Consider the following 109,511-nt stretch of genomic DNA (forward strand, 5'->3'; position numbering starts at 1 on the left):
CGTGGATACCGTCGGGTTGTATTGCCCGATGAAGTCCAGCGTCCAGCGGCTTTCGTATTGTTGCTCGCCGTTAATCATCGTGGTTTGATGAGGGTCTGAGCAGTAAAGAGGGGATAGCGTGCTGCCATTCTGCCGGAACCATTCGCAAGCGAAATCTGACCGGATGAGTGTCCCAATCACTGCTGCGTTGTCCGCCGCGCTCTCTCCGTAACAGTCAATCTGGCAAGGCCATTGCGTACTGCGCTGGTTCTGCTGCAACCCGTCCCCATACACGCCGTTATCAACGTACTTCACGCGGTTTGTAGACAGTCCAATCTGTTTGATTGGAGTCATCACGATGAAGTCGCCAAGCGGCATTGGAGTAAGGTTCTGCTGCCCGTCCAGCACGTCGTCAATAGTCAGCCCGGTGATTTCCATCAGGAACGCCTGCAGCGGCACAAGCAGGTCAATCTCTTTGATATCGAGAGTTGCCATTATTATGACCTCTGAAGGTTGATGATGACCCGGCACCAGTCCGGCCATAGCTCTGGCACCTTAACGACCAGCCACTTCTCAGCGCCAATCATCAGAATGTCCCCGCCCTTCTGTTCAGGCCGGTTCACACCATTGAAGTTGCCATTGAGATAGGCGCTGCGCAGAATTCCCTGAATGTTTACCGAGTCCACTTGCCGCAGGTCTGTAGATGACAACTCCTGAAGCTGCACGGTCACATCGACGCTGTTGTACGAAGGCACTCTCTTTCCGCCGGGTAGCGTGGTAAATCCGGTGTTAACCTGGAACACTCCCGCCACGTTCGGGTTGATTGTGCTGGTCGCGCTGTTTGCGATGCCTCTCAGGTTCATACGCCATCCTTAATGTCGTAATCGACGCTGTTAAGCATGTGGGATGTCTCGATAAGTGGCTTGTCGAAGCCTTTTTTGGCGATGGTCACAGGAGAAAGGGCTGGCTCCATCAAGTCACGAATAGAACCCTGCAATTGGCCCTTAATGTGCTCGCCCATCATGCCAAGCATCGTGTCAGCCTCGTATCCTGTAGCTACTGCGATTTTCGCCATGTCTTCGGGCCAGGATGGAGACTTATCGCCAATCATGTTCCTGAAAAATGGACGCGGCGGGCGATTCATTGCAGGGTCGCCAAATTCGTTGGCGGCGGCCACCATAGGTACGGAAGTCCCGTCGGGGTAGGTTGCCCCTTCGAGAAATCCAACCCTCAGTGTTTTTCCATCACCAATCTTTTCAGCAAGCTCTGCCAGTTTCGCCTCAAGCGCGGCACCACCACTGAAAGTAGTCATGGTTATCTCCGCCAGTTAGCGCGTCGGTAATAATGGCCTGGATAGTTTGATGGTGAAGCGCCAGGCACGTAGCGAACCGTTCTGTATGCTGCGGTGGCTTGCCAGTATGCTGCGCCGTAAGGCGTTTGCAGATACCACCACGACGCGCTGCTTGATGGAACATCGCCAAGTGATACAGATACTGAACCTTCCGATGCGCTCGCTACGCGCCCAACCAACCCAGATGGTGCTTGCCCGTTAACGCCTGAATTCAGCGCTGCAAGGTGAGCAACAAGCATGTTGAGATAGACGGCCCTGATTGCAGGGTCCGCCACCGCGCTACAGTCTGTGTTATCAAGGTAAACCGTTGCCTCTACGAAATACGCATTCAGCAACGTGTCACTTACGGTGTCGAACTCCGGGTAACGTTCGCGGAATGCGGCAATATCAAAGACAACGATCGCCATGATTAACCCTTAGCCTTCATGGCTTCTTCGTCTTTCACCACGCCTTCAACAGGCTTATCCTGCGGCAAACCTTCAAGGCCAGTTTTTACACTGGCGTTTTCGGAGGCTTTGGATTGGGCGCTGTTTGTTTTGGCTTGTGCAAATACCATTTCGCCTTTTACGTAGCGCTGATTCGCATGTTGCTTCAGCCACTTCTCGAAATAGTCTTTATCCACGTTTTCTGTCAGACCGTACCCGCCAATGACGTTTGATGAGTTGGCTCCCAGAAGGTGTACCACTTTCCCATCCACATCGATCAGCAGACCATTAGGCAACTTGCAACCTACAGTAACTACTTCAGCCATTTTTTATGCTCCCAGCATGGTGGCAATTGCCAGAGGTTGACGGATGATGGTGCCCCACGTACCACCAGATTTTTTCTGCTTCCAGGATGACTCTTCAGTAACCACTGCATGCGCTCGCATCTTTTCAGTGAATGCGGAGTAAGTGGTGTCCTGCTCACCCAGGCGCTCGGCGATCATCTGAACAATCTCACCGGCATCCGTTGAGTACTCAACCGCCGTTTCAATGGTCATGTTCGGGAAGTTTTTCTTCAGGAGGTCAGAAACGTTCACGTTGTACATGTTTGTTTTGGTGAGATTCACTTCCAACGTTGGCGACATTCCCAACTTGATGCGGTCGGTACGCTCTACCAAGCCTTTGGTCTGCGCAACTAACTGTTTCCACAGGCGACCAGAGATGTCGTCATAAACGGCTTGGCCGTCTTTATCTTCCCACTCCACGCTGCCGCTTGTGCCGGTTGGTGCTGGCGTAACGGATGGCTGAAGACTTGGATCGTTCAATGCGCCGTAGTTCTGCAGGCCAGCGATGCCATAGAAGTAGCTCTTATTCTGGAACTTGTTCAGCACCAGAGCAGAAGCCACATTCAGCTCCGCTGCATAACCGATACGTGCGGCACCGTACATATCCAGTTCGCGCTCACCCCAGCGAGTATGAGTCTGGTAGTGGTAGGACTGGCGAGGAACCCAGTTCACGTTGGCGCTTACAATGCCGTTGTTGTTGTAGTCACCATAGGAGCTAACCTCACCGGTAGATTCAACGATTGGGAATTGCGCGGTTAGCGTGGTCCAGTCGCCTTTTTTTACTTCACCGTAAATCTGTGCTGCTTTCATCGGCGTAACCAGTACGCGGATCAGCTCAGGGTCTACATAGTTAGTAAAAAATGCTGGCACACCTGAACTGCCAGTGGTGACCATCGTTGGTTGAGCATCCATCGCCAGCGCGAAGTTCTCTGCAAACTCTGGCTTCAGGTACTGGGCACGATCTGCGTCTCGCAGAACAATGCCGTATTTGCCGCTCGCAGCGGCGTAGTGTTTCTGAAATTCGTTCATTACTTGCTCCAGGTGCTGATTTTAACGAGCTCGTTAGCGTCGCAAGCGCTACCAGCATAGAAAGGCGTCTCAACAGCGCCGGAAATGGTTGCTCCTGCCGCACCGGTCTTCACGGTGCCGTCTGCCAGCACGGCGAAGATTTTCTGCCCACGAGTTGCTGCTGTTGCAGTACGCGCCCAGAAGTCACCCGCAACCATCAGTGTGGTTTCACGGCCTTTCTGAATTACGTTAGAAGCAGCGCCGAGCCAGTCTGTGATGACCGCCTGACCATCGCGATGGACGAAGCCAGAAGGTGCGCCGGTGCCGGTATTGGTTGCCACCCCATCGACTGCCCATGCAAAGCGACCGATGGTCACACCGCCAGTGCCAGCAACGAGAGCAGCCTCGCCAGCTAGGAATGTTGCGTGCGGGTTGGTGCTGGCAAAGCCACCTTCGACACCGGGGGCCGGATATTGGTTAATTACACTCTGAAAACCTGCCATGTTAGAAACCTCGTTTCAGTTTGCCAGCGGTAGGGAATGCTTTCTCAAATTCGCTGATTGATGCGGAATCCTGAGCCAAAGCGGCAGGACGTGAGCTTTCTTTCTGGCTGATCGCCATCTTCACCAGTGACGGGAACGCGGACGGGTGGACGCCTTTGATGTCGACGCCAGACTGCTCAAGAGCGGTACGGTAGACATCAGCCGCTGAGTCCATCGCCACCACGTCGCCAATCAGAGGGCGAACAGCCAGTTCAGCTTCGCGGATTTCACGGAAGTTCTGAGCGGCCTTTTTGGTTGCGCTGTCAGCTGCTAAGCGGATCGCAGAGTCCATAGCCGTTTTGGAGACTTTGTCGTCTTTCTTGTCATCATCTTCATCGTCTTCGTCATCGGCGGTCTTTTTCTTTTTGCCTTCTTCGTCATCTTCTTCAGAGTCGGACGCCGGTTTCTTTTTCTTCTCCTTTTCGTCTTCGTCCTCATCCTCGTCGTCAGCAGTTTTCTTTTTCTGCTCTTCTTCATCTTCCTTTTCGGCTTCATCGAGAGCCAGAAGCGCCTTGCGCACTACCTCATCAATGTCCGCATCCGCTGCCAGTAGTGGCTTAACGGTTGCACGAATAGCCGCAGCTTTGCGTTTGCTCATGTGCTTTAACTCCGGTGGTAAAGAATCTGCGACCAATACGTCGCTTCCTGCGCGGCCTGTTTCGACCAACGCTACGTGGTTCCCGATAATTTCCCGCATGATGCCGTCATAGACTTCACCATTTGGTGTCGTACCGGGGGTCATGTCAGCGACGTATTGGTACGACGAAGACAATTCTTCCTGCTCTTCCGTCTCGATACCGGCGATGGCTGAGTTGTCCCACACGGACAGGCCGTTAGTGAGATACGTTCCGTCAAAGTCAGCGTTCGAGTGAGTAACCCCTACGCGATATTCGCGAGGTGGGTCACCGGGGAAGTCAGGGGTATGGATTGAAAGGAGTGGGATGTTATTGAATGTCGCTACGGCTTTCTTCAGTTCGTCAGGATGTCGCCAGAGTCGGTAAATCTTCTCGGGGTCCAGCCCTAACTTATCAGCGCCTGGAATCTCTCGCCCGAAGTAGGGGCAGACGTTGGCCTTGCTGATATTGCTGACCTTTACCTGAAGCCTGCCGTTGCCATCAAACGTGCGCACGGATGCGCGGTCGAATGCCAACCGTTCAGTTTGGTTCATAATGATTCCGTTTAACTAAGGCCGGGGATTACTGCACGCCACCCGCATTTGCAGCCAGGTTCTTCTCCGGGGAGGATGTACTTCCCATCAATAAGGCAACCTTTATCAAGGCGGAATCGGCGCTTCTCTTTACCTGCCTTAACGTGCGATGGGCGGGGATGTTTCCCAGCGCCAGAGTGCTCCCACTCCCCCTCGACAATTCCTAATGATTGCTGGCGTGCTGCCTGCATCACAGAGGTGGCTTTATTGTTTTGGTCCATCGCGATGAAAGCTGCGCGTCTTCGGGTGATGCCGTAACGCTTTTGCAATTCATCGGTGAGGTATGACAGGTCACGACCGCGAGCCACAGAGCGCATCACCAGACCTTCTACTTCGGTGAAATACTTCTCCGGTATGGAGCGTATCAGTCCGACGTTTTCGGCAATGGTCGCCTGTAGTGCATTATTCATCGGCGCGGTCATTTTGAACTCAACCGTGAAGCCAGCAGTCTCCAGCGTGTTATGCAGTGACACGTCAGAGTTCTTCATGGCATCGGTAGCGAACCTGTCAGAAAGCTTCTGCGCAATGTTGTCGAATGATTTAGTCCAGCGCTTAGCCAGTTTCTTCATCGCGTCACGCATAAACACAGCCGGAGATGCGTCCATTGCCACCGCTGCGCCGCTCGCTTTGTAGTTTGCGGTTAGCCAGTACACAACGGACTTCTGCATCTCCCGTATCTGCTTATCGAGCTGGCGTCGATACCATGCCTCAACACCTGCGTTAGGTCTGACTGGCGGTATCGTCTTCTGGGTCGATGTCTTCGCCGTCTTCTTCTTCGAGGTCGATGTCATCGCTTAAGTCCAGTGAGTGATATGGTGATTCAGGGTCTTCGGCGATCTTCTCGCGTATCTCGTTGTTCGAAAGCGCACCGATAGCCTGGTAAACGGCGTCAGTGTCAGCATCGATTTTCCGAATCTCCGCTTTCTCCTTCGCGCTCATCTCGTAGAGAGGTTCGAATTCGAAATAGATTTCCGGGTCGATGTCGCCAAACTCGGATAGTTGAATGATGTCCAGAACGCGCTTCAGAGCAGTAGAGAAGATTGACTGCTGCAACGAGTGGATGTAGTCGTAGAAAACGCGAATCTCGCCATCTGATGAAGCATTCAGGCCGGTTGGTGCAATGCCCAGCAACTTAACCAGCGGGATGCTGGAAACCGCCGCCATTTGCTCCTGAGACTGAGCCTGAAGAACATCGAGAGTGCCAAGCGGAGCATTAACAAACTCAACCGTTTCTGGCATCTCGGTGCTGTTGTCTTTCGCAAAGGCTCCACGGTTGTCACGGCACTGGTTGAACAGTTGGAGGCGAGTGATTAATGATTCCGCACCACCACCCTGCAGGATAGTGCTCATGTTCGTACCGATGACCGGAATACTGAACGAGTGAATCATGTCACTGACGCTGTCACGCGTGCGAAGCCAGTTGTTAACGTATGGCTCGGCGATCTGAATCAGCGACAGGCCGCGAAAGTTGTAGCTGGCCTTAAGCAGGTCAGGGACCTGGCGGGACACGAAATCAATCATTCGGCTGGCATGCACTGTCTTACCCATAACAAACCATTGTGTCGGCTTGTAGAAGTCAGGGCTTAACGGGTTTTGCGCGTTGTAGATACCGGGATAGGTCCAGACTGGCTCGATAACCTGAAATCCTTTGAGGCTGCCTTTCGATATCTTCTTGTCGCTCAGGAACAGCTTTGATTGAAGCTCTGTATCATCAGTCCAGGCAGAGACGTTTTTAGGTGACGTGACATCGATATAAATCTGTCCACCGCCGAAATAACCGTCATGCTCTGCCGCTTCACGGAACTTGTCACGAACGTGGAACCTGTCCAGCGCGTCATACAGCTGCTTAACGCGATCTGACTTATCCTCATCACCGACCGTTTTCAGCTTGATCCACTTGCGAGTCATCTCTTCAGCGATGGTGCCGACCATTTTCCGGTATTCAGGCTTTTGGGCCATCATCGACAGATAAGGATATCCGGGGAAGCTGTCGAGATTGCCGTAAGCATATCCTGCGCTGTATGCGTCGTTCAGCGCGCCGTAATCGCATGAGTCCATCGCGAGATAGGCGTTATGGAGATTTTCAGGGATAACCCCTTTTGGCGGCTCGTATCGCTTAAACTCTCTCGGCGGCTTAGCCTGAATCTCAGCGACAGCCATCGGATTAATTTTCATCTTAACCTTTTCAGGTTCTTTCACCGGCTCAGGCGCGGCGATTTCTTTCTTCCACCATTTCCACCGCACTTAAATTCTCCTGAGTTGACTTGGGTCGATCACCATTGGCTGGCGACCGGAAATAAGGTTGTCATCGATGGCGTCCATCCAGGTATCGAGAATGTCGTCATTGTCGTGGCTGTCATCAGCAGAGAACGCTGCGCACTCTGTCATTGCAGTCAACACCCAAGATGTCGTCCCGGCGATTGTTCCGTCCTCGTAATAGGTGTGCATAATCACCGCACCATCTTGCGTGTGCGTTGCGGGGACGTAGACCTTGCCGGACTTAATCTGAGGAATGACGTTGAGGCAGCGAACCAGTTTGTTCTGGCCTGCGCCGCGTGGAATCTCTTTCACCGGGATAGCAATCTGACCGGGTGTAGCACTGCGTTTCTTCAGGGTGGTAATCAACCCTTGTCCGGCCTGTTTCTCTTCGATAGCCATATGGCGCATCGGCATGATTCGCATTGAACCCTGCATACGCCATTTCTCCCAGACCTCTTCTGCTTTCTTCAGAAGGTCTTCCGGGTCCCAGCGGCCACGCACCACATCGATGACGTAGAGATTGCCATCTACGCCCATGCCAACCAGCGTGAACACGGTGTAGTCCAGCCAGTCCTCTACCTTGCCGCTGTTGGTATCAACGTATACGGCGCGATGAGTAAGCTTAGGAAGTGTGGTGTAGGTCTGGAACCAGCCAGTGTCGATAATGCCGCCGGTGAGTGCCATTGGGTTTTGCTGGTACTGAGACAGGAAGGTGTAACGGTCTTTCTCCCAAAGCTGCAGGAGGTCGTTCACGTCTTCCATCTGAGGCCAGTACGACCAATAACGAGTGCCGGACACTTCTACATAATCGGTGTCTTTAACCGTCTCCCAGCACAACGAGCGCCACGGCTCAGCGAGAGACTGGATGTATTTCTCATCAATCATCGCCGGGATGGCTACGTGATGGAATTTAACGCCCATCCCGCCAGATAACATGAAGCCTGTTGCGTCATCAGTGTGAAGGCGCTGCTGAATACTCACAAACGGTGTTGGGTGCTCTTTTGACTTATCACCACGACGAGAGCGAATGGTGTTTACCAGGAGCGTGTTGGCGCTGTTCCTGCGCGACTCACTTAGCATGTCTACGGGCTTGTTGTAGTCATCCAGCATAACCATGCCGGAGAACTGTGGACCGTAGTAACCACCACGACCACCGGTGATTTGCCCGTTGCTTGAACGGGAAACCGTCTGACCGATTGAGCGGCCGCGATCGTCTTTTATTTCCCACTCTTCAGCCTGATTAACGCCGAATGAGCAAGGCCAGAACTCCTGATACTCCTTGCTGGCTATAATGTCTCTGGTGCGCCGTGAATTACGCTTAACCAGGGTGTCAGCAAACGAGATATTCAGGTTACGAAAGCGCTTGAGCTTGCCTTCCTGCACCAGTGCATTGACGTATGCAGGAAAGTGAATTGAGAAGAACTCTGTTTTAGTCCCACCTGGGGGAATATTGATAATCAGGTTGCGCGGCTCTAATCGGCCGGCTATCAGGTCATCAATCTTTGACGCCATTAACCGGTGATGCCAGTTAACCAAAAGCCGATCACCTTGAATCAGTTCGAACCACAGACGAGTGAAGTTGAGAAACGATTTGGTGGACTTTGAACGAAGCACTACACGCTCAGGGAATGACAAATCATCCCATTCGATAATTTCGCTCATATCAGTCCAGGCCTTTTAATTTCCCCTCAAGCTGAGCCTGTGCTGCTTTGTAATCAGCGGGGGTGTAGTTAACAACTTCAATCGGCTTGCCATCCTTCCCGACATGTTCAGCCTTAACGTTAGTCTTGAATGCCTGCACAGTTATGTGCTCACCAACAAGCTTCAGTGCAGCAGCAGCACCCTTTGCGTCAAATCCGTAAATCGTTCTTCCCTGCTCATCTTTGATTTCCTCACCACGCCTGTCAGTAAGAGGCTCAACCTCCTGCATGCAGCGCTCATGAAGTTTTACTGCCTGCCGCAGAACGTAATCAGCATCAACTTGAACGCGCTCCAGCCGTTCCTGATTCAATTCTGCGATGCGATGCAAAATGTCATCATTTGCCATCATCCTCGCGCCCTGGTTGCGGGATGACTTCTCGCTGTAGCCCGCCCTTATGGCTGCCTGAGTGGCATTGAGGTCAACTATGAACTCACGGGCAAACAGCTCTTGTTTGTCGGTGAGCTTTGCCATGTTATTTCTCGTATTCGATTTCTATTTCGACAGTTTCTGCAAACTTCGGATTAATGATGATTGAGTTGGTATCGCCTTTTTTAATCCACACCTGAAATGGCTCACCCACCCCTCCACTTAAAACATTAGTGCTCCCAGAAACAACTCGGCCGGATGGGAATGTAGCCTTAACGTTAATCTGCTTGATGATGTTGCTGGCCATGTTATCTCTCGGTTTTGAACTTGAAGCCGAATCTCGCGATGAAACTGGTCAGCGGCTTAAAGTGTTTCTCTTTGACGACTCTCGCGTAGACCAAAGCTTTTAACGCGGTTAGCAATGGGCTTACCCACCACCGCTTTTGTGCGACCACCTTCATGGTAATCATCACATCAGTCCGGCAGTTCGTGCTTTAGCCAGCAGAGCGTTGAAGTCAGCCAGCAGACCAGCAACATCAGTTGCAGTTGAATCAGTCTGTGCAGCCATTTTCTTAACCCCGCCGACTGCTGAGGTTGTCGCTGCAGGGATGGTTACAGGGTCAGTTGGGGTAGTTACTTCGATTGGATAACCACCAGTAGAGATAGCGCGTTTAGTCATTTTGGAATTTCCTGCTGGATGCTTGGATATCTCACTGGGAATTCTTGACACCAGTGACGCTTCAAATCTGCATAAAACTCTGTCAATGGCTCTGTGAGAAGCCATTTGCAGAACTTTATATATCCTCAATTCTTCTACCACTGCTTGAGAAGGCAGCTATGAACGCCACGGACATCCCGCAATGCTGTGACGCGGTATCATCTTTTTCGAATAACCTGCACGCTATTGCAGAAAGGAGGGACTGCAGCCATGGCTAATGCAGGTAAGCAGCGAAGATGTGGCGCTTTGGTGGGTTACTTCAGGCACTGGGTTTTTATGTATTCCTGCAGGGCTCTCAGGGATGTTTGGTCACTGATGATTCCGGAGCGGATACCGAGAACGTTTCGTCCAGCAACGTCAGAGAGTTCGACGGAGGCATCATTGCCCAAGCCGGTGGTGACGGTGGTTTGGGTTGAGGATGGCACTGGACAGCGGCCTTTGACGAGCACCCTGCCACCATTATCAAGCTTGCGCTGCAGAGCATCATTTTGAGCTTTTGCATCTGCGAGTTCCCGTGTGTATTTGGCGTCGAGAGTGGCAACGTCGCGCTGCCGAATCTGCATGTCAGAGATGGTTTCGTTTGCCAGGGCAAGGTCTTTCTTGGCCTTGTCTCTTTGATCTTTGTAGTCGATGGCGTTGTCACGGTAGTGGTTAACGGCCCATCCCAGCGAGACAATGATGCAGATAACGATCGCTATTATGATTGCGGTTAGCCTGCTCATTTCTGACCCCAGGTGCATACCTGATATTCAACGTCACGTCTGTTAACCAACCCTTTCCACCTCTGACCACCGGCATATACCCAGCGTTTAAGCTCTGAGCATGCGCCTGCATAGTCACGAGCGTTAAGTTTCTTCAGGAGAGTGGAGTTGATGGTGGCTGTTGCGCCTACGTTGTAAGCGAAAGAGTAAATTGCTGCGCGTTGAGTTTCAGTGGTTGGCACTTTGATGTACGGGTCAACCTTTGAAGCTATACGCTGAAGGTCTTTTCTTGTTAGTGCGTCGCACTCTTTATCGGTGTAACGCTTGTTGACGATGATATCTGAGCCGGTGTGTCCATCGCATACCGTCAGTACGCCGACGACATCCCGATAAGCTTCATACTTGCGACCCTCAAGGCCATCTTTCCCAGAAAGCATCGTTGTCGCTATTGCGACCGCCCCACCGCCTAATGATGCGATGACGCTATTTCTGAGCGCCGGTGACATTGCCATTCAATCTGTCCTCGCGCTCTTTGCGCTTGTAGTACCAGTTGATGCCGAATGTGCCGACGGTACAAAGAATACCTATGATGAGAGCCCAGTCATTAAGGGAGAGAACTCCGCCCATTGCAGTAAGTCCTCCAAACCAGTAACTGAACCATTCTCTTATTTTGTCCATACGGTACATGCTCTACCCCCAACCTACTTGCATGGGGATCTGTTCAAATTAGGAATAGGGATGATGGTGCGTTGAACAAATCCAGGATACTTTGATCGGTAACGTGGCTTGTTCGTGGCTAAAGGCATGGGCAAGTCAGGCAGGAGGCTGTTAGCGCAGTCTCTTGCCACCCATCTTCACGAAGCCCAGCCATAGAGCTGGGTTTTTCTTTTTTGGCAGCACTCTAAACCCGTAGCCACAGATCGATACGGTGAGGTGTTTGAGGTCTGGTTGTTGGATATAGAGTGCTTTCAGAAAGGCCGTGCAATAAAAAAGGCCACTCGAAGGCAGCCTGTTTGTGGATTAGACGTTTTTATTCGTCAAAAAGATGCCGCCCAAATAACGGCTTGTATCTTTTGTCGATCAATGAATCCTGCTTTCTTTCCGTAAAAATTGGCCTGAACTGCCCTGGCTTCCACCAAGCCACAGCATTCCCATATCCACAGCGTTCAATTATTTCACACATTGATTTTAATACCGACGCTTCCAAATTTACCGTTGCGCAAGGGCCATCTCTTTCTATGGCCGCATCAGCATTAGAAGCAATCGAGTCAATGGTTTCTTTTTGTAGGTCACTCATAACAACCTCGTCTAGTTGTTCGTCAATGTTCGCTATGGCAGGCAGTGACGATACTGCTTTTCGACTGGCCGGTCTAGCCATAGCTAACCACATAAGCCACAGGATTAATCCGGCAGCCAGAATAAAAAAGCCCACGGCGAGGTGAGCAAGATGAGGGTATGGCGTTGAGCTTTCGCTCTTATGGTCCTGGTAGGGATTTGGCGGGACAGGAAGGATTCGAACCTTCGACCAATCGGTTAACAGCCGATCGCACAACCTCTGTGCTTCTGACCCTGAATGCAAAAAGCCCCGCACGAAGGCGAGGCTCTTAATTCTTTGATACCGCCAGTGCATACAACATTGGCACAATATCAGATTTACACGAAATATAGCCCTTTCAATCCAGTTTTGCAATACTTGGCTGCGAATTTGTCGCCTTTTGTTGTGAACGTGATCTCGTTACCTGCAATAACGCTTCACTGTCTAGTCGCAGAAATATTCGCTTCATCTCCACCCAGCGATCGGTAAAGGTCTCAGACCAGTTCTTTGGCGTGACGCCTACCAGCTCAGCCAGATTCTGGTATTCATACGTTTCCTTTCCTGCCAGCTCTGCTTTGACATCCTGAGCCGCCAACCAAATAAGCGCCTTGATCCGGTCCATCGTCTTGCCAGCTATCTTCTTCGCTCCGAGCTGCGCTTTGAACTCGGCCCACGCCCACTGAGTGATCGCCACCTGATATTCGAATCGGTTGTTCTCGCTGTAGTTCCAGAGTAGCCATGCTTTCTGATGCTCATCCAGAGACAGGACGGCGCGACGCCATGATGCGGTACAGAACTCAACGTGATTCACCAGGGGAATGTGTGAACCTTTGGCGCGAGACTGATGGCCAGGTATCGGAGGGCTGGACGGGTTGACCATGCGTCCTGTTACCGGGTCGGCTACCTTCTTGCGACCACGGCTGCGTGGAGTTGCCTCAAACATCGCATTCTCAGCAAAGGCTACCAGCTGGCCTTTAGTGGCCCCGCTCAGGTCGGCGGTCGCCACGATGAGCTGCTCACGTACAAACTGAAGATATTGAATGTTCATGCTGCGGCTCCTAATGGCTGTTTGGTTTTTGTCTGGCTGTGCTTTGCTATCGGCGGCAGGCTGGCGCGCCTGATGCTTTCATACTGGTAGCGGAGGAAGTCGGAGAAGGTCATGATGGCCTCCGATTCCAGGCGCGGATTGCGTCTCGCTTTGTTCGATAGGTGTCGGTTATCGGCTTAATCAGGCACTGCTTAGCAGCGCATCCGGCGTAAACACCTTCACCATCTGCATCCAGTTCCGCATCACCGCCGCAGAAAGGACACGGGAGAAGTGATGCCCAGTGAGGGAGCTTGAGGTCGTAAATCATGCGGCCTCCTGTTGCTTAAGTGATTTGAGCTTTGCGCGGTAATGCGCCGCCAGTGCGTCGAGTTCTTCACGCGTCCATTTCTTCGATTCGTGCGGTCCCATAAGTCGGTCGAATGCGGCTTGTCCAATCTTGGCGATCAGGCGCGGTCGGTATTCCCCGATATTCCCGGACAGGTACGAATTACAGGCCTCGCACTGGAGATGGCAGTTGGTTTCGTCGTAGCGGGTTTCTGGCGATGCGCCAACAGTACGGAAGTGACCGGCATTCATCTTTGCACCGGAATTGCGACCGCAACTGATGCAAGGCTGACCAGCATCGCGCTGGCGAATGAACGCGTTGAACGCTATCTGGGCGCGTTTGTGATATTGGCTGAGTGGTTGCAAGGCTTTCTTGCGAATCTTCAGCTCACGGCGCTCCTGCTGCGCTTCCTGCTTTCTTTTGCGCTCGGCTTCAATCTTCTTCTTGGCAAGGAGTTGCTGGCTGTATTCGAAGCCATGCTCAGGACAACACCACCAGACGTTATCGAAAGTGGCGGTGAATTTGGTCTTGCAGATTTTGCAGGTGCGGCGCACTGGTTTACGCATGGTCACCACCCCCTGCTATCAGAGCTACGATAAACAACACCCAGACGAACGCCATGCTGAAAAGGAAGATGTTCTTTGCCCATTCAGACCAGTGCTTAGGGATAAAAAACGCTTCATGCACAGTGATTGCCTTGGGGTATTTATGTTTATGGCGATATTTGCGAGGTCCGTGAGGCATTATTTAGTTCTCCGTGCAGCACGGCGCAGCCACATGACATCTGCCAAGTGAGCCGTATAGTGAAAGGTTTTGATATCGGATGGGTTGACGATCGGCTTGCGCTTACGGCGAGCTGGAACGTTGAAGATGCCGCGCTCCATGACTTTAGCGAGAGGTGTCATTGTGCTCACCCCACTGCTTGGCCCACTCAATCTCTATGCGGGACTTCTCGCTGAACTTGACGTTCTGCTGGGTGCCGAACCAGTAGATAGCCTCGATGACTTCCACCATCTGGCGCACTGTCATCTTGCTGGTACGCTGACCGAACATAACAATGCCGCCGTCAATGCCGGGAGCCATGCGCTGCTCTTGCTTTTTGGACTTGGCGACCATTGCGGTGATCAGGTCTTTCCAGTCGTCGGAATCGTATTTATTTCCGAACCAGAGAACCTGGTCGGACAGGTCTTTCAGCAACGGCCACATCTTTTTGTTTTGGATTGCGGTACGAGTCATCTCCTTGATATCGAGAATTAGTGGGCGCTTGGCATCCACCGGCAATTCCCGGATGAAGTTGATGGCGTTTTGTTTGACCGAATCGTTAACGAGATGGAATTGTTGCTTCATGCGCCACCTCCTTGAGGAAACGATGAATGCAGAAAGTCGCAGGTGCCGATAAGCATCTGTGACGGGTGATTTGATGTGTTCTTTGTGTGTAGCATGCGATTTCCCAATCGCATGCAGAGGTCTTACCGCCGGGCGTTCAACTCCGACGGCAAGACTATTTTGCCAGGATGTATAAATTAATCAATCGTTGCTTGACGTTGCGTCGAATGGGTTAGGCATCAACCAACTCTCCGACCCTATCCTGAAAGCAAATGTCGTCGTAGCGCTTTTCCTTTTCCCATGCATCAAAGTCAGACTGAGCAACTTCTTCCACGCGAAATACAACACCGACGATTCCTGTGCATTTGTTAACGTACTCACCTCCATCCTCCAGAGAGCTTTCGATAACCAATCCGGCAGTCTCTTTCAGGCATAAAAGGGCGCACTTGAGGTCCTTAAAATATCGGTGCTCTGTCATGCAAGACGTAACGCGATAAGTAATTACCTTTGGCTCTGCTTCTCTGCGCTTTTGCTCCCTCTCGATTGCATTGCGCATATCAGCTAGCTCGTGCTTAGTCATGGATGAGTAGTCCATCACTCAGCCTCCTGCTGCGGTGCTGCTGCGAGCATCCGCCGATAAACATCGTAAGTTCCGAACTGCTCGTCACCAGCCTCAAGCATTTCGTGGGTAGGCTCTTCTGGCACCATTACCCACCCATCTTTCACTGCGCCAGACTGCATGGCGGCACAGAAAGTGTTATGCATCCACTCAGCCCCGCTGAGCCAGTGAAGCCTTTTCTCTCCGTTCAACCACGATGGAATATCACTTTCTGTCGGCTTGCTGGGCACTACCTGCTGCGCGTTCCGGTATTCCTGAAGCTCGCGCAGCGCTGCGGCGACGTAATGGCTTTTGTGTTCATCAGCCCACAGAATCAAGCGAATGAGCGTCGCATTTGATATGCGCTCACCGTCTGTTAGTTTGTTATTTGTCATTTTGATGACTCCTTATTTCCCATAAAACACGAGCAACACCGCCATTTCCGAGAGGGTCACGCTTATCTTTTAATGCCACACTAGATGCCGCCCACCCAGCACGAGGCGGAATGTCCTTAACCCGCACAAAACCAACTGCGCGTAGCGATGCTCCGGATTCATCAGCCTGCGTGTAAGTGATGCAACGGCGGTATCCCATCGCTTTTGCAGCACGCCATACAGCACCGTAGAGCGCGCTATTTGCATTGCGCTCACCTGTGGTGCAAGTGCGGTTAATCTCCAGAGTGAGGCCGTCATCAAAGTGACGAGCTATCGGGCGACCGGCAGTCGCTACGCCTACGATCTCGCCTGAGCTATTTTTCAAGCCAATGCTGAACTTATGTCCACGCGGAGGCTTATTGTGTCGATGGTGAAGCCGCACAAACTCCTGAGCTATTCGCAATGAAATTGGTGAAATAATCATTTTGTTTAAGCCCCTTGCGGGGCCTCTCCGTTGTATTGTTCAAACCAGAAAATCACTGGCTTTTCGATAACTTCAATCAGGCCGAAACGCTCTGCTGTGCGAAAATTTACGCTGTATGCGCGGGCGCGCTCTGCCTGTGCCGCCACCTGCTCACGAAAGCCATCAACGGGAAATGTCGCTTTAAAGAGGTTGCATGGAGCGCATGCCGGGAAAAGGTTTTCGATAGCGTCGTTTTCAGGCCGCCAAAACTCTCCTGTAGCAACTGCACGGCGTGTACCGTCCGATTGCCGATCGCCAAACTCCCACTTACGCAACGCCGCTTCGACGTGGTCAGCATGCCAGCCCTTTTCCGGCAGTTCGCATCCGCAGTAAGCGCAACGGCCGCCGAATTTCATGCGCAGTTCTGCGCGCTGTTTTTTGGTTAGCGCCATGTCATTCCCCTTTCACTGTGATGCCAGCTGCGCGCTGTTCGTTAAACTGGCGGCGTGAATCCCATCCCCAGCAGAAAAATCCGTAGTATGTGCAATTATCTCCAACGGTCCACGCCTCTGATGCCAGTTCTTTTTTGACTTCATTCCATGCCCAGCCACGACAATAATCAGCGTCAGCATTCTCTTTAAAATTGATTGGATTGGCTGGACGCGACTCCAGCTCAGCAATCCGCTTCTCTGCGGCGTCCAAATCCGCACCCAACTTCTCCGCCATCTGAAACCAGTTAGCGCGCTGTTCTTCTTTGGCTTCCAGTTCATCCAGCAGCGCCAGCACGGTGTCAGGTGAACAATGCTGTATGAATCGAGTGATTGCCCTGGAATAGCCATCAGCATTTAAATCATCCTCGATACCTATCCATACCTCTGGCTCGGCACCATTCGCCGCTTCACGCAGCGCCTGCTTGTTTGTGCTCATTTGGCCTCCTGGCGAAGCTGGGTAGCGAATAACTGGAGATACAGCGATGCTGAGCGATGATGCTCTGCTGCGACTGGCGCTTCTTTCTCGCTGCGTTCCGCAAGCTGGTTTAACTCTGCGATAGCTGAATCCACACCGCTGGCCCGCACTTCAGACAGGATTGCGTCGAAATCAGATTCGTTATTGATGAGCCTTTCTCTTTCTAATTTTGATAATTTCATCAGTCAAATTCCTCTATATCTGCCATGGTTTGGGTGGAATCCGTGCTTAATCTCTGCGCCTTTTCTGAGAGCCACCGCCTCAAGAAGAGAGCTTCGCATGCCAAGCTCAATTGTTTTTTTGCCAACGGTTATTCTGGATCTCCACATGCCTTTATTTTCTACCCACGAAATTCCGGGGCATCCACAGGAGTTGTTGCGCTGAACTGGTCTATTTCTGTGCTGATCTGCTTGAGAAGCTAACCTGAGATTTTCAATGCGGTTATTTGTGGAATCTTGGTCAATATGATCAATGGTCATCCCTACTGGAATTGCACCATTCACCATTTCCCAGTACACCCTGTGAGCTTTGTATTTCTTCCCTTTAAACCCGATGTGAATGGTTCTATGCCCTGTATTATCGACATGCAGTGATCCTGCAACTTTCCCTAGGAACCTTTTGTTCCAGATAGCAAATGCTCTTTTCGAAGCGAATGAGGATGCAGGCCTTTCTTTCCATATTGCTATCCCTTCAAGAGGGAGGTAATTCAGTAATGAATGCCAATTCATATCCCAGCCCCCTTCAGCCCCGCATTCTCCGCAGCCAGCTGCTCCACCTTGCGCAGCAGATTCTCGATTGTGATATCTGCTGCGCGACCGTAGCGCTCGGATTCGGCGTAGTCTTCATGGCGAACGTATCCGCCATCATCTTTTTCAAGCATGGATAAATAACGGTATCCGTCTGAATCTCTATAACCTGCTGAGTAACGTTTAATGCTCATGCTTATCTCCCGCTCCTGATTTCTTTCAGGCGCTGATTAAATAGGTTGGTGAGGGGGTTTACTTCGTCTCGGCAATAACAGGCGTGTCGTTTCTTTGGCTCGTTTACCGGCCTGTCTTCGGGTGGAATGGCGTAATACCGGAACCGGCGCTCCATCCCTTCTCGGCGGAGTGTTTGTGCTTTAGTGAGGTTTGATAGTGCTGCTGAGGCGGAGCGCTTTGGTATTTTGGTGTCTCGGATGACGTCAGAGAGGTAGCAGCCTGGGTGTTTGGTGACATACTGGATGATTGCTGGTATCTGGCCGTTAGACCTCATGATTTGCTCCTGTAACTATCCCAGGTAAACGCCAGTGTGCATCCGCCGCCATCGTTCATTCGGTCAATCACGCGCTCACCAATGAACGCCGACAACTCGTCTTTGCTCTGGTTGCTGATCAGGATGGTTGGCTTCATGCGCTCGTATCGGGTGTTGATGATTTCGAACATGATCAGCTTCTCAGCGTCGCTGCCGAACTGCACACCTACCTCATCGATGATTAGCAGGTCTGGATGCGTGAAATGCTTAATCACGTCGTCCTCTGTGCGGGTTGACGTTTTCGACCAGGTGGATTTGTACTCTCTGGCAATTTTCAGCGCTGTCGTGAATACTGCGGAACTTTGATGCTCGGTGATCGCGTGTCTGGCAATTGCCAGCGCCAGATGGTTCTTTCCGGTGCCTGGCTTACCACACATCACCAGACCGCCGCCCTTCTGGAGTCGCTCGGGCCATTTGCTTGCGTAGGCCTGGCATACTCTTAGCGCGCGCCCTGCGTCCTCAGAGACTGCTTCGTAGTTCTGCAGCGTGCATCCACTGAATCGATCTGGGATATCAAGCCTGCGCAGAAGGTCTTCCACGTGTCGCTTTCGCGCTGACTCGTCGATTTGAATCTTCTCGGCCTGACGCTCAATAAGTTCTTCACGAATACAGCCCGGGCAGCGAGACGGAATGGTTGGAATCTTGATGTGCGATGTTGAAACCCGGCGGCGCTGCTTGAACTCTCCATGCTTATCGCAGTTAGCACTTTCAAAAAGCACTTCGCTGTTTGGGATATCAAGAGGCGGCTGGCCTAGCTCAACGAGTTGTTTCTCAAGCTGGGATATTTTTTCATCCAGTGTCATGTTCACTCCTGCGCCCAGGAAGGCATGTCAGATTGGCCGTAGTCTTTGGTGGCGAAGTTTTCAGGAATGGCTCGCTGTTGTGCTCTGAACTGCGACTGCCCTTTTGGCTGCTTAGGTTCAAAGATTCCTTGCCAGCCACTCGCTATGCTCTGGTTGATAACTTCTTCAGGTGTATATCCCTTTTCCCTGCTCCTGCCGAGTAGGTTGATTGCCATCGTCACGCTCTGCATGGACTTAATCGACTTTGCGATCTCCTTGCGATAGTTAACCCACGCAGTCCATGTTTCTGCAGAAAGCCAATCAGGCAACTCAACTGATAATGGGTCGAACTTTGGAGAAACTTTTTTGGGGGATATAGGGGGTTTATTAATATTGTCTTTAGTTGTCTTTAAAGAATGTCTTTTGTGTGTCTCTAACTTCGAGACTTCACTTGTCTCTAACTTGGAGACATTACGTGTCTCTGGTTTAGAGACAAAATTGCTAACTTGGAGACACTTGCTGAAATGCCATGCAGAAACCTCCTTGTTCACGCCAATTTTGTTACCTTCCAGAAACAGGCAATTCATTGAGAGCAGCTCTTTTTTCGCCTTGTTCACGTTCTGCCTGGACAGCCCGGTTAACTGAGCAATTTGCTCATCAGCGATGCGATCTGACTTCTTGTTGAACCCGTAGGTTTTCCGGATATACGCCAGCATCAACTTAAGCTGGCGAGCGGTTAAATCGGCGCTTGCAATAGCTTCCAGCAGCTCGTTAGCGATGCGAGTATATCCATCGTCGAGATCTGCCACGCGAGACTCCTGATATCCCGGCGCAGGTCCGGGAAAGTTGTATACTCTGGCGATATTTGCCATAATTACCTCGTTACTTGGCGTAACACAGTGTTTAAGGGCCTTTGAAGTTACCGCTTCAGAGGCTTTTTCTTTTCTTAACCTTCCACAGCTTCTTCAAAATGATCTTGCTGATGGTTGTCTGGCTTACTCCGTATTTCTTTCCAAGAGCAACGCCACCAAATTCCTTATGCCGAGGAATGTAAACTGCGAGAATTTCTTCAACTTGCTCGACTGTTAGTTTTGCCGACCCGTTTGTTTCCCCGACTGCCGAGCGACCTCTCTTTACGCGATCTCTGATATTGTCCATCGGCGTTCCGGTCTCTAAATGCGTAGGGTTTATGCATGATGGGTTGTCGCATTTATGTCGAATCACTAAGTCCTTAATCTCCTTTAAAGTAAGTCCGTGGGCCACGCAGAATGCGAACCTGTGCGCAAGGATGATTTCCCCTTTTACTTTCAATCTCCCATACCCTTTCGTGTTCAATGCCCCGGTCCAAATAAGGCAATCACTTCTCGTAGCTTGAGGGATAATTTTCAGCATTAGGCCTCCAGTTTTTCTATGTCGCAGCTGGGCGCTTTTTCATTTGTGAGGATTTCGGCAACCTGCTTAGCAAGCCGGGCCATGTCGTCATCAACGACTCCCCATTCCAGTACCGCTAAGAGCATCGACAGCTTCGGCAGCATGTTCTCTTTCCAGCGTGTGATTCCTGATTTATCCATTCCCAGAGCCTTGGCGACGTTAGTAGAGCCGCGCATAGCAATCTGATTCAGGATCCAGGACTCGATTTTTCGAGCCTGAGCTTTGTTTCGTGAGGTTGTGCTTTCCATTTGTGATAATTCCTTTGTGTTGAAATAGTGAAAAGGCCATGCGCATACACGCAGAGCCATAAAGACTTGTTGTTTTGAATCGCCCTTTTTCAGGGCTGAGATGTGATAAGAGCAGGTGATGCTTGGTACTTTTACGCGGCTGCCCGGTAAGCAGCCTCGTTGTATTTGAGAACGCCAGCTGTAACGACTTCCAGTCGATAGGCGTCTTTCTCAGGGATCACTTCTTTCCACTGTGAAACGGCGGCATCGCTAATGCCTAAAGCCTTCGCGACTGCGCGCTGGGTTCCGAAGTGGTCGATAACTTGTTTTTTGTACATGGACTCGCTCCGAAATAAAGAACACTTAAATTATCTACTAAAGGAATCTTAAGTCAAGAAGAATTAAGATGACTTAACTATGAATATGAAAACGATGGGCGAACGCATTCGTGCGCGACGCAAAGAGATGAAGATCCGACAGGACGCCCTGGGGAAGATGGTTGGCGTCTCTAATGCTGCTATATCGCAGTGGGAGAGGAGCGAGACAGAACCCAAGGGAGATAACCTTTTAGCTCTGGCTAAGGCTCTGAACTGCTCCCCAAACTACCTACATAATGGTGATAGCAGCCAATCAAACGTTGCCTATCACGGTACAAATAAACCAAAGGGAAGCTATCCTCTAATCAGTTGGGTTAGCGCGGGGCAATGGATGGAAGCTGTAGAACCTTATCATCGTCGAGCTATCGACAACTGGTATGACACCACTGTGGACTGCTCAGAGGAGTCTTTCTGGCTGGACGTTCAGGGTGACTCAATGACATCCCCAGTCGGCCTCAGCATTCCAGAGGGAATGGTGATACTTGTCGATCCTGAAGTTGAACCACGCAGCGGGAAGCTGGTTGTCGCTAAGCTGGAAGGCGTGAACGAAGCCACGTTTAAAAAATATGTTGTTGATGCCGGTCGCCGGTATCTGAAACCGCTCAATCCTCAATATCAGATGATTGAGGTTGATGGTAACTGCAAGATCATTGGTGTAGTCGTCGACGCCAAGTTGGTAAACCTACCATAAGGGCCAAACGGCCCTTTTCTATTTCCGCTCCCCCACACCTCCCCACCCAACAAAACCCTCAAACTTCATTTTCACACCACACTTAAAAAATAAATTAAGTTTTCTTCAAATACCCCTTGACCATTAAATTAAGATGTCTTAAATTTATCCCATCAGCAGGACGCACTACTCACCAGGACGGTGAAGCTCTTAAAAATCTGGCCCTGAAGAAGGGCAGCATTCAAAGCAGAAAGCTTTGGGGTGTGGCAGGTGCTTCGGCACAGCCTGGAAGCGGCAGGATGGATATTCGCATAGGCCTGCAAGGCGCGAACTGCCACACCACCAAAGCTAACTGACAGGAGATTCAAGATGGATGCACAAGCACGCCGCCGCGAACGCCGCGCAGAGAAACAGGCTGAATGGAAAGCTGCTAATCCCCTGTTAGTTGGGGTAAGCGCCAAGCCGGACACCCGCAAGATTCTCTCGCTGACTCGCAAGCCGAAATCACGCGTAGAAAGCGCTGTGAACCCGATTGATTTATCAGGGCTGGCTGAGTATCGGCAGGAGATGGAAAGACGCGCAGAAGCTGTTGAGCGCAAGAATCGCCGCACCTGGTACAAAGACAGCAACCCGTTTGGCAACAAGATTCACGCGGTGCAGAAATCACGCGGCAAATCGACCCCGCTGATTTGATATCGCAACCGCAAAGATTCTGTTACGGCACGTTAATTAACTTATGAGGTGAGGCAATGGCAATTAGCGGGAAAGTAAAAATTAAATCCATAAACGGAATCACGCCAGAAGGTGATGGATGGAATCGTAGCCTTGAAGTGGATTTTGATGACATGGAAATCTCTGACTCTTTCAAAGCAGATGAAATCGTCGGTGAATACAACGTCGATGATCTTCTGGAGGCCATTGGTGATGCAGATGTAGCTACCTGGCTGTCTGAGCAGGGTTATGAGGTTTCACTAGGTTAGGTCGCTACGGCGGCCTTTTTATTAGCTCACGAGACAAGAGGGTAAGGCGATGGATGAGAAGGTAGTGTTCCCGGCTGGCTTTAACAAGCTTATGTATGCGCTGACAAAACATGCTGCGCGCAACAGCTTCCGTGAATTTCTTGAAGAGTGGGAAATTGAAGATTACGACGAGATTAAGTCGTTTCTCGCGGAGAACGGAATAAAAACTTACTGCTAATAACTGCTCTACAGACCCGCTCCGGCGGGTTTTTTCTTGCTGATACCAAAGCATCTTCACGAGGGTGCTCCGTTATCAGGGCGGCTATCCACCGCTTAAATGTCTGCATATGCAGAGGTCTTTAGTTCAGCGGCGCGGCTTAAGCGCGGAGATGATTATGAAGTTGCTTACCGAATACGATATTGATTTGGTCTTATCCCATCACTTTCATAATCACGATGCAGCAATCAATACCATGGAAAAGGCCATAGCAATTTACTGGAATTTTCGCGGTAACAAAATTGCCAGATCAAGAATTCTGTCAGCTATAAAAACCATCAGATTTATCAGGACAAAGGATTAGTTATGCAACAAGAAACAGCATTCCCGACTGAAGAGAGCAATTACGAAAAGGTTTGGTCTTCACCTGGTATGACGCTGCGTGACTACTTCGCTGCGAAGTTCATGCAAGGTGTATGTGCAAACCCAGACAAGCTATACAGCGATGACCATCTGGCAGCAGAGGCGTATCAAATGGCCGACGCAATGCTCAAAGCTCGGGAGGCCTCATGACAGTCACTCACAACGGCAGACAGTACACCGTAACCAAAATGGCAGATGGCTATACGTGGCAGCTGGTGTCGGTCGATAAGCCTCGCGAGAAGTTAACCATGAACCGCTGGCAGATGCACGTTGCCGGATTGCTTGAGCAGGTGGAGGGTAAAGAATGATTAACCATTACTTACTGCAGGTTGCTCAAGGTGAGCTGGCGATTGCCGAAGTTATCGGTGACGGCAATCTCTGGGCCCGGGCAATGCAAAAGATGCGCGTGGCAATGGGTACTCCGAGATATAAGCGTGGAGGATCAAATGGAATGGATTAAGTGTAGCGACCGGATGCCAGATGAAGATACATACACGGTAATCGCTGACATAGGTAGTGAGGGTAATATTTATTGCGCTGCTGCTGCATGGTTTATACACGGAAGTTTCTCTCCAATGGATGGAGTCAGCGCTTCAAATTATGACGGAGGTGCTGCGATAGAGATTGATATGCATATCTCTCACTGGATGCCACTGCCTGACCTAAAGTCTGAATAACCCTCCCCCACTTTCATCACTCCCTGTCCGGCTATCGCAGACGGGAAGCGCACAACCAAATTTCAGGAGTTCAGCAATGAACGCATACCACGTGCAGGACAGAATCGAGGCCCAGAACTGGACTCGACACTACCAGCAAATCGCCCGAGAAGAGAAAGTGGCTGACCTGGCCAATGACCTTGAGAAGGGGCTGAAACTGAGGCACTTCGAGGGAATTTGTGTTGATGAGCTTCAGCGCTGCGGAGCGGACAAGAAAGCGATCAGCAAAGCATTTGATGATGACGTCGAATTTCAGGAGCGAATGGCTGCTCACGCCAGATATATGGCGGAGGTCATCGCAAAGCACCAAATTGATTTTGAGGAGAGCGAATAATGTCTCTCGGAATTGTTGAGTTTGTAAAACAGCAGGAGCCGCTATTCTGCGGCGCTCTGACTGACCAGTCGGTGACGTGGTCCAAGGAAAGCCAGTTCGCTATCCAGTTGTTCCAGAAGAATGACTATCTCGCCAAAACAGCGCTGGGCAACCCTACCAGCGCGCAGAACGCAATCATCAACGTAGCCGCCATCGGAATCACGCTTAACCCTGCAAGCAAGCTCGCCTATCTGGTTCCTCGCGACGGGATGGTGTGTCTCGATATCAGCTACATGGGCCTTCTTCACCTGGCACAAGCGACAGGGTCTATTAAGTGGGGCCAATGCAAACTGGTCTACTCGAATGACACGTACGAATCGAACGGACTCGATACCGCGCCAACTCACAAGTACAACGCATTCGGCGATCGGGGTGTTGTGGTCGGTGGTTACTGCACAGTAAAAACTCCTGATGGAGACTATCTCACGGAAGAGATGAGCCTGGCAGAAATCAAGGCAACGGAAGCAACCAGCAAGGCCAAGAACGGACCGTGGAAGAACTTCTGGGAAGAGATGGCACGCAAGACCATCGTAAAACGAGCCAGCAAATACTGGCCCCGCGCCGACCGCCTGGATAACGCGATTCACGTTATCAATGAAGATGAAGGAATTCATCAGGAACCGGTTATGCCTCACAAGTCAGAAGATGAAATTCGCGAGGATGAGCGCCGCCGACAACAGGAGGTAATCGACCAAGTGCAAGAGCTTTGTGACGACATGGCGAAAACTGAAACCATGGATGATCTGAAGCGCATTTTTGCTGACGCGTATAAACGAACTGCAGGCATGAAACTGCAGCAGAACGTCCAGGCTATTTATGCCGAATGCAAATCAAAACTGGAGGTGACAAGTGAGTAAGCTTTACGAAATCGCCAACAGCTACGCAAAGCTGATGGATTCAGACTTTGACCCGGAATCGATAGCCGACACACTGGAAGGAATGGAGGGTGAACTGACCGACAAAATCGAGCAGTTGCTGGCTATCTGCAAGAACGAAACAGGATATGCCGAACGCCTCAAGGAAGAAGCAAAATCACTCAACGAGCGAGCAACTGCAATCAACAACAAAGTTGATAGTCTCTACGCCTACATCGCATCGTCTCTAGAAGTGATGGGAATGAAAAAGATTCGTGCCGGGTTGCATCAGGTCACTCTTCGCGCCCCTTCCGAATCAGTAGAGATTACCGATGAATCTTCACTGCCTCCGCAATTTGTCGAGTACGAAACAATTATCAAAGCGGACAAGTTGGCAATCAAGCATCAATTGAAGGCTGGCATTGCTATCCCTGGCGCGCAAATAAAACTCGGCAAGCCTTCACTTATCATCAAGTAGGCGGAAAACATGAAACACGTACACGACAAAATCCGTGTCGGACGGATAACTCTTGTCTATTCCGTCATCCAAAGAGGCTGGGTATATCCCGGTCTCTCTGTTATCAGAAACCCTCTCAAGGCCCAGCGCATTGCAGAAGAGATGAACGCTAAGGGGTAGCCATGACCGATTACACCGGGAGTAACACGCCAGCTGATCAGCGTGATTTATGGCGGACTCCACCGGCACTATTCACCGTGCTAGATGCGGAGTTTTGTTTCCAACTGGATGCGGCCGCCGCGCCACACAATGCGCTATGCCGAAAGTTCATTACTGCTGAGCAGGACACGCTCACAACTCCGTGGTCCGATCACATAGCCGCACAGGGTTATGCCTGGCTGAATCCGCCATATTCAGATATCACGCCGTTCGTGAAGAAGGCAGCCGCCGAGAACGGAAACCAGATCGGCACTGTGATGCTAGTTCCGGCAGACACATCGGTTGGCTGGTTCAAAGAAGCGATGCAAACGGCTAGTGAGGTGCGTTTCATCACCGCCGGTCGACTGGCATTTATCAACCCGGTCACAGGTAAGCCGGTAAGCGGCAACAACAAAGGGTCGATGCTAATCATCTGGCGACCTTTCCCGCGTACTCACTGTGAATTCACGACTATCGACCGTGACGAGTTGATGTCATTCGGCAACAAATTATTAGCGCGACGGGAGGCTGCATGACCGAAGAGCAAAACAACGCATTACGCGCCACTGCCCGGCGATGCAACGAAGAGCTGAAGGCAGCAATGGCGCAGAGGCCCAAGCCGAAGTTTGACGCCGTGAGTAGACCGTTACTGGCGAAGCACTTCGAGAAGATAAAGGGACTTGGTGTCCCTTTTTTATTGTTCGTCTACACCATTGGCAGGATTAACGGCCAGTTTCGGGAGCACTGAAATGACTGACATCATTGATAACGCGTCGGCACTGGAAGATTTACACCGTGACGCCGCACTGAGTATGCACAGGCTAGACCATAGCGCAGTATCAGCAACGCACTGTATTGAGTGCGATGAAGCTCTCAGCGATGAGCGCAGGAAAGCGTATCCGGGATGCACGATGTGTGTGGCATGCCTTGAGATTGTGGAGTTACGGAATAAGCAGAGGGGGATTCAGTGAAAGAGCGCGGAATGATTTTTAACGGTGAGATGGTGCGCGCAATCCTTGACGGCAGAAAGACACAAACGCGTCGAATTGTCAGTGAGCGGCATCTTAACCTTATCGATTTAGGTTCTCAGATAGGCGAATGCTACCCTTTGGAATGTGGAATAGACCATGAAAACAGCCAGAGCTATTACCGTGAACATTGTCCATTTGGCAATCCGGGCGATCGCATATGGGTGCGCGAAACGTGGGCTGAAGCTGGTGCTGGCGCGCCGGACCTGAAACTTTATCGAGCGAATTACCCTTCGCACGTTCCAACTCATTACGAGAATGTACCTCCGGTTGATGAAATACGCTGGACTCCATCAATTCACATGCCCCGCTGGGCCAGTCGCCTCACACTGGAGATTACCGGCGTGCGGGTAGAGCTCTTAGCCAGCGTAAGCGATGACGATGCGGGAAAAGAAGGTTATCCCGAAAATCCAGCGCCTTACGGCGGAGGCATGGATAAATGGCTCTGGTTCCGCCAGTTATGGGACAGCATTTATCCTGATCAAAGCTTCAAGCATAACCCTTGGGTATGGGTAATCGAATTTAAGGTGGTGCCCAATGTTCAGGATAATCCAGCCTAACTCATTCTACGTAGATACCAACGGCTCCCTCTGCAAAATCCTCCGCACCAAATCCGACACAGTCCACTATCAGCGAAACGGTCATAACTGCATAGCCAGCATGATGCGATTTCAGCATGATTTTGAGTATGTCGATGGTGCGGAGTTAAAGCAGATATGGGACGACATCGAAACGACGGCACACATTAAATCGCTACGTGCAATGCAGCGCGTGGCATGAGGAGAGAGCATGAACTTAACGATAAAGCAGATTTACGAATTGGCATGTTTTGCAGGGCTATCTTGCTCCACTCCAGAGGAGGCGCAAGTTGATGCAGAAACAGAGTTGAGCATCGATAGCGGAGTCATTCAGGGTGATGGTGACGACGAAGATTACAACGGCCTAAGAGCTTGTTATGCCGACTACCCAGAAGAAGGTTATATCCCGCTTGAAGATTGACGCAACTTATAGCCGGCTCCAGTGAGCTGGCTATTGGGTGCGAAAGCGCCGCCTCCATCCCCATTTTGCCCTCCATGTGAGGGCATTCTTTTTGGGAGTAAATCATGCAATCGAATCCCATCATCTGGCTCGTCATTGCTCTCAATGCTCTGGGGGCCTTCATCTCATTTCTACACGAACCGGCAGGTGTGCAATGGCTAAGTATGCTGTGGGCGCGTTAGTCCAGCTTAAGACTGGCGGAATACATGGATACGTTGAGAGCCAGATCGAACCAGATAGCGAGCATCCGAAATACTGGTGCCGATGGGATTCAGGGAGCTACCAGGTGCACAACGAAAACGAACTACGGGCTGCCACTGTAGACGGTCCGCAACTGTATAAGAGAATGGATTAGGAGAAGGTATGAAGCAAGATTTAACAAAAAGAGAGATAAACATGCTTTCGACATTTCTGGCTAGGACTCGCTTTTGGCGTGTTCTTCCTCAAACTGCAAGCGACCTCTGGGATTCGGGATTTATTAAGCCCACTAAATTCGGGATGGGGAATTTCCAGATCACAGATAAGGGCCGCCAGTACCTCAAGGCACTCTCTGAATGATTAATGCCCATTTATGACCGACCCGCCACATGGCGGTTTTTTATTGCCTGGAGATAACCAATGGTTTCAGCAAAGCCAATCACCGCGCAACAGGCGGCGGAACTCCTGATCGTCTCGCCCCGAACTATATACCGGCTTATCGATTCTGGTGAACTGGCCGGCAAAAAGGTGGGCAACAAATATCGGACTACCGATGCAGCCTGTATTGCGTATTTAAATGACCCGCGCGATCCTGTTGTCGCGAGCGCGGGTGAGCATAAAGGAGAGAATTTATGTCAATCACCCTCAGAGGCGGAGTATGGCACTGTCATTTCGTTACGCCGTCAGGGCAAAGAATTAGAAGGTCTCTTGGCACGGGGGACAAGAAACAAGCACAGGAGTTGCACGACCGGCTGAAGTCGGAAGCGTGGCGGGTAGATAAGATTGGAGAGTTGCCGACAAGGACGTTTGAGGAGTGTTGCATCCGGTGGATTCGCGAAAAGGACCATAAGCGATCGCTGGATGACGACAGAACAAAGATTGAGTATTTCCTGCGGCACTTTACCGGTCGTGATGTTTCAACCATCACAGCTGAGCAGGTGCATGACGCTGTTTCGAAAATGGTGAATCGTAAGCATATCCAGATATGGGAGTCGCGCAGGGATGCGGCTATTCGCCGCGGAAAGGAGCCGCCGGCATATGCAGACAAACCGGTAAGTCAGGCAACAAAGAGCCAGCATCTGTCATTCATGCGGTCGTTGTTAAAGGCGGCTGCCGATGACTGGGGCTGGATAAAGTCGGCACCGGCTATCAAAACTAGAAAGCCGGTAAGCAAACGGATCCGGTGGCTAACCAGGGATGAGGCCGAACGGCTAATCGAATGCATGCCAGAGAGCATTAAGCCAGTGGTGATATTTGCACTGGCTACCGGCCTGCGCCGCTCCAACATCATTGATCTGGAGTGGCAGCAGGTCGATATGCAGAGAAAGGTTGCATGGGTAAATCCAGAGAACGCAAAAGCGGGCAAGGCTATCGGCGTGGCTCTGAATGATACCGCATGCAGGGTGTTAAGGGATCAGATAGGGAAGAGTTCACGATGGGTATTTGCTCACACTAAAGCCGCCACGCGTCCAGATGGAACGTTAACTCCAGCCGTGAGGAAAATGCGTGTCGATGACAACAGCGCGTGGAAGATTGGACTGGCGAAGGCCGGGATTCAGGATTTCAGGTTTCACGACCTGAGACACACATGGGCAAGCTGGTTAATTCAGTATGGCGTTCCGCTTTCTGTTCTGCAGGAAATGGGCGGCTGGGAGTCGATTGAAATGGTGCGTCGATATGCTCACCTTGCGCCTAACCATTTAACGGAACACGCGCGGAAAATTGATGCCATTTTTGGCAACCATGACACAGATATGACACAAGGGGAAAATCAGGCGGGATTGAAACTGGCGTAACTCACTGTTTCTTCATGGTACGCCCTGTAGGATTCGAACCTACGACCTACGGCTTAGAAGGCCGTTGCTCTATCCAACTGAGCTAAGGGCGCACTGAGAGAAGTGCACTTGCGGTGTGAAACGCCTGGAATTATACGGTCAATGGCAAGTGAGTCAATGCCTTTTAGCGCGATCGCCTGGCTTCTCACCTAAGCCGCCTCAATCCCCCATTAATACGCCTGTTTTTTCTCCATTCCTCTCATATTTCTGCCACTTGCCCGCGCTGCGAAAAGCCTTAACCCTCTTTAAGTAACGCCTGCTATTTTCAGAAGACAATCACCGTCACACTCGTCAGCGGTATCCCGGCACCAGGAGCCGGAAGATAACAGGACAGTGTTGTGACCGCCTCAGCCCCCCGTTTTCCTTCTGATCCGTCAGAAAGCCGCTTTCCTCCGCTAAAAGGCGTCTCGCCAGAGATTGTCGGCATCAAACTCGAACCCATTGTGGCCCTCTCCTCTTCCCGCGTCGTCGGTATGGAGCTCCTCAGCCAGCTCGCTTCGCCCGAACAAAGCGAAACATTTTTCCAGCATCAGTCGGTGAAACAGTGCATTAGGTTACTGGAAGTGCAGCTCGCGGCCCTCAAAAACACAGGTTACGCTAATCATCTTTTCATCAACCTGCCGATAACCGTATTTATGGAGCCGGATTATTTTGCCCGGATCCTGCCGCTGCTTAACGCCGGACAGAACATTGAAATCGTCGAACCGGGTCTGTTCTTCCAGCTGCCTGCGGAGTTACGCGAACGGGTGACCCGACACTGGGGGATGTTAGCCGATCGAGGCTGCCGGATTTGGCTGGACGACGTGAACACCGCCTCCCTCAGCCCATTTTTGTCACGTCAATTGCCGTTATGCGGCGTCAAGATCGATAAGATGGCGTTCTGGCGTAAAAGATCAACGCCCGCGCTGGCTGAGCTGGTGAATCTTTGCGCGCAGGTGGCGAACAATGTGTTGATTGAAGGCATCGAGTCAAAAAAGGATCGGGAATACGCGCTGCAGGCAGGGGCGGAATTCGGTCAGGGATATTACTGGCCCTCTGTAGGCTGGTCTGAGGAGAAAAAGAGATTAGCCTGAGAGAGAATCAATGCGCATGACCGTACGCCGCTACCGGCGTCGTCGAAAAGGGAGCGATTCGCTGGGTTTTTCCGATGTCCGTTCCCGCGCCCCTTTTTTTGACCGTCTTGTATACCTGAGTCAATCCATCAATCAGACACGCAGACCCGACGCACCCTTTATGCTCCTCGTCACGCACGATCAATTCCTGCAGACGGGAATTCAGTGCGGCCCTGCCCCTATGAAACATTGCTGCGGATACGACACCCTGGAATCAGCCTTCAGCGCGCTGGAGAACTGGCCGTCGGCACGGCTGGTCGTCGACATTGAAAGCCGGACGCTGCCGCTATTAGAGATGCTTGATGCCCTGCGCCGCATCATCTTGTACCCGCCGTTTACCGCCGTCAGTCTGCTGGTTCGCGCCGATGACTACGACGCCCGAATCATGTGTAAAACCAGCGGCCCTTTCGAGGTGCTGGAGCGGCAGCTGCCTGCTCAGGCGCTGCAGCACGCACTGGCAACCACCCTTCCCCCGGTTAACCATCGCAGCGTCTATTTTTCGCGTGAAGAGTGGACCATCCTGCAATTTTTATCTCAGGGCGAGTCGCTACGAAATATCGCCCTCTTCCACCAGCGCCCCTATAGCCGCATTGTTTATCGTCTTGGGCGGATCCTGAGTAAACTGGGATTACATCACCGTCAGGAATTACTGCATCTTCTGCATCGCCTCGCCGTATCCCCGTCTTATTAACCCCTTAATTCCTAAAGAACGTTAGGAAATTACTTACGCAAAGCATTAAAAACATGTTTCATTTTAACATTCTGTTAAAGATTACAACTATTCCTAATCCCGCCTTTCTCTCAATGCAAATCTCTGACTAACGCAGGTAATCCAGGATTTTCATCCAGAAGTTAAGATTTAATTTAATCCGTTAAGAAGATGATAAGGATGTAAAGACGTGAGTATTCAAGGACTCGCTAAAACGGGCGATCCTTGGTGGCAGGAGATCCTGCTGCAGTCGGAGGGAATTTTTGCTGAAAGGTGCACAGCACTTTCAAATGAAGGTCTCGCGCGCAGTGAGGAAAGATTTTTTCCGACTTTGTGGCCCAGGAATTTCCGCTGAAAGCGCTTAAAATAGCAACATTATATTAACATTGAGCGGATTCTATTATTTTTTGCAATTACATAAATAGGATAATCTCTGTTAAGAGCAATAACTGGTTATTTAGCCCAAATTTAAAATCATCGCTTTCCGTCCTCAGAAGATCATATTAAGAAACACTCCGCAGTTAATTTACAGGCTTTTCGGAGAAAACTTACACGGTATAATAAGCATGTTCTCAATGAGAATAAGAAATACCTTTACTCATCAAAGAAATTTAAATTTGGCAGACAGGCCGAATCAATTTTCATCACAACGTAAACAAGGATGCTTTCGCTTTTTCCAGGGAAATACCCCGTATAAGGATCTGCAGAATTATCCTTCCGGCATACCAGGCGCCTTTGTACCGATCTCAATTGCGCTTTCACAACCTGAGGCATAAAAAATGAAACCGGCATCCGTTATCATTATTGACGAGCACCCGATCGTCAGAATGTCAATCGAAGTTCTGCTCCAGAAAAATAAGAACATTGAGATTAAACTCAAATCCGGTGACAGCCATGAAGCGCTGGACTACATCCGCAATCACCCTATCGATCTGGTGATCCTCGACATCGAACTACCGGGCACGGATGGGTTCTCTTTACTGAAGAGAATCAAAAACTTAAACGAGGATATTAAAATCCTGTTCTTGTCCTCTAAATCAGAATCATTTTACGCCGGGCGCGCCATGCGTGCGGGTGCAAATGGATTTGTAAGCAAACGAAAGGATTTGGGAGATATCTATAACGCGGTGGAGATGCTACTGGCGGGGTATTCTTTCTTCCCCTATGAAACCCTGAGTTTTATAAACCATCAGGGCTCACACCGGGGAGCGATAAATGACATGCCATTATCTAACCGGGAAGTCACCGTCTTACGTTTTCTGGCTAATGGATTATCCAACAAGGAAATCGCCCAGCAATTACTGCTTAGCAACAAAACAATTAGCGCACACAAGTCAAACATCTATTCGAAATTAGGTGTGCAGACTATCGTTGAGCTTATTGATTATGCCAAAGCCCACGAGCTGTTATAATCTGAAAGCACTCCCTGCCGCTCAGGCGAGTTTCAGGGAGTGCAGTTAGTCTTAATTATAGTTAATCATAAAGGTCGCATCCGCATCTGCACGACCTGGCTGCGGATTATTGGCTGTGGCAATGTAATTCGCATAAAAGTCCAGAACGGCATTACCCTGCGCGTCTACCACCACGTCCTGACTCGCCTGCTGTAGCGGCAGACGCGTTTTATCCCGGTCGCGGATCTCCACCGCCACATTGCTCGCCTGGCTGGCATCATTGAGCGCCAGCAGCTCCGGGTCCTGCGGATCTGTCTTCCCCGAAAAAGTAATCGACGCCGCCCCCGGCGGGCATCCCGTCAGCTTTAAGGTGAAGGGCATCGCCTGCGTACGGCTGCCGGTGGTACTCAGCTGCTTTGTCGGCCAGGTGCCCAGCGTCACTGATTTGTCGCTGTCGCTCCCTTCCGCCACGCAGGTGAAATCCACAATGTTGCCGTACAGCTCAATGTTGATCTCCCCGAGCGGGGTATCCGCCAGCGCGCCGCCCGATGTCATACCCGCAAGCGCCATTGCGGCGAGTAAAAACCGTCTCTTCATCGCCCTCTCCTTAGTCGTAATCCACGCGCAGATAGCCGCGGGAAGTGAAGCGCCCTTCGCTCGGTTTGTTCCCGGTGATACTCACCGGCCAGGCGCTGATGCCGACCACCGCCGAGGCGTTGTTATCCAGGCGGAATGGGATCTTGCTGGCGAGGTTATTTGGCGTGAGCGGCGTGCCGCTGGTCGTGGCGACGATAAACCCTAAATCCGGGTTATCGGAAACCAGTGCGTTTCCGGACACTTTTTCCGCCTCGACGCGCATCGTGAGATAGGCATTCGCTTCCACGTTGGTGCACTTGATGGCAACGGTCTGGGTTTTCGGGTTGATCCCCTGCGGGCGATTCCCGGCCCCGGCCTGGCTGAACAGCGACGCGCCGATATCACCAAAATCAAACTCCACCACTTTCCCGGCGTTAATCGCGCAGCTCTGCGGCACCTGGATGGTTCCGCTGTAGCTGATGGTGTAAACCGGCGTGGTGAGCGGGTCCGATGAGGTGGTGGTGACGTACACGCGGAACATCACCTGACGCGGGATCACCACCATATTGATAAACCGTCGCGTCACCTTGAGGCGAAACACCAGATTCGAGTCATTCACCGGGAACGGCTGATGTTTAGACACGTTCGGGTGGCTGCCCATCTGAATGAAGTTTTGCGGCGGATAAAACACCCCGGCATAGCTGTCGGTGATCTTCATCGCCCCATCAAGATAATCATTCAGCTTCAGGTACTTGTAGCCGTCAATGGTGCTGGTGATCGGGAAATCGGTGACGTAACTACGTTTGGTGGTATTGCCCGAGGTGCCCGAAGGACACACGGCGTTAACCCCCACCCACTGTGATTTTTCAGCCAGGGTGACGATCTGCCCGACCTGGTTGTTGGAGCTGTTAAAGGTGTTCGTTAAATCGTAAGAGATATCAGTGGGGACACCGTTTTGGTTGGCGCAGACCGTGGCCAGCGCCTGCGTGGCAGGAAACCAGGGCAGCAGCGCCGCCATCAGGTATCTCATCTTAATCACAGCGGATCTCCTTCATCGTGATCGCCTGTTGCAGGCTCTTTTCTGGCAAGTCATAGGACGCGCGGCACTGGGCGTTCGCGCCATTGCCCCACTGCACCAGTAACTCCCCGCGCAGCGGCAACCCGCTGAGATAGGCCTGCCCGTCATCGCCCACCATGCTGGTGACGCCGCTTTCGGTTTCGCGAACCACGGCCCCGAATGGCACCGGCTGATTGCCGCGCATCAGGGTCAGCAGGGCACGCACGCCAATGCGCGTGTCAAAGCTCGCGCGAACCAGCGCCCCGTTAGTCGGCACCACGCTGCTGACGTTGTTTTCGATATCGGTATTGTTGTTCATGGTATTGGTGTCCAGCGCCACGCGGTTGTAGCGATAGACCGTGGCGTAAGGCATCACGGCATAACCGCGCCAGTCGGTTTTCACCCCGGTCTGGTTTTCGATGTTCACCCCGGATGCGCCCGGCGCTTTAATCAGCACGTTGGTATCGCCCAGCGGCTGGCTGAACGTCACGCCGTCCGCGTGGCCCACCACGCCGCCGGACATCTGCCAGTTCAGGTCATGCTGGTCGCGGGAATAGTTATACCCGGCCCCGAAGGTGCCGTAGGTCGCCTGCCAGTTAGCGCTGGCGCTCCCGCTTGCCCCGTTGGTGCTGGTGTGTCCCTGGCTGACGCTGTAGGTCAGGTTTCGGTCTTCCAGCAAGGTGCCGCTGACCCCGGTCTGCCAGCTGGTATCGCCATCGCTGTTGCGACTGGCGGAGGCCGTGGCGTAGGCGCGGTCGATGGCGCTGTCACGGCGGAAACCGTGGCGGGTAAACAGGCTGAACGGCACAGAGACGTTAAATGAGGCCAGCTTATCGGTGCCACCGATGCCCACCGCCTGGTTCCACGACCACGAGACGGAATAGCTCACGCCCTGCCAGCCTCCGGCGTAGCCCAGCTGATACCAGGTGCTGGAATCGCTGGTTCCCCAGTAGGTCTGCTCGCTGCCGGAGACGTAGAGCGAACCGTAATCCCCCAGCGACTGGGAGATGTTCACCTGGAAGCGCCCTTTTTTGTTCCACGTCAGGTTGTGATAGCTCTGCACGTCCGACGTACCGTCGTCGTTCTTGTCGTCGCTATATTGGTAGCCCTCCATGGTTTTCCACGCCACGTCATCGAGGGTGTAAAACCCTTTCGTCGAATAGCGATAGCCCAGGAGCTGGAAGTTGGTACCGAAACCGTTGAGTGATTTAGCGTACAGGAAGCGCAGGGATTGCCCTTCGTGACGGCTGTCATCGGCCAGCTGGCTGCGAGCCTGGGTGAGATCGAGGGAGACCGCCCCCCAGTCACCGAGGTTTTTCCCCGCACCGAGCGCGATAGAGGTATAGCGCGAAGCGAGCTGGGTGCCGCCATACAGCGTGTAGCCGTTGCCCAGGCCCGCAATCATCGTTCCCTGGGTGAAGAACGGCGTATCCTGATCGTCGTTGCCGCTGCGGTAATCCCCGGCAACCAGATCGTATTTCAGACGGCCTTCACGCTGTAACAGCGGCACGGTGGAGTACGGCACGGTGTAGTGCTGCGGATTGCCGTCTTTCTCTTCCACGGTCACATCAAGGTCACCGCTCGAGGAGGTCGGGTTCAGATCGCTGATGGCAAACGCCCCGGCCTGGACATAGCTCTGGTAGATAACGTAGCCGTTCTGGCGAATCACCACTTTTGCTGGCGTGCGGGCGATCCCGCGTACGGTCGGCGCGTAGCCCTGCATGCTGTCCGGATACATACTGTCGGACGAATACATGCGCAGACCGCGAAAACCGAGGCTGTCGAACACATCGTTGCCGGTATTGCTGTCGCCGAGCACCAGCTCGCTTTTCAGCGGGATCACCGTGCGCTGCGCGGAGGTGCTGATATTCTGCCACTCGTTCTGGCTTTGACCGTTGCTTTGCGAGTAACGCCACGCGCCGTTATTGCGCAGACGCCACGGGCCATAGTTCAGGCCGCTTTGCAGGTTCAGATAGTAGCTGTTGTCATCGTCATTGCCCCGGTTGCCGGAAAAGCTGTAGTTGAGCAACAGGGCCGGGATCCCCTCGTCCCACTGGTCCGGCGGAATGTAGCCGCGCGCGCTGTTCTGCATCGCCACCTGCGGCAGGTTGACGTTAAGGCGCAGGGAGGCAAAGTTGAACGCGATTTCGGTGCCGGGGATCGCCGTCGTCAGCGGAATGCAGGTATCTCCGGTGGCCTTCGTCAAGTCCGGAAACGCACTAATATTGACGCCAAAGCGGTCGAGCATCGCGCGCGTGATACACGGCGACAACCCGCCAGCGACGGGCGGGGTCTCTTCTGCAGCCGTCTCAAAGCGGACATCCTGAGCGCCGAGAAATTCATCGTTACGCCAGATATCCACGCGATAGGTGCCAGGTGCCTGCTGATGCCCCTGCTCAAAGCGCGATAAATCCGCCACGCCTGCCGTGTCTTCCGACAAAAACGCGGGGTTGAAATAGCTCTGCGCCCACACCATCGCCGGGCAGAGCACCGTCATCACTGCCAGCGCACACGGGCGGAAGCGCCATCGTGGATTATTCATCACTCTGACTCGGCTCAAAGACTGACGCGACGCGCAGGAGTGATAGCGCCGTAGTCATTCACGCTCTGCCAGGACAGCGCACCGCTGGCCCCCGTCGGCAGGGTCTGCTGCGCGGAGTTCTTCGGCGCAATCATGATATTTTCCAGCTTCTGCCCGCCCAGATACAGGTTCACCAGCGTCACGTAATAGGGCGAGGCGTTGCTGACTTTCAGGTGGTTTCCCGCCCGCTCAAAACGGAGCTGGGACAGAGCCTCTTCGGGCGGCATCGCCAGGTTTTTTGGTCGCACAAAGAGTTTGATGCGCGACAGGATCGCCAGCTGCAGCACGTTTTTCCCTTCCAGATTGTCTTTGTTGACGGAGGGAATGGCTTTGACGTTCATGTAGAAAAGGGATTCGCGATCGGCAGGCAGCTGCGGACCGGCGTAGATAATACGCAGCGTGTTTTCGCTGTCCGGCTCGCTGACAAACAGCGGCGGCGTCACCGCAAAGGTTTTTTCTTTCTGGCCGCGGTCATTTTCGATCCACGCGTTGACTAAATAGCGCTCTTGTTTATTGCTGTTCGTAATGGCGAGCGAAGTCTGTTTAGCCTCCGCCGGATAAATAACCCGCGTGGCCCCCAGGGCAATCCCACCGGACGCCTGAACGGGCAGAGAAATCATCATTAAAATAAACGAAACAATCAGTCCTGGTTTTATTAGAGTGTTCATCACAACTATACCTTTACTATTAAGTTCGCAGGTGTGTACGACGTTATGGATAAATCAACGTAAACCAGACATCCGACTGAATATTGCCCGGCACAAGGTGTTCTGAAATAGCCCGATAGCGAGCGCTGAAATGAAATGTCACCTCAGGAGTGTCTATCGGCAACATCGTGGTTGCGGTGGCATTAGGGATAATCTGGCGCTGCTGCGAATCAAATAACGCCAGCCCAATTCCGCTGCTGACGCGACTATCGCCGGGCCGGGAGGTCGCCAGAAAAACCTGCGGATCTTCTGCGGGCGTGACGCCCTCAAACATCATCCCCACCGTGCGCGACACGTCCACGCTGCAATCCACCAGCCGTAAGGTAAAGGGCACTGCTACCGTTGAAAAACTGCCGACGCTGGTAAAGGAGTTTGTGCGATATTGCCCCATTTCCACGCGCAGGCTTTGGCTCTCAGGCGCCACGGCACAGCCGCCGTTAACCAGCTCGCCTTTCATCTGTACCCGCCCGCCGTCTACCACCACCGTATGCGCCAGCGCTGGGATCGCAGCGAAGATGGACAGCAAAAACAGGAGCCATTTTCTGGTCATCCTTAGCCCTCGATATGCTTCAAACAGGCCTCTTCCCTGAGGCCGGGTCATCCCTGAAGCGCGGTTTATTCGTATTTCATCACGAAGGTAGCGTCCGCGTTGGCCTGACCAGGTTCAGTGGTCGCCGCAGTGGATTTGTAACGCGCGGTAAAGTTCAGGGTGTTAGTGCCTTCAATCAGCGTTTTCGCTGCGGAGAAGGTGGCACCGTCTGGGGTCAGGGTGCTGGAAGAGCTGTCGAGGATTTCGATACCAACACCTTTCGCGGTGTTGTCGTTATCGCCTGCGGTGACTGCCAGCAGGGTTTTATCGGTAGCATCGATCTGGCCGGTGAACGCAACGGAAGCGGTTGCCGCAACAGTCGGGTCACAATCATTCAGTTCAATGGTGAACGGAATATTGGAGGTGGTATCACCTACTTTGGTGAATTTCGCCGTACGATATTGACCCAGGGTCACAATCTGATCCGCAGATTCAGTATTTACCGCACAAGCTGCGTTAACTAATTCACCTTTAAAGTGAACGGTACCGCCATTTACGGATACGGGATCCGCTGCATGTGCGGCACCCGCAACTAATACCAGCGATGCGATGACGGAAGAAGCAATATTGCTAAATTTCATATCTGTTCCTTTGAATGTAATAAGCCCTTCCCGCGTTAATTCGGGAATTAAAAACACAATCAATTGCACAATTGAATGTTTATTTTGGAAGCATCAAAGTAGCCTGGTAACGAATATTAAAACAGGTCAAAACACTGGCATTAATCCAGGCTACATCCTAATTTGCCTTAGGAAAAGACCATTCAAAGCACAGGGTTTAGCGCCTGATTGTGGAAATCTCTCAATGGGTGACTGACAGCGGGCCTCGCTTCTGACAAAATATAGGCAATCCCCCTTTCAAACGTTACAGACGGAATCCTCTCTCTGATGGCAGCAAAGATTATTGACGGTAAAACGATTGCGCAGCAGGTGCGCTCTGAGGTCGCGGAAAAAGTGAAGGCGCGTACAGCGGCCGGAAAACGCGCTCCAGGGTTAGCCGTTGTGCTGGTTGGTAGCAACCCGGCATCGCAAATTTATGTCGGCAGTAAACGCAAAGCATGTGAAGAGGTGGGCTTCGTCTCCCGTTCCTACGATCTGCCTGAAACCACCAGCGAAGCAGAACTGCTTGAGCTGATTGATACCCTGAACGCCGACGAGGTGATCGACGGGATTCTGGTGCAGTTGCCGCTGCCTGCGGGCATCGACAACGTGAAGGTGCTGGAGCGCATCGCGCCGGACAAAGACGTGGACGGTTTCCATCCGTACAACGTCGGTCGTCTGTGCCAGCGCGCGCCGCGTCTGCGTCCGTGTACGCCGCGCGGGATTGTGACCCTGCTCGAGCGCTACAACATCGACACCTACGGCCTGAACGCCGTGGTGATTGGCGCGTCCAACATCGTTGGCCGTCCGATGAGCATGGAGCTGCTGCTGGCCGGTTGCACCACCACCGTCACCCACCGCTTTACCAAAAACCTGCGCCAGCACGTCGAGAATGCCGACCTGCTGATCGTGGCCGTCGGTAAGCCGGGCTTTATTCCGGGTGAGTGGATCAAAGAAGGCGCGATCGTCGTGGACGTGGGCATTAACCGTCTGGAAAACGGCAAAGTGGTGGGAGATGTGGTTTATGAAGATGCCGCTGCGCGCGCGTCTTACATTACCCCCGTACCGGGCGGCGTCGGTCCTATGACCGTGGCGACCCTGATTCAGAATACATTGCAGGCATGCGTTGAGTATCACGACGTAGAGGAAGCGTAAAAGATGGCAACATTTTCATTAGGTAAACACCCGCACGTAGAACTGTGCGATCTGCTCAAACTGGAAGGCTGGAGCGAAAGCGGCGCGCAGGCGAAGATTTTTATCGCTGACGGGCTGGTCACCGTCGACGGCGTGGTAGAAACCCGCAAGCGCTGCAAGATTGTCGCCGGCCAGACGGTAAGTTTCCAGAACCAGAGTATTACGGTTACCGCCTGAGTTCGCCCCATGCCCGGTGGCGCTGCGCTTACCGGGCCTACTTGTTTTTGTAGGCCGGGTAAGGCGCAGCCGCCACCCGGCATGAGCACCGCACCACGCTGATGCCCTCACCCCAACGCTCTCCCACGGGAGAGGGCGAAAACATTAAAAACGGCAACGATGTTGCCGTTTTGCGTTTACCTCCATAACGATTAATTCTCGATCAACTTCAAAGAATCACTATTTCGTTTGCTCAAATGTGAAAATTAAGTTGCGCGAAATTCTGGCTTCTCTCACGATAAGTAGAACGTTCTACTAAAACGTTCTACTTACAATAACAGCGCCTCTCAAAGCGCTTCTCGGGGGAAATCAGCATGGGTCTGATATCAGGGTTTGTTAAATCGTTGTCTAAGTTATCGATGATTGGTCGCGCGTTGATGCTGCCAATCTCACTGCTTCCTGCTGCGGGCCTGCTGTTAGCCTTCGGCGATAAATTCCACATGCCGCTGATGATGAACGCCGGTGGGGTGATATTTGATAACCTGCCGATGCTGTTCGCCATCGGTTCCGCCGTCGGTCTGGCGTCAGAATCTGGGATCGCGGCCCTGTCGGCAGCGGTCTCGGTCTTTGTCACCAACATCACCATCGGCACTGTCCTGAGCATCACGCCGGAAATGGCCTCTCAGGGCGGGAAATACGCCATGGTGGTCGGCATCCCGACGCTGCAGATGGGCGTTTTCGGCGGCCTGATCTGCGGTATTCTCGCGGCCTGGTGCTATAACCGCTTCCACACCATGCAGCTGCCGGAATTCCTCGGCTTCTTCTCTGGCAAGCGTTTCGTCGCTATCGCCACCGCTTTCCTGTCGTTCGTTCTCGGCCTGCTGTTGCCGTACGTCTGGCAGCACATTCAGGCGGGGATCGACGCCCTGTCGGTAATCGTCAACGGAGATAATCAGGCGGCCTCGACCTTTATCTTTGGGCTGGTTGAACGCGCGTTAATCCCGCTCGGCCTGCACCACATCTGGTATCCGTCGTTCTGGTACTCGTTTGGCGATTACACCACCCAGGCGGGCCAGGTGATCCACGGCGACCAAACCATCTGGTTCAAAATGCTGGAAGAAGGGACCAAATCCTTCAGCAGCGACACTTACCAGAACGCCGGTAAATTCATGCAGGGCGAGTTCCCGCTGATGCTGTTCGCACTCCCTGCGGCCTGCCTGGCGATGTACCACGAAGCCCACACCAAGAACAAAAAAATCGCCTTCGGTATTCTGTTCTCGGCGGCACTGACCTGCTTCCTGACGGGCATCACCGAGCCGGTTGAGTTCACCTTTATTTTCGTCGCGCCAATCCTGTACGTGTTTAACGCCATCATGGCGGGCCTGGCCTACATGACGATGTATCTGCTGCACGCCCACATCGCCAAATCCTTCTCTGCGGGCCTGATTGACTACATCTCCTTTGGTATCCTGCCGTCGTTTAACGGCTACCAGACCAACTTCCTCAACGCCGTGATCATCGGTATTCCGATGGCGCTGATTTACTACTTCACCTTCCGCTTCGTGATCCGTCGTTTCGATGTCAAAACGCCGGGCCGTACGGAAGTGACCGCAACGACGGACGACAAAACCGACATCGAAATCGCGACCGAAATCATCGGCCTGCTGGGCGGCGCGAAAAACATCGACTCCGTCGGGTCGTGCATCACCCGTCTGCGTCTGGAAGTGGCGAAGAGTGATGAAGTGGATAAAGACGGTCTCAACGGACTCGGCGCGCGCGGCGTAGTCTTTGTCGGCGACAACGGTATCCAGGTGATTTTCGGTGCCAGAGCACAGTTTATCGCCCAGACCATGTCCACCATGATCGGTAAATAATAAGATGCCGGACCGGCACGTCTCCTGTACTCTGGGTGACGTGTCTTATCCGGCTGATAATCAGGAAATTTCAGGGAGCGAGTTTGAAGAAAGTCGGCATTATTGATGTGGCAAAACAGGCTGGCGTGTCGGTCTCCACCGTCTCGCTGGTGTTGCGCCAGAAAGGGAAAATCTCAGAGGCAACCATTGAGAAAGTCCAGGCTGCCATCAATACGCTCGGCTACATTCATAACGTCGCTGCCGCCAATCTTCGCGCCAACACCTCCAATCTTATCGGCCTGATCCTGCGCGATTTCAGCGACAGCTTCTCCATCAAAGTGATGGCGAGCATCGTGCAGGAGCTGGAAAAACAGGGCTTTATGGTCTTCCTCGGGCAGCCGCTTAACGATCACGAACATCTTGAGCGCTGCCTGCTTTCATTTAAACAGCAGGGCGTGGCGGGGGTGATTTATCTGGCGTCCGATACGCGAACGTCCAGTCTCCCGTCGCAGATCCGCGAATGTCCGCTGCCGCTGGTCGTGGTTTCTCAGTCCTTACTCAATGACCCCTGCAATCTGGTGATGCGCGATAATCGCCAGGCGGCGAATCTCGCCACCCGCTATTTGATTGAACGCGGCCACCGCAATATCGCCTACATCGGCGGGCGGGAAGGCTGCCTGATCCGCGAGCAGCGCCTGTTAGGTTTTCGCAGCGCGATGACCCAGTACGGGCTGGTGAACCGCGAGGAGTCCGCCCCGGTCTGTAGCGATGATACTCAGGCGGCGGGATTTATCACCCGTCAGCTTCTGGAAAAAAATAACACCATTACCGCCCTGCTCTGCCATTCGCCGGATGCGATGATCGGCTCGATTTCTGGCATTCATCAGGTGGGCCGCACGGTCGGGAAAGACGTGTTTCTGACGCAGCAGGTCGCGCTGGTGGGGTTTGAAGATATGCTGCACGTGAATCTCACCTCGCCGTCGTTCACCTATGTGTCGTCGGCCAGCGAAGAGACGGGCCGTCAGGCGGCCGGATTGATGATTCGCAAACTCAAAGAGCCGGAGCTGCAAACGCAGCGCATCACCCTGTCCGGGCAACTGATCGCCCGCGAGTCGGCCTAGAAATGAAAAAGCGCCCGAATCTGTCGGGCGCTTAGGTTTTACAGCATTATTTTGCGGGGCTGATGCTCACGACTTTCACGTCGTACACCATCGTCGCATTCGGTGGAATATTCGGCGGACTCCCCGCTTCACCGTACGCCAGCTCCGGCGGTACAACCATCTGCAGTTTGCCCTGATTATTCATCATGCTGATCGCGGTTTTGAACAGCGGCGGGAATCTGTCCAGCGGCAGCGCCAGCACTTTACCCGTTTTGTTCATGTCCTTGATCACTTTGCCATTCGACAAGCTTTCGGTCACCGCAATCGCCACGATATCGCTGTTTTTAATCGCACCGCGACCTTTCTCGGTGATGCGATAGTAGTAACCCATCTCCGACTTTTTGACGCCCGGCTTTTTGCTGTACTTCGTGATGAAATCACTGTTGGCGGCATCCGTCGGCGCAGGCTGCTGCGATTTCGCGGTCACGCTGGCGTCCATCTCCTGCAGCTCAGCCAGCATCTTCTCTTTTGGAATTTTAAACTTGCCGCTCATCATATCCGTCACGCCGCTGACGACCTGAGGCTGGGAAACCTTGAAGCCATCGGACTCGACCTTTTTCATTGCGTTCAGCACGTCATGACCCCAGAAGGCACCCAGCGCATAGGCCCGAATGTCTTCCTTGCTGACAGGCGCAGGCGTTTCCGGCGTGGTCTTGAGGTTCGCCATCTGTTTGGTCTGCGCATCGAGCTTCGCGGTCGTTTCCTGCCATTTGGTCTGCAGCTCGGTGGATTTCCCGTTGCTGTCCGCCAGGGCTTTCTTCACAGATGCAAGCTCGGTGGCTTTCGCACTCTGATCGGCGGTGAGCGCCGCCAGTTTTGTCATCAGCGCGGCCGTTTCATTCTGGCTGTCCGCCAGGGACTGCTTAAGCTGGGCGGTCTCTTCGCCTTCGTCCAGACGCGTCGCGGTGAGATCGGCGATCTGCTTGTTGGCGCTTTCCAGCTGCTGCGCGGTGGTTTGCAGCTTCGTTTGCAGGTCTGCCAACTGCTTCTCGCTGTCGGCGAGTTTCTGCTGCTGCGCTTTGGTCGTGGAATCCTGCATCGAGGCGTACTGCTTCGCCAGCTCCGCGATTTTCTTTTCCTGCTCGGCTTTCAGCGCCGCAACCTGGGCATTGAGCGCGTCGGTCTGCGCCTGCGAGGTTTGCAGGCGATAGCCCGCGCTCTTGTGCATCGGTGCCGCTTTTGGCTTCGACGGCACGATCTCTTCCGCATCCGGCAGGTTGACCGGCGTTTCCATCAGCAAAGAGGGAATTTCACTGGACTGAGAGGTTATCGAATCCAGCGATTTCACCGCCGCGGCGTTATCACCGGCCTGCGAGGTCTGAGCCAGGATGCAGCTCAGTAAAACCGGAATCGAGATAACCAGAGGTTTCAATCGGAATATATTCAATTGGTATTCTCCACTCGACTAATCAACGCCTGTCGAACCGTTTGTTCTATATCGCTGCATATTTTCTGCGTTTTAAATTTATAAAACGCGTCCATGGTATCTTTTGTTTGCACCGTAATATCTTCGCGCACGGCGGTATAAACGGAAGCACTGGCTAATAACTCATTAAATATCGATTTTTTCTGCGCATACAGACGCGGGCTAATTTTGGACAATGCGACCAGTTCACGCTGACAGGTCGATGCCGAGCCTTCTGCGCTCGCCGCGGCTGGCTGCGGCTCTGGCATGGCGGCTGGAGTGAGCACAGGTGCCGGCACGTAAGACGTTGTCGGGCCTGACATTGTCTTCTTATTCGCTGTTTTATTTTGCTGGCAACCGGCGGTTACCAATAGCGTTGAGATAATCATCAACGAAAAGAGCGGCCTTCCAGCATATTTGCGGAATTTATCAGTAACGATCACGAGCTTATCCTTTAAATATCCACTTTGGTTCACGTCAAGGAATTAACGTCACATGCCAGTTGGAATAATAGACGAGCGATTATAGGGTGAATAAATGCGCAAAACCATTTTATTGGGGCGTTAAGTTATCCAAAATGAGACCGCTTAACGGGTGACATTTATTGAGGAAATATGGCGGGGTGTGGTGCAGAAAAAAGCCGGGTGGCGCTTCGCTTACCCGGCCTACGGTGAGAGGGAGAGGATTGGGGTGAGGGCACCAGACCGCACTCATTTGTAGGCCCGGCAAGCATCGCGCCGCCGGGCAACACAAACTTACTTCCGACGCCAGGTCGTCCCCTGCGGACCATCTTCCAGAATGATCCCCATCTCGGTCAGGCGATTACGCGCCGCATCTGCCGCCGCCCAGTCTTTCGCCTGACGCGCTTCCAGACGCGCTTTAATCAACGCCTCAATCTCCGCCACTTCACCATCGTCCGCCTGCGCGCTGCTCTGCAGGAACACTTCTGGCTCTTGCTCCAGCAGGCCCAGCACCGCAGAGAGTTTACGCAGATGAGAAGCCAGCGCGTTTGCCGCCGCCATATCTTCTGTTTTCAGACGGTTCACTTCACGCGCCATATCAAACAGCACGGAGTAGGCTTCCGGTGTGTTGAAGTCGTCGTTCATCACTTCGATAAAGCGCGCTTCGAACGCCTCGCCACCTGCCGGTGCGACAGACTTATCGGTGCCGCGCAGCGCGGTGTACAGACGCTCCAGCGCCGAGCGAGCCTGTTTCAGGTTCTCTTCGCTGTAGTTCAGCTGGCTGCGGTAGTGGCCCGACATCAGGAAGTAACGCACGGTTTCCGCGTCGTAATATTTCAGCACGTCGCGCACGGTAAAGAAGTTGCCCAGAGATTTGGACATCTTTTCGCGATCGACCATCACCATCCCGGAGTGCATCCAGTAGTTGACGTACTCGCCGCCGTGCGCACAGGTGGACTGCGCGATTTCGTTTTCGTGGTGCGGGAACATCAGGTCCGAACCGCCGCCGTGAATATCGAAGTGTTTGCCGAGCTGTTTGCAGTTCATCGCCGAACACTCAATGTGCCAGCCCGGACGCCCTTCGCCCCACGGAGATGGCCAGCTTGGCTCGCCTTCTTTGGACATTTTCCACAGCACGAAGTCCATCGGGTTACGCTTCACGTCAACCACGTCAACGCGCGCACCGGCCTGCAGCTGGTCCAGATCCTGACGGGAAAGCTGACCGTAGTTTGGATCGGTCGGCACTGAGAACATCACATCGCCGTTGTCCGCCACATAGGCGTGACCGCGGGCGATCAGCTTCTCGGTGATATCGATAATTTCGTGGATGTGATGCGTGGCGCGCGGCTCGCTGTCCGGGCGCAGAATGTTCAGTGCATCAAAATCTTTGTGCATTTCGGCGATCATGCGATCCACCAGCGCCACAAAGCTTTCGCCATTTTCATTGGCGCGTTTGATAATTTTGTCGTCGATATCAGTGATGTTACGCACGTACTTGAGCGTATAGCCCAGGAATCGCAGGTAACGAGAGACCACGTCGAAAGAGACAAACGTACGCCCGTGACCGATATGACAGAGATCGTAAACAGTGATACCACACACGTACATGCCGACTTCCCCGGCATGGATAGGTTTAAATTCCTCTTTTTGGCGCGTCAGAGTATTAAAGATTTTTAACATCGAAGATTCCGTGTAGACGTGTGTGGACAATAAAGTCTGTATAATACCCATAATTCAGACCGGAATCAGCACACAATGCAAGATGATCCCGTCTGAGGGTTATGCTATAACTGCCCTCTATCTGTGACCCAGAGTTGGGTCGACGCTCTACAATACCGGAACAGGATGCAAAAATGGTTACTTTCCACACTAATCATGGCGATATCGTTATCAAAACCTTTGATGATAAAGCGCCTGAAACAGTCAAAAACTTCCTGGACTACTGCCGCGAAGGTTTCTACAACAACACCATTTTCCACCGCGTGATCAATGGTTTTATGATTCAGGGCGGCGGTTTTGAACCTGGCATGAACCAGAAAGAGACCAAAGAAGCGATCAAAAACGAAGCCAACAACGGTCTGAAAAACACCCGTGGTACCCTGGCAATGGCGCGTACTCAGGCTCCACACTCTGCGACTGCCCAGTTCTTCATCAACGTGGCTGACAACGACTTCCTGAACTTCTCCGGCGAAAGCATGCAGGGCTGGGGCTACTGCGTGTTCGCAGAAGTGGTTGAAGGTATGGACGTGGTTGAGAAAATCAAAGGCGTGTCGACTGGCCGCAGCGGTATGCACCAGGACGTTCCAAAAGAAGACGTGATCATTACTAGCGTGACCGTTAGCGAGTAATTGGTGGCGACACTCTTTATTGCAGACCTCCATCTGCAAACAGAAGAACCGGCGATTACCGCCGGTTTTCTGCGTTTTTTACGCGGTGAAGCGCTGTCTGCCGACGCGCTCTACATTCTGGGCGATCTGTTTGAAGCCTGGATTGGCGACAACGATCCCAACCCGCTGCACCGCGAAATGGCCGCCGCTATCAAAGCGCTGGTCGATTCCGGCGTCCCCTGCTTCTTCATCCACGGCAATCGCGATTTTCTGATTGGCAAAGGCTTTGCCCGCGAAAGCGGCATGACATTACTGCCAGAAGAAAAGGTGCTGGATCTCTACGGACGCAAAGTCTTGATCATGCACGGCGACACGCTCTGCACCGACGATACCGGCTACCTGGCGTTTCGCGCCAAAGTCCACACGCCGTGGATCCAGACGCTGTTTCTCGCCCTGCCGCTGTTCATCCGCAACCGCATCGCCGCCAAAATGCGCGCCGGCAGTAAAGCCGCCAACAGCAGCAAATCCATGACCATCATGGACGTCAACCGGCAGGCGGTTGTCGATGTGATGGAAAAACACCACGTGCAGTGGCTGATCCACGGCCATACCCATCGCCCGGACGTTCACTCCCTGACGGCCAACGGCGAACCCGCACACCGCGTGGTGCTGGGTGCCTGGCACACGGAAGGCTCGATGGTGAAAGTCACGCCAGACGGCGTTGAGCTGATTCAGTTTCCGTTTTAATTCCCTCTCCTTTTCACCAAACGCATCGCCACGCAATCGTTTTCCTTGGCACAATTTAATGCTATTCTCTGTGCCCTCAAAGCAGTGTGTTCCGCACCACAGGAGTTTTAAGACGCATGTCTTCCCGCAATAATCCGGCGCGAGTCGCCATCGTGATGGGGTCCAAAAGCGACTGGGCTACCATGCAGTTTGCCGCCGAAATCTTCGAAATCCTGAATGTTCCACACCACGTTGAAGTGGTCTCCGCGCACCGTACCCCCGATAAACTGTTCAGCTTCGCCGAAGGCGCAGAAGAGAACGGCTATCAGGTAATCATTGCCGGTGCGGGTGGTGCAGCACATCTGCCGGGCATGATTGCCGCCAAAACCCTGGTGCCGGTGCTCGGCGTGCCAGTGCAAACCGCGGCTCTGAGCGGCGTTGATAGCCTCTACTCTATCGTCCAGATGCCGCGCGGGATCCCGGTCGGCACGCTGGCGATTGGCAAAGCGGGTGCCGCGAACGCCGCCCTGCTGGCCGCACAGATTCTGGCGACGCACGACAAAGAATTGCATCAGCGTCTGGCCGAGTGGCGTAAAGCCCAGACCGACGAGGTGCTGGAGAATCCCGACCCGCGAGGTGATGCATGAAGCAGGTTTGCGTCCTCGGAAACGGTCAGTTAGGCCGTATGTTGCGCCAGGCGGGTGAACCGCTGGGCATCAGCGTCTGGCCCGTCGGGCTGGACGCCGAGCCGGAAGCCGTGCCGTTTCAGCAGAGCGTGATCACCGCTGAAATCGAGCGCTGGCCCGAAACTGCCCTCACCCGCGAGCTGGCGCGCCACAACGCCTTCGTCAATCGCGATGTGTTCCCGATTATTGCCGATCGACTGACGCAAAAGCAGCTCTTCGACAAGCTGGGTCTTGCCACCGCGCCGTGGCAACTGCTGGCGGATAAGAGCGAGTGGCCTGCGGTGTTTGAAACCCTCGGCGAGCTGGCGATCGTCAAGCGCCGCACCGGCGGGTACGACGGTCGCGGTCAGTGGCGTCTGCGTGCGAACGATACCGCTGAGCTGCCGGACGAGTGTTACGGCGAATGTATCGTCGAGCAGGGCATCAATTTTAGCGGCGAAGTGTCGCTGGTCGGCGCGCGCGCCCATGACGGCAGCACGGTATTTTATCCGCTAACCCATAACCTGCATCAGGACGGTATTCTGCGCACCAGCGTGGTGTTCCCGCAGGCGAACGCTGCCCAGCAGACACAGGCCGAGGATATGCTCTCGGCGATCATGCACGAGCTGGGTTATGTCGGTGTGATGGCGATGGAGTGTTTCATCACGCCAGCCGGTCTGCTGATCAACGAGCTGGCCCCGCGCGTGCATAACAGCGGCCACTGGACGCAAAACGGCGCCTCCATCAGCCAGTTCGAGCTGCACCTGCGCGCCATCACCGACCTGCCGCTGCCGCAGCCGGTGGTGAACAGCCCGTCGGTGATGATCAACCTTATCGGGACCGATCTGAACTACAACTGGCTGAAACTGCCGCTGGTGCATCTGCACTGGTACGACAAAGAGGTGCGCGAAGGACGCAAAGTCGGCCATCTCAATCTGAACGATGACGATACGGGCCGCCTGAGCGCGACCCTTGAAGCGATGATTCCCCTGCTGCCGCCGGAGTACGCAAGCGGTATCGCCTGGGCGCAAAGCAAACTCAAATAAGTGCAAAATGCCGGGGAGTTGATCTTCCCCTTCCCCGGCTTCATCTGACGCGCGTAAAATCCCACACCATTGCTGTTTTGCACTTTTCAGGATTTTACATGAACGATGGAACGGACTATCGCGCCATTCTCACCACTGCTGCACCCTTAATCGACGTTCGCGCGCCGATCGAATTTGCCCAGGGCGCTATGCCTGCGGCACTTAATCTCCCCCTGATGACGGACGACGAGCGCGCCGCCGTGGGCACCTGCTATAAACGCCAGGGGCCAGAAGCGGCGCTGGCGCTGGGCCACCGTCTGGTCAATGGCGAGACGCGCGAGCAGCGGATTAACGCCTGGCGCGAGGCTTGTCTTGCCAACCCGCACGGGTATCTCTGCTGCGCGCGCGGCGGGCAGCGCTCGCACATTACGCAGGCGTGGTTAAAAGAGTCGGGCATCGATTACCCGCTGATTCCAGGCGGTTACAAAGCCCTGCGTCAGACGGCGATTCAGGCCACCGCCGAGCAGGTGCAAAAACCGATGGTGCTGATTGGCGGCTGTACCGGGAGCGGGAAAACGATACTGGTGAGAGAACACCAACAGGGTATCGATCTGGAAGGGCTGGCGCATCATCGCGGCTCTTCGTTTGGCCGCACGTTGCAGGCTCAGCTGTCGCAGGCCAGCTTTGAAAATCACCTGGCCGTCGAGCTGCTGAAAAAGGACGCTCCGCGCTGGGTACTGGAGGACGAGGGTCGGATGATTGGCTCGAACCATCTGCCGGAATGTCTGCGCGAACGGATGGTCGACTCCCCCATCGTGGTGGTGGAGGATCCTTTTGATGTACGTCTGGAACGCCTGCGCGAGGAGTATTTCGCGCACATGTGGCATGAATTTTCTGCCGCCTACGGCGAAGAAGCGGGCTGGCAGGCGTACGCGGAGTATCTGCATCACGGCCTGTTTGCCATTCGCCGTCGTCTGGGACTGCAGCGCTTTGCGGAACTCACCGCGTTACTGGATTCCGCGCTCATCGAGCAGCAGCGCACAGGACGTACCGAGGCGCACTATTCCTGGCTTGCGCCACTGCTCAATGACTATTACGACCCGATGTACCGCTATCAGCTGGAGAAAAAAGCCGACAAGATTGTTTTTCGGGGCACGTTTAACGCGGTGGCCGCCTGGCTGGCGGCCTGATTCTCTAGCGGCGATCGCGCTTGTCGGCGCGTTTCGCCAGCCAGTCGCCCAGTACCTGGACGATCTGCACCAGCACGATCAGCGCGATCACGGTGACGACCATCACCTGGGTTTCATAGCGGTAATAACCGTAGCGGATCGCCAGATCCCCTACTCCGCCGCCGCCGACGATCCCCGCCATCGCCGAGTAACCGATCAGGCTGACCAGGGTGATCGTCAGACCGCGCAGCAATCCAGCACTCGCCTCCGGCAGCAGGACGGTGCAGATAATACGCATCGGGCTCGCGCCAAATGCTTCTGCCGCTTCAATAATGCCTTTGTCCACTTCGCGCAACGCGCTGTCCACCAGACGGGCGTAGAACGCAATCGCCGCCACGGAAAGCGGAACCGACGCCGCAATCGGGCCGATGGTGTTGCCGAGCAAAAGCTGCGTCAGGGGCAGGAGCAGCACCAGCAGGATCACAAAGGGCACCGAGCGAATGATGTTCACCAGCACCGAACTCACCAGATAAACAAAACGGTTCTGCCAGAACAGATGCCGGTCGGTGACAAAAATCAAAAAGCCCAGCGGCAGGCCGCCAATGATCGCCAGCACCGTGGAGATGCTCAGCATCTGGAAAGTTTCGTTAAACGCCAGGCCGAGGTCGGCCACTAAATCATCCACGGATCACCTCCACCTGCGCAGTACGATGACGAATATGTTCAACAGCGGTTTCCACGACGGCAGGATCATCCGCCGTCAGCTGCACCACCAGAATCCCCAGGGCACGCTCGCCGATGTACTCGATTTTGCCGTGCAGAATATTCACCGCCACGCCAAATTTGATCGCCACATCCGAAAGCACCGGCTGCTTGGCAGAATCGCCGATAAACAGAATTTTCAGCAGTTGCCCCGGCAGGTGCTGCTGCAAACGCTCCGGCAGGGTAAGGTTCAGGGTGTGTGACACCAGCTGCTGCGTAAACGGGTGCTGCGGATGGGCAAAGACGTCAAACACCTCGCCCAGTTCCACCACTTCGCCGCCGGACATCACCGCCACGCGATCGCAGATAGATTTGATCACGTTCATCTCATGGGTGATCAGCACGATCGTGATCCCCATCTGCTGGTTGATCTGCTTGAGCAGCGCCAAAATGGTGGCGGAGGTTTCCAGATCCAGCGCAGAGGTCGGTTCATCACAGAGCAGGACGTCAGGATGGTTGGCAATGGCGCGGGCGATACCGACGCGCTGTTTCTGCCCGCCGCTTAGCTGCACCGGATAGCGATTCGCTTTGTCCGTCAGCCCAACGAGGGCGAGGATCTCCGTGACGCGCGGGGCGATTTTATTGCGTTCCCATCCGGCGGCTTTCAGGCTGAACGCCACGTTCTGCGCCACGGTGCGGGTGTGCATCAAATTGAAATGCTGGAAAATCATGCCGATACGCTGGCGGGCTTTGCGTAAATCCACGCCGTCGAGAGCGGAGATCTCCACGCCGTTAACGTTGACGCGGCCCGCGCTTGGGCGCTGAAGGGCGTTCAGGGTGCGCAGCAAAGTGCTTTTCCCCGCGCCGCTGGTGCCGACGATGCCAAAAATCTCACCGGCGGCAATGGTCAGGCTGACGTCGGAGACCGCGCGGGTGGAAGGCCCGCGCCCGGTCTGAAAGTCGACGCATACCTTGTCTAACTCAATCATGTCTACCTCAGAAATGCGAAAAGGGCAGACTCAGCTGCCCTGTCAAACCTGTACGCGATTAGGGTTTTGCCGCTGTCATCCAGTCGGGTTTCTGGAACGCGGTATAGACGTTTTTCGGGTCGTCAATCACCGCGCGATAGGCCGGAGACTCAACCACCGCCACGATATCTTTGGCGAAAGGTTTATCCGCATCTTCGGTACGTACGGCGATGATATTTTTCAGGTTTTCGTCGAGATGCTCCTGCGCCAGTGCGCTGGAGAGATCCATACCGGCGGCAATCGCGAAGTTGCCGTTAACCAGCGAAGCGGTCACGCTATCCAGCGTGCGCGGCAGCTGCGCGGCTTCCAGCGGTTTGAACACCAGCCCTTTCGGGTTGCTGGCGATATCACGCTCGGAGGCTTTGGTGGGATCGATGTTCTCTTTGATGGTGATGAGTTTCAGGGACTGCAGGAAACGCAGGCCGCGCGCGAGGTTGGTCGGATCGTTTGAAAGGGTGATGATATCGCCCTTTTTCAGCTCGTCCAGGCTTTTGATCTTGTGAGAATAAAAGCCCATACCCGCCGTCGGCACGGTGAGTAATTTGGTCAGTTTCAGCCCTTTATCCGCCGTGAACTTGGTGAAATAGAGCGAGTGCTGGAACAGGTTGGCGTCGATGCTGCCGTTGGAGAGCGCCATATTCGGCTGTACGTAATCGCTGAATTCGCGCACCACGACTTTGTAGCCCTTCTCTTTAAGCGAAGGGGCGATGGCCTGTTTGACCATGTCGCCGTACGGGCCAGGCGCGACGCCAAACACGATGGTGTGCGGATCGCTGTTAGCGTGGGCAGCCTGCAAACCGCAGACCAGCAGAAGCGCACCGGCAGCGGCGCGAAGCGTGTGACGAATTCCCATGAGATCTCCATTTCAAAGCGGTGTGGCGTTGTGTTGCACCGTGCGATGCGGCGCAGAATCTGTTTAACATGACACAGATCACAAGCGGCTGTCCTTGAAATTATTTCATGATGTTGCGGAATATGTCGTTGAATGTGCAGGAGATTGGGATATGCGATTTGTGGGAAAGGGTAGTCCGTGCGCGCATGATGCCGGGCGGCACTGCGTTTGCCCGGCCTACAAATTCAAGCACGATTTGGGTTTTGTAGCCCCGGTAAGCGAAGCGCCACCGGGGACAAACCGCACAGTCCGTAGCCCCGGTAAGCGAAGCGCCACCGGGGACAAACCGCACAGTCCGTAGCCCCGGTAAGCGAAGCGCCACCGGGGACAAACCGCACAGTCCGTAGCCCCGGTAAGCGCAGCGCCACCGGGGACAAACGGCTCCGACTTAGAAGTCGTAACGCAGACGCACCAGGTTCATATCACCCAGATCGTCGGTGCTGGAGGTAAACACGTGCTCATAATCCACGCGGAAACCGTAATCCAGCTGGAAGCTCACACCCACGCCGTTGTCGGTGCGCTGATAGTTGCGGCCATTCACATACTCAATACGATCGCCCATCACATACGGCTGAACAGATTTCAGCGCGTACTGACCGACCGGGATTTTATAGCCCGCGAAGTACTCAATACCCCAGGCATCACCGGCGAAGTAGTCGTTCACCGACACTTTTTTGGTGGTCATGAAGTTCTGGTACCAGCCGCCGCCTGCGGAGAAGGTCCAGTTGTCCGGGGTCCAGCTCAGCGCTGTACCGAGGATGTTCTGGTCGTAAGATTTGCTGTCGCCGTTATCCGGGTTACGCATATCCGCACGGGTGTAGTTCCACGCCGTACCCCAGGTCAGATCGGTGGTCAGGTGGTAATCGATACCCAGTGAGCCGCCGCCTTTACGCTTGTAACGCAGGCCGTTACCCGGCAGGTATTCACCGTCTTCGAACAGGTAAGATGCGTAGATGTCAGCATCACCCACGGTTTTCTTATATTTCAGCATCTTGCGTGAACGATAAGAACCGTCGTAGTCGCCATTGATGCCGTTACCCGGAGCCTGACCGATCATGTCGTAGTCCCAGATATCGGTTTTCGCGCCGACCACATCGTAGTACACGCTGTTCTGTTGACCGAAGGTCAGCGTACCCCAGGTCGCGCTTTTCAGGCCGGTGTAGAGCATACGGCGAGAAGTATCGTTTGCACCTTCGGCGTAGTGGTTATCCCAGTCAAACAGCGCCGGAATGTTCACACCCAGCTCGTAGTAGCTGATCCAGCTGATATCATCGAACAGGTAGTAATCTGAGGCGAAACGGAAACGGGTGCCGCCGTCGAAGCCGTTACGTTTGTAAGAACCTTTGTCGCCGTCGCCCGTCATCATGTTGAACTGAGGACGAATACTGCCGCCGACGGTGAAGTTAAGACGGCTGAGCGGATCGCCCGCCTGCGGGTCTTGCTTCAGTAAAGTGATTTCCGCTTGTGCTGCGAAAGACGCCAGTGCCACTGCCGCGCCGATCGTTACCGCCAGCGCTGTTTTTTTTATGGTCATTATTATTCCTTGATAGACATACTGCTAACTATTTAGCGCAGGGATAATATCTGGAATTAAACGGGCCGTGTTGTCGGGTTTTTAATGATTTGTGCTGCTAAATGTGGGGGTATTATCGTTTTGTGCTACTAAAGGATTACGCACCAGTCGATAAACCGGTGCGCAATCATCACAGGAGGGAATTAACTGGCAAACTGACGGAACAGCGCCTTACCTTTTAACAGCCGCGTTCCCAGCCAGCCGCCGCACAGGGAGAGCAGCACTGCGCCCGACACCGGCAGGATCAGCCACAGCCGCCAGTCCGGCTCCCACGGGAAGTCGAACACCCTGGTCTGCAGCACGGCCAGCGCAGTTTCCGCGCCTATCGCCGCCACCAGACCGGAGACCAGCCCAAGCAGCGCAAACTCACACCACAGGGTGGTGCGCAGCAGAGTTTTACTCGCCCCGAGCGTGCGATACACCACCAGCTCCTGATGACGCTGACGCATGCCCACCTGCACCTGCGCCAGCAGCAACAGCACGCCACAGGCGGTCACCAGCACCACCATCACCTCCAGCGCACGGCTGACCTGCTCCAGCACCTGGCCGACCTGTTTCAGGATCGCGCCGATATCCAGCAGGCTCACCGTCGGGAACTCACGGTTCAGCTGCGTCAGCATGCCGTTGCCATTTTCCCAGCGGAAGCTGGTCAGCCAGCTTTGCGGCTGACCGTCGAGCGCCCCGGACGGGAAGATAAAGAAGAAGTTCGGACGCAGGCTTTCCCAGTCCACTTTACGCAGGCTGGTCACCTTGGCGCTAAAGTCCTGGGTGTCGCCGGTGAAGGTCACCGTGTCGCCCAGGCCGACGTTCAGACGCGCCGCCAGCCCCTCCTCCATCGACACTTCCCCCGTTTTTGGCGGCCAGCTACCGGCAGTAATCGGGTTGTGGTCCGGGCGTTTGTCCTGCCAGGTCAGATTCAGCTCGCGGTTCAGGGATTCATCCTGATTCCCTTCCGTCGACTTGCCGTTAATTTGCGTCAGGCGCGCGCGAACGATGGGATAGAACGACTCGGGCACAATCTGATGTTCCGCGAGGAAGCCCTTCAGCGGCGTAACCTGTTCCGGCGCGATGTTGATCAGGAAATAGTTCGGGCTTTCCGGCGGGAGCTGCTGCTGCCAGCGGTCGAGCAGATCGCCGCGCAGCACCAGCAGCATCGCCAACAGCATGAAGGAGAGCGAAAACGCCGACAGCTGGCTCAGGGTGGACCACGGCTGGCGCAGCAGGCGATTCACCGCCAGACGTACGGGCAGGGATTTCAGCGTCAGCCCTTTCAGCAGGTTCAGCAACATCCAGCCGAGCACGCCGCACAGCAGCGCCAGCACCACGGCACCGGCCAGCACGGCCCACAGGAGCATACTCCCGCCCATCAGCCAGGCGAGCAACATCACCACCACCACGACCACTACCGGCAGATAAAACTTCAGCGGCCAGACGCTGGCGACCACGTCACGGCGCAACACCCGCAGCGGCTGCGTCGCCAGCAGCAGACGGTACGGACGCAGGCCGACCAGCAGAGAAATCACCACCATCGCGCCGATGGCCCACAGCCACGGCCACAGGCTGGCGGGCGGCAGTTCGGCGGGCAGCACCGGTTTCAGCAACACCATCAGCACTTTTTCAAACAGCAGGCCGATAATCCCGCCGGTGAAGGCGGACAGGATCAGCACCATCAGCCACTGACCGACGATCAGCTTACGCAGCTGCGCCCTGCCCGCGCCGAGGGTTTTCAGGATCGCCACCAGATCGTAGCGGCTGCGACAATAGTGCCCCATCGCCACCGCCACGGCAGCGACGGCCAGCAGCATGGTCAGCAGCGCGGAGAGGAGTAAAAACTGCTGCGAACGCTCGAGAGATTTTCCCAGCGCGCCGTCGTCCTGCTCCATGCCGATCCAACGATGCTCGGGCTTGAGCTGAGGTTTCAGCCAGTTTTCGTAGGCTTCGAGCTTCGCGGGCGTGCCACCGAATTTGTAGCGCCAGGTGACACGGCTCCCCGGCTGCACGGCCCCGGTTTTTGCCACGTCCGCCGTGTTCATCAGCAGACGCGGTGCCATCTGGAACGGGTTAAAGCCGGAGTCCGGCTCCTGCACCACTTCCCCGGCGATTTTCAGCGTGGCGTCGCCGACGTCAATGCTGTCGCCGGTTTTCAGGTTCAGCAGGGCCATCAGGCGTGGCGCGAGTAACACCGAGCCCGCCGTCGGTTTGAGGCCCGGCGGATTGGTTTGCAGATCGCCGTACATCGGATAGACGTCGTCGACGGCTTTGACGCTCGCCAGCTGCGGCGTGTCGGCGGCAAAGGTCATGGTCTGGAAGCTGAGCTGCTGACCGACTTTCAGCCCCTGTTTACGCGCCTCCTCGATCCACGCCTGCGGCACGTCGCGCGAACTGCTGAGCGTGCGGTCGCCCGCCATAAACTCGCGGCTCTGCTGGCTTAGCCCCTTTTCCATGCGGTCGCTGACGCTGCCGAGCGCCAGCACGCAGGCCACCGCCAGACTCAGCGCCAGCCAGACAATCAGCAGCGACGGCGAGCGCCATTCGCGCCAGAACCAGCGGGCAATCATGCTTCCTCCTGCAACTGCCCGTTGACCAGGCGCAGACGGCGGTCGCAGCGGGCCGCCAGCTCAAGGTCGTGCGTGACCAGAATCAGCGTGGTGCCGTGCTCGCGGTTAAGGGAGAAGAGCAAATCGGCAATTTTATCGCCCGTCTGCCGGTCCAGATTGCCGGTCGGTTCATCGGCAAACAGCACCTCCGGGCGACCGTTGAAGGCTCGGGCCAGCGCCACGCGCTGCTGCTCCCCGCCGGACAGCTGCGCCGGAAGGTGATCCAGACGCTTGCCAAGGCCCAGCTGTTCCAGTAGCGCTTTCGCACCGCTGCGGCTTTGGCTGGCGTTTTCCCCGCGCAGCAGGCCCGGCAGTTCGACGTTTTCCAGCGCGTTGAGCGTCGGAATGAGCATGAAAGACTGAAATACAAAGCCGATATGTTTGGCCCGCAGCGCCGCGCGCGCCTCTTCGTCGAGGTTATGCAGCGGCTGGCCGACAAGGTTCACCTCGCCGCTGCTGCCATCGTCCAGCCCGGCCAGAATCGCCAGCAGCGTGGACTTACCGGAACCGGATTCACCAATCAGCGCGATGGTTTCAGCGCGTTTGACAACGAGTTCAACTCCGGTGAGGATGGACAACTCGTGCTCCCCCTGACCGACGGACTTCTTAAGATGATGAACTGCAACAATGTTTTCCGCTGGCATTTGCCCTTCCTGTTTCTGATTCTGATGACCTTTCGTGCCGCTGCGGCGGACACGTTACTGGTGCTGGGTGACAGCCTGAGTGCGGGCTACCGGATGGCGGCCACTGCCGCCTGGCCTGCGCTGCTCAACGATAAGTGGCAGACCCAAACGCCGGTGCTGAATGCCAGCATCAGCGGGGATACGTCCCAGCAGGGGCTTGCGCGCCTGCCTGCCTTGCTCAAACAACATCAACCGCGCTGGGTGCTGGTCGAGCTGGGCGGTAACGACGGTTTACGCGGCTTCCAGCCGCAGCAAACAGAAGAAACCTTACGCAAAATTATTACGGATATTCAGGCGGCTAACGCCCAGCCGCTATTAATGCAAATTCGTCTGCCTGCGAACTACGGACGCCGTTATAATGAGGCCTTTAGCGCCATCTATCCCAAGCTTGCCAAAGAATTCGATATTCCGCTGCTGCCATTTTTCATGGAGGAGGTCTATCTGAAACCGCAATGGATGCAGGATGACGGTATTCACCCCAATCGCGACGCCCAGCCGTTTATTGCCGACTGGATGGCAACGCGACTGGCTCCTCTAGTTAAACATGACTCGTAATACAGCGGAGATCCTGACAGGTAAAGTTATGCAAAAATCGGTCTTAATAACAGGATGTTCCAGCGGAATTGGCCTTGAGAGCGCGCTCGAACTGAAGCGCCAGGGATTTTGGGTATTAGCCGCATGCCGTAAACAAGAAGACGTTGATCGCATGCACAGCAAAGGTTTTCAGGGCGTGCTGCTGGATCTGGACTCGCCAGAAAGCATAGAACGCGCCGCCGCCGAGGTGATCGCTCTGACCGGTAATCGTCTGTACGGCCTGTTTAATAACGCCGGTTTCGGCGTGTACGGCCCGCTGCAAACCATTTCACGCGAGCAGCTTGAGCAGCAATTTTCCGCCAACTTTTTTGGCATCCACCAGCTCACCATGGCGCTGCTCCCGGCGATGCTCCCGCACGGCGAAGGGCGCATTGTGATGACCTCCTCGGTGATGGGGTTGATCTCCACGCCGGGCCGCGGGGCCTATGCCGCCAGCAAATATGCGCTGGAAGCCTGGTCCGATGCGTTACGCATGGAGCTGCGCCACAGCGGGATTAAGGTCAGCCTGATCGAGCCTGGCCCGATTCGCACCCGTTTCACGGAAAACGTGAATCAAACCCAGTCCGACCATCCGGTTGAAAACCCCGGCATCGCCGCACGATTTACCCTCGGACCGGAGGCGGTGGTCGCCAAAGTGCGCCATGCTTTTGAAAGCGAACGGCCAAAAATCCGTTATCCGGTCACCCTCGTGACGCACGCCGTGGGCTGGCTTAAGCGCCTGCTGCCGGGCCGGATGATGGATAAAATTTTACGCGGATGAGTTGAAGCCTGGCTCCTCATCCCCCATGTAATTGTCAAATTGATAAAAGAGAATGCCGTATGTCCGTACAGAATATTGTCAACATCACTGAAGCGAACCTGCATCAGACACTCGAAGTGTCGATGACCAAACCCGTGCTGTTCTATTTCTGGTCCGAGCGCAGCCAGCACTGTCTGGAGCTGACGCCGGTGCTGGAGAGCCTCGCGGCGCAGTACAACGGTCAGTTCCTGCTGGCAAAACTGGACTGCGACGCCGAGCAGATGGTGGCGTCTCAGTTTGGCCTGCGCGCCATTCCGACGGTGTATCTGTTCCAGAACGGTCAGCCGGTCGATGGTTTCCAGGGCCCGCAGCCGGAAGAGGCGATCCGCGCCCTGCTCGACAAAGTGCTGCCGCGTGAAGAAGAGTTGAAAGCGCAGCAGGCACTTGAACTGATTCAGGAAGGCAAGCACGACGAAGCGCTGCCGCTGCTGAAAGAGGCGTGGCAGATGTCGAATCAGGACAGCCAGATTGGTTTGCTGCTGGCGCAGACGCAGATCGAACTGCACCGTTCAGAAGACGCTGAAGCGGTGCTGAAAACCATTCCATTGCAGGACCAGGATACCCGCTATCAGGGCCTGGTGGCGCAGATTGAGCTGCTGAAACAGGCGGCGGATACCCCGGAAATCCAGCAGCTGCAGCAGCAGGTAGCGGAGAACCCGGACGATGCGGGTCTGGCCAGCCAGCTGGCGTTACAGCTGCATCAGGTTGGGCGTAACGAAGAGGCGCTGGAGCTGCTGTTCAGCCATCTGAAAAAGGATCTGGCTGCCGCGGACGGTCAGGCGCGCAAGATGTTCCAGGAGATCCTCGCGGCGCTGGGCACCGGCGATGCGCTGGCGTCGAAGTATCGTCGTCAGCTTTACGCGTTGTTGTATTAATCCCACGCGATGCCACCCGTAGGCCGGGCAAACGCAGTGCCGCCCGGCAAAAATGCCCGGTGGCGCTGCGCTTACCGGGCCTACGAAACCGCGAAAAACCTTCACCTCACCCCGTTTTCTTCAACTGCGTCACCACCAGCTGATGCCGCGAGTTGTAGAATTTCCGATAGGTTAAATAGCAGGCAATAATGGTCGACAGGCTGGCGGTCGAAAGCAGCATAAAGGTCACCATAATCTGATACTTAATCGCTTTCACCGGGTCGATACCGGCGAAAATCAGCCCGGACATCATCCCCGGCAAACTCACCAGCCCGACCGTTTTCGCTGAATCCACCGTTGGGATCAGCGAGGAACGAATACTCTCGCGGATCAGCCGCGCTGACGCCGTTTTCGGCGTGGCTCCCAGGCTCAGCTTCTCCTGGATCTGCTGCTGCTCGCTGCTAAACCGCTGGCCGAGATTGTTGTAGCACAGCCCCACCGCCACCATCGCGTTCCCCGCAATCATCCCCGAGATGGGAATCACCTGCATTGGCGCAAATTCGATCGAGCCCGAGAGGACCAGCACCGTCAGCGTCAGCGCCGTACCCGTGGTAATCGCGATAAACGAAGAGAGAAAGGCTTTGTCGATGTATTTACTGCGCTTTTGCGCATTCCACGCCGCGTTGAAGCAGATAAACAGCACCATCAGCAGCGTCAGCACCGCGTGGTTGACGTTGAAAATGTACTTCAGCACATAGCCGACGATAATCAACTGGATCACCGCGCGGCAAATGCTCCACACGATATCCTTTTCCAGACCGAGCTTTTCCCGGTGGCTGACCAGGATCGCCACCAGCACCAGCACCATCGAAAGGGCCAGCGATTCGTTAGTAATATTATGCTCGTTCACGGTTTGCCTCCTGCATCTTTCCGCCGTGTGCCTGAAGGGTGATCACCTCGTCGGCATGGGCAATCTCACCCGCGTCGTGCGTCACCCACAGCACCGCAATGTTGTTCTCTTTGGCATAGCGATGAATGATCTCATTCACGTTGCGCTTGTTGCTCTCGTCCAGCGCACTGGTCACTTCATCCAGCAGCAAAATTTTCGGCAGAAATTGCAGATTACGAATCAGCGAGACGCGCTGTTTTTCGCCGCCGGAAAGTTCGTTTACGGACTTAGTCAGGGTTTCCTCTGGCAGATTAAAACGCGCCAGATCGGTGATGAATTTTTCCGGTTCCGGCGCTTTATCGCGGATCTGCCAGGGGAAGATCAGATTGTCGTAAACCGTCTCCCCAAACAGGGAAGGCGTTTGCACGCAGTACGAGACCTGCTGGCGGTAGCTCTCAGGTGAAAGCGTCGCGATATCCTTGTCTTCAAAGAAAATGTCCCCTTCGGTCGGGCTGAGCAACGAGGCAATAATCTTCAACAAGGTGCTCTTTCCACAGCCCGACGGCCCGGTAATGAGCCTGAACTCGCCAGGCTGTACGCGAAAATTAATCCCCTGCAATATCGTGGTTTCGCCCACGCGAAAACCGACGTTCCTGAGTTCCAGAAGCGCGTGATTATCCTTCATATCATTTCCCATTTTTTCATTCTGCTTCGTCTCAATATTGTAAACAGGTTAATGGATTAGAGGCGAACTTCCCTTCAATAGTCGATATACTTAAGTTCAACAAACGAGCAATTTTTGTGACTACACGGAATGCAGAACAGGAGGTTTTTTCATGTTGATCGTTATCCCTATCCTTATTTTTGTGGTGCTGGTGATCGTCGGCGCAGGCGTGAAGATCGTGCCACAGGGCTATCAGTGGACGGTCGAACGCTTCGGTCGTTACACCAACACCCTCCAGCCAGGCCTGAGCCTCATCGTCCCGTTCATGGACCGCATCGGGCGTAAAATCAACATGATGGAACAGGTGCTGGATATCCCTTCCCAGGAGATCATCTCGCGCGATAACGCTAACGTCACCATCGATGCCGTCTGCTTTATTCAGGTGATCGACGCGCCGAAAGCCGCCTATGAGGTGAGCAATCTTGAGCTGGCGATCATCAACCTGACGATGACCAACGTACAAGCATAATGATAATCTCTTTTCCGTCCGGTAGAGGACGCTAACTAAACCCGCTTACCACTGACTTCAAAAGCTGGTAAGCAAACGGAAAAGAGAGACACCATGAACAAGTTTGAACTGCTCAAGACTGCACAGAAACACGTTAACCAGGTTAAGCCAGGATTCTGGACACTGACTGTTGAACACAAGACTGTGAGCAACATCGTTAAGGCTGCACCAGGCGTTTACTTAGTAACTCTGAACAGCACTCAGCACCGTTCATTTATGGCTGCTCTGTCCTCTCTGCTGGATAACTTTGAAACCATGTTGAATAGTTTCGAAGAAGTCAAAGTTGTAGAGTTCTGCGGTGTGTCTGTAGAACTTCACGGATATAACCCGAACAGTAAGACTTTCAAATCTTATCGCCTGTTCACTTCTATCAAACGTGATGAAAATTCATTCCTCTATATTCGCAGAGAAATAGAAGGTTTCACCATGCGAGCTATAGACGCTTTTGAACAGATTCAGGGATTACAGAAAGCTAATCCATTGCACAGATTGCAGCTAACCAAATTTGAAGCACTCTTTGCAAATCTGATTTGAAAATGTCACTGGTCAAACTGTTTATTACTTCAATCTTATTACTCGTGCTATTCATGGTAATAGCGCAATACATACTTTATCCATAGGAATCTTTAAACATGAAATCTTCAATCTCAATCGTCGTATTAATGGCAATACTGGCAATCATCCTTAATTCTGGTGTAGTGGCTTATTCGTCTTTGTGGTTCGGTCTGAATATCGTTTTCACAATTATAGTTGTTCTGATTGCTTACCGTAGCAATAAAGAAGATGGTTCCTGGAAATGGGCTATCATCCACCCTTCAATCTATCTCATCATTAAAGATGTGAAGATGAAGAAATTACCTGTTATGGGTATTCTCTCAGCAGTGATTATTATCGGTTCGATTACTTACAGTGCAACCGCTGGAACCACCAAAGCATTAGAAACCGTGGCATGTAGTACGGTCACGAACATTATCAAGGATAAGGATTCTGTAAATGAAATGGGTGAATGTGTAGCTGTTAAGTTTACTGATAAACCTGCTTCTGGTCTCTATTCAGGTAAGGCGTATTTATCCAGTGGTATGACATTGAATGTCACCAGCCAACATAAAGCCGATGGAATGTTATATACCCGTATTAGTTTGTTTTGAGGAAACTTTGAAATGAAAAACTATCATGTAATTGGAATGGTGTTCTTTGCTGGTTTAATGTTAGGTGCAGCTATCCCTGCTCATGCGTATCTTGAGAGTGTACCGCCATATATTACAGGCGTGGATAAAGAAGAATGTTTGATTCTGCTGAACACTGGCGATGAGTATTCTGTAGATTGTGATGAAATGGAATCTTTCAACGTGGGCGATACTGTAACGATGAGTCACCCACAAGGATTGTCTACAATCTATGATGAGGACACAGAAACAGAATCGGATGCAAACTAGGGTCTGTTTCGCGTTTCTAACTGGTAAGTTTCCTTGCGTCTGGTCAATGAAAAGCGTTTTGCTCAGGCGTATAAACATTAGACAAGTTTGAATTGAGGTTGAATGAGATGAATCGTAGTAAGCTTTCCCTGCTGGCTCTGGTGCTCGTGTCACTGTCTGGTGCTGCCACTGCATCAGATTACCCTTTTAGCGCTGCACATGCCGTAACAGAAGCGATTAAGGAAGAGTTTCACCAGGTCTACACCTACAACACGGATTCTTATCACTTGAAAGAATGCTCTACCGCTCTGGATGGTCTGGAAGTGACAACACAGGTTGATAATCCGGTTAACCGTGAACTGTCCAAAAGCTATTACAAGTCTTTCAATGAAGAGTGTTCACAGGTAATCGACAATAAGACCTTTGCTGGATATGCAGACGCTTTAGAGAAGGTGTTACCAAAATGATTCATCACGGTAATAACTGGATAACTGAAAAAGAAGCTGAACGTTTAGGTGTGCATCCAAAACAGATTACGCAGTATTGCTATCAAGATAAACATGGTAAATGGCATGATGCCCAGGGGAGATATTGCACACCACCACGTGAGACACGAGAGAACAAAGCTCTGTTATGGGGTGTAATCGTTGTATTCATAATCCTGTTCCTTATGGTGATTAGTTGAAATGAAAGAGATACTGAATAAACTGCTGAATCTTCTTTCTAAGGATAGAGTAGATATTGTTGAGGAACGTTTTCATTCTGCCATTAAGGAAGGGGAAGAAGTCTATATAAATGGTGGCTGGGGTAAATGGATTGGGTCACACGATGAACGCACATTAACGCACGTGAAATATCTGGATAGATTCAACACCGTGCGTAAACATACTATTCATTCTGGCATGTTCTTAGTAAGGGTTAAATTGTAAATGGCAAGTGGTGTTATTATTGAGCGTAGAGTAATTATTCATTCGTATAGGGCTGATGGTCATCACGTGGTAACTCATCGTAAGCCAGGAACTACAAGGCCTCATGATGAACTTGAGGACTCACAGAAAGCAGCAGAGAAGGAGAGGAAGCGTTTACAGGCCATTGCAAAGCGTAACAATGCTTTTGCAGCCAAACACAAAGAGTGGTAATCAACCATGCTTCATTTTCGTGATGTTTCCGTGATTGGCTTACTCATCATTTTGTTCTTCGGTTTCCTGCACTATACACATGCAGACACGAAAACTTGTGAGAAACAATCCACAACACAGCAGAGTAAGAAATGATTTACGGGGCGCGGTTAAGCGCCCTTCTTATTATCGCAAAGGTTTAGAAAAATGTTTCGTAAACTAGCTTATGTATTCATCGCATTTATTGCACTGGTGTTCATTGGCGGTAATATCTTACCCCATATCACCACAGGCACTATTTACGATAAAGATTCAGCACAATACAATTCTATTGAGCGTTATCTCTCAGGCTCTGTTAATAAGAATGCTTGCAAGAATCTACAAGCTGACGCTGCACCGCTCTGTGTATTCTATTTCACCACTGCATTGCAAAGTGAGTTTATCCAGTTTCATAAAGGCGATGAGAAGCACATCACAATGAAAGCAGGAGACTTTATTTATGAGCGTATGGATTCACAAGGGAGATTGATTTATAAGCTCACAGAGACTCAGGCGGGGCTATATGGCGATAAACTGTCTGAGGTTGCCATTGATTTACACCGTGATGATAAGTTGATTTTGCTTACACTGATTGATAAAGATGGTGACTCATTCCAGACCTTTAGCGCCGTGGGTGATTACCAGCGTCTGCACATGTATGAAGGTTTAGAAGGTGTGAAGGGTGTTGTAAGTGGCAAGAGTGATTATTACTGTAGTGTGACAATGAAGACTGATAATTTTGAAGCAGCGTTATTCACATTCAATGATAACACTGGATGCAAGCATATCAGTTATTTTAAGGAAGGTGACAAATTGAGTATTGTTCACAAGGAAGGTAAACAATCTGGTTTCTATGTTCGTAATGAAAAGAACAAGTTTGAAATGCTGTTGAGTCTGACTAAATAGATTTTTAAAAGGGGCGCGGTTAAGCGCCCTTCTTATTAGTATCAGTAATGAACTGAGTAATCCACGTTTGCATAATCTGCGTGATGGTTATACATTTCCTCATGAGAAGAAAGCATATCTTTCAGATTAGCGGTTACTGAGTGAGTACCTAGTTCACCTAAGTCAATTTCAAACTTAATAGGCTTGTCAGTCACATCTAATTTTGTTGTAACGTTTACGCCCTGTGCAGATTGCGGTGAAATAAACTGTGCTGGATTCGTTGCACCTGTCCAGTTACCTTGCGCAAGTGGGGTATCACCAAAGAGGCTTTTAGCCCAATCTGCGCCCCTGTCAAGTGCAGAACCTTTCACGAACAAGCCAGATGCAGAGGTTTCTTTCCCCTCATATTGAGGCTGAATGAATCTATCCCAAAAATCCCACGCCATAAGACCACCAACAGCAGCAGGAACAGCAGCAGCACCTAAGCCAGCAGCAGCACCCCCAGCAGCAGCTTCACCCGCTCCAGCAGCACCCGCACCCATACCCAGCAGTTTCTTCACGATACCTAATGAACCGGATAGAGCACCTACACCCGCCGTAATGATTCCAAAGTCTACAGCCAATTGAGCAAGGTTTTTCAACAGTGATTGAGTTTTAGGGTCTAAGGTATCAACCCACGCTTCGAACTTGAGCGCCCACCCGTCAACGTGCATTGCAAAGGTTCCAAGGTCACTGACATAGTTTGAGAGTGTTTCAAAGAAACCACCAATAGCTTCACCTAAACCTTCTGCTAAAGTTTGCGTATTATCCAGGACACCAGATACAGCACCAGCGAAATCACCGAACCCTTCCGTGAATCCACGTGAAATAGCTACCTGTGAATTTTCAATACTACCATTCATTTGACCAAGTTTCACAGAGGTTAATTGAGAGATAGCAGCTAACCCGCCCTCTTTTTCAATTTGTTCCTGCATCAACTTGTTAACTTTCGGTAGAATATCAGCAGACTTAACCAGACCGTTTTTCATATCGGCTAAAAGTTTCTGAACGCCTTTTGTACCTGCATCACCTGTATAAGCTTGAGCAAATAACTGTTCAGAACCTGGTAACGCTTCTGCTAATTGGCCTTTTAATTCTTCACTGGAAATTGTGCCTTTAGCAGCCATTTGTTCAAAGGCTAATTGAGCGTGTTGCAACTTGTCATTATCCAGCCCCATCAAACGGCCAAATGTTGACGACGTTTTATAGAATGATTCAGATTCCTGAACGCCTAATGAAGGTGCAGCAGAGGCAACAAATTTAGTCAGACCTGATAAAGTATCGGACATACTCAAGCCCAATTGACGCGCCATAGTGTCAGCAAATTGTTTAGCACCTAATGCTGCATCATTTCCAGGTGTGGAGTATTTGCCAAAGACAAAGTTAGTTGCAGTGTTTGCAGCCTGGCGATTCATACCCGCTTCAAGAGAAGATTTAAACAGTGTGAGCGCTGCTGTAACGGCTGCAATCCCGCCAACCATACCAAACAACCCTTCATGAGCACTATCAGCAGAGTGACGTTCTGAACGTGCTGCTGCTCGTGTTTCGCGGTCTAGTTCCTGTAATCCCATACGGAAACGGGCAAGCGCTGCATCCATACGATTTAAATCACCAGCAGAACGGGCTAAGGCAGATTCAAACCTTGCTCTTACTTCCTGTGCTCTTAGACTTACATCACCGCCACGTGTCTGTGCTAGACGCTGGTAAAGTGCAGAAGAATTAGCACGGCGTGACATACGTTCTTCAAGGCTCAGTGTAGAACCACCACCAGACGCACCAGGACGACCACCACGACCACGAGAACCAGAACCGCTACCTACGCCGCCCAATGCTCTGTTTGCTGCTCTAGCGGCCTTTTCTGCTTCACTGGCTACGTTTCTGAACATAGCCCGACCATCTACACGAACTTTATTAATCCCGCCTAGATTAGTTTTAATTGATTTTGCAGTATCAGCAGCGTGTTTATTCAGTCTGTCTAAACTGTCACGTGTGCCTTTCGTGAAGTCATGGTTGAATGCAGAGTTGAAACGTTTTTCAATATTAGCGGCAATGTTATTTGCCACCTTTTCAATCTTTGGTAAGTTCTTTGTAATCTTGTCAGAGACATTAAGTTCAATTACGAACTCATCAACCGTAAATTTTGCCATTCATAAGTTACGCCTTATTCTTAAAGTCAGCTTCAATGATATATCCAGGGAGGCCATTTTCCCCAAACCAGTTACCACCACTGAAGCCGTTAAATTTGAAAATCTCTGCTCTACCATCTACAAGATTGAAGAAATTCATGAAATCCTGATGAGTAGTTTTCAACCCGTCACTGTTCAACGTAACTAAGTTTGAATTCTCACGTGAAGGGAAAGACAAGGTTAGATATACGGGCTTCCCCTCCGACATTGTTAAAACATCATCAGCAAAATCAGATGCAGCGTGTGCATCACTTTCACCATTCAGGAAGTAGTTCATATATTTTCGGGAGAGGTTTTTTAATGAAATCTGGAAATCTGGTTTTGAAGCAGTGCAGAATGACGGGCAATTATTTGTCATCATCATTATTACCTTCCTCTTCTTCTGTTGCTTCTACTGGTAAGAGTTTTGCAACAGTCTGAAAATGTGCTCTAACTGGATTGCTTACCAGCTTTTGATTCTCAGGCTCTTTACCGTCATAGAGGCTTTCATAATATTCTTCATCAAATAGCATACACATTAACTTGCTGCCTTTTGTGGGAGTCTTGCAACGGTCTGGAATACTGGACGCTGTACAGGTTCAACAGGTGCAGTTTTCGGTGCTGCTTTCTCAAGCTCTTTAAAACCTGTTGAGGATAGCGCTTGTAAAGCCTTAGAAGCTTCAAGACGTTCTTTAGGTTTTAGTGTGGCTCCATCAATACCAATGGAAGCTAAAAAATCATTGTCACCTGTCACCATTGCCACCCACATTTTTACTACTGGCACAGCAGCAGCATCAGCTAACAATTGTGCTTTCGAAAGTGCAGATTTATTACGTGAACCTTTTGCACGTCCTGGTGATAGTTTGTGTCCTTTCTGGAATCCTACGTTAGTCATTATTATATATCTCTTTCGGATAAGAAAAAACCCCCGCTCAGAGAACCCTAGCAAGGCCAATGAACAAGGGTTTTAGATGTTTGTTTATTTCACTTCACAGCTTTCATTAACTCTTCAAGACTCATAATCTGCGCTTTAGCTTGCAGAACGGTTTTCTTGAATGATGTAAGTTCAGAACGTACTTTTGAAAGTTTCTGCTCAACATAAGCAAGCTGCTTATCACATTCACGTTCTGCATCAGGTTTTACTTCATCGGCTAATTGCTCAATGCTGAAACCTGGTTCAATGAAGTAATAACGGGTCTGGTGAACTTCTGGAACCTGTTTAAGTAGCGTGTAACCCTCAGAGGCTAGCTTCATTAACTGTTCAGTGTTTTCACGAACAGAAACAGGGTGAGTAGTCTTATTATGAGTTACACGTAAAACTTTAGGATGAGAACCACGATTAATACGGTCATTAACATAGTCAGTAATGAACTTACCACGAGAATCTTTCAAACCCTCAATCTCATCACAGAGTTGTTTAATCTTGAACTGATAATCAAGCAGCCCAGGAATTGCTTCACGTTCAATTTGAATAAGTTTTTCAGTAGGTGTAAGGTCAGACAGTTGTTTTAAAACTTCTGAATCTTCGGAATCTAGAATTGCAAACATTATTCAGCCCCTTCTGTAATATGGTTAACTTTATCAAGGGAAGTTGTCAGACCTTTGAACGCCTCTGTGAGTTTCTCAGAGATATTATTAATTTCCTTCTCAACTTCCAGCACGGAAATTGACAGTGCAAATTTTAAGACAATTTCACGGAGGTTATCAAAAGATTCCTGCGCAGCCTGTGCAGCTTGTGCTTCTGTCAATCCTTTCTCAATAAAGTATTCATTCATAGCAAGTAATACGTTACCCATTTCATCAGGCATAAACGCACCCATTGCAACAGACAAAGGGATCTTATCAAAATCAAGTTCGATATTCATTTATAGTAGTTTCTCAGTAGTAATAATGGTTACTTATCACTAAAGAACAGATTCAAGAATCCAGATAGTGATAAGTAACATAAAGACGGTCATCAGTGGATTAATCCCAATGCACGTTTGAATGCTTCACTTTCGTAATCGAATCTGACGGGGCTAGAAGCTTTCTTATCAGTTTTCAGATTACCATGCTCTTTGACAGTAACAGTTTTCTTTGTCACTGGTTTAGTGGTAGCAACAGCATTCTTTGCAGTTGGTTTATTAGCAGCTTCATGTTTAGCTTTAAAAGCGCGTAATTCTGCTAGTTCTTCACGTGGGGTTTTCTTCTTAATGGCGTTACCTGTTCGTGAGTGGAAAACACCATTTGCATCATAACCAATCATTCATATTAAGCCCCACACACAACTACTGACCATGTTGAAACAATTAGTGCTCTTACTGCATCCTGAATAGCTTTCACGGTAGCAGGAGTGGTTACAGAACCATCTACAGCAGCAGAAACTGCATCTTCAAGAATGGTATCTTTAATCTCAATTGGATACATTGCATGAGGTTTTGTTAAGTAACAAAGTTCAGTGTCTTTGTATTGCTTAGTCAAACCCGTATTCACGTCAACGGCCTGTAAAGAAATACCTGCTACAGCATCAGCTTTCACATCAGCTACTGTCTTAAATTTCACTGGTAGACATTTATCATCGACAAGACAACCGATGAATAAATCCTTAACTTTGCTCAGGTCATCAGGCATAGGAACTACTTCACGTGTTTCACCGTTCGGTGTTGATTCTTCATAGGCAATAAAATCTACTGTTTCACGACCACGCGTAGCAATATGGAAAATATTAGGTACAGTCATTTTAATAATCTCGTAATTTGATAGAGGTAATAGATACAGGTTCACTTTTCAGTAATGCTAACAGGGTGCTCTTACAAGCCTTTGCATGGTTGACGCTGCATAATAAGTTACATTGAAAGCATTACTGAAAAGTGAACTGTTCAAGGATACAAAGAGAAATGCACCATTAACCGCTTGCTACAGTTTCAAGTAATGGTGTTTTCCCCTCCCTCTTTCCGAACAAGAGGAAAAAGAAGGAGTTTTAAACGAGCAGAATTACAAGACACTCTCTATGGTGCATGTAGTTCTTTGGAAATGTTTGAGAACCCGTTTAACCCGAACATTTCTCTTTGTATTCTTAACGGTAAAAAAGAGACCTCTATACTCCATGTAAAGAGGTCAACTTGCAATAATGGAAGTTCTGTTTTTACCCAAGGAGGCATTGAGTATGAATTAATAGTAGGAACACCAATTCATAAGGATAATATAAACCTTTTGTAAAGATTTGTAAAGATAAATCTATTGGCAAAAGGTCAAATATATGGAGTTCTTTAAGGGTTTTCCTAATAGATTTGCTTCAGCGCCTTACTCATGAGTTTTGCACCTGCATAGATTGCATTTGCTTCTGCTGGCGTACTGTAACCACCCAGGGAGATTAGTTTCCCGTTGTGCGTTACTCTTGCGTAGTTTCGACCATTACCAGCAGGATGCACACCCTTAAAGCCTGTTTTGTTATTCTGAGATTTCATGACTGACATTCTTAGATTCCTCCATTCCATGCGTTATAGTTCACTGAAAATGCTGCATTCATTGCTACAGCATTCATTTCTTCTCGTGTTTTACGTGGATTGCATTTCAGACGGATATCACCTGTATTATCGCCACTAATGCAGGCTCTAACCTGATGATTTGTGACCTCATACAAACGATTCTGGAAGCGAATTGTGTATAACATGGTAAGAGGTTCACCTAAACGATTTAAAGCCCTTCCAGATAGCTTAGAATCCTTGTATTTGTGTCGTTCAGGATGACTTTCAGTCATGTGAACATAACCCGATGAATCTACGCTGTAGAATTCTGAGAGATATTTTTTCAACGTCATTTGTTTCACATCCCTAATGGTTCGTTCCATCACTGTTAAAGGCAAGCTAGCCCCTTTGACAAATTCCCGATGCAAGGCAAATTTACCAGTTTTAAAATAGTTCAAAATCTTACTTAATTTGATGTTCACAGGCTCACCATCATAGCTAAACCTGACAAATTCAATATTACCTACCATATGCACTAGCACCCTTTCACCCGCTTTATTTCTGTAGTGGTTTTTCTTCCAGTGAAGAGAGGTGTTGTTAGTGCATGGTCTGAAAAGTTCATTAATGATTTCTTTGATTGGCTTATTGTACATTACATAAAAATTCCTCTCTAAGTTTTGTGATTCTTAAATAATCACCTTGCTGAAGGCGAAAGTGTTTTAGTTAGTGCGGAGTTACAATACAAGCAACCTGCTTACCTACGTTAGCCTTAATCAAATTCCCCAGCTCTGTTCCTGCTGCACCACTCACTGTATAAATATTGGCGCTAGCGCTTTTAGTAAACGTGTATGTATGACCGTTATTCCTCACATACATTGACCATGAGCCTTGTTTAAAGTTATTCAGTGTAAGGAAAATCTGATTACCCATAAAGGCAAGGTTAACAAACCCTGTAAAGTTACCACCTACAGTATTTCGTTGAATGGAGCCATAACCACCCGCTCCCGTCACAACACCCCATGAAAGGCTCTGCTTATTGGCTGGTGTAAAAATAAGGTTCCCGTAATTTTTACCTAGAAATTGTGTTGCCTTAATATCAGGTTGCAGGTCTGAACCCACTAGTTTAGCCATACCCAATTTAACCGCACAGGAGCGCATAGAGCTATCACCTAAGCATTCAGCCTTTACCTGTGATAGTTTGAAAGGTGGTTTTAAAGGTAGTGTCATTCTGTCACCTCATCATTACTATTATTATTAAATACATCGACCATATACAGCCCATCGGCCATACATAGCAGGAGAACCCATAAGATATTATCTGGCGCAGCAATATGAGTGAGACATAGAACCATGACGAACAACGAGACAAGACGAACGAGAAGAGACATTAAACCTCACAGGATTTTTTTAAAATGAATGGTATGCAGAAGCTGGTAATCAGGCCATCACTGGTGATAAAATATCTTTCCAGTCACTTAACGGGGTGCAGAGTTTAGCCCCACTCCTGCGTGATGGTTGTTACTTATTTCATACAACTATTTTACCATCTATTTACAATCTGTCTGTACAGATATTAACCAGTTAGTTTAACTGTTCAGAAATTTTTTATAACGGACAGCGCCACTATTCACCCTGCCCTTCGGGAGTTCTGGAAAATATCTGTGTAGCCCTTTCTTTTGAGGATTCTGCAAAGTCTGTCTTTTGAGGATTCTGCTCAGCCTGCCTATACCTGCTTGACACCGGAGAAAATGTTAAGTACCTGTTACGGCAAAATCTTAAAATATCTTCACAGATTTTTAACACATCATTTCACAGAGGATTGCAAGAGATTCTTTTCAACCCCCTATCACTACAGCACTTTATGTGATTTAACATCTCATCAACACGCTCTATTCAGTTTCTATTCATCATGAAGTGTTGATTTTACTGCATACCACACTGAATAGTGCATGATTACCCGCTTTCTATGCACTCCTGAAACATTCTGTTACCAGATTTACCATAATGACCATAAAGCGCACTAGGTGTATGCACTGGTGATAATAGGCTGGTTTATAAGGGTATTTTACAGAGAACTAAAAAAAGGTCTGATTATGCGCACTGAACACAGTTACTATTGAGTTAAATCTTAACATGATTCTAACAATCAACCCTGAATTGGTCTTACTAGTTATTTAATCCTTGCATCTGGTCACATAATCTGATAGCTCAAATCAATGTGACTGCAAAGTTAACCTGTTAACAGAATCTTAACCACCCTCCCGAAAGTAACAATCTCATAACATGTGACAGAAATGTTAAATCAACTTAACAGAAACTCAACATGAAAAGTCTGTGTAAAGTTCTGTAAATATAGTTGCACCAAAATGGTGCAGTGGCTAGCACTAAGGGAAATTTCAACCAAACTAACCACACTCTACAAAGTAACATTTTCCAGTTCAATCATCAACTTACAATCAATCCCTACTCTATCAGACTCTTTATAGATAACTGAAAAGTAAGCTTTTGAGGGTGCTAATTAGTGGGTATTTTACCATCAGATTACTAATAGATTACCGTTAAAATCATCATTAAAGGGAATGGGCTAAACAGCGCACAGGAATGAAGAAAAGAGAATTAGAGACCTGCTTACCCTGGCGGGGCTTCTGCCCTCTCTCGCCCTTCTGGAACGGTTCAAAAACAGGACAAATACCCTAAAGACGCTATGAGGTAAATGTCCACTTTTCAGAGTTCATTTTATGAACGGTTGTTTTTATCAAATACCCTAAAGATACTATAGGGTAAATGATAATTTTTTAGAGTTCGATTTCAGACCAATAAAAGGTATCAAAAAGCCCCTAAGAGTCTATAGGGGCAAAATGATACTTTATGACTTAGGCCATTTACGCTTAACTGTAGCAATGCCTTTTCCTGTATAAATCGACACTTCTTTTTGTGTGGGTGCTTTACCGAACTGAGCGGTTAATTCTTCAATTGCATCAGTGATAAGCTTTGCGGTTTTATCACCCTTAGTGAACACGCGCTCATTCTGTTCTTTGCGCTCAATCCTGACAGGTTCAAAACCACTTACAATCTCTGCTTCTGGAAAGTAATTTTGTTTGATGTAATCAGCCTGGTGTGAATCCAGAACCACAAAGTGACAAGGTTTGATTGTGTCATGAGTATTAAGTACACCCTGCTTTCTGATAACTGTTCGGGCTAAAAACTGATAACAACATTCAAGCGTTTCCCATTCCTCTAACTCAGTTGCTTCTTCTGGTTCATCGCCGTAATCCTTTTTAATATGGTCTGGTAAGTTCACACAACCTAACCAAACTGCAACCTGATATTCATCAAAGGAGTTCAGCCCCTGGCTTTTATATGGAACCTGAACACCCTTAACAGAACTGAACACGCTACTGAACTGTGATTCAAAGTCTGCATTGGAAGCCCAAATAAACGGTTTACCGATACTTGATACCAACTCACCAGCTTTTGCACACACTTCATCAATATGTTTATTCAAGCCCGTCTTAGTGGCTTTCTTGTCAGTCAGAATATAAATTTTAATTCGACTGGTGTTATGGTGCTTATTACGTGATTCAGGAATTACAATTTTACCTGATGGTGTTGCTGCTGATAAAAACCCATTTCGTAAACCAGTTTTAACCCACGGGGATTTATCAATCAAAGAACCAATTACAGTTACTTTATTTTCGTTGTAAATACTGGCTGCAATATATAAATCCGAGCGGGCAGAGCATTTAATTAACTGCTTGTTTTCGCCTGGTAGCTGCTGAACCCTGACCTTATCGCCATTGATAAGCGCCACAATAAGCCCCGCTGATTTGGTATCACCCGCCCTTAATGACTTTCTCAATTCATGCACGTCTGTAGCATACATCAGGCCGTTCATGGTGACGGTGTGAGCTAACCACGGATATTGACCGGATAACGACAAATCAATCACAGTCTGTAGTTGCTTGCGGTTCTCTGGTGCTTCATCAATAAGAATCTGGTAATCGACCATAGCAAGGCGTAAAGCATCATCATAGTGCAACCGCATAGAGAGTAATTCTAGCGCCTTGTGACTGCAAACAATGACGCGGTAACGATAAGACTTGACCGCCTCACAAATGGTACTTGTGACACTGGCTTTATCTCTCAGTTTGCGTAGATTAAGATTCTCTGTAGAAATCAGAACAGAATCCGGTAAACCCCGCTGAATCTGTTCACAAAGAATTTCAGTTTTAGCCGCAACGATAAATTTACTTGCTGGTGTAGCGTTAATGTGATTGGAATATGTGAATGTTTTACCTGCACCACAAACAGCCCTGACAAATTCAACACAGGCGCGTTCTTTTGATGTTGTACATTCTTTGATTGTGACACCTGCATTTACTTCAATTACTTCTGACATTATTTCACCTCATACTTAAAAACCCTTACACGTCATTTTGTCGTTTCTAAAAAAGACTCACCAGCACGTTTAGCAGCTTCTGCATGATAATAGCCCTGTCTGGTAAATCTTTATATTTTAATGCACCTGGAAATCTCATTCGTTTTACCTCAAATTTTATAATCTTTATCACGCATGGATTGACAGCGATAAGCGCCACTCAACCATTCATATTTTCAACCTTGTATAATTCACCGCGCAAGAAACCAACCTCAGAAGACCACCATAAAACAGCCTCTTCAAATTCATGACCTCTCGTCATATATTTAGCAATCAACTTATCTTTGTTTCGCTTGAAGTGGTTCAACTCACTTTCTGCAATTGTGATAAGAGCATTGCGCTTTTCTTCTTCTGACATTCACACCTCATTGTTGTTTTAAAAAAGACTCACCAGCACGTTTAGCAATCTCTTCATTGTCATAGATTCCAACCCGACACATTACGCCCATGTAATCAACGAACAATTCGACTCTCCCGCCTTTCCGATACTTCATTACCATCATTAACACCCCGTGAATTCATATGTTTTTCATTTGATAAGACAATGTTAACATGCTTTAACATTCACACTTTGCGCGAAATCAATTTATATTTACATTTCTTTACAAACTGATTTACAGATAGCAGAAAAGCACCATCTACAGATAATATAGATAGTGCTCGTTTCCGTGGTATTAACGCAAAACTAAGGACGCTTTATTTTTGACCTTAGCTTTCTGCCAGATGTTGAAGTTACTATGGAGTTTAGCAACCTCGTTAATCAACTTTGAGAAATCAGAGTCAAGCAACCATTCAAGCGGGAATTCAAACTCGCATTCACTTTCAATTTCTTCACCATACGACAGGCCAAAAAGAGCACTGCTAAGGTGTAACGTAAATGCGCGGTATTTCTCCAGCCATTTAAAATCCAACTCATAGATATTATGAGAAGCCCAATCTTTTGCAGTTTGGGTTAGTAGCCTGTCAAATTTAATAGCCAGTTTTTCAGCTTTAGTCTTTGCAGCTTCGGTCAATACGGTTTTGGTAACAGGTTTCATCTTTATTACTCCAGGTTGTTTAGGTGACAACTGGCACGGGTAGCGATGTGATGAGCATCCTACGGAGTCAATTTAGACTGTGTGTCGGTTTTCCTCAGTTTGTTTAAAAAATGGGGCTAAGGCTCGTAACCCTAGCCCCGAAAGAACTAACTAATCATTAAATACAACGCCAATATCACATCACGTTTCACATAGAACAACAAACGGTTTCCACTGGTTAGTCTTTCATGTATCTACCAGTTTTATTGATAAGGGCAAACTGTAGAGATCTCTGCTTAGAAAATGAACAAAATCACCCATACACTCAAAAGTGTTTATCTAAGCATTGTTAACCACTCCTGACGATAGATTAACAGATGCGAATGAAAACAATTTGCAGGTATTAGTTATTCTCATATGAAAGTGATTGTGATTTTCAAATGACAACTTAATGCAGATGAAAGCATTTACCATTTGAGAACAGTTCACATCTGGTAGTGACTCTCAAACAAGTATCTTTACCATATGGGAATTGCTACCGGATGAGATGATTTCTTATCTGCCATTGTGATTCATTCCCATGACGGATAAAACGATTGATTGTGACGTTTTTGATAGGGGTTTACTTTGAAACCTGGAATGTTTCACATAGACACAACATATCGAGAAATTAGGCACAATGCACAATTCTACCAGAAACACAATACCCTCTAAAACGCTCTTAAACGCGTTCTGAGAGGTTCTAGCTCTACCCTGTACCTTTGCATTGCTTATGTGTCGTTCGTTGAATCGTACAGCTTTACCTGGGTTATTTAACATCATCATCAGCTTTGTTTACAACTAAGCAACACGACCATCTTCAAAAGCTGGTAAGCAATAGATATAAAAAAGGCGCTCCAGTAAGAACGCCCTTTCATTCAACCCTTCATCTCATCGGGTAGATTCTCGTTCAGATATTGCAGAACGTTTTTGTTCAACTTGTGCTTAGACCATTTCCAGGCTTGCCAGAATTCAGGGTTATCAAGATAGGTTTCAGAGGGCGCTTTCCAGTCCTGTATTACCATGAATTCCGCGAATAACTCAGGGTCTCTTTGTTTTAGAAACTGTAGAAGCTTTATCAAAGTGAATGCTGCTGCTGATGGTTGCTGTGTTGGCGTGGTTCTGGCTTCACCGTCATCAATCCACTTGATAAGAGTGCTTCTGTTCACCCCCATTATCAGTGCTAGCAACGCCCTGTCTATATTTAACTCATTGAATATCTTATTAAAATCATCCACCTGTTTCTCCTTATTTGATTTAGGTCAACTAGAAACCAGATTTTACCACACCTAGCAACCGCATATCAGGCCGATAGCACCTAAAGATAATTTGTAAGACAAAACAACCCCTTACCAAACTTTACAATTGAGATGGTGAAATATCGCTTGCATGATGTTGCCACTAGAAACCATAATCAGCGCCATGACGAACGGTGTGATTACGAATTAACCGAAAACGTGTGATTTCATGTTATACAGTAACGCGAAAAAGCGCTTTACATCACATTTTCACGGGAATACATTTCACGCCATGTCAAACGGTTTACTGCTCCACCAGAAACCAAACTTTGACTTAATTTGATATGAGAATATTTGAAATGAAAACGGTAAATAAATCTATCCTGGCTGTAATCATCACTGCTGTGTGTGCTCCAGCTTTCGCTTCCACTATCACCACTGGCGAACAGGCCGCTGCCCTGCAACAATTTGCACAGGCTGCTGACTTCTACAATAACGCCCCACTGGATAGCACCCCCGCTAATCAGTTCGATGACGCATACAACAATGCAAAAGCTGGTTTAATCCGCTTAGGTGTTCACGCTGGTGATGTTGATTCTGTGCTGGCGAACTCTGGAATGGCGCATGATGTCTCTACCCTGTCACAGTTTGTAGGGTACGAATTAAACACTGTCCAGACTTCTGCACCAATGGCAACCGTCAAGGCTCCTTCTGTCTCTGCTGGTGCTTACCGTGACTCTCTGAACGCTGCACAGGCCGCTACAATCCAGCCAGCAAAAGCAATTACTGTGAAAGCTCCGGTAACTCTGCCACTGAACACACACCCAACTGTTGCACAGCAGGACGCGCTTTATCATTACGGTGTAAAGGGTGCTGAATCAGTTCTTACCCCTCAGGTTTCCGGTGATGCAGTGTCTGCCCCTGCTCAGATGAAAGTTTTAGAAGCAACCCCTGTTGCAGTTCCTTCAAAACAACCTGTAGCTGTTCCTTCTCAGGTTCCACAGGCAACCCCTGTTGCGCATATCCAGCGTGAACCTGTTCGTTCAGAAGTTCCTGTTGCTGTACCGTCAAAAGTTCCAGCGATTCAGCAGCGCATACCAACACCTTTAGCAGTTCCACCTGTGACACAGAAAACTCCAGAAGTGAGCGCCACCGCTTACCGTTCCCAGGTGACTACAGCACAGGCCGCATTGGTCAAAGATTCCCCTGTTAAGCTTAATGACACCATCAGCAAGGTTACAGGTCAGAGTGTTGAACACATTTCAGGCATTGTTAACGGTAAAGTGATTGACCAGACCGTGACCACTCAAACAGTGCAGTTCCCTGAAACACTTTCAAGCGTAACCGTTGATAACGTCATTACCGCCAAATCTGAAACGGGTAACACTGCCAGTGCTCATCCAGTAGCGGAAAAACATAATGCTGTAATTCCAGCAGCATTGATTACCAAACCTGCAACCACTAAAGCCGCTACTGCTCCAGTTGCAAAAAGCACCAGCAACAATATGCACAGCCAGCACACGACGAATGAGCGTCATAACGTGGTAGTTCCTGCAACTATGATTGCTGACACTGCGCAGCCACAACCACAAGTAATCGAGCACTATTCAGTTCAGCCTGTTCAGGTAGCAGACCGCGCAACTCAGCACCAGGTTGCTAGCAACACTCAGCAGATTTCCAAGCTGAATAACAATTTCAGCAACCTGAAATCAGAGGTTGAATCGAACAAACATGAAGCTGCTGCTGGTGCTTCTGCTGCTATGGCCCAGGCCAATATCCCGCAAGTTCTGAACGGTCAAACTTTCGCTGTAGGCGCTGGCGTGGGTGGATATGACGGTGAAAACGCTGTAGCTGTTGGTGTGTCTTTCCGTGCATCTCAGAACGTTACTGTGAAAGCTACCGTGAGTGATGACACTCAACAGAATGTAGGTTACGGTGCTGGCGTTTCCGTTGGTTGGTAATTGAATTGTTCAGGGGTGCTCATGGTGAGCGCCCTTTTTTATGGCTGTAAAAAGAGGTAGTAGAAGTGAAAAAGACTGCTTTAGCGGTATTGGTGGCAAGTTTTGCCCTGGCTGTTCCTTCTGTCTCAAATGCTGCATTGGATAGCGCACAAATTAATGTTCTCTCAACATTCATTCAGCAGAAATACCCTGCGAATGATAACCGTCAGTTTACGGGCTTGCTTTATGGTTCCTCTGATTGGTCTTCTGCTGTCCAGTATCTTGACAACCACCAATTAGACTCAAGCTCACTTAAAGACCCTGACGCAGTTCAGCCACCTACACAGCAATCAAATACTGTTGGCGGTGTATCTGCCTCACAATCACCAGTAACAACGACAAATCAACCCACACAGAAACAGGTTGATGATAACCAGAACACGGCGATTAACGCCCATACACAAGCAATCAAGACCATTGACCAGGATAATAAATACAATGGCTCACAGGTTGCGGGTATTCATCGTGACTTGTCGAACCTGACAGACCAGGAAAAGGCAGACGCCACCAGTTCAGCAGAGGCACACAAGACACTCACTGGCGCTTTAGAGAATCAACAGGCCAAAACTCACACCCTCTCTGAACGTCTTGCTATTGAAGCAGATAAACGTGCTGACGCTGAACACACTGCACAGTTGCAACAAGAGCATAATCAGATTCGTAATGAACAGATTGCAGCAGAAGCACGTGCAGCCGCTGGTAAGGCCACTGAATCCGCCGCCAAACATGCTCATGTTGAATTAGTCCAGGCGGTGAACAGTGTTACTCAAACTATCCGTGATGGTGACTCTTCCACGCTGACCACTGCGAACACTTACACGGATAACAAAACCGCCAACATCACCACTGTAGCACCAGTGAATGCTACTACTGCACAGAACGCTTCACAGGCCGCTGCTGACGCTCAGGCGTTGATTTCAGGTAATACTTCAAATGGCGCTCCTTCAATGGCTCCAGCCCCTAACGCTGGAACTCAGAGTAATGTTGTTAGCCCTTCCCTTTCTCGTGGCTCAGTTGGTGGTGTTGCTGCTTCATCTGCACCTGCAACTACTCAAAAGCCTGTTACCAATAGCTACAAACAGGTGACTAAGAAGGATGCTCTGCGTAATGTTCAGACTACCGCACAGACTCCAGAAACTGAAACCGTGAAAGGCCAGTTTACTGACCACACCAAAGAGACCGCATCGAAACAGATTCATCAATCCAATCCCCTTAAAACGAATCCTAAAGGGGTTGCGGTTCCTGATTCCACTTATGCACATGATAGTTCTGCTAAACGTGCTGGAGTGGAAGCGGTGAAACAGTACCAGCAAGCCAACACCTCACCAGCACCAAAAGCTGCAACTGCTGACGATGTGAACAGTGCTGTTAACAATGAAAACACCTATGTCAATAATCGTTTCGATGACCTGAAACAGGAAGCTGCCGCTGGTCTGCGTGGTGAAGCTGCTGCACGTGTTGCTGATGAGAGTTTTATTCAGCAGGAAAGCAAACGTTACACTGACCAGAAGTTTGCTCAGTTGAAGTCACAAGTCGATGACAATCGCAAACGTGCTGATGCTGGCTCATCCTCTGCCCTTGCTGCTGTAGGTATCCCAGGATTGAACAACGGTCAAACGTGGAACGTAGGCGCGGGGGCTGGCTCGTTCGGTGATGCTCAGGCGGTAGCTGTTGGCGGTAACTATCGCGTATCTGAACACATTGCTTTCAAAGCTGGCGCAACAGCAAGCCCTACAACTCAGGACTACGGCGCATTTGTTGGTGTAGCGTTTGGCGGCTAAGAAATAGTGACGGGCGCAAGGAAGCGCCACCTTTTAAAGCAGCATTGATAACAAAACTTACTGATAAACTTATATTGGGGAATGTTTGTTATCAAACGGTGTTATTCAGTGCTGCTCTAAAAGGTATGGGTGAACAGGAACGAGGTAATGAAGATTGTTAATGCGGATTCGCGGAGGTTCGGGAAGAAAATAATAACAAAGGCGCTCTATTGTTTGCACCGTCACAAGGCAATCAGATTGAAGCACCACAAAAGGGAACATGAAATAACTTTGTATAAAGTCGAGTGTGGATATTCCCACAGACTTATAAGCAGTGATTGCGAAAACTGGCAATTACTAACTCATGAAGAATATAGTTCAAGATTATTCAACAGGTAACGATGATGATTAAGAAGATTTCTCTACTGGCGGTCATTCTACTGGCTGGATGTTCAACAGAGGCTTCACGTATGGCTGACTGTGAGCATAAAGGCATTAGTAAGGATGTTTGCTACCAGGTTGAACAGAACCGCTCTCAGATGTACCAGAAGCAAGCAATGGAAAATGCTATGCAACTTGCACAGAGTGCGCACAAGCAGAAGAAAATCACTTTACCGCATACGTACAAGGGCGGTGATATGCAATTTCGACTTGATAACCCTACGCAAGGTTATTTAGACGGGAAACCAGCCGCCATTATTGAAACAACACCTGATGTAACCACTTTTCAACAGGGGATTTTTGAGATGGTCTACTATAAAGCCACTGGTAAAGTCATGCTGTTGAAAAACTCTGTTCTGGTAGGGATGATGAAGTGATGACTGAAAACAAGAAATCCTCCCTTTCCGACACAGGGACATTAGTTTTTCGCTTTCTGGTGATTGGCCTGTTAATGGCTCTGATTCACGCCATTCATCAGAACACAGAAGCAGCAAACGGATTATTTCAGGCTAGCCGTGTTTTGATTGAAGATATGCAGTCTTTGCTTTCAACTCACGTAACAATGAAGTAATAACGATTACCACCATCGACATAAAATTAAAACAATAGTCACTTCTTACTTTGCCGCCCCTGTTGCTTACCGTTTCAGTGCTGGCGGCCTTTTTTAAGAGGTTTAATGAATAATGCCAAAACTGAACAATGAGCAATTAACTACCGTCACACAGGCGGGTGAACTACTACAGAAACTAAGCGAGAAAGAACTTGAACAAGATTCTGATGAATACCGTTGCTTATGCGGTCTGTCATTTTTCTTTCTCATGCGCTCCCCTGATGAATGGTCTGAAAGTTTCGATGAGATGACATTCAGATATATTCTGAACGCTTTAGCCTGGATGGAACAAATAGTAAGGTTCAGTAAGATACTGAACATATAATCACACAGCCCCGCTTAACCGTGGGGCTTTTATTTTACAGTACACTGTAAAGTGTTACTGTTCAGATTAAATCATGGTCACAATCACGTGTGACCTAAGTTTGAACGGTGAACAGAACTCTCAAGGGAACTTTTAAAAGAACACTTTTAAGAGGTGTTGTCTGTAAGGGCATTATATCAACATAGTGTTAAAACCCGCCATGACCTACGTCAAGTTTTGTTGTGATTGTGTAACATTTCTCTCTTTATACTACCTCGTTTTATATCTACCCTCTCAGGCTTCACAGGAAGCGTTTCAAGCGGTTCTAATCAAAACCTATGCAATCACCTTACCAGCTTGTGAACAGAAGCGTGTGCAGCTTCCTGTAAAGCCATTTGCTCAGATTGCAGGTAAAGAAAAACCGCCCGTAGGCGGTCTAGTCTCTTCTCTGGTGAAGCTATTCGTAATCAGTAGGCGACCATTCGAGTCCGTCAACGTAAAGGTAATCACCTGATTCGTGTTCGGTTCCTTCAATCACGTGTTCCTCTGGTTCTGGTGGCGGGTTATCAATACTTACGCCCTGGTGAACATATCGCCCCTTTCGGGGCTTGTGTAACTCTTCCTGCATCTTTTGATATTGTTCGTACTCGTCACTCATCAGCCGTTGCTCCAGTCTGTATCCGGTGGCAATCTGTCATCACCTCGTTCTTCTTCTTCCCGTACTCCATCGGGCATCTGTAAAGCCCCTGGCTGAATAACCGTTCTCTGGTCTTTCGGTAAACCTCGTTCTAATTGTGCCAGTTCCAACCGTTGCCACTCTGTGACCTGCTTGAACATCTGGTGATAAGGGCGACGAGTTTCAAGCCCCGTAAAGGTGTATTCACGTTCCCCTAAGAGGTGCAGAACTTCAATCCATTTCTCACCGTCCGTAATGTACGACAACGGGAAACGGTTCAGGATGTAACCAGAAGTCATTTCAATGTCACAGGTACGAGTTACACCATTCAAGCGAATTACTTTGATAGTGTCTTTAACAATAACCTGTAATTTCGTGCGGTCTGCTTTATCGCTCAGATTCAAATCTAAAATGGTCTGACTTTTGAAACTCTGATTCATTACCGCACGTTGTGATTCAATCTGAAAATCAAGCTGGTCAATAGTGGCGGTCAACTGGTCATAAAGAACGTCATATTGTGCGTCATCAATTCGACCGCTTAGATTCATATCAACCAAGCGCTTACGTTTTGCAATGGCCTGTTCCTTTTCTGCGATAGACTGATTTAATTCTTCCTTGTCGATATTTGTCCCTGATAATAAGTTTTCAGTATTGTACAGCAGACCGTTAATAATGCAGTCATCCACCATATCACGGCGAATTGCTTTAGCCTGGTCACATCTTCCCTGACGTTTCATAGAGCAAACGTAATAACCCATTTTGGACGGGGTAACGCTGTTCATAATCATAGTAGCGCCACAATGAGCGCAGACCATTACAGATTTAAAAATATTCGTTAGATTCGGATTGTCACTAGATGGTGCTCGACCTTTCGCCCACTCACCAGCCATTTTCTTACAAGTGTTAAAGTCTGCTAAGGATATTGCAGCAACACGTTCACCAGATTTATCAATGAATGTGTAATAGTCCTCTTGAGGCTGTGCAATGGCTTTCACTTCATCCGTGGCTTGTCTACTGATGACCTTGCAACCATACACAGCAGGATTATTTACAAGCTGCTGAATCGTGGTCTGGTTCCATTTATGCAACCCGCCTTTAAAGTTCGGGGTAGAGTCATCATTCAGTGCTTGAGCAATACGGGAAAGGGAAACACCTTCCAGGCGCATTTTAAATATGCGCTTCACCGTGGTTAAGTGTGGCTCAACTGGCAAGAATGCAGTTTTATCTTCATTGGCTGTTAACCATGCAGGACAAGCGCGGGTAATAATTTTCCCTGATTCGCGTTTCTTCTTCCAGTTCTCTAAACCACGTTTTGATTTTTTGGCTGATTCTTCACGTGCCTGTTCTGCTTTCATGGTAATGACCATCGACAGTAACGGGTTAGTGTTCAACTCTTCCCACGTGTAGATTTTGTCACCGTCTGACAGCAGAACGATGTTCACACCAGCCTCTAAGATTTCATAGATAATCTGGTTAGTTTTTACAATACCCTGACGTGATAAACGGTCTACAGCTTCCACAAGCAGAACCGCGCCCTTCTGGTAACGTCCTGATGTGATGTCACGGCGTAACTTGAAAAGCTGCCCCCCTTCATCATCATGTTCACCTTTGAACGCTGATTTAGCTTCATCATAGTATTCGCTGACAAGGTTGAAAGCAGGATTCTTAGAAAGCCAATCCTGAACAAGTCCGTTCTGACGTTGTATAGAGATACCTTTCTTTTGAATCTCAGAACTAAAGCGGGTGTAACTTATTGCTTGCATTGTGGGTTTCTGCTGGAACATATCAAGGTTTCCTATAGTACGAGTATCACACGGACAATCAAAATCTGAAAATCATAATAAAAGAATGTTGACCAACATCCGTACCGTGCTGGGCTCGATGGAGCTGGATGAAATGCTCTCTCAGCGCGACAACATCAACACCCGCCTGCTGCATATCGTCGATGAAGCCACCAATCCGTGGGGGATTAAAGTCACCCGTATTGAAATCCGCGACGTGCGCCCACCGGCAGAGCTGATTTCGTCGATGAACGCCCAGATGAAAGCCGAGCGAACCAAGCGTGCGTACATCCTTGAGGCCGAAGGGGTGCGTCAGGCAGAGATCCTGAAAGCCGAAGGGGAAAAACAATCCCAGATCCTGAAAGCAGAAGGCGAACGTCAGTCGGCCTTCCTGCAGGCAGAAGCCCGTGAACGTTCCGCCGAAGCAGAAGCGCGAGCCACGCAGATGGTGTCGGAAGCTATCGCGGCCGGTGATATCCAGGCGATCAACTACTTTGTGGCGCAGAAATATACCGATGCGCTGCAGAAAATTGGCTCGGCCAATAACAGCAAAGTCGTCATGATGCCGCTGGAAGCCAGCAGCCTGATGGGCTCTATCGCCGGGATCGCGGAGCTTATCAAGGACAGCGGAGATGAGCGCAAAAAATGATTGAGATGATTGCAGCACACCCTCATGTTTTCTGGCTGAGCCTTGGCGGGCTGCTGCTGGCGGCTGAGATGCTGGGCGGCAACGGGTATCTGCTCTGGAGCGGTGTCGCGGCTGTGATCACCGGGCTGTTGGTCTGGGTCACGCCGTTCGGCTGGGAGTGGCAAGGTGCCCTCTTCGCCGTGCTGACGCTGATCGCCGCCTGGCTGTGGTATCAATGGCTGTCACGCCAGGTGCGCAGGCAAAAACCGGCTGATGGCGCACTCAACAGGCGCGGGCAGCAGCTGGTCGGCCAGCGCTATACGCTGGATACCACGCTCATCAACGGGCGCGGACACGTCCGCGTCGGGGACAGCACCTGGCCGGTGGTGGCCGATGAGGATCTCGTCGCGGGGACACGCATCGAAGTCATCGCGGTCGAAGGGATTACGCTGCGGGTAAAAGCCAGCTAAACGCTGGCCTTACGATGACAGCAGCCGGAGAGATTATCGATAATCGGACAGTCGGCGCTGTCATCCCCAGGGCAGGATTTCGCAAGCGACAGCAGCTGGTCGCGCATCGCCTGAAGCTCCACAATATGGCGCTCTATCTCCGCCACCTTTTCCAGGGTGCGTTTTTTCACGTCGGCGCTGTGCCGTTTGGGATCGTTAAACAGATGGACCAGCTCGCCGCACTCTTCGAGGTTAAACCCGACCTGGCGTGCCTGACGCAGTAGCGTGAGTTCATCGAGGTGCAGCTGGGTGTAACTCCGGTAGCCGTTTTCACTGCGCAGCGGCGCCGTCACCAGCCCCTTCTCCTCATAAAAACGAATCGCTTTGCTGGTTAACCCGGTTTTTTTCGCCACATCACTGATATTCACATTTCCCCCTTGACCTTCCCCTTGATGGAAGGTTTAACCTTCATAACAGTCAGCTAAACACATTATGTTGGTCAATCGTTGACCGGATAATCATACAGGAGTTTTGCTATGTCTCACACAATCAACCTGACCCTGGATGGCCTCTCCTGCGGTCATTGCGTCAAACGGGTGAAAGAAAGTCTCGAACAACGTCCCGACGTTGAACGTGCCGATGTAACCGTCGAAAGCGCCGTCGTCACCGGCAGCGCCAGCGCTGAAGCGCTGATCGATACCGTTAAACAAGCCGGTTATGGGGCGGGGCTCAGCCACCCAAAGGCTAAACCGCTGACAGAGTCATCAATCCCGTCGGAAGCACTGACAGCGGCGACCCCTGAGCTTCCGGCAGCCCATGACATTGACGACAGCCAACAGTTGCTGATCAACGGCATGAGCTGCGCCAGCTGCGTCTCTCGCGTACAAAATGCGTTGCAGGCCGTACCGGGCGTCTCACAGGCGCGGGTGAATCTGGCGGAACGCACGGCGCTGATTATGGGCAGTGCGTCCGCCGCAGAATTAGTGCAGGCGGTGGAAAAAGCAGGCTACGGCGCGGAGGCCATCGAAGATGATGTGAAACGCCGTGAACGCCAGCAAGAGACCGCCATCGCCACCATGAAACGCTTCCGCTGGCAGGCGATTGTCGCCCTGCTGGTCGGTATTCCGGTGATGGTGTGGGGCATGCTCGGCGACAACATGATGGTCACCGACGACAACCGCACGCTGTGGCTGGTGATTGGTGTCATCACGCTGGGCGTAATGGTCTTCGCGGGTGGACATTTCTACACCAGCGCCTGGAAGAGCCTGAAAAATCGCACTGCGACCATGGATACCCTGGTCGCCCTCGGCACCGGCGCGGCGTGGCTCTATTCGATGAGCGTGAACGTCTGGCCCCAGTGGTTCCCGATGGAAGCGCGGCATCTCTATTACGAAGCGAGCGCGATGATTATTGGTCTGATCAACTTAGGCCATATGCTCGAAGCCCGCGCCCGCCAGCGTTCATCCAAAGCGCTGGAGCGACTGCTCGATCTCACCCCGCCGTCAGCCCGCGTGGTAACAGATGAAGGCGAAATCAGCCTGCCGCTCGCCGAGGTGCAGCCGGGTATGACGCTGCGCTTAACCACCGGCGATCGCGTCCCGGTCGACGGTGAAATCACGCAAGGTGAAGCCTGGCTGGATGAAGCCATGCTGACGGGCGAACCGGTACCACAGCAAAAATCCGCCGGTGATGCCGTTCACGCCGGGACGGTGGTGCAGGACGGGAGCGTGCTGTTCCGCGCCAGTGCGGTCGGCAGCCACACGACGCTGTCGCGCATCATCCGCATGGTGCGTCAGGCGCAAAGCAGCAAGCCGGAGATCGGCCAGCTTGCTGATAAAATTTCCGCCATTTTTGTGCCGGTCGTGGTGGGTATCGCCCTGTTCAGCGCTGCCATCTGGTACTTCTTCGGCCCGGCGCCGCAGATTGTCTATACGCTGGTGATTGCGACCACGGTGCTGATCATCGCCTGTCCGTGTGCCTTAGGGCTGGCGACGCCGATGTCGATCATTTCTGGCGTGGGCCGCGCGGCTGAGTTTGGTGTGCTGGTTCGCGACGCCGATGCCCTCCAGCGAGCCAGCACGCTGGATACGCTGGTGTTTGATAAAACCGGTACCCTGACCGAAGGGAAGCCGCAGGTGGTAGCGGTGAAAACCGTCGCGCACTCTGAAGAGGATGCATTGCATCTCGCGGCGGCGCTGGAACAAGGCTCCAGCCATCCGCTCGCCAGAGCGATTCTTGAGAAAGCGGATAGCACCAGCTTGCCGCAGGTGAATAACTTCCGCACCCTGCGCGGTCTGGGGGTCAGTGGTGAGGTTGACGGGCAAAGGTTGCTACTCGGTAACAAAGCGCTGCTCACCGAGAACGGAATTGATACCAGCGCGCTGGATGATGAATTAACCGCACAGGCTTCCCAGGGGGCCACGCCGGTGCTGCTGGCCGTCGATGGCAAAGCGGCGGCGCTGTTCGCCATTCGCGATCCGCTGCGCGCCGACAGCGTGGCCGCGCTGAAACGGCTGCATCAGGCGGGCTATCGTCTGGTGATGTTGACCGGCGATAACCCGACCACCGCCAATGCCATTGCGAAGGAAGCGGGCATCGACGAAGTGATCGCGGGCGTGCTGCCCGATGGCAAAGCCGATGCGATTATTAAACTGCAAAGCCAGGGCCGCCAGGTGGCGATGGTCGGTGACGGCATTAACGATGCGCCCGCGCTGGCACAGGCGGATGTCGGGATTGCGATGGGCGGCGGGAGCGATGTGGCGATTGAGACCGCGGCGATTACACTGATGCGTCACAGCCTGATGGGTGTGGCCGATGCGCTGGCGATCTCGAAAGCGACGCTGCGCAACATGAAGCAAAACCTGCTTGGGGCGTTTATCTATAACTCGCTGGGTATTCCGATTGCCGCGGGGATCCTGTGGCCGCTGACCGGGACTCTGCTTAACCCGGTGGTTGCGGGGGCTGCGATGGCGCTGTCGTCCATTACTGTAGTGAGTAACGCCAACCGGTTGTTGCGCTTTAAACCAAAAGAATAATCTGACCTTGTAGGCCGGGTAAGGCGAAGCCGCCACCCGGCATTTTTTGCCTGATGGCGGCTTCGCCTTATCAGGCCTACAAATGCATCAGTTGCACCTTCAATCCCCACGCGCTAGCATGAACTTTTCCATGAATGGAGCGCGTATGAGTCTGTTTCGTCGTATAAAAACCACCTTCCGCGCTCTGTTTCCCCGCCGCTATCCCTGGCCGGGGCTGGATATTTCTCTGCCGGGCGGTCAGCATCTGCACCTGGTCGGCAGCATTCATATGGGCACCCGCGATATGTCGCCGCTGCCTCCTGCCTTGCTCCAGCTGTTGCGCAAAGCCGATGCGCTGGTCGTCGAAGCGGATATTTCCGGCAGCGAATCCCCCTTTGCGAACCTTGATATTCCCCCTCCGCTGAGCGAGCGCCTCAACGAATCTCAGCTTGCCGAGCTTGAGCGTGTGGCCGATGAGCTGGGGCTCTCCCTTTCCATGCTGGAAACTCAGCCCCTGTGGCAAATCGCGATGGTATTGCAGGCCACGCAGGCCCAGCGTCTCGGTTTGCGCGGGGAGTTCGGTATCGATTACCAGTTGCTGAACGCTGCGCGCGCCCGCCATCTTGCCATTATCGAACTGGAGGGTGCCGACAGTCAGGTTGCCCTTTTGCGCCAGCTCCCCGAGGACGGTCTGCTGCTGCTGGATGACACCCTCACCCACTGGCACACCAACGCGCGTCTGTTGCAGATGATGATCGGCTGGTGGCTTGATACGCCGCCCGCCAACGGCAAGCTGGAGCTGCCCTCGACCTTTAGCGAATCGCTGTACGATGTGTTGATGCATGAGCGCAATCAGGCCTGGCGAGAAACCTTACACAGACTGCCTGCTGGCCGTTACGTGGTGGCTGTGGGAGCGTTGCATCTGTACGGGGAAGGGAATTTGCCGTCACTGTTGAAATAAAAAAATGGCCAATATTTCTATTGGCCCGTCAAAGAGGAATTTCATCGTTATTATTATGCCGAAGGAGACCTTCGGTCAGAGCCGATTGTCGCTCAAAGTAACCATCACTGCCAATACTATTGCGCAAGATGGTGCTATTTTTTAGACAGCTGTCAGGCGTATGCTCTGCGTGTAAATTGTCTGTGGTAAGAAGGATCATTATGACTCCCGCCGTTAAATTACTCGAAAAAAATAAAATATTCTTCCGGATCCATACCTACGATCACGACCCTGGCGAAACCAACTTTGGCGACGAAGTGGTCCGTAAACTCGGCCTGAACGCCGATCAGGTCTATAAAACTCTGCTGGTCGCGGTGAACGGGGATATGAAGCACCTGGCCGTGGCGGTGACGCCTGTGGCCGGTCAGCTAGATTTAAAGAAAGTCGCCAAAGCGCTGGGCGCGAAAAAGGTCGACATGGCAGACCCGATGGTTGCGCAACGCACGACGGGCTATCTGGTCGGTGGGATTAGCCCTCTCGGGCAGAAAAAACGCCTGCCGACGCTGATTGACGCGCCGTCGCAGACCTTTGACACCATCTACATTTCCGGCGGTAAGCGCGGGCTGGATATTGAGCTGGCGGCAGGCGATCTGGCGAAAATGCTGGATGCGAAATTCGCGGATATTGCGCGCCGGGATTAAATAAAGCCGGGTGCGCGCTGATGCCCTCACCCCAGCCCTCTCCCACAGGGAGAGGGAGAACAAATTAAAAACGGCAACCTATGGTTGCCGTTTTGCGTTAACCTCGTAGGCCGGGTAAGGCGTAGCCGCCACCCGGCACAACCCCCCGTTACTGCCAGCTCACCTCGCCTTTCGGCTCGTACGCATTCACATCCAGCGGTGAATTCTGCTGAATAAACTGTTTCAGCACTTCGGCGTCGATAAAGCCGGTATTCACGTAGCCCGGTTTGTTGTCGATATGCGGATAGCCATCGCCGCCCGTGGCGTTAAAGCTCAGGGTCGCCATGCGGTAGGTTTTGGATGGGTCAACCGGCTCGCCTTTGATTTTCAGATCGTTGAGCTTACCGTCTTTCGCCACAAAACTGACGTTCGCAAACTGCGGATAGGCTCCCGAGTCCGGTTTCATTTGCGCAACGGCGGTGAGATAGTCGATCACCTCTTTCCCGCTCATGTCCGCGTACACCACAATATTGCCGAACGGCTGAACCTTCAGCACATTTTTGTAGGTGATATCCCCCGCTTCGATGGAATCACGCACACCGCCGCCGCTCATTACCGCAAAGTCGGCGTTAGTGCGCGCCATTTGCGCCGCCAGCAGCAGGCGTCCCATATTGGTCTGCACGAAGCGCACTTTGCTGCGATCGCCTTCAAGGCGGCCATTCACCGTACCGATTTTCACGTCGAGCTGCGCTTTGCCTTTGTTCTGGAACGGCGTCAGGAGCGACAGCATCTGGGCGTTTTCAGCGATTTCTGGGGTGTAAAGTACGCGCTCACTTTTCCCGTCGTCATAGGTGACTTTCTTCTTCAGATTCACCGGGATCAGCTGGTAGCGCACCATTTTCATTTCGCCATTGCGGAATTCAAAGTCTGCGCGTCCGACGTATTTGCCCCACTCGTGGGCCTGAACAATCCAGATCCCATTCTGTCGATCCGGCGCGCACGGCGTGCCCGGCACGTAATCGACCTGTTTTTTGTTCTCGGACGCCATACATACCGGATCTTGTGAGTGACCACCCACAATCATCGCCAGCGCGCCCGCAGGCAGGCTGCGCGCCATCTCCACGTCGCCCGGTGCATTCGAGCCGTGCTCGCCGTTATCGTAGTGTCCCATGTGGGTGGTAGCGATAATCACATCCGGCTTTTCGTTTTGATTCAGCTCCTGAATCACCAGCTTCGCTTCGTCAGCCGGTTTGCGGAATTCGATGTCTGTGAAATATTCCGGGTTGCCGATTTTGGCCGTGTCGTCGGTGGTTAAACCGATGACCGCAATTTTCAGATCGTCGCGTTTGAATAACGCCCAGGGTTTAAACAGGCGCTCGCCGGTGCTTTTCTGATAAATATTGGCGGAGAGGAACGGGAATTTGGACCACTTTTCCTGCTGACGCAGCACGGTTAACGGATTGTCGAACTCGTGGTTGCCGACGGCCATAGCGTCATAGCCGATTAAATTCATGCCGCGGAAATCCGGTTCGGCATCCTGCAAATCGGACTCCGGCACGCCGGTGTTGATGTCGCCGCCTGACAGCAGCAATACGCTCCCGCCCTCGGCTGCCACCTCTTTACGAATGCCGTCCACCAGCGTTTTTTGCGCCGCCAGACCGTATTCACCGTATTCGCTGCGCCAGAAATGGCCGTGATGATCGTTGGTATGCAGAATGGTGATTTTATATGTTTTATCTTTTTCATACGCCTGCGCAGGCTGGCTTGCCAGCGCCCATGCGGCTATCAGCGCCAACGCGACGCCTCGCTTCATCAACTTCATATTCTCGCTCCCTGACCAAAAGACAAACGCAAAAATTACAATGAGTAAGAAGAATAGACAAATATGTTTTCAGAAATGCGACTTTCTTCAAAACTCACACACAGGTATGTTAGCGGGATAATAATGACACCCTGCACTTCTCTTAACAAAAGACGTGGTATTTATGGCAATCAGTGAATCAACTCCGCCTGTTACGGGCACCCCGGCGTCTCCGCCAAAATCGCGCACGGCATTTGGTATTTTAGGTGCCATCAGTCTGTCGCATCTGCTTAACGATATGATTCAGTCGCTGATTCTGGCGATCTATCCGCTCTTGCAATCAGAATTCTCATTAACCTTCGTACAGATCGGGATGATCACCCTGACCTTCCAGATGGCGTCGTCCCTGCTCCAGCCGGTCGTCGGTTACTGGACGGATAAGTATCCGATGCCCTGGTCGCTGCCCATCGGCATGTGCTTTACCCTGAGCGGCCTGGTGCTGCTGGCGCTGGCGGGAAGCTTTGAGATGGTGCTTATCGCCGCCGCGCTGGTCGGGACCGGTTCGTCGGTGTTCCACCCTGAGTCGTCGCGCGTGGCACGTATGGCCTCCGGCGGGCGTCACGGTCTGGCGCAGTCGTTGTTCCAGGTCGGCGGCAACTTTGGCAGCTCCCTCGGTCCGCTACTGGCCGCTGTCATCATTGCGCCTTACGGGAAAGGTAACGTGGCATGGTTTGTTCTGGCAGCGCTGCTGGCCATCGTGGTGCTGATTCAAATCAGCCGCTGGTATGCGGCGCAGCATCGGGTGAATAAGGGCAAACCTAAAGCTGCGATTATCAATCCGCTGCCGCGCAATAAGGTGATCCTGGCCGTGGGCATCCTGTTAGTGCTGATTTTCTCGAAATACTTCTATATGGCGAGCATCAGCAGCTATTACACCTTTTATCTGATGGAAAAATTCGGATTATCGGTACAAAACGCCCAGTTCCACCTGTTTGCCTTCCTGTTTGCGGTGGCGGCGGGAACCGTCATTGGCGGCCCTGTTGGCGATAAAATCGGGCGTAAATATGTGATTTGGGGCTCTATCCTCGGCGTTGCGCCCTTTACGCTTGTTTTACCCTACGCAAGCCTTGAATGGACGGGGATTTTAACCGTGATCATTGGCTTTATCCTCGCCTCCGCGTTTTCAGCCATCCTGGTGTATGCCCAGGAGCTGATGCCGGGCCGTATTGGTATGGTTTCCGGGCTGTTTTTCGGCTTTGCGTTTGGGATGGGAGGCCTTGGAGCGGCTGTGCTGGGGCTGGTCGCGGACCACACCAGCATTTTCCTGGTCTATAAAATCTGTGCTTTCCTGCCACTTCTGGGGATACTGACCATATTCCTGCCTGATTACCGCCATAAGGCGTAGTTTCCCTGCGGTCAAAGTAAACTTTGGCCGCATCTCTCTCCTAGTGCCATAAGGCTTTCCTCTTCATCCCTCCGGTAATTTGTCCTAATCTGCTTTTTTTAACGCTTATTGCTGTTTTATTCAAATTTCAACAATTATTCATAAACATAATGGCCGAAATTGTCATAAACTATTAATCGGCTTTTTGGTTTTTACGCCAAAAATGGAACACCTCACGACGAAAGGAGACGGAATGCATCACGCCACACCGCTTATCACCACCATTGTAGGTGGACTTGTGCTCGCCTTTATCCTTGGCATGATCGCCAACAAATTACGTATTTCTCCTCTCGTGGGCTATTTATTAGCGGGTGTGCTGGCGGGTCCGTTTACGCCAGGTTTTGTGGCGGATACCAAACTGGCTCCTGAACTGGCGGAATTAGGCGTGATTCTGCTGATGTTTGGCGTCGGTCTGCACTTCTCCTTGAAGGATCTGATGGCGGTAAAGCATATCGCCATACCCGGCGCGATCGCCCAGATAGGCGTGGCGACGTTGCTGGGGATGGCGCTTTCCGCTTTGCTTGGCTGGTCGCTGATGACCGGTATTGTATTCGGGCTGTGTCTCTCAACCGCCAGTACCGTGGTGCTGCTGCGCGCGCTTGAGGAGAGACAGCTGATAGACAGCCAGCGCGGGCAGATCGCCATCGGCTGGCTGATTGTTGAAGATCTGGTGATGGTCCTGACGCTGGTCCTGTTGCCTGCCGTCGCCGGGATGGTGGAAAAAGACAACGTCGGCTTTGCCTCGCTGGCGCTGGATATGAGCATTACCATCGGCAAAGTGATCGCCTTTATCGCCATTATGATGGTGGTGGGCCGCCGCCTGGTGCCGTGGATCCTCTCACGCAGCGCCGCCACCGGCTCTCGCGAGCTGTTTACCCTGTCGGTGCTGGCCCTGGCGCTGGGTATCGCCTTCGGCGCTGTTGAGCTGTTTGACGTCTCCTTTGCGCTGGGTGCGTTCTTCGCCGGGATGGTGCTGAACGAATCTGAGCTGAGCCACCGCGCGGCGCACGATACCTTGCCGCTGCGCGATGCGTTCGCGGTCCTGTTCTTCGTCTCCGTCGGTATGCTGTTCGATCCGTTAATCCTGATCGAACAGCCGCTGGCCGTGCTCGGGACGCTGGCGATTATTATCTTCGGTAAATCCGTAGTGGCATTTGGTCTGGTACGCTTGTTCGGCCACTCGCCGCGCACGGCGCTGACCATCGCCGCCAGCCTTGCACAGATTGGTGAATTTGCCTTTATCCTCGCAAGCCTGGGCATGGCGCTGAACCTGCTGCCGCAGGCCGGGCAGAACCTGGTGCTGGCGGGGGCGATCCTCTCCATCATGCTCAACCCGGTGCTGTTTGCGGTGCTCGAAAAATACCTCGATAAAACCGAAACGCTGGAAGAGCAGACCCTGGAAGAAGCTATCGAAGAAGAGAAGCAGATCCCGGTGGATATCTGTAACCACGCCCTGCTGGTCGGTTTTGGCCGCGTGGGGAGCCTGCTCGGCGAGAAGCTGATGGCGCAGGGGATTCCACTGGTGGTGATTGAAACCTCTCGCACCCGGGTGGATGAGCTCCGCGCCCGCGGGATCCGCGCGGTGCTGGGCAATGCAGCGAACGAAGAGATCATGAATCTGGCGCATCTGGACTGTGCGCGCTGGCTGCTGCTGACCATCCCGAACGGTTACGAGGCGGGTGAAATCGTGACCACCGCGCGTGAGAAGTGCCCGAGCATTGAGATCATTGCCCGCGCGCATTATGACGACGAAGTGGAATACATTACCGAACGAGGGGCGAATCAGGTGGTGATGGGCGAGCGCGAGATTGCGAATACCATGATTACACTGATTGAAAAGCCGCCGATTGAAGAGGCGGTGACGGGTTAAAAAAAAAGCCTGCTGGCGCTACGCTTAGCAGGCCTACTTTGAAGCCCCGGTTAGCGTAGCGCCACCGGGGAACCTTCCTCACCGATCCCAGTACGACTCTTCCAGACTGTCTTCCCGCTCCGGCAGGCCACGCGTTAAGCGCGGGGAATGCTGATTCAGCACCTGATAGCTCACGCGATTCGCGTATTTACACACCTGCGCCAGCGACGAATAGGTCAGCCAGCTGAGCTGATGTTTGCTGGAGTTCGGCACGTTGGTCCGGTGATAGGCATTGGCAGTGATGTCGTGCAGCAGAGCGGCCAGCGCACCGTCGCCCGCGCCGTTGGTGTTCATGATCTTCTCCGGGCCGCCCATGTACGGGGCAATGTGGGAGAAAATCCGCAGCGGATTTACGCAATCTTTATGGCGCATCGCGCGGCTGAATTCGTACTGGTTGAACTCGGCAATCGCGCCCGGCAGCAGCGGATGCTGGGTTTTGCGTTTGTTCTCTTCTTCGGTGAATCCGGCCATGAACAGGCCAATCGGTCCGGCGGTACAGAGCACCAGATCGACCCAATCCAGCGCTTTGTTGGACGCCAGCAGCGGATCGCTTTCCCCCGTCAGGGCTTCAGCTTCTTCTTCGTTCATCGCCAGAATCGAGACGTGCTCTTTCAGGAACGCCTGCCACCACTCGGGGTTGTCGGCGATAACAAACTTGGTGCCCAGCGTCAGCACTACCGGCACGTTGTATTTCTTCGCGTACTCCACCGCCTTCATGGTCGCTTCGGGCATCGGTTCGCCGGGCTTGCAGCGCACCAGATAGGAAGTCAGCACCAGCGCGGATGCCCCGGCAATCACCTCTTCCGGAATGCTTTCGGCGCGCAGCTTGTTCATGTGCCCAGGGCTGATGGCAAAGGTGCGCTCGCCGGAGTCGCTGATCAGCGTAAAGCAGCGGCCAATCGCGCCGTCGACGCCTTGCAGGTAGTTCAGATCGGTACGGCTGGAGGTGTTGCAGAGGTAACGGTAGGCGTAGCCACCGATTTCGATATTGCGGCACATCACGCCCAGTAACACGGAGCGGTCATCGGCGAGCACCGAATAGTTGTGCATGGTGTTCCCGATAGTGCCACCCGCAAACTGATGGGTGATCAGGTTTTCGCGCACCAGCTCCTGGTACAGCGCTTCGGCGACATCGTCTTCGATAACCAGCGAATGCCCGGAACTGAGCCCATAACGTGCGACAAACGCATCATCCACTTTTGCTTCGATATCCACCAGCGTCTGATCGATGCCGACCACCCACGCAGCGTTGGTTTCATTGACCGGCTGAATTTGTTGCAGCAGCGGATCGCGGGCGTTGACAGGGAAATAATGCTTTGATTTGCGTTTACCGGGAAATTTCATGTTGAGGGCTGCGAGTGACTATTGGGCCGGAAATGGTAGCACAAACCCGGCCCACTGCGCGATTAGCGGCTTGCAGTCACCAGCGCCGCCATCATCTCGATATGCTCCGGCGAGTCGTTAAGTGCCGGAATATACTCATACTTTGTTCCGCCCGCTTCGAGGAAGAACTCCCGGTTTTGCACCGCGATCTCTTCCAGGGTTTCAAGGCAGTCCGCCGAGAAGCCCGGCGACATCACCTGAACATGCTTCACGCCCTTCTCGCCGAGCATCTTGAGGGTTTCATCGGTGTACGGCGTCAGCCAGGGTTCACGGCCAAAGCGCGACTGGAAGGTCATCATCACTTTCTCCGGCGGCAAGCCGAGGGCAGAAACCAGCTCGCGAGTGGTGTCGCGACAGCGCTGCGGATAATCATCGCCTTCGTCAGCGTAACGCTGTGGGATGCCGTGATAGGAGAGCAGGAGCAGATCCGGCTCGCCGTGTTTGGCAAACGAGGCGCGCGCGCTGCTCACCAGTGCGGAGATGTAGAGTTCGTCTTCGGCATAGTCACGAATAAAGGTCACGCCCGGAATACGGCGACGCGTCGCCAGAATGCGCGCCAGTTCGTCCCAGACAGCAGCGACCGTCGAACAGGAGTATTGCGGGTAAAGGGCCAGCACCACGATGTGGTCCACGTCCTGCGCGAGCAGCGCATCGACCGCGCTCTCGAGCGACGGTTTGCCGTAGCTCATCCCGAGCGCGACGGGCATATCCGGTAAACGGGCGGCCAGCGCTTTTTCCTGACGACGGCTGTAGACCATCAGCGGCGAGCCCTCTTCCATCCACACGGACTGGTAGAGTTTCGCCACGCGGGGGGAACGAATCGGCAGAATGACGCCGCGCAGCAGCGGCCACCACAGCAATCTCGGGGTATCCACGACGCGGGAGTCGCTTAAAAACTGTCGCAGGTAACGTTTCACTGCCGCAGGGGTTGGTGCTTCTGGAGTGCCCAGATTGGCAAGCAGGATGCCGGTTTTCGCCTGACTCATTCACGCCTCTTAACCATTTGAATAGCTAATGATTGTAACTGAAAAGCGGGGAAACGGAACAGATTGCAGAAATAGGTGGGGGTTGGGTTGCCGGATGGCGGCGTAAACGCCTTATCCGGCCTACAGATTTTTTTGTAGGCCGGATAAGCGAAGCGCCATCCGGCACGTACCACAGATTAGCCGAGGATTTTTTCCAGCTCTGCGCGCACGTCAGCGACAGCTTTGGTGCCGTCAACTTTTGCGTATTTGGTGTTGCCAGACTGCGCTTCTTTCGAGTAGTAGCCGATCAGTGGCGCGGTCATCTGATGGTATTCCACCAGGCGTTTACGCACGGTCTCTTCCTGATCGTCTTTACGCGTGGTCAGCTCTTCGCCAGTCACGTCGTCTTTGCCTTCCACTTTCGGTGGATTGAATTTGATGTGGTAAACGCGGCCAGAAGCGGCGTGAACGCGACGACCGATGATGCGGTCAACGATCAGTTCGTCAGGTACGTCGAATTCCAGAACGTAGTCGACGTTGATACCCGCTTCTTTCATGGCGTCAGCCTGCGGAATGGTACGCGGGAAGCCGTCCAGCAGGAAACCGTTGCGGCAATCTTCCTGAGTGATGCGTTCTTTTACCAGCGCGATAACCAGTTCGTCAGTCACCAGTTTGCCTGCGTCCATGATGTCTTTCGCTTGTTTACCCAGCTCAGAGCCAGATTTAACAGCGGCACGCAGCATGTCACCCGTAGAGATTTGCGGAATACCGTATTTCTCCATGATGAACTGAGCCTGAGTTCCTTTACCCGCGCCCGGAGCGCCAAGCAGAATAATACGCATTGCGAAAATCCCCTCAAAAGTTGGTTCAATATTTCAAAAAGCGCTAAACAATACCATCAGAACGGGTATCGCTCAAGGAAGGCGGGACGGCTGAAACGGTTAACGGGGGAGATTATTTGGGATAGTGGGGTCTGGTGCCCTCACCCCGGCCCTCTCCCACGGGAGAGGGAGAAGACCAGGGGAGGCCGGGTGATTACGCCATCAACAGCGCATTCACACGTTTGATGAACAGGTTCGGATCTTCCAGCGTGCCGCGCTCGGCCAGCAGGGACTGATCCAGCAGCAGCTCAACCCACTCGTTAAACTGGGTTTCGTCCTGAGTGTCCGCCGCGCGTTTCACCAGCGGGTGATCCGGGTTCAGTTCAAAGATGTACTTCACTTCCGGAATGGCCTGGCCGGCAGCGGCAAACAGTTTCGCCATCTGGGTGCCCATTTCGTCCGCGTCGGTGGTGACAATCGCCGGGGTGTCGGTCAGACGGTGCGTGAAGCGCACCTCTTTCACGCGATCGCCCAGCAGGGTTTTCACGCGCTCAACGAAGGGCTCCAGCGCTTTTTCTGCTTCTTTTGCCGTTTCGTCCACTTCGTCAGCCAGCTTGTCGATAGACTCGTCAGCTTTAGCCACGGACTGGAAAGATTTACCGTCGAATTCGGTCAGGTAGTTCATCATCCACTCATCGATGCGATCGGAAAGCAGCAGCACTTCGATGCCTTTCTTACGCAGCAGCTCCAGATGCGGGCTGCTCTTCGCGGCAGCATAGCTGTCGGCGGTGATGTAGTAGATCTTCTCCTGCCCTTCTTTCATACGGGACACGTACTCTTCGAGAGACACGGTCTGCTCGGAAGAGTCGGTGTGCGTCGAGGCGAAGCGCAGCAGTTTAGCGATCGCTTCCACGTTTGAAGAATCTTCCGCCGGGCCCTCTTTCAGCACCAGGCCAAACTGTTTCCAGAAGGTCTGATATTTCTCAGCATCGTCTTTCGCCAGTTTCTCCAGCATCTGCAGGGAGCGCTTGGTCAGGGCGTTACGCAGGTTGCGCGTGACGGTGCTGTCCTGCAGGATTTCGCGGGAGACATTCAGCGGCAGATCGTTAGAATCTATCAGGCCACGCACGAAGCGCAGGTAGTTCGGCATGAACTGCTCGGCATCGTCCATGATGAACACGCGCTGCACGTACAGCTTCAGACCGTGCTTATGATCGCGGTTCCACATGTCCCACGGCGCCTGGGCCGGGATGTACAGCAGGCTGGTGTACTCCTGCTTCCCTTCCACGCGGTTGTGGCTCCAGGTCAACGGATCGGTAAAGTCGTGGGCGATGTGCTTGTAGAATTCGTTGTATTCGTCGTCTTTGATTTCAGACTTGTTACGCGTCCACAGGGCCTGCGCCTTGTTGATTTTCTCCCAGGAGACCACGGTTTCACCGTCGACTTCTTCGGTTTTCTCAATTTCAACTGGCAGGGCGATGTGGTCGGAGTATTTGCTGATGATGGAGCGCACGCGCCAGTCATTCAGGAAATCGTCTTCGCCTTCGCGCAGGTGCAGGGTGATCTCGGTCCCGCGATCGGCTTTGGTGATGTCATCCACGGTGTATTCACCTTCACCGTGGGACTCCCAGAACACGCCGTTTTCCGCGCTGTCGCCCGCCGCACGGGTGCGTACGGTGACTTTGTCGGCCACGATAAAGGCCGAGTAGAAGCCTACGCCGAACTGGCCGATCAGCTGGCTGTCTTTCGCCTGATCGGAGCCCATGGATTCGAGGAAGGATTTGGTGCCGGACTTCGCGATGGTCCCGAGGTGATCGATCACCTCGTCGCGGTTCATACCAATGCCGTTATCGGCAATGGTCAGGGTGCGGTTGTCTTTGTCAAAAGAGACGCGCACGCGCAGCTCACCGTCGCCTTCATACAGATCCGGGTTGGACAGCGCGCGAAAACGCAGTTTGTCCGCCGCATCCGAGGCGTTGGAGATAAGCTCACGCAGGAAGATTTCTTTATTGGAATACAGGGAATGGATCATCAGGTGCAGAAGCTGTTTTACTTCTGACTGGAAACCACGGGTTTCTTGTCCTTTCATCTAGATCGACCTCAACAATGCCATTTAATGGGGTTTGAACACGTTGAGAGTGAGATGGGGATAGCGGGAGAGAATTTCAAGCGGAGGCCACGATTGCAGCCTCCGTTTGGTCAGAAAATAAGCTTGTGGCGTCCAGCCAGAGAGTGTGACAGCGTGGTGCCGTCGACCATTTCCAGCTCGCCGCCGACCGGTACGCCGTGGGCGATGCGGCTCGCCTGTACGCCGTACTGCGCGCACAGTTCACCGATGTAGTTCGCGGTCGCTTCGCCTTCCACCGTCGGGTTGGTGGCGAGGATCACTTCGGTCAACGTCTCGGACTCCAGACGCTGCTCGAGGCGATCGAGACCGATATCGTCCGGGCCAATTCCATCCAGCGGAGAGAGATGGCCCATCAGTACGAAATAGCGGCCCGAAAACTGCCCGGTTTGCTCAATGGCGTAGATGTCCGCCGGACTCTCCACCACGCAAATCTGACCGTTTTCCTGACGACGCGGATTCGAACAGATGTTACACACGTCCTGCTCGGTAAAAGTGCGGCAATCCTCACAGTGACCGATTTCTGACATGGCGCGGGTCAGTGCCTGCGCCAGGCGCATCCCGCCGCTGCGGTCGCGCTGTAACAGCGTAAACGCCATGCGCTGGGCTGACTTCGGGCCAACGCCCGGCAGGCAGCGCAGCGCTTCCATTAACTGCGTGAGCAGCGGACTGGTTTGCATCAGAACGGCATCTTAAAGCCTGGCGGCAGCTGCATCCCGGAGGAGACAGAGGCCATTTTCTCTTTCTGGGTTTCGTCGATACGGCGCGCAGCATCGTTAAACGCAGCGGCAACCAGATCTTCCAGCATATCTTTGTCGTCTTCGAGCAGGCTTGGGTCAATTTCCACGCGACGGCAGTTATGCGCGCCGTTGATGGTCACTTTGACCAGACCTGCACCAGATTCGCCAGTGACTTCCAGCTGTGCGATCTCTTCCTGCATTTTCTGCATTTTGTCTTGCATCTGCTGGGCCTGTTTCATCAGGTTACCCAGACCGCCTTTACCACCAAACATAGGCTTCTCTCTTAAGTAGTCACGTTAAGGACAACGACTGTGAGTCAGACTCACGGTCAAATGGGACGGATACTCTCTTCATCCAGATCGGCGTCGAAGAACCGGCGCAGGGTCTGAATGTTGTTATCCGCAATAATCGACTCGCGCGCCTGCGCGAGCTTCTCTTCATAAATTGCCTGACGCCACTCCAGCGGCGTACGCATCGCCGGATTATCATCTTCAATGATAGTCAATTCAACCGGCGCGCCCTGTAATGTGGAGAGCGCCTCCGTCAGCACCTGTTGGGCGCTGGCGGAATTCAGATGACGCTGACCCGGGCGCAGATGCAGGCGGATCTGATTTCCGTCCTGCTCTTTCCAGGCGTTGAGCGCGACCTGCTCGACCAGTTTCGGCAGCTTTAACTGGCTGACTTCAGCGGCCCAGGCGTCACGCTCGAGGGATTCTGCTGCGAGCTTCGCAGAAAGCTCCGGCGTTTTATCGTGCTCCAGCGCCTTTTTCAGCGCTTTCGGCGTCGCCACTTCCACCTTCACTTCTTCGGCGGTGTTGGTCGACTTCCAGCGGTAAGCCTCTTTCTTCGCCGGGGCTTTCTGTTCGAGCGCCGACGGCGACGGGCGCGACTGTACGCGCTCCGTTACCGATGCCAGTCGTTCGAGTGCGGCGTTGTTAACCGGCCGCGCTCTTCCTGGCGCTGCCGGTTCACTCTTTTTTGGTTTGGTTGCTCCCTGCGCACGCTGTAGCTGACTGCGCGCGGCGAGCACCGAACTGGTGGCATCCGGCAGCGGGACGTCCGGCCCAGGCGGTGGCGCAGCGTGCTGCGGCATCGCCGTAGGCGTCATCACCGCGGTCGGTGCGACAGGGGCATAGGACTGGCGCGGCACTTCAGGCTCGGGCAGCGGCATCCGGGGATGGAACGCCAGCGCGCGCAGAAGCGTCATTTCGACGCCCATCCGACGATCCGGTGCGAACGGCAATTCTTTGCGGCCAATCAGCAGCGTCTGGTAATAGAGCTGCACATCAGCCGGTGGAACGGTGCGCGCAAGTTCACGCATGCGCTGTTCGATCATCGCCATGTCTGCGCCAATGGCAGATGGGGAGAGCTGGAGCATCGCCACGCGGTGCAGCAGGGCCAGCATTTCGACCAGCAGCGCTTCCCACTCCACGCCGCGGGAGGCCGCGACGTTCACCAGCGACATGGCGCGTTCGCCGTTGGCTTCAATAATGGCTTCAATCAGCGACAGGGCCTGATCGTCGTCGAGGGTGCCGAGCATGGTGCTCACCGCCTCGGTCGACAGCTGGCCGTCACCGCTGGCGATGGCCTGATCCGTCAGGCTTAAAGCGTCACGCAGACTGCCGTCCGCCGCACGCGCCAGCAGCTGCAGGGCGCGCGGTTCGTGGGCGATCTTCTCTTCATCAAGAATGTGTTCGAGCTGAGTGCGGATCTGATCGACGTCCAGCGCCTTCAGATGGAACTGCAGACAGCGCGACAGGATCGTCACCGGCAGCTTTTGCGGATCGGTGGTCGCCAGCAGGAATTTGACGTGCGATGGCGGCTCTTCCAGCGTTTTCAGCAGGGCGTTAAAACTGTGGCGCGACAGCATGTGGACTTCATCGATCAGATAGACCTTGAAGCGGCCACGCGCCGGGGCGTACTGCACGTTATCCAGCAGATCGCGGGTATCTTCGACCTTAGTGCGCGAGGCGGCATCGATTTCGATCAGATCGACAAAACGCCCCTGCTCGATTTCCCGGCAGTTATCACAGACGCCGCATGGCGTGGCGGTGATCCCGGTTTCGCAGTTCAGGCCTTTAGCCAGCAAACGGGCAATAGAGGTTTTACCGACGCCGCGCGTGCCGGAGAAAAGATACGCGTGATGGATGCGTCCTAGCGATAAACCGTTCGCCAGGGCGGTCAGCACATGTTCCTGGCCGACGACGTCAGCGAAGGTTTGGGGTCGCCACTTTCGGGCTAACACCTGATAACTCATGGGCAGGCTCTGCAACGCTGGAAGGTGGATATTCAGGGGGGTAATGCTAACACAACCTCACCCATTGGGCGAGGTTGCGGGAAGAGGGATTAATGACCCGGGAAAGGGACCAGGCTGTAGCTGGTGATACCCTGTTTTTCCAGGCGCTGTTCGCCGCCGAGATCGAACAGATTGATGATGAAGGCCGCGTCGGTCACTTCTCCACCCAGACGACGGATCAGCTTCACGGTCGCTTCAATCGTACCGCCGGTCGCCAGCAGATCGTCCACCACCAGCACTTTGTCGCCCGGTTTGATGGCATCAACGTGAATTTCCAGCTGATCGGTGCCGTATTCCAGCTCATAGCTCTCGGCAATGGTTTCACGCGGCAGTTTGCGCGGTTTACGTACCGGCACAAAGCCCACGCCCATCGCCAGCGCAACCGGTGCGCCGAACAGGAAGCCACGCGCTTCCGTGCCTACTACTTTGGTGATCCCGGCGTTTTTATAGCGCTGAACCAGCAGTTCAATGCTGAGTGCGTACGCTTTCGGGTCTTCCAGCAAGCTGGTGACATCACGGAAAAGAATGCCAGGTTTTGGATAGTCCTGGATGCTTTTGATGCTGTTTTTCAGAAATTCAAGCTGCTGCGCAGTCGCGGTCATAAATGTATGCCTGGTTAAAAACGGTGTTACTCACGGCGCGCATAACATGTGGTCAAAGTAACAATTGATTAACTTTTGACCAGGCGCACCTGTGCTCGAAAACGGTCGAATTTACTGGCTGCGGGGGATAATTGCAACAGCCATCATTGCCCATCAGTGCTTTTGTTGCTTTTCATCAACGACGGGGATTCGCCACATGAAGAAAAGCAGACAGGAGAGGATCACCAGCAGCAGGATACGCACCCACATCATCTTCACCAGCCATAATGAAATGGCGAAGGTCACGAGGATCACCGCAATCGCGCGAGGCTTTGCGCCGGGCGGCATCGCCCGGTATTGTTGCCAGTGGCGCAGATAGCCGCCAAACCAGGAGCGATAAAGCAGCCACTGGTGAAAACGCGGCGATGAGCGGGCAAAGCACCAGGCCGCCAGCAGAATAAAGGGCGTGGTGGGCAGCAGCGGCAAAACCACGCCAAGCGTACCCAGCACTACCGCGAGCCAGCCAATGATGATTAAAATAGTACGCTTCATAATGCGAATCGTTATCAAACTGAACGGCTACTTTACCACTGGAGAGCGTATTGAAAACAGCCTTGCTTTTAGAGACTCTGCAAAATCAGTTGATCGCCCTGCGCGCGCAGGCATCACCTCTGTTGCAGCATGCGACGCTGAAGCCACGCTTTGACCGGCAGTTGTTTCGTACCCGCAGTACGCTGATAAAAGATTATCTTGATGAAGCCCAGCATAACCTTGATGAGCTTCGTCACGCCGTCGAGAGCCAGCAAACCGAGCAGGTGGCGTGGCTGGCGGAACATCTGGTAGAGCAGATCACCGCCCTGCACCGGGAGATGACCGCCTGGCCGCTGCGCGCGTGGGACACGCCCTCGCCCGGTGCCGCGAAATGGCAGCGCAAACGGCTGGAGCATCAGGATTTTGAACGTCGCCTGTACGCGATGAAAAACGAGCGCGAACAGCAGCTCAAAGGGAGCGAAACCCTGGAAGAGCAGCAGCGTTTGATGCGGGAAATTTCCGCCCTGGAAGGACGACTCACCCGCTGCCGTCAGGCGCTGGATGAGATAGAGCGCGTGATTGCGCGTATGACCCGCTAAATGGAGCTAAACATGTCGCTGGAAAACGCACCCGACGAAGTCAAACTGGCCGTCGATCTGATTATGCTGCTGGAAAATCATGACCTTGCGCCTGAGACGGTGTTGAAAGCGCTGGAAATTGTGCGGCGGGATTTTGAGGGGAAGTTACGTCCTGACTCAGCGCCGTAGTTTCCCCCTCACCCTAACCCTCTCCCACAGGGAGAGGGAATAAGATCAAGCTGGTGTCGGGTCATCGCCCTTCACTTCACGCTTCACTTCCGTATGCTCATCACCCTTCTCATTTCGCAGGTGAACTTCCAGCTGGTTGAAAGCGATATTGATATTGTTCTCACGGCACAGACGATCGATGGTGCGGTTCAGTTCGTCCACCGCGTAACTGCGATCCCGCAACTCACGCACGTATAAACGCAGCTCATGATCCAGGGTGCTTGCCCCGAAGGTGGTGAAGAACACCGACGGCGCCGGATCGTGCATCACTTTTGGATGCTCCGTCGCGGCCTGCAACAGTACCGCTTTCACTTTGTCCAGATCCGATCCGTACGCCACGCCGAGGCGGATCACCACGCGGGTGATGGTGTCGGAGAGCGACCAGTTGATCAGACGTTCGGTGACGAAGGCTTTGTTCGGGATGATCACCTCTTTGCGATCAAAGTCGGTGATTGTCGTTGCGCGGATACGGATCTTGCTGACCGTCCCGGAGAAGGTACCGATGGTGACCGTATCGCCGATACGCACCGGGCGTTCGAACAGAATGATCAGGCCAGAGACGAAGTTCCCGAAGATCTCCTGCAAGCCAAAACCGAGACCGACCGACAGGGCGGCTGCCAGCCACTGGAGTTTATCCCACGAGACGCCCAGCGAGCCGAAGACGGTCATCGCCCCGACCACCAGAATCACATAGTTCAGAATGGTGGTGATGGCGTAAGACGAGCCCTGACGCATATTGAGGCGTGAGAGGATCAGCACTTCCAGCAGACCCGGCAGGTTGCGGATCAGCGCCCAGGCCACCACGGTGGAGACCAGCGCAAACAGCAGGCTGCCCATGGTGACGCTTTTCATCACCGCCGCACCGGCTTCGGTGCCGTTGTACTGCCAGAGCGTGATGCTGTCGAGATAGGCAAACACGGTGATCAAATCAGACCAGATCGCCCAGAACATCACGCCGAACAGCGCCACCATCACCAGCATGGTAATACGTAGCGTTTGCTGGTTGACCTGCTCCAGCGCGATGGTCGGCTCTTCCTGCGGCTCCGCCCCTTCCGCGCCCTCTTTCACCATATTCTGACGACGAGCCAGCGCACGACGGTAGGCGATGCGGCGCGCCGCGACGCTCAGACCGCGCAGCACCGTCTGATACAGCAGGTTCCAGAGAATGACCAGATAGACGGTTTCAATCCAGCGGCCCGACAGGCGCAGCGTGGTATAGAAGTAGCCCGTGGCGGTGAGCACCATCAGCGCCAGCGGAATAATCGCCAGCACGGTGACGGTGATCAGCCGAATGTTATGCGACTCTTTATCCCGCCAGCTGTCGCGGCACATCGGCCACATCAGCACGGCAATCAGCAGCAGGTTGAGGAAAATGGCGAGTTGGCCGAGGACGTCATCCATCAGATGCAGCGGCGAGAGTTCGGCCACGACCGACCAGAAGTGCAGCGGCAGCAGCGCCAGGCTCACGCGCACAATCTGGCGGCGCCAGTGGCTGGTGAGCTGCTCCGGCATATTGAAGTGACGCACCGCCACGCCGTCTTTTTCCAGCACTTTCCAGCACAGGCCAAACACCAGCCAGAACAGGGCCAG

Annotated in this window: 137 protein-coding genes, 2 tRNA genes, 2 pseudogenes and 1 other annotated feature (2 of these 142 cut by a window edge); of the genes and pseudogenes, 57 read left to right on the top strand and 84 right to left on the bottom strand. The window is 52.1% G+C overall.

Annotated features, from left to right (window positions below; all coding sequences use genetic code 11):
- From QQF33_RS16430 to QQF33_RS16610, 37 genes are all read right to left on the bottom strand, one after another.
- A protein-coding gene (locus QQF33_RS16430) for a phage neck terminator protein (RefSeq protein ID WP_390888483.1) crosses the window boundary here: on the bottom strand, positions 1–477 show its 5' portion. 75 nt of this gene lie to the left of the window's left edge; only the first 477 of its 552 coding nucleotides appear in the window; its start codon is at positions 475–477; the stop codon falls past the left edge of the window.
- Complete coding sequence (locus QQF33_RS16435; protein WP_285158205.1) at positions 477–842, bottom strand: hypothetical protein; 366 nt, start codon at positions 840–842, stop codon at positions 477–479. The genes QQF33_RS16430 and QQF33_RS16435 overlap by 1 nt, the downstream gene beginning before the upstream one ends.
- Positions 839–1,291 carry a hypothetical protein gene (locus QQF33_RS16440; protein WP_285158206.1) on the bottom strand — a complete coding sequence of 151 codons (453 nt, stop codon included), beginning with the start codon at positions 1,289–1,291 and terminating at the stop codon, positions 839–841. The genes QQF33_RS16435 and QQF33_RS16440 overlap by 4 nt, the downstream gene beginning before the upstream one ends.
- Positions 1,292–1,293: 2 nt before the next feature.
- Entirely contained in the window at positions 1,294–1,737 is a 444-nt protein-coding gene (locus tag QQF33_RS16445) for a DUF4054 domain-containing protein (RefSeq protein ID WP_285158207.1), read from the bottom strand.
- A gap of 2 nt (positions 1,738–1,739) precedes the next feature.
- On the bottom strand, positions 1,740–2,081 hold the full coding sequence (locus QQF33_RS16450; protein WP_131489473.1) for a hypothetical protein: 342 nt from the start codon (positions 2,079–2,081) through the stop codon (positions 1,740–1,742).
- 3 nt (positions 2,082–2,084) lie between these two features.
- On the bottom strand, positions 2,085–3,128 hold the full coding sequence (locus QQF33_RS16455) for a DUF2184 domain-containing protein (RefSeq protein WP_285158208.1): 1,044 nt from the start codon (positions 3,126–3,128) through the stop codon (positions 2,085–2,087).
- Positions 3,128–3,610 carry a structural cement protein Gp24 gene (locus QQF33_RS16460; protein ID WP_131489475.1) on the bottom strand — a complete coding sequence of 161 codons (483 nt, stop codon included), beginning with the start codon at positions 3,608–3,610 and terminating at the stop codon, positions 3,128–3,130. Before QQF33_RS16460 ends, QQF33_RS16455 begins: the two co-directional genes overlap by 1 nt.
- A 1-nt stretch (position 3,611) precedes the next feature.
- Positions 3,612–4,817, bottom strand: a complete 1,206-nt coding sequence (locus QQF33_RS16465; protein WP_285158209.1) for a DUF2213 domain-containing protein — start codon at positions 4,815–4,817, stop codon at positions 3,612–3,614.
- Between the two features lie 11 nt (positions 4,818–4,828).
- A complete protein-coding gene (locus QQF33_RS16470) occupies positions 4,829–5,524 on the bottom strand; it encodes a phage head morphogenesis protein (protein WP_285158210.1) in 696 nt (231 codons plus the stop codon).
- A 52-nt stretch (positions 5,525–5,576) separates the two neighbouring features.
- Entirely contained in the window at positions 5,577–7,031 is a 1,455-nt protein-coding gene (locus QQF33_RS16475; protein WP_285158357.1) for a DUF1073 domain-containing protein, read from the bottom strand.
- Positions 7,032–7,100: 69 nt separating this feature from the next.
- Positions 7,101–8,777 (bottom strand): phage terminase large subunit, encoded by a 1,677-nt coding sequence (gene terL / locus QQF33_RS16480; protein WP_285158211.1) that lies wholly within the window; start codon positions 8,775–8,777, stop codon positions 7,101–7,103.
- A 1-nt stretch (position 8,778) separates the two neighbouring features.
- A complete protein-coding gene (locus tag QQF33_RS16485; protein WP_285158212.1) occupies positions 8,779–9,288 on the bottom strand; it encodes a terminase small subunit in 510 nt (169 codons plus the stop codon).
- 1 nt (position 9,289) lies between these two features.
- On the bottom strand, positions 9,290–9,490 hold the full coding sequence (locus QQF33_RS16490) for a hypothetical protein (RefSeq protein WP_285158213.1): 201 nt from the start codon (positions 9,488–9,490) through the stop codon (positions 9,290–9,292).
- Between the two features lie 162 nt (positions 9,491–9,652).
- Complete coding sequence (locus QQF33_RS16495; RefSeq protein WP_285158214.1) at positions 9,653–9,862, bottom strand: head fiber protein; 210 nt, start codon at positions 9,860–9,862, stop codon at positions 9,653–9,655.
- Positions 9,863–10,155: 293 nt separating this feature from the next.
- Positions 10,156–10,623, bottom strand: a complete 468-nt coding sequence (locus QQF33_RS25940) for a lysis protein (RefSeq protein ID WP_455583682.1) — start codon at positions 10,621–10,623, stop codon at positions 10,156–10,158.
- The gene (locus QQF33_RS16505; protein ID WP_285158216.1) at positions 10,620–11,114 is read right to left on the bottom strand and encodes a lysozyme; all 495 of its coding nucleotides are present in this window, start codon (positions 11,112–11,114) and stop codon (positions 10,620–10,622) included. The genes QQF33_RS25940 and QQF33_RS16505 overlap by 4 nt, the downstream gene beginning before the upstream one ends.
- Positions 11,086–11,280 (bottom strand): phage holin family protein, encoded by a 195-nt coding sequence (locus tag QQF33_RS16510; protein ID WP_455583684.1) that lies wholly within the window; start codon positions 11,278–11,280, stop codon positions 11,086–11,088. Before QQF33_RS16510 ends, QQF33_RS16505 begins: the two co-directional genes overlap by 29 nt.
- Before the next feature lie 352 nt (positions 11,281–11,632).
- The gene (locus QQF33_RS16515) at positions 11,633–11,899 is read right to left on the bottom strand and encodes a hypothetical protein (protein WP_285158217.1); all 267 of its coding nucleotides are present in this window, start codon (positions 11,897–11,899) and stop codon (positions 11,633–11,635) included.
- Positions 11,900–12,097: 198 nt separating this feature from the next.
- Positions 12,098–12,172: transfer RNA gene (locus tag QQF33_RS16520), tRNA-Asn, on the bottom strand.
- Between the two features lie 103 nt (positions 12,173–12,275).
- The gene (locus tag QQF33_RS16525; RefSeq protein WP_285158218.1) at positions 12,276–12,965 is read right to left on the bottom strand and encodes a bacteriophage antitermination protein Q; all 690 of its coding nucleotides are present in this window, start codon (positions 12,963–12,965) and stop codon (positions 12,276–12,278) included.
- 109 nt (positions 12,966–13,074) lie between these two features.
- Positions 13,075–13,272, bottom strand: a complete 198-nt coding sequence (locus tag QQF33_RS25800; RefSeq protein ID WP_350319013.1) for a Lar family restriction alleviation protein — start codon at positions 13,270–13,272, stop codon at positions 13,075–13,077.
- The gene (locus QQF33_RS16535) at positions 13,269–13,856 is read right to left on the bottom strand and encodes a recombination protein NinG (RefSeq protein WP_285158219.1); all 588 of its coding nucleotides are present in this window, start codon (positions 13,854–13,856) and stop codon (positions 13,269–13,271) included. Before QQF33_RS16535 ends, QQF33_RS25800 begins: the two co-directional genes overlap by 4 nt.
- Before the next feature lie 177 nt (positions 13,857–14,033).
- Complete coding sequence (locus QQF33_RS16540; RefSeq protein ID WP_285158220.1) at positions 14,034–14,195, bottom strand: NinE family protein; 162 nt, start codon at positions 14,193–14,195, stop codon at positions 14,034–14,036.
- The gene (locus QQF33_RS16545) at positions 14,179–14,637 is read right to left on the bottom strand and encodes a recombination protein NinB (protein WP_285158221.1); all 459 of its coding nucleotides are present in this window, start codon (positions 14,635–14,637) and stop codon (positions 14,179–14,181) included. Before QQF33_RS16545 ends, QQF33_RS16540 begins: the two co-directional genes overlap by 17 nt.
- Positions 14,638–14,848: 211 nt before the next feature.
- Positions 14,849–15,211, bottom strand: a complete 363-nt coding sequence (locus QQF33_RS16550; RefSeq protein ID WP_285150083.1) for a DUF5448 family protein — start codon at positions 15,209–15,211, stop codon at positions 14,849–14,851.
- Positions 15,211–15,609: a hypothetical protein gene (locus QQF33_RS16555; protein ID WP_285158222.1), complete on the bottom strand. Its 399-nt coding sequence runs from the start codon at positions 15,607–15,609 to the stop codon at positions 15,211–15,213. Before QQF33_RS16555 ends, QQF33_RS16550 begins: the two co-directional genes overlap by 1 nt.
- Entirely contained in the window at positions 15,599–16,072 is a 474-nt protein-coding gene (locus QQF33_RS16560; protein WP_285158223.1) for an XF1762 family protein, read from the bottom strand. The genes QQF33_RS16555 and QQF33_RS16560 overlap by 11 nt, the downstream gene beginning before the upstream one ends.
- Before the next feature lie 5 nt (positions 16,073–16,077).
- Positions 16,078–16,503 (bottom strand): HNH endonuclease, encoded by a 426-nt coding sequence (locus QQF33_RS16565; protein ID WP_285158224.1) that lies wholly within the window; start codon positions 16,501–16,503, stop codon positions 16,078–16,080.
- A gap of 1 nt (position 16,504) precedes the next feature.
- Positions 16,505–16,978 carry an ead/Ea22-like family protein gene (locus QQF33_RS16570; protein ID WP_285158225.1) on the bottom strand — a complete coding sequence of 158 codons (474 nt, stop codon included), beginning with the start codon at positions 16,976–16,978 and terminating at the stop codon, positions 16,505–16,507.
- The gene (locus QQF33_RS16575; protein WP_285158226.1) at positions 16,975–17,199 is read right to left on the bottom strand and encodes a hypothetical protein; all 225 of its coding nucleotides are present in this window, start codon (positions 17,197–17,199) and stop codon (positions 16,975–16,977) included. The genes QQF33_RS16570 and QQF33_RS16575 overlap by 4 nt, the downstream gene beginning before the upstream one ends.
- Before the next feature lie 3 nt (positions 17,200–17,202).
- A complete protein-coding gene (locus QQF33_RS16580) occupies positions 17,203–17,745 on the bottom strand; it encodes an HNH endonuclease (protein ID WP_285158227.1) in 543 nt (180 codons plus the stop codon).
- On the bottom strand, positions 17,742–17,957 hold the full coding sequence (locus tag QQF33_RS16585) for a hypothetical protein (protein ID WP_285158228.1): 216 nt from the start codon (positions 17,955–17,957) through the stop codon (positions 17,742–17,744). Before QQF33_RS16585 ends, QQF33_RS16580 begins: the two co-directional genes overlap by 4 nt.
- Before the next feature lie 310 nt (positions 17,958–18,267).
- Positions 18,268–19,113, bottom strand: a complete 846-nt coding sequence (locus QQF33_RS16590; RefSeq protein WP_285150091.1) for an ATP-binding protein — start codon at positions 19,111–19,113, stop codon at positions 18,268–18,270.
- 2 nt (positions 19,114–19,115) lie between these two features.
- Positions 19,116–19,964, bottom strand: coding sequence for a replication protein (locus QQF33_RS16595; RefSeq protein WP_285158229.1), 849 nt, complete (start codon positions 19,962–19,964; stop codon positions 19,116–19,118).
- 55 nt (positions 19,965–20,019) lie between these two features.
- Positions 20,020–20,484, bottom strand: a complete 465-nt coding sequence (locus QQF33_RS16600; RefSeq protein WP_285158230.1) for an HNH endonuclease — start codon at positions 20,482–20,484, stop codon at positions 20,020–20,022.
- Positions 20,484–20,771, bottom strand: a complete 288-nt coding sequence (locus QQF33_RS16605) for a CII family transcriptional regulator (RefSeq protein WP_285158231.1) — start codon at positions 20,769–20,771, stop codon at positions 20,484–20,486. The genes QQF33_RS16600 and QQF33_RS16605 overlap by 1 nt, the downstream gene beginning before the upstream one ends.
- Before the next feature lie 131 nt (positions 20,772–20,902).
- Complete coding sequence (locus tag QQF33_RS16610; protein ID WP_252687509.1) at positions 20,903–21,088, bottom strand: Cro/CI family transcriptional regulator; 186 nt, start codon at positions 21,086–21,088, stop codon at positions 20,903–20,905.
- Between the two features lie 79 nt (positions 21,089–21,167).
- On the opposite strand from QQF33_RS16610, the gene QQF33_RS16615 reads away from it, so the two are divergent.
- The 21 genes from QQF33_RS16615 (at position 21,168) to QQF33_RS16715 (ending at position 30,054) form a co-directional block, all read left to right on the top strand.
- On the top strand, positions 21,168–21,818 hold the full coding sequence (locus QQF33_RS16615) for a LexA family protein (RefSeq protein WP_285158232.1): 651 nt from the start codon (positions 21,168–21,170) through the stop codon (positions 21,816–21,818).
- 348 nt (positions 21,819–22,166) lie between these two features.
- Positions 22,167–22,490: an antitermination protein N gene (locus QQF33_RS16620; RefSeq protein ID WP_285158233.1), complete on the top strand. Its 324-nt coding sequence runs from the start codon at positions 22,167–22,169 to the stop codon at positions 22,488–22,490.
- Between the two features lie 56 nt (positions 22,491–22,546).
- Positions 22,547–22,777: a hypothetical protein gene (locus QQF33_RS16625; protein ID WP_285158234.1), complete on the top strand. Its 231-nt coding sequence runs from the start codon at positions 22,547–22,549 to the stop codon at positions 22,775–22,777.
- Between the two features lie 49 nt (positions 22,778–22,826).
- On the top strand, positions 22,827–22,994 hold the full coding sequence (locus tag QQF33_RS16630; protein WP_285158235.1) for a hypothetical protein: 168 nt from the start codon (positions 22,827–22,829) through the stop codon (positions 22,992–22,994).
- Between the two features lie 345 nt (positions 22,995–23,339).
- A complete protein-coding gene (locus QQF33_RS16635) occupies positions 23,340–23,546 on the top strand; it encodes a hypothetical protein (protein WP_285158236.1) in 207 nt (68 codons plus the stop codon).
- Complete coding sequence (locus QQF33_RS16640) at positions 23,543–23,704, top strand: hypothetical protein (RefSeq protein WP_285158237.1); 162 nt, start codon at positions 23,543–23,545, stop codon at positions 23,702–23,704. The genes QQF33_RS16635 and QQF33_RS16640 overlap by 4 nt, the downstream gene beginning before the upstream one ends.
- Positions 23,701–23,856, top strand: coding sequence for a host cell division inhibitory peptide Kil (locus QQF33_RS16645; protein ID WP_285158238.1), 156 nt, complete (start codon positions 23,701–23,703; stop codon positions 23,854–23,856). The genes QQF33_RS16640 and QQF33_RS16645 overlap by 4 nt, the downstream gene beginning before the upstream one ends.
- Positions 23,843–24,073 carry a DUF551 domain-containing protein gene (locus QQF33_RS16650; protein ID WP_285158239.1) on the top strand — a complete coding sequence of 77 codons (231 nt, stop codon included), beginning with the start codon at positions 23,843–23,845 and terminating at the stop codon, positions 24,071–24,073. The genes QQF33_RS16645 and QQF33_RS16650 overlap by 14 nt, the downstream gene beginning before the upstream one ends.
- 76 nt (positions 24,074–24,149) lie before the next feature.
- On the top strand, positions 24,150–24,446 hold the full coding sequence (locus QQF33_RS16655) for a host-nuclease inhibitor Gam family protein (protein ID WP_285158240.1): 297 nt from the start codon (positions 24,150–24,152) through the stop codon (positions 24,444–24,446).
- Positions 24,446–25,342, top strand: a complete 897-nt coding sequence (locus QQF33_RS16660; protein ID WP_285158241.1) for a RecT family recombinase — start codon at positions 24,446–24,448, stop codon at positions 25,340–25,342. Before QQF33_RS16655 ends, QQF33_RS16660 begins: the two co-directional genes overlap by 1 nt.
- Entirely contained in the window at positions 25,335–25,817 is a 483-nt protein-coding gene (locus tag QQF33_RS16665; protein WP_285158242.1) for a siphovirus Gp157 family protein, read from the top strand. Before QQF33_RS16660 ends, QQF33_RS16665 begins: the two co-directional genes overlap by 8 nt.
- Before the next feature lie 9 nt (positions 25,818–25,826).
- Positions 25,827–25,976: a DUF1317 family protein gene (locus QQF33_RS16670; RefSeq protein WP_285158243.1), complete on the top strand. Its 150-nt coding sequence runs from the start codon at positions 25,827–25,829 to the stop codon at positions 25,974–25,976.
- Positions 25,977–25,978: 2 nt separating this feature from the next.
- Entirely contained in the window at positions 25,979–26,530 is a 552-nt protein-coding gene (locus QQF33_RS16675; RefSeq protein WP_285158244.1) for a phage N-6-adenine-methyltransferase, read from the top strand.
- Entirely contained in the window at positions 26,527–26,742 is a 216-nt protein-coding gene (locus tag QQF33_RS16680) for a hypothetical protein (RefSeq protein WP_285158245.1), read from the top strand. Before QQF33_RS16675 ends, QQF33_RS16680 begins: the two co-directional genes overlap by 4 nt.
- Before the next feature lies 1 nt (position 26,743).
- Entirely contained in the window at positions 26,744–26,965 is a 222-nt protein-coding gene (locus QQF33_RS16685; RefSeq protein WP_285158246.1) for a TraR/DksA family transcriptional regulator, read from the top strand.
- A gap of 11 nt (positions 26,966–26,976) precedes the next feature.
- Positions 26,977–27,582, top strand: coding sequence for an ASCH domain-containing protein (locus tag QQF33_RS16690; RefSeq protein WP_285158248.1), 606 nt, complete (start codon positions 26,977–26,979; stop codon positions 27,580–27,582).
- On the top strand, positions 27,560–27,802 hold the full coding sequence (locus QQF33_RS16695) for a DUF4222 domain-containing protein (RefSeq protein WP_285158250.1): 243 nt from the start codon (positions 27,560–27,562) through the stop codon (positions 27,800–27,802). Before QQF33_RS16690 ends, QQF33_RS16695 begins: the two co-directional genes overlap by 23 nt.
- Before the next feature lie 9 nt (positions 27,803–27,811).
- Entirely contained in the window at positions 27,812–28,021 is a 210-nt protein-coding gene (locus tag QQF33_RS16700; RefSeq protein WP_282493758.1) for a hypothetical protein, read from the top strand.
- Positions 28,022–28,423: 402 nt separating this feature from the next.
- Positions 28,424–28,618 carry a hypothetical protein gene (locus QQF33_RS16705; RefSeq protein ID WP_285158251.1) on the top strand — a complete coding sequence of 65 codons (195 nt, stop codon included), beginning with the start codon at positions 28,424–28,426 and terminating at the stop codon, positions 28,616–28,618.
- Between the two features lie 60 nt (positions 28,619–28,678).
- Positions 28,679–29,014, top strand: a complete 336-nt coding sequence (locus QQF33_RS16710) for a helix-turn-helix domain-containing protein (protein ID WP_285158252.1) — start codon at positions 28,679–28,681, stop codon at positions 29,012–29,014.
- The gene (locus QQF33_RS16715; RefSeq protein ID WP_285158358.1) at positions 28,897–30,054 is read left to right on the top strand and encodes a tyrosine-type recombinase/integrase; all 1,158 of its coding nucleotides are present in this window, start codon (positions 28,897–28,899) and stop codon (positions 30,052–30,054) included. The genes QQF33_RS16710 and QQF33_RS16715 overlap by 118 nt, the downstream gene beginning before the upstream one ends.
- Positions 30,055–30,069: 15 nt before the next feature.
- On the opposite strand, the gene QQF33_RS16720 is transcribed toward QQF33_RS16715, so the two are convergent.
- A tRNA-Arg gene (locus tag QQF33_RS16720) sits at positions 30,070–30,146 on the bottom strand.
- 285 nt (positions 30,147–30,431) lie between these two features.
- Here QQF33_RS16720 and QQF33_RS16725 point away from each other — a divergent pair.
- From QQF33_RS16725 to fimZ, 3 genes are all read left to right on the top strand, one after another.
- The gene (locus tag QQF33_RS16725) at positions 30,432–31,166 is read left to right on the top strand and encodes an EAL domain-containing protein (protein ID WP_285150505.1); all 735 of its coding nucleotides are present in this window, start codon (positions 30,432–30,434) and stop codon (positions 31,164–31,166) included.
- 220 nt (positions 31,167–31,386) lie between these two features.
- Positions 31,387–31,896 (top strand): DNA-binding response regulator, encoded by a 510-nt coding sequence (locus QQF33_RS16730; protein WP_324723788.1) that lies wholly within the window; start codon positions 31,387–31,389, stop codon positions 31,894–31,896.
- A gap of 797 nt (positions 31,897–32,693) precedes the next feature.
- Positions 32,694–33,326 carry a fimbria biosynthesis transcriptional regulator FimZ gene (fimZ, locus tag QQF33_RS16735; RefSeq protein ID WP_282492532.1) on the top strand — a complete coding sequence of 211 codons (633 nt, stop codon included), beginning with the start codon at positions 32,694–32,696 and terminating at the stop codon, positions 33,324–33,326.
- A 51-nt stretch (positions 33,327–33,377) separates the two neighbouring features.
- Here the strand turns inward: fimZ and sfmF are convergent, their stop codons facing one another.
- From sfmF to fimA, 6 genes are all read right to left on the bottom strand, one after another.
- The gene (gene sfmF / locus QQF33_RS16740) at positions 33,378–33,902 is read right to left on the bottom strand and encodes a fimbria assembly protein (protein ID WP_390888238.1); all 525 of its coding nucleotides are present in this window, start codon (positions 33,900–33,902) and stop codon (positions 33,378–33,380) included.
- 10 nt (positions 33,903–33,912) lie between these two features.
- Complete coding sequence (gene fimH, locus QQF33_RS16745; RefSeq protein ID WP_390888239.1) at positions 33,913–34,911, bottom strand: type 1 fimbria D-mannose specific adhesin FimH; 999 nt, start codon at positions 34,909–34,911, stop codon at positions 33,913–33,915.
- A gap of 1 nt (position 34,912) precedes the next feature.
- Positions 34,913–37,480 (bottom strand): fimbrial biogenesis usher protein, encoded by a 2,568-nt coding sequence (locus tag QQF33_RS16750; protein WP_285150506.1) that lies wholly within the window; start codon positions 37,478–37,480, stop codon positions 34,913–34,915.
- Between the two features lie 14 nt (positions 37,481–37,494).
- On the bottom strand, positions 37,495–38,187 hold the full coding sequence (gene fimC, locus QQF33_RS16755; RefSeq protein WP_282492535.1) for a type 1 fimbria chaperone FimC: 693 nt from the start codon (positions 38,185–38,187) through the stop codon (positions 37,495–37,497).
- A 43-nt stretch (positions 38,188–38,230) separates the two neighbouring features.
- On the bottom strand, positions 38,231–38,776 hold the full coding sequence (fimI, locus tag QQF33_RS16760) for a type 1 fimbrial protein subunit FimI (RefSeq protein WP_285158253.1): 546 nt from the start codon (positions 38,774–38,776) through the stop codon (positions 38,231–38,233).
- A 65-nt stretch (positions 38,777–38,841) separates the two neighbouring features.
- A complete protein-coding gene (fimA, locus tag QQF33_RS16765; protein ID WP_282492537.1) occupies positions 38,842–39,396 on the bottom strand; it encodes a type 1 fimbrial major subunit FimA in 555 nt (184 codons plus the stop codon).
- Positions 39,397–39,702: 306 nt separating this feature from the next.
- Between fimA and folD the strand changes: the two genes are divergently transcribed.
- The 4 genes from folD to malI all read left to right on the top strand — a co-directional run bounded on the left by folD (position 39,703) and on the right by malI (position 43,738).
- A complete protein-coding gene (folD, locus tag QQF33_RS16770; RefSeq protein ID WP_282492538.1) occupies positions 39,703–40,569 on the top strand; it encodes a bifunctional methylenetetrahydrofolate dehydrogenase/methenyltetrahydrofolate cyclohydrolase FolD in 867 nt (288 codons plus the stop codon).
- A gap of 3 nt (positions 40,570–40,572) precedes the next feature.
- The gene (gene ybcJ, locus QQF33_RS16775; protein ID WP_282492539.1) at positions 40,573–40,785 is read left to right on the top strand and encodes a ribosome-associated protein YbcJ; all 213 of its coding nucleotides are present in this window, start codon (positions 40,573–40,575) and stop codon (positions 40,783–40,785) included.
- A gap of 353 nt (positions 40,786–41,138) precedes the next feature.
- A complete protein-coding gene (locus QQF33_RS16780; protein ID WP_285158254.1) occupies positions 41,139–42,638 on the top strand; it encodes a PTS transporter subunit EIIC in 1,500 nt (499 codons plus the stop codon).
- A gap of 83 nt (positions 42,639–42,721) precedes the next feature.
- The gene (gene malI / locus QQF33_RS16785) at positions 42,722–43,738 is read left to right on the top strand and encodes a Mal regulon transcriptional regulator MalI (protein WP_285153397.1); all 1,017 of its coding nucleotides are present in this window, start codon (positions 42,722–42,724) and stop codon (positions 43,736–43,738) included.
- A 46-nt stretch (positions 43,739–43,784) separates the two neighbouring features.
- On the opposite strand, the gene QQF33_RS16790 is transcribed toward malI, so the two are convergent.
- The 3 genes from QQF33_RS16790 to cysS form a co-directional block, all read right to left on the bottom strand.
- Positions 43,785–45,164, bottom strand: coding sequence for an FKBP-type peptidyl-prolyl cis-trans isomerase (locus QQF33_RS16790; protein WP_285158255.1), 1,380 nt, complete (start codon positions 45,162–45,164; stop codon positions 43,785–43,787).
- Positions 45,161–45,625, bottom strand: a complete 465-nt coding sequence (locus tag QQF33_RS16795; RefSeq protein WP_282492543.1) for a hypothetical protein — start codon at positions 45,623–45,625, stop codon at positions 45,161–45,163. Before QQF33_RS16795 ends, QQF33_RS16790 begins: the two co-directional genes overlap by 4 nt.
- A gap of 312 nt (positions 45,626–45,937) precedes the next feature.
- Positions 45,938–47,323: a cysteine--tRNA ligase gene (cysS, locus tag QQF33_RS16800; protein WP_285158256.1), complete on the bottom strand. Its 1,386-nt coding sequence runs from the start codon at positions 47,321–47,323 to the stop codon at positions 45,938–45,940.
- Positions 47,324–47,496: 173 nt separating this feature from the next.
- On the opposite strand from cysS, the gene ppiB reads away from it, so the two are divergent.
- The 5 genes from ppiB (at position 47,497) to mnmH (ending at position 51,576) form a co-directional block, all read left to right on the top strand.
- Positions 47,497–47,991, top strand: coding sequence for a peptidylprolyl isomerase B (gene ppiB, locus QQF33_RS16805; RefSeq protein ID WP_095281072.1), 495 nt, complete (start codon positions 47,497–47,499; stop codon positions 47,989–47,991).
- 3 nt (positions 47,992–47,994) lie between these two features.
- Positions 47,995–48,717 (top strand): UDP-2,3-diacylglucosamine diphosphatase, encoded by a 723-nt coding sequence (gene lpxH, locus QQF33_RS16810; protein WP_285158257.1) that lies wholly within the window; start codon positions 47,995–47,997, stop codon positions 48,715–48,717.
- A 116-nt stretch (positions 48,718–48,833) separates the two neighbouring features.
- Entirely contained in the window at positions 48,834–49,343 is a 510-nt protein-coding gene (gene purE / locus QQF33_RS16815; protein WP_285153392.1) for a 5-(carboxyamino)imidazole ribonucleotide mutase, read from the top strand.
- Positions 49,340–50,407 (top strand): 5-(carboxyamino)imidazole ribonucleotide synthase, encoded by a 1,068-nt coding sequence (gene purK / locus QQF33_RS16820; RefSeq protein ID WP_285158258.1) that lies wholly within the window; start codon positions 49,340–49,342, stop codon positions 50,405–50,407. Before purE ends, purK begins: the two co-directional genes overlap by 4 nt.
- Positions 50,408–50,505: 98 nt before the next feature.
- Positions 50,506–51,576 carry a tRNA 2-selenouridine(34) synthase MnmH gene (mnmH, locus tag QQF33_RS16825; protein ID WP_285158259.1) on the top strand — a complete coding sequence of 357 codons (1,071 nt, stop codon included), beginning with the start codon at positions 50,506–50,508 and terminating at the stop codon, positions 51,574–51,576.
- A gap of 4 nt (positions 51,577–51,580) precedes the next feature.
- Here mnmH and QQF33_RS16830 read toward each other — a convergent pair whose 3' ends face one another.
- The 6 genes from QQF33_RS16830 to ybbA form a co-directional block, all read right to left on the bottom strand.
- Entirely contained in the window at positions 51,581–52,240 is a 660-nt protein-coding gene (locus QQF33_RS16830) for a methionine ABC transporter permease (RefSeq protein ID WP_282492566.1), read from the bottom strand.
- The gene (gene sfbB, locus QQF33_RS16835; protein ID WP_285158260.1) at positions 52,233–53,246 is read right to left on the bottom strand and encodes a virulence-associated ABC transporter ATP-binding protein SfbB; all 1,014 of its coding nucleotides are present in this window, start codon (positions 53,244–53,246) and stop codon (positions 52,233–52,235) included. The genes QQF33_RS16830 and sfbB overlap by 8 nt, the downstream gene beginning before the upstream one ends.
- 58 nt (positions 53,247–53,304) lie before the next feature.
- Positions 53,305–54,138: a MetQ/NlpA family ABC transporter substrate-binding protein gene (locus QQF33_RS16840; RefSeq protein WP_285158261.1), complete on the bottom strand. Its 834-nt coding sequence runs from the start codon at positions 54,136–54,138 to the stop codon at positions 53,305–53,307.
- Positions 54,139–54,565: 427 nt separating this feature from the next.
- Positions 54,566–55,717, bottom strand: a complete 1,152-nt coding sequence (locus QQF33_RS16845) for a porin (RefSeq protein WP_285158359.1) — start codon at positions 55,715–55,717, stop codon at positions 54,566–54,568.
- Between the two features lie 176 nt (positions 55,718–55,893).
- The gene (ybbP, locus tag QQF33_RS16850) at positions 55,894–58,308 is read right to left on the bottom strand and encodes a putative ABC transporter permease subunit YbbP (RefSeq protein WP_285158262.1); all 2,415 of its coding nucleotides are present in this window, start codon (positions 58,306–58,308) and stop codon (positions 55,894–55,896) included.
- Positions 58,305–58,991, bottom strand: a complete 687-nt coding sequence (ybbA, locus tag QQF33_RS16855) for a putative ABC transporter ATP-binding protein YbbA (protein ID WP_285158263.1) — start codon at positions 58,989–58,991, stop codon at positions 58,305–58,307. Before ybbA ends, ybbP begins: the two co-directional genes overlap by 4 nt.
- Here ybbA and tesA point away from each other — a divergent pair.
- The 3 genes from tesA to QQF33_RS16870 are packed head-to-tail and all read left to right on the top strand — an operon-like array spanning position 58,959 to position 61,298.
- Positions 58,959–59,585 carry a multifunctional acyl-CoA thioesterase I/protease I/lysophospholipase L1 gene (gene tesA / locus QQF33_RS16860; protein ID WP_100780759.1) on the top strand — a complete coding sequence of 209 codons (627 nt, stop codon included), beginning with the start codon at positions 58,959–58,961 and terminating at the stop codon, positions 59,583–59,585. The two genes, ybbA and tesA, sit on opposite strands and share 33 nt — an antisense overlap.
- Positions 59,575–60,384, top strand: coding sequence for an SDR family oxidoreductase (locus QQF33_RS16865; protein ID WP_282492571.1), 810 nt, complete (start codon positions 59,575–59,577; stop codon positions 60,382–60,384). The genes tesA and QQF33_RS16865 overlap by 11 nt, the downstream gene beginning before the upstream one ends.
- Positions 60,385–60,443: 59 nt before the next feature.
- On the top strand, positions 60,444–61,298 hold the full coding sequence (locus tag QQF33_RS16870) for a co-chaperone YbbN (RefSeq protein ID WP_285150532.1): 855 nt from the start codon (positions 60,444–60,446) through the stop codon (positions 61,296–61,298).
- A gap of 106 nt (positions 61,299–61,404) precedes the next feature.
- Here the strand turns inward: QQF33_RS16870 and fetB are convergent, their stop codons facing one another.
- Positions 61,405–62,187, bottom strand: coding sequence for an iron efflux ABC transporter permease subunit FetB (gene fetB / locus QQF33_RS16875; protein WP_285150533.1), 783 nt, complete (start codon positions 62,185–62,187; stop codon positions 61,405–61,407).
- Positions 62,174–62,851 (bottom strand): iron efflux ABC transporter ATP-binding subunit FetA, encoded by a 678-nt coding sequence (fetA, locus tag QQF33_RS16880; RefSeq protein ID WP_285146747.1) that lies wholly within the window; start codon positions 62,849–62,851, stop codon positions 62,174–62,176. The genes fetB and fetA overlap by 14 nt, the downstream gene beginning before the upstream one ends.
- A gap of 151 nt (positions 62,852–63,002) precedes the next feature.
- Here fetA and QQF33_RS16885 point away from each other — a divergent pair.
- From QQF33_RS16885 to QQF33_RS16915, 7 genes and pseudogenes are all read left to right on the top strand, one after another.
- Positions 63,003–63,353: pseudogene (locus QQF33_RS16885) on the top strand (SPFH domain-containing protein); the annotation flags it as partial.
- 99 nt (positions 63,354–63,452) lie between these two features.
- On the top strand, positions 63,453–63,932 hold the full coding sequence (locus QQF33_RS16890; protein ID WP_285158264.1) for a hypothetical protein: 480 nt from the start codon (positions 63,453–63,455) through the stop codon (positions 63,930–63,932).
- Positions 63,933–64,030: 98 nt separating this feature from the next.
- On the top strand, positions 64,031–64,546 hold the full coding sequence (locus QQF33_RS16895) for a hypothetical protein (protein ID WP_285158265.1): 516 nt from the start codon (positions 64,031–64,033) through the stop codon (positions 64,544–64,546).
- Between the two features lie 12 nt (positions 64,547–64,558).
- Positions 64,559–64,834, top strand: a complete 276-nt coding sequence (locus QQF33_RS16900) for a hypothetical protein (RefSeq protein WP_285158266.1) — start codon at positions 64,559–64,561, stop codon at positions 64,832–64,834.
- 107 nt (positions 64,835–64,941) lie between these two features.
- Positions 64,942–65,280 (top strand): hypothetical protein, encoded by a 339-nt coding sequence (locus QQF33_RS16905; protein ID WP_285158267.1) that lies wholly within the window; start codon positions 64,942–64,944, stop codon positions 65,278–65,280.
- A gap of 219 nt (positions 65,281–65,499) precedes the next feature.
- Positions 65,500–65,742 (top strand): hypothetical protein, encoded by a 243-nt coding sequence (locus tag QQF33_RS16910; RefSeq protein ID WP_285158268.1) that lies wholly within the window; start codon positions 65,500–65,502, stop codon positions 65,740–65,742.
- A 396-nt stretch (positions 65,743–66,138) separates the two neighbouring features.
- A complete protein-coding gene (locus tag QQF33_RS16915; protein WP_285158269.1) occupies positions 66,139–66,876 on the top strand; it encodes a hypothetical protein in 738 nt (245 codons plus the stop codon).
- Between the two features lie 41 nt (positions 66,877–66,917).
- On the opposite strand, the gene QQF33_RS16920 is transcribed toward QQF33_RS16915, so the two are convergent.
- The 15 genes from QQF33_RS16920 to QQF33_RS16990 all read right to left on the bottom strand — a co-directional run bounded on the left by QQF33_RS16920 (position 66,918) and on the right by QQF33_RS16990 (position 79,236).
- On the bottom strand, positions 66,918–69,041 hold the full coding sequence (locus tag QQF33_RS16920) for a tape measure protein (protein WP_285158270.1): 2,124 nt from the start codon (positions 69,039–69,041) through the stop codon (positions 66,918–66,920).
- A gap of 7 nt (positions 69,042–69,048) precedes the next feature.
- Complete coding sequence (locus tag QQF33_RS16925) at positions 69,049–69,444, bottom strand: hypothetical protein (protein ID WP_285158271.1); 396 nt, start codon at positions 69,442–69,444, stop codon at positions 69,049–69,051.
- Positions 69,428–69,592, bottom strand: a complete 165-nt coding sequence (locus tag QQF33_RS16930) for a hypothetical protein (RefSeq protein WP_285158272.1) — start codon at positions 69,590–69,592, stop codon at positions 69,428–69,430. Before QQF33_RS16930 ends, QQF33_RS16925 begins: the two co-directional genes overlap by 17 nt.
- A gap of 5 nt (positions 69,593–69,597) precedes the next feature.
- Positions 69,598–69,954, bottom strand: a complete 357-nt coding sequence (locus QQF33_RS16935) for a hypothetical protein (RefSeq protein WP_285158273.1) — start codon at positions 69,952–69,954, stop codon at positions 69,598–69,600.
- An 89-nt stretch (positions 69,955–70,043) separates the two neighbouring features.
- A complete protein-coding gene (locus tag QQF33_RS16940) occupies positions 70,044–70,607 on the bottom strand; it encodes a hypothetical protein (protein WP_285158275.1) in 564 nt (187 codons plus the stop codon).
- The gene (locus QQF33_RS16945; RefSeq protein WP_285158276.1) at positions 70,607–70,924 is read right to left on the bottom strand and encodes a hypothetical protein; all 318 of its coding nucleotides are present in this window, start codon (positions 70,922–70,924) and stop codon (positions 70,607–70,609) included. The genes QQF33_RS16940 and QQF33_RS16945 overlap by 1 nt, the downstream gene beginning before the upstream one ends.
- A gap of 92 nt (positions 70,925–71,016) precedes the next feature.
- Positions 71,017–71,304, bottom strand: coding sequence for a hypothetical protein (locus tag QQF33_RS16950; protein ID WP_285158277.1), 288 nt, complete (start codon positions 71,302–71,304; stop codon positions 71,017–71,019).
- A 5-nt stretch (positions 71,305–71,309) separates the two neighbouring features.
- Positions 71,310–71,777: a hypothetical protein gene (locus QQF33_RS16955; RefSeq protein ID WP_285158278.1), complete on the bottom strand. Its 468-nt coding sequence runs from the start codon at positions 71,775–71,777 to the stop codon at positions 71,310–71,312.
- A gap of 542 nt (positions 71,778–72,319) precedes the next feature.
- A complete protein-coding gene (locus QQF33_RS16960) occupies positions 72,320–72,514 on the bottom strand; it encodes a hypothetical protein (protein WP_285158279.1) in 195 nt (64 codons plus the stop codon).
- 2 nt (positions 72,515–72,516) lie between these two features.
- Positions 72,517–73,158 carry a hypothetical protein gene (locus QQF33_RS16965; RefSeq protein WP_285158280.1) on the bottom strand — a complete coding sequence of 214 codons (642 nt, stop codon included), beginning with the start codon at positions 73,156–73,158 and terminating at the stop codon, positions 72,517–72,519.
- A 70-nt stretch (positions 73,159–73,228) separates the two neighbouring features.
- On the bottom strand, positions 73,229–73,732 hold the full coding sequence (locus QQF33_RS16970) for a hypothetical protein (protein ID WP_285158281.1): 504 nt from the start codon (positions 73,730–73,732) through the stop codon (positions 73,229–73,231).
- Between the two features lie 1,639 nt (positions 73,733–75,371).
- Positions 75,372–76,904 (bottom strand): DEAD/DEAH box helicase family protein, encoded by a 1,533-nt coding sequence (locus QQF33_RS16975; RefSeq protein ID WP_285158282.1) that lies wholly within the window; start codon positions 76,902–76,904, stop codon positions 75,372–75,374.
- Positions 76,905–77,103: 199 nt separating this feature from the next.
- A complete protein-coding gene (locus QQF33_RS16980; protein ID WP_285158283.1) occupies positions 77,104–77,301 on the bottom strand; it encodes a hypothetical protein in 198 nt (65 codons plus the stop codon).
- A 316-nt stretch (positions 77,302–77,617) separates the two neighbouring features.
- On the bottom strand, positions 77,618–77,980 hold the full coding sequence (locus QQF33_RS16985) for a hypothetical protein (RefSeq protein WP_285158284.1): 363 nt from the start codon (positions 77,978–77,980) through the stop codon (positions 77,618–77,620).
- An 896-nt stretch (positions 77,981–78,876) separates the two neighbouring features.
- Positions 78,877–79,236, bottom strand: a complete 360-nt coding sequence (locus QQF33_RS16990; RefSeq protein ID WP_285158285.1) for a hypothetical protein — start codon at positions 79,234–79,236, stop codon at positions 78,877–78,879.
- Between the two features lie 359 nt (positions 79,237–79,595).
- On the opposite strand from QQF33_RS16990, the gene QQF33_RS16995 reads away from it, so the two are divergent.
- From QQF33_RS16995 to QQF33_RS17010, 5 genes are all read left to right on the top strand, one after another.
- Positions 79,596–81,197 carry a YadA C-terminal domain-containing protein gene (locus QQF33_RS16995; protein WP_285158286.1) on the top strand — a complete coding sequence of 534 codons (1,602 nt, stop codon included), beginning with the start codon at positions 79,596–79,598 and terminating at the stop codon, positions 81,195–81,197.
- A gap of 65 nt (positions 81,198–81,262) precedes the next feature.
- Complete coding sequence (locus QQF33_RS17000) at positions 81,263–83,017, top strand: YadA C-terminal domain-containing protein (protein ID WP_285158287.1); 1,755 nt, start codon at positions 81,263–81,265, stop codon at positions 83,015–83,017.
- Between the two features lie 147 nt (positions 83,018–83,164).
- A complete protein-coding gene (locus QQF33_RS25945) occupies positions 83,165–83,395 on the top strand; it encodes a ParE family toxin-like protein (RefSeq protein ID WP_455583683.1) in 231 nt (76 codons plus the stop codon).
- A 5-nt stretch (positions 83,396–83,400) separates the two neighbouring features.
- Entirely contained in the window at positions 83,401–83,814 is a 414-nt protein-coding gene (locus QQF33_RS17005; protein WP_285158288.1) for a hypothetical protein, read from the top strand.
- Complete coding sequence (locus QQF33_RS17010; RefSeq protein ID WP_285158289.1) at positions 83,814–84,008, top strand: hypothetical protein; 195 nt, start codon at positions 83,814–83,816, stop codon at positions 84,006–84,008. The genes QQF33_RS17005 and QQF33_RS17010 overlap by 1 nt, the downstream gene beginning before the upstream one ends.
- An 800-nt stretch (positions 84,009–84,808) precedes the next feature.
- Here QQF33_RS17010 and QQF33_RS17015 read toward each other — a convergent pair.
- Together QQF33_RS17015 and QQF33_RS17020 are read right to left on the bottom strand one after the other, a co-directional pair.
- The gene (locus QQF33_RS17015) at positions 84,809–85,009 is read right to left on the bottom strand and encodes a hypothetical protein (RefSeq protein WP_285158290.1); all 201 of its coding nucleotides are present in this window, start codon (positions 85,007–85,009) and stop codon (positions 84,809–84,811) included.
- Positions 85,009–86,811, bottom strand: a complete 1,803-nt coding sequence (locus tag QQF33_RS17020) for a recombinase family protein (protein ID WP_285158291.1) — start codon at positions 86,809–86,811, stop codon at positions 85,009–85,011. The genes QQF33_RS17015 and QQF33_RS17020 overlap by 1 nt, the downstream gene beginning before the upstream one ends.
- 67 nt (positions 86,812–86,878) lie before the next feature.
- On the opposite strand from QQF33_RS17020, the pseudogene QQF33_RS17025 reads away from it, so the two are divergent.
- A pseudogene (locus QQF33_RS17025) lies at positions 86,879–87,457 on the top strand (SPFH domain-containing protein); the annotation flags it as partial.
- A complete protein-coding gene (locus tag QQF33_RS17030) occupies positions 87,454–87,906 on the top strand; it encodes an NfeD family protein (protein WP_282492576.1) in 453 nt (150 codons plus the stop codon). The pseudogene QQF33_RS17025 and the gene QQF33_RS17030, both read left to right, overlap by 4 nt.
- On the opposite strand, the gene cueR is transcribed toward QQF33_RS17030, so the two are convergent.
- Complete coding sequence (gene cueR / locus QQF33_RS17035; protein ID WP_285158292.1) at positions 87,903–88,313, bottom strand: Cu(I)-responsive transcriptional regulator; 411 nt, start codon at positions 88,311–88,313, stop codon at positions 87,903–87,905. The genes QQF33_RS17030 and cueR overlap by 4 nt on opposite strands.
- Positions 88,314–88,421: 108 nt before the next feature.
- On the opposite strand from cueR, the gene copA reads away from it, so the two are divergent.
- The 3 genes from copA (at position 88,422) to ybaK (ending at position 92,540) form a co-directional block, all read left to right on the top strand.
- Entirely contained in the window at positions 88,422–90,920 is a 2,499-nt protein-coding gene (copA, locus tag QQF33_RS17040; protein WP_285158293.1) for a copper-exporting P-type ATPase CopA, read from the top strand.
- A gap of 145 nt (positions 90,921–91,065) precedes the next feature.
- Positions 91,066–91,860, top strand: coding sequence for a TraB/GumN family protein (locus QQF33_RS17045; protein WP_285150538.1), 795 nt, complete (start codon positions 91,066–91,068; stop codon positions 91,858–91,860).
- A gap of 200 nt (positions 91,861–92,060) precedes the next feature.
- Positions 92,061–92,540 carry a Cys-tRNA(Pro)/Cys-tRNA(Cys) deacylase YbaK gene (ybaK, locus tag QQF33_RS17050; RefSeq protein WP_282492580.1) on the top strand — a complete coding sequence of 160 codons (480 nt, stop codon included), beginning with the start codon at positions 92,061–92,063 and terminating at the stop codon, positions 92,538–92,540.
- A gap of 148 nt (positions 92,541–92,688) precedes the next feature.
- On the opposite strand, the gene ushA is transcribed toward ybaK, so the two are convergent.
- Positions 92,689–94,341 carry a bifunctional UDP-sugar hydrolase/5'-nucleotidase UshA gene (gene ushA / locus QQF33_RS17055; RefSeq protein ID WP_282492581.1) on the bottom strand — a complete coding sequence of 551 codons (1,653 nt, stop codon included), beginning with the start codon at positions 94,339–94,341 and terminating at the stop codon, positions 92,689–92,691.
- A gap of 163 nt (positions 94,342–94,504) precedes the next feature.
- Here ushA and QQF33_RS17060 point away from each other — a divergent pair, with 163 nt between their 5' ends.
- Entirely contained in the window at positions 94,505–95,725 is a 1,221-nt protein-coding gene (locus QQF33_RS17060) for an MFS transporter (RefSeq protein WP_285150539.1), read from the top strand.
- A gap of 232 nt (positions 95,726–95,957) precedes the next feature.
- Positions 95,958–97,634: a YbaL family putative K(+) efflux transporter gene (ybaL, locus tag QQF33_RS17065; RefSeq protein WP_282492583.1), complete on the top strand. Its 1,677-nt coding sequence runs from the start codon at positions 95,958–95,960 to the stop codon at positions 97,632–97,634.
- Positions 97,635–97,712: 78 nt separating this feature from the next.
- Here the strand turns inward: ybaL and QQF33_RS17070 are convergent, their stop codons facing one another.
- The 9 genes from QQF33_RS17070 to QQF33_RS17110 form a co-directional block, all read right to left on the bottom strand.
- Positions 97,713–99,017, bottom strand: coding sequence for an inosine/guanosine kinase (locus QQF33_RS17070; protein WP_282492584.1), 1,305 nt, complete (start codon positions 99,015–99,017; stop codon positions 97,713–97,715).
- Between the two features lie 62 nt (positions 99,018–99,079).
- Positions 99,080–100,042 (bottom strand): ferrochelatase, encoded by a 963-nt coding sequence (gene hemH / locus QQF33_RS17075; RefSeq protein WP_285153376.1) that lies wholly within the window; start codon positions 100,040–100,042, stop codon positions 99,080–99,082.
- A 176-nt stretch (positions 100,043–100,218) separates the two neighbouring features.
- Positions 100,219–100,863, bottom strand: a complete 645-nt coding sequence (gene adk / locus QQF33_RS17080) for an adenylate kinase (RefSeq protein ID WP_100777364.1) — start codon at positions 100,861–100,863, stop codon at positions 100,219–100,221.
- 193 nt (positions 100,864–101,056) lie between these two features.
- Positions 101,057–102,931, bottom strand: coding sequence for a molecular chaperone HtpG (htpG, locus tag QQF33_RS17085; protein ID WP_282492586.1), 1,875 nt, complete (start codon positions 102,929–102,931; stop codon positions 101,057–101,059).
- Between the two features lie 110 nt (positions 102,932–103,041).
- Entirely contained in the window at positions 103,042–103,647 is a 606-nt protein-coding gene (gene recR, locus QQF33_RS17090; protein ID WP_282492587.1) for a recombination mediator RecR, read from the bottom strand.
- The gene (locus tag QQF33_RS17095; protein WP_052283815.1) at positions 103,647–103,979 is read right to left on the bottom strand and encodes a YbaB/EbfC family nucleoid-associated protein; all 333 of its coding nucleotides are present in this window, start codon (positions 103,977–103,979) and stop codon (positions 103,647–103,649) included. The genes recR and QQF33_RS17095 overlap by 1 nt, the downstream gene beginning before the upstream one ends.
- A gap of 56 nt (positions 103,980–104,035) precedes the next feature.
- Positions 104,036–105,964 (bottom strand): DNA polymerase III subunit gamma/tau, encoded by a 1,929-nt coding sequence (dnaX, locus tag QQF33_RS17100; protein ID WP_282492588.1) that lies wholly within the window; start codon positions 105,962–105,964, stop codon positions 104,036–104,038.
- Positions 104,642–104,706 (bottom strand) — a sequence feature (DnaX frameshifting element). (Overlaps the previous gene by 65 nt.)
- 89 nt (positions 105,965–106,053) lie before the next feature.
- Positions 106,054–106,605 carry an adenine phosphoribosyltransferase gene (gene apt, locus QQF33_RS17105; RefSeq protein WP_285158294.1) on the bottom strand — a complete coding sequence of 184 codons (552 nt, stop codon included), beginning with the start codon at positions 106,603–106,605 and terminating at the stop codon, positions 106,054–106,056.
- 153 nt (positions 106,606–106,758) lie between these two features.
- Positions 106,759–107,136 (bottom strand): DUF454 family protein, encoded by a 378-nt coding sequence (locus QQF33_RS17110; RefSeq protein ID WP_100777368.1) that lies wholly within the window; start codon positions 107,134–107,136, stop codon positions 106,759–106,761.
- Positions 107,137–107,186: 50 nt separating this feature from the next.
- Here QQF33_RS17110 and priC point away from each other — a divergent pair, with 50 nt between their 5' ends.
- Both priC and rsmS read left to right on the top strand, forming a co-directional pair.
- Positions 107,187–107,714 (top strand): primosomal replication protein N'', encoded by a 528-nt coding sequence (gene priC / locus QQF33_RS17115; RefSeq protein WP_282492590.1) that lies wholly within the window; start codon positions 107,187–107,189, stop codon positions 107,712–107,714.
- A 12-nt stretch (positions 107,715–107,726) separates the two neighbouring features.
- Positions 107,727–107,882 (top strand): pleiotropic regulatory protein RsmS, encoded by a 156-nt coding sequence (gene rsmS, locus QQF33_RS17120; RefSeq protein WP_285145185.1) that lies wholly within the window; start codon positions 107,727–107,729, stop codon positions 107,880–107,882.
- Positions 107,883–107,927: 45 nt separating this feature from the next.
- On the opposite strand, the gene mscK is transcribed toward rsmS, so the two are convergent.
- Positions 107,928–109,511 carry the 3' end of a mechanosensitive channel MscK gene (gene mscK, locus QQF33_RS17125; RefSeq protein WP_285158360.1) on the bottom strand. Its footprint extends 1,770 nt past the window's final position, so 1,584 of the gene's 3,354 nt are visible here — the last part of the coding sequence; the start codon falls outside the window, past its right edge; it ends in the stop codon at positions 107,928–107,930.

The organism is Lelliottia wanjuensis (assembly GCF_030238365.1).
GTDB lineage: Bacteria > Pseudomonadota > Gammaproteobacteria > Enterobacterales > Enterobacteriaceae > Enterobacter > Enterobacter wanjuensis.

Bases quoted from the DNA above. Each gene is read 5' to 3' on its own strand.
- QQF33_RS16435 (WP_285158205.1), bottom strand. From the start codon at position 842: ATGAACCTGAGAGGCATCGCAAACAGCGCGACCAGCACAATCAACCCG.
- QQF33_RS16440 (WP_285158206.1), bottom strand. From the start codon at position 1,291: ATGACTACTTTCAGTGGTGGTGCCGCGCTTGAGGCGAAACTGGCAGAG.
- QQF33_RS16445 (WP_285158207.1), bottom strand. From the start codon at position 1,737: ATGGCGATCGTTGTCTTTGATATTGCCGCATTCCGCGAACGTTACCCG.
- QQF33_RS16450 (WP_131489473.1), bottom strand. From the start codon at position 2,081: ATGGCTGAAGTAGTTACTGTAGGTTGCAAGTTGCCTAATGGTCTGCTG.
- QQF33_RS16455 (WP_285158208.1), bottom strand. From the start codon at position 3,128: ATGAACGAATTTCAGAAACACTACGCCGCTGCGAGCGGCAAATACGGC.
- QQF33_RS16460 (WP_131489475.1), bottom strand. From the start codon at position 3,610: ATGGCAGGTTTTCAGAGTGTAATTAACCAATATCCGGCCCCCGGTGTC.
- QQF33_RS16465 (WP_285158209.1), bottom strand. From the start codon at position 4,817: ATGAACCAAACTGAACGGTTGGCATTCGACCGCGCATCCGTGCGCACG.
- QQF33_RS16470 (WP_285158210.1), bottom strand. From the start codon at position 5,524: ATGCAGAAGTCCGTTGTGTACTGGCTAACCGCAAACTACAAAGCGAGC.
- QQF33_RS16475 (WP_285158357.1), bottom strand. From the start codon at position 7,031: ATGAAAATTAATCCGATGGCTGTCGCTGAGATTCAGGCTAAGCCGCCG.
- terL (WP_285158211.1), bottom strand. From the start codon at position 8,777: ATGAGCGAAATTATCGAATGGGATGATTTGTCATTCCCTGAGCGTGTA.
- QQF33_RS16485 (WP_285158212.1), bottom strand. From the start codon at position 9,288: ATGGCAAAGCTCACCGACAAACAAGAGCTGTTTGCCCGTGAGTTCATA.
- QQF33_RS16490 (WP_285158213.1), bottom strand. From the start codon at position 9,490: ATGGCCAGCAACATCATCAAGCAGATTAACGTTAAGGCTACATTCCCA.
- QQF33_RS16495 (WP_285158214.1), bottom strand. From the start codon at position 9,862: ATGACTAAACGCGCTATCTCTACTGGTGGTTATCCAATCGAAGTAACT.
- QQF33_RS25940 (WP_455583682.1), bottom strand. From the start codon at position 10,623: ATGAGCAGGCTAACCGCAATCATAATAGCGATCGTTATCTGCATCATT.
- QQF33_RS16505 (WP_285158216.1), bottom strand. From the start codon at position 11,114: ATGGCAATGTCACCGGCGCTCAGAAATAGCGTCATCGCATCATTAGGC.
- QQF33_RS16510 (WP_455583684.1), bottom strand. From the start codon at position 11,280: ATGGACAAAATAAGAGAATGGTTCAGTTACTGGTTTGGAGGACTTACT.
- QQF33_RS16515 (WP_285158217.1), bottom strand. From the start codon at position 11,899: ATGAGTGACCTACAAAAAGAAACCATTGACTCGATTGCTTCTAATGCT.
- QQF33_RS16525 (WP_285158218.1), bottom strand. From the start codon at position 12,965: ATGAACATTCAATATCTTCAGTTTGTACGTGAGCAGCTCATCGTGGCG.
- QQF33_RS25800 (WP_350319013.1), bottom strand. From the start codon at position 13,272: ATGATTTACGACCTCAAGCTCCCTCACTGGGCATCACTTCTCCCGTGT.
- QQF33_RS16535 (WP_285158219.1), bottom strand. From the start codon at position 13,856: ATGCGTAAACCAGTGCGCCGCACCTGCAAAATCTGCAAGACCAAATTC.
- QQF33_RS16540 (WP_285158220.1), bottom strand. From the start codon at position 14,195: ATGACACCTCTCGCTAAAGTCATGGAGCGCGGCATCTTCAACGTTCCA.
- QQF33_RS16545 (WP_285158221.1), bottom strand. From the start codon at position 14,637: ATGAAGCAACAATTCCATCTCGTTAACGATTCGGTCAAACAAAACGCC.
- QQF33_RS16550 (WP_285150083.1), bottom strand. From the start codon at position 15,211: ATGGACTACTCATCCATGACTAAGCACGAGCTAGCTGATATGCGCAAT.
- QQF33_RS16555 (WP_285158222.1), bottom strand. From the start codon at position 15,609: ATGACAAATAACAAACTAACAGACGGTGAGCGCATATCAAATGCGACG.
- QQF33_RS16560 (WP_285158223.1), bottom strand. From the start codon at position 16,072: ATGATTATTTCACCAATTTCATTGCGAATAGCTCAGGAGTTTGTGCGG.
- QQF33_RS16565 (WP_285158224.1), bottom strand. From the start codon at position 16,503: ATGGCGCTAACCAAAAAACAGCGCGCAGAACTGCGCATGAAATTCGGC.
- QQF33_RS16570 (WP_285158225.1), bottom strand. From the start codon at position 16,978: ATGAGCACAAACAAGCAGGCGCTGCGTGAAGCGGCGAATGGTGCCGAG.
- QQF33_RS16575 (WP_285158226.1), bottom strand. From the start codon at position 17,199: ATGAAATTATCAAAATTAGAAAGAGAAAGGCTCATCAATAACGAATCT.
- QQF33_RS16580 (WP_285158227.1), bottom strand. From the start codon at position 17,745: ATGAATTGGCATTCATTACTGAATTACCTCCCTCTTGAAGGGATAGCA.
- QQF33_RS16585 (WP_285158228.1), bottom strand. From the start codon at position 17,957: ATGAGCATTAAACGTTACTCAGCAGGTTATAGAGATTCAGACGGATAC.
- QQF33_RS16590 (WP_285150091.1), bottom strand. From the start codon at position 19,113: ATGACACTGGATGAAAAAATATCCCAGCTTGAGAAACAACTCGTTGAG.
- QQF33_RS16595 (WP_285158229.1), bottom strand. From the start codon at position 19,964: ATGGCAAATATCGCCAGAGTATACAACTTTCCCGGACCTGCGCCGGGA.
- QQF33_RS16600 (WP_285158230.1), bottom strand. From the start codon at position 20,484: ATGCTGAAAATTATCCCTCAAGCTACGAGAAGTGATTGCCTTATTTGG.
- QQF33_RS16605 (WP_285158231.1), bottom strand. From the start codon at position 20,771: ATGGAAAGCACAACCTCACGAAACAAAGCTCAGGCTCGAAAAATCGAG.
- QQF33_RS16610 (WP_252687509.1), bottom strand. From the start codon at position 21,088: ATGTACAAAAAACAAGTTATCGACCACTTCGGAACCCAGCGCGCAGTC.
- QQF33_RS16615 (WP_285158232.1), top strand. From the start codon at position 21,168: ATGAATATGAAAACGATGGGCGAACGCATTCGTGCGCGACGCAAAGAG.
- QQF33_RS16620 (WP_285158233.1), top strand. From the start codon at position 22,167: ATGGATGCACAAGCACGCCGCCGCGAACGCCGCGCAGAGAAACAGGCT.
- QQF33_RS16625 (WP_285158234.1), top strand. From the start codon at position 22,547: ATGGCAATTAGCGGGAAAGTAAAAATTAAATCCATAAACGGAATCACG.
- QQF33_RS16630 (WP_285158235.1), top strand. From the start codon at position 22,827: ATGGATGAGAAGGTAGTGTTCCCGGCTGGCTTTAACAAGCTTATGTAT.
- QQF33_RS16635 (WP_285158236.1), top strand. From the start codon at position 23,340: ATGCAACAAGAAACAGCATTCCCGACTGAAGAGAGCAATTACGAAAAG.
- QQF33_RS16640 (WP_285158237.1), top strand. From the start codon at position 23,543: ATGACAGTCACTCACAACGGCAGACAGTACACCGTAACCAAAATGGCA.
- QQF33_RS16645 (WP_285158238.1), top strand. From the start codon at position 23,701: ATGATTAACCATTACTTACTGCAGGTTGCTCAAGGTGAGCTGGCGATT.
- QQF33_RS16650 (WP_285158239.1), top strand. From the start codon at position 23,843: ATGGAATGGATTAAGTGTAGCGACCGGATGCCAGATGAAGATACATAC.
- QQF33_RS16655 (WP_285158240.1), top strand. From the start codon at position 24,150: ATGAACGCATACCACGTGCAGGACAGAATCGAGGCCCAGAACTGGACT.
- QQF33_RS16660 (WP_285158241.1), top strand. From the start codon at position 24,446: ATGTCTCTCGGAATTGTTGAGTTTGTAAAACAGCAGGAGCCGCTATTC.
- QQF33_RS16670 (WP_285158243.1), top strand. From the start codon at position 25,827: ATGAAACACGTACACGACAAAATCCGTGTCGGACGGATAACTCTTGTC.
- QQF33_RS16675 (WP_285158244.1), top strand. From the start codon at position 25,979: ATGACCGATTACACCGGGAGTAACACGCCAGCTGATCAGCGTGATTTA.
- QQF33_RS16680 (WP_285158245.1), top strand. From the start codon at position 26,527: ATGACCGAAGAGCAAAACAACGCATTACGCGCCACTGCCCGGCGATGC.
- QQF33_RS16685 (WP_285158246.1), top strand. From the start codon at position 26,744: ATGACTGACATCATTGATAACGCGTCGGCACTGGAAGATTTACACCGT.
- QQF33_RS16690 (WP_285158248.1), top strand. From the start codon at position 26,977: ATGATTTTTAACGGTGAGATGGTGCGCGCAATCCTTGACGGCAGAAAG.
- QQF33_RS16695 (WP_285158250.1), top strand. From the start codon at position 27,560: ATGTTCAGGATAATCCAGCCTAACTCATTCTACGTAGATACCAACGGC.
- QQF33_RS16700 (WP_282493758.1), top strand. From the start codon at position 27,812: ATGAACTTAACGATAAAGCAGATTTACGAATTGGCATGTTTTGCAGGG.
- QQF33_RS16705 (WP_285158251.1), top strand. From the start codon at position 28,424: ATGAAGCAAGATTTAACAAAAAGAGAGATAAACATGCTTTCGACATTT.
- QQF33_RS16710 (WP_285158252.1), top strand. From the start codon at position 28,679: ATGGTTTCAGCAAAGCCAATCACCGCGCAACAGGCGGCGGAACTCCTG.
- QQF33_RS16730 (WP_324723788.1), top strand. From the start codon at position 31,387: ATGAAACATTGCTGCGGATACGACACCCTGGAATCAGCCTTCAGCGCG.
- fimZ (WP_282492532.1), top strand. From the start codon at position 32,694: ATGAAACCGGCATCCGTTATCATTATTGACGAGCACCCGATCGTCAGA.
- sfmF (WP_390888238.1), bottom strand. From the start codon at position 33,902: ATGAAGAGACGGTTTTTACTCGCCGCAATGGCGCTTGCGGGTATGACA.
- fimH (WP_390888239.1), bottom strand. From the start codon at position 34,911: ATGAGATACCTGATGGCGGCGCTGCTGCCCTGGTTTCCTGCCACGCAG.
- QQF33_RS16750 (WP_285150506.1), bottom strand. From the start codon at position 37,480: ATGAATAATCCACGATGGCGCTTCCGCCCGTGTGCGCTGGCAGTGATG.
- fimC (WP_282492535.1), bottom strand. From the start codon at position 38,187: ATGAACACTCTAATAAAACCAGGACTGATTGTTTCGTTTATTTTAATG.
- fimI (WP_285158253.1), bottom strand. From the start codon at position 38,776: ATGACCAGAAAATGGCTCCTGTTTTTGCTGTCCATCTTCGCTGCGATC.
- fimA (WP_282492537.1), bottom strand. From the start codon at position 39,396: ATGAAATTTAGCAATATTGCTTCTTCCGTCATCGCATCGCTGGTATTA.
- folD (WP_282492538.1), top strand. From the start codon at position 39,703: ATGGCAGCAAAGATTATTGACGGTAAAACGATTGCGCAGCAGGTGCGC.
- ybcJ (WP_282492539.1), top strand. From the start codon at position 40,573: ATGGCAACATTTTCATTAGGTAAACACCCGCACGTAGAACTGTGCGAT.
- QQF33_RS16780 (WP_285158254.1), top strand. From the start codon at position 41,139: ATGGGTCTGATATCAGGGTTTGTTAAATCGTTGTCTAAGTTATCGATG.
- cysS (WP_285158256.1), bottom strand. From the start codon at position 47,323: ATGTTAAAAATCTTTAATACTCTGACGCGCCAAAAAGAGGAATTTAAA.
- ppiB (WP_095281072.1), top strand. From the start codon at position 47,497: ATGGTTACTTTCCACACTAATCATGGCGATATCGTTATCAAAACCTTT.
- purE (WP_285153392.1), top strand. From the start codon at position 48,834: ATGTCTTCCCGCAATAATCCGGCGCGAGTCGCCATCGTGATGGGGTCC.
- purK (WP_285158258.1), top strand. From the start codon at position 49,340: ATGAAGCAGGTTTGCGTCCTCGGAAACGGTCAGTTAGGCCGTATGTTG.
- mnmH (WP_285158259.1), top strand. From the start codon at position 50,506: ATGAACGATGGAACGGACTATCGCGCCATTCTCACCACTGCTGCACCC.
- sfbB (WP_285158260.1), bottom strand. From the start codon at position 53,246: ATGATTGAGTTAGACAAGGTATGCGTCGACTTTCAGACCGGGCGCGGG.
- QQF33_RS16840 (WP_285158261.1), bottom strand. From the start codon at position 54,138: ATGGGAATTCGTCACACGCTTCGCGCCGCTGCCGGTGCGCTTCTGCTG.
- ybbP (WP_285158262.1), bottom strand. From the start codon at position 58,308: ATGATTGCCCGCTGGTTCTGGCGCGAATGGCGCTCGCCGTCGCTGCTG.
- tesA (WP_100780759.1), top strand. From the start codon at position 58,959: ATGATGAACTGCAACAATGTTTTCCGCTGGCATTTGCCCTTCCTGTTT.
- ybbA (WP_285158263.1), bottom strand. From the start codon at position 58,991: ATGCCAGCGGAAAACATTGTTGCAGTTCATCATCTTAAGAAGTCCGTC.
- QQF33_RS16865 (WP_282492571.1), top strand. From the start codon at position 59,575: ATGACTCGTAATACAGCGGAGATCCTGACAGGTAAAGTTATGCAAAAA.
- QQF33_RS16870 (WP_285150532.1), top strand. From the start codon at position 60,444: ATGTCCGTACAGAATATTGTCAACATCACTGAAGCGAACCTGCATCAG.
- fetA (WP_285146747.1), bottom strand. From the start codon at position 62,851: ATGAAGGATAATCACGCGCTTCTGGAACTCAGGAACGTCGGTTTTCGC.
- QQF33_RS16890 (WP_285158264.1), top strand. From the start codon at position 63,453: ATGAACAAGTTTGAACTGCTCAAGACTGCACAGAAACACGTTAACCAG.
- QQF33_RS16895 (WP_285158265.1), top strand. From the start codon at position 64,031: ATGAAATCTTCAATCTCAATCGTCGTATTAATGGCAATACTGGCAATC.
- QQF33_RS16900 (WP_285158266.1), top strand. From the start codon at position 64,559: ATGAAAAACTATCATGTAATTGGAATGGTGTTCTTTGCTGGTTTAATG.
- QQF33_RS16905 (WP_285158267.1), top strand. From the start codon at position 64,942: ATGAATCGTAGTAAGCTTTCCCTGCTGGCTCTGGTGCTCGTGTCACTG.
- QQF33_RS16910 (WP_285158268.1), top strand. From the start codon at position 65,500: ATGAAAGAGATACTGAATAAACTGCTGAATCTTCTTTCTAAGGATAGA.
- QQF33_RS16915 (WP_285158269.1), top strand. From the start codon at position 66,139: ATGTTTCGTAAACTAGCTTATGTATTCATCGCATTTATTGCACTGGTG.
- QQF33_RS16920 (WP_285158270.1), bottom strand. From the start codon at position 69,041: ATGGCAAAATTTACGGTTGATGAGTTCGTAATTGAACTTAATGTCTCT.
- QQF33_RS16925 (WP_285158271.1), bottom strand. From the start codon at position 69,444: ATGATGATGACAAATAATTGCCCGTCATTCTGCACTGCTTCAAAACCA.
- QQF33_RS16930 (WP_285158272.1), bottom strand. From the start codon at position 69,592: ATGCTATTTGATGAAGAATATTATGAAAGCCTCTATGACGGTAAAGAG.
- QQF33_RS16935 (WP_285158273.1), bottom strand. From the start codon at position 69,954: ATGACTAACGTAGGATTCCAGAAAGGACACAAACTATCACCAGGACGT.
- QQF33_RS16940 (WP_285158275.1), bottom strand. From the start codon at position 70,607: ATGTTTGCAATTCTAGATTCCGAAGATTCAGAAGTTTTAAAACAACTG.
- QQF33_RS16945 (WP_285158276.1), bottom strand. From the start codon at position 70,924: ATGAATATCGAACTTGATTTTGATAAGATCCCTTTGTCTGTTGCAATG.
- QQF33_RS16950 (WP_285158277.1), bottom strand. From the start codon at position 71,304: ATGATTGGTTATGATGCAAATGGTGTTTTCCACTCACGAACAGGTAAC.
- QQF33_RS16955 (WP_285158278.1), bottom strand. From the start codon at position 71,777: ATGACTGTACCTAATATTTTCCATATTGCTACGCGTGGTCGTGAAACA.
- QQF33_RS16960 (WP_285158279.1), bottom strand. From the start codon at position 72,514: ATGTCAGTCATGAAATCTCAGAATAACAAAACAGGCTTTAAGGGTGTG.
- QQF33_RS16965 (WP_285158280.1), bottom strand. From the start codon at position 73,158: ATGTACAATAAGCCAATCAAAGAAATCATTAATGAACTTTTCAGACCA.
- QQF33_RS16970 (WP_285158281.1), bottom strand. From the start codon at position 73,732: ATGACACTACCTTTAAAACCACCTTTCAAACTATCACAGGTAAAGGCT.
- QQF33_RS16975 (WP_285158282.1), bottom strand. From the start codon at position 76,904: ATGTCAGAAGTAATTGAAGTAAATGCAGGTGTCACAATCAAAGAATGT.
- QQF33_RS16980 (WP_285158283.1), bottom strand. From the start codon at position 77,301: ATGTCAGAAGAAGAAAAGCGCAATGCTCTTATCACAATTGCAGAAAGT.
- QQF33_RS16985 (WP_285158284.1), bottom strand. From the start codon at position 77,980: ATGAAACCTGTTACCAAAACCGTATTGACCGAAGCTGCAAAGACTAAA.
- QQF33_RS16995 (WP_285158286.1), top strand. From the start codon at position 79,596: ATGAAAACGGTAAATAAATCTATCCTGGCTGTAATCATCACTGCTGTG.
- QQF33_RS25945 (WP_455583683.1), top strand. From the start codon at position 83,165: ATGAAGATTGTTAATGCGGATTCGCGGAGGTTCGGGAAGAAAATAATA.
- QQF33_RS17005 (WP_285158288.1), top strand. From the start codon at position 83,401: ATGATTAAGAAGATTTCTCTACTGGCGGTCATTCTACTGGCTGGATGT.
- QQF33_RS17010 (WP_285158289.1), top strand. From the start codon at position 83,814: ATGACTGAAAACAAGAAATCCTCCCTTTCCGACACAGGGACATTAGTT.
- QQF33_RS17015 (WP_285158290.1), bottom strand. From the start codon at position 85,009: ATGAGTGACGAGTACGAACAATATCAAAAGATGCAGGAAGAGTTACAC.
- QQF33_RS17020 (WP_285158291.1), bottom strand. From the start codon at position 86,811: ATGTTCCAGCAGAAACCCACAATGCAAGCAATAAGTTACACCCGCTTT.
- QQF33_RS17030 (WP_282492576.1), top strand. From the start codon at position 87,454: ATGATTGAGATGATTGCAGCACACCCTCATGTTTTCTGGCTGAGCCTT.
- copA (WP_285158293.1), top strand. From the start codon at position 88,422: ATGTCTCACACAATCAACCTGACCCTGGATGGCCTCTCCTGCGGTCAT.
- QQF33_RS17045 (WP_285150538.1), top strand. From the start codon at position 91,066: ATGAGTCTGTTTCGTCGTATAAAAACCACCTTCCGCGCTCTGTTTCCC.
- ybaK (WP_282492580.1), top strand. From the start codon at position 92,061: ATGACTCCCGCCGTTAAATTACTCGAAAAAAATAAAATATTCTTCCGG.
- ushA (WP_282492581.1), bottom strand. From the start codon at position 94,341: ATGAAGTTGATGAAGCGAGGCGTCGCGTTGGCGCTGATAGCCGCATGG.
- QQF33_RS17060 (WP_285150539.1), top strand. From the start codon at position 94,505: ATGGCAATCAGTGAATCAACTCCGCCTGTTACGGGCACCCCGGCGTCT.
- ybaL (WP_282492583.1), top strand. From the start codon at position 95,958: ATGCATCACGCCACACCGCTTATCACCACCATTGTAGGTGGACTTGTG.
- QQF33_RS17070 (WP_282492584.1), bottom strand. From the start codon at position 99,017: ATGAAATTTCCCGGTAAACGCAAATCAAAGCATTATTTCCCTGTCAAC.
- hemH (WP_285153376.1), bottom strand. From the start codon at position 100,042: ATGAGTCAGGCGAAAACCGGCATCCTGCTTGCCAATCTGGGCACTCCA.
- adk (WP_100777364.1), bottom strand. From the start codon at position 100,863: ATGCGTATTATTCTGCTTGGCGCTCCGGGCGCGGGTAAAGGAACTCAG.
- htpG (WP_282492586.1), bottom strand. From the start codon at position 102,931: ATGAAAGGACAAGAAACCCGTGGTTTCCAGTCAGAAGTAAAACAGCTT.
- recR (WP_282492587.1), bottom strand. From the start codon at position 103,647: ATGCAAACCAGTCCGCTGCTCACGCAGTTAATGGAAGCGCTGCGCTGC.
- QQF33_RS17095 (WP_052283815.1), bottom strand. From the start codon at position 103,979: ATGTTTGGTGGTAAAGGCGGTCTGGGTAACCTGATGAAACAGGCCCAG.
- dnaX (WP_282492588.1), bottom strand. From the start codon at position 105,964: ATGAGTTATCAGGTGTTAGCCCGAAAGTGGCGACCCCAAACCTTCGCT.
- apt (WP_285158294.1), bottom strand. From the start codon at position 106,605: ATGACCGCGACTGCGCAGCAGCTTGAATTTCTGAAAAACAGCATCAAA.
- QQF33_RS17110 (WP_100777368.1), bottom strand. From the start codon at position 107,136: ATGAAGCGTACTATTTTAATCATCATTGGCTGGCTCGCGGTAGTGCTG.
- rsmS (WP_285145185.1), top strand. From the start codon at position 107,727: ATGTCGCTGGAAAACGCACCCGACGAAGTCAAACTGGCCGTCGATCTG.